General features: G+C 63.8%; 99 protein-coding genes (2 of these 99 only partly in view). 47 read left to right on the forward strand and 52 right to left on the reverse strand.

Annotated elements, in window-relative coordinates; genetic code table 11:
* Window positions 1–407, forward strand: partial view of a magnesium transporter gene (gene mgtE, locus J5J06_12010; protein ID MCO6437806.1) — the 3' end only. 958 nt of this gene lie to the left of the window's left edge; the window shows 407 of its 1,365 coding nt (coding positions 959–1,365); the start codon falls outside the window, past its left edge; its stop codon occupies window positions 405–407.
* A gap of 294 nt (window positions 408–701) precedes the next feature.
* Window positions 702–1,805, forward strand: coding sequence for a DUF2029 domain-containing protein (locus J5J06_12015; protein MCO6437807.1), 1,104 nt, complete (start codon window positions 702–704; stop codon window positions 1,803–1,805).
* A 35-nt stretch (window positions 1,806–1,840) separates the two neighbouring features.
* Here the strand turns inward: J5J06_12015 and J5J06_12020 are convergent, their stop codons facing one another.
* The 9 genes from J5J06_12020 to nusA all read right to left on the reverse strand — a co-directional run bounded on the left by J5J06_12020 (window position 1,841) and on the right by nusA (window position 13,727).
* Window positions 1,841–2,194 (reverse strand): hypothetical protein, encoded by a 354-nt coding sequence (locus tag J5J06_12020; GenBank protein ID MCO6437808.1) that lies wholly within the window; start codon window positions 2,192–2,194, stop codon window positions 1,841–1,843.
* A 9-nt stretch (window positions 2,195–2,203) separates the two neighbouring features.
* Window positions 2,204–2,956 carry a YebC/PmpR family DNA-binding transcriptional regulator gene (locus tag J5J06_12025; protein ID MCO6437809.1) on the reverse strand — a complete coding sequence of 251 codons (753 nt, stop codon included), beginning with the start codon at window positions 2,954–2,956 and terminating at the stop codon, window positions 2,204–2,206.
* Window positions 2,957–3,040: 84 nt separating this feature from the next.
* A complete protein-coding gene (locus J5J06_12030) occupies window positions 3,041–6,577 on the reverse strand; it encodes a tetratricopeptide repeat protein (protein ID MCO6437810.1) in 3,537 nt (1,178 codons plus the stop codon).
* Window positions 6,578–6,691: 114 nt separating this feature from the next.
* Window positions 6,692–7,399 carry a hypothetical protein gene (locus J5J06_12035; GenBank protein ID MCO6437811.1) on the reverse strand — a complete coding sequence of 236 codons (708 nt, stop codon included), beginning with the start codon at window positions 7,397–7,399 and terminating at the stop codon, window positions 6,692–6,694.
* A complete protein-coding gene (gene rbfA / locus J5J06_12040) occupies window positions 7,396–7,866 on the reverse strand; it encodes a 30S ribosome-binding factor RbfA (GenBank protein ID MCO6437812.1) in 471 nt (156 codons plus the stop codon). Before rbfA ends, J5J06_12035 begins: the two co-directional genes overlap by 4 nt.
* 57 nt (window positions 7,867–7,923) lie before the next feature.
* On the reverse strand, window positions 7,924–8,205 hold the full coding sequence (locus tag J5J06_12045) for a DUF503 domain-containing protein (GenBank protein MCO6437813.1): 282 nt from the start codon (window positions 8,203–8,205) through the stop codon (window positions 7,924–7,926).
* Window positions 8,205–9,365, reverse strand: a complete 1,161-nt coding sequence (locus J5J06_12050) for a hypothetical protein (protein MCO6437814.1) — start codon at window positions 9,363–9,365, stop codon at window positions 8,205–8,207. The genes J5J06_12045 and J5J06_12050 overlap by 1 nt, the downstream gene beginning before the upstream one ends.
* A 34-nt stretch (window positions 9,366–9,399) precedes the next feature.
* Window positions 9,400–12,144, reverse strand: coding sequence for a translation initiation factor IF-2 (gene infB / locus J5J06_12055; GenBank protein ID MCO6437815.1), 2,745 nt, complete (start codon window positions 12,142–12,144; stop codon window positions 9,400–9,402).
* A gap of 104 nt (window positions 12,145–12,248) precedes the next feature.
* Window positions 12,249–13,727 (reverse strand): transcription termination factor NusA, encoded by a 1,479-nt coding sequence (gene nusA, locus J5J06_12060; GenBank protein MCO6437816.1) that lies wholly within the window; start codon window positions 13,725–13,727, stop codon window positions 12,249–12,251.
* A gap of 588 nt (window positions 13,728–14,315) precedes the next feature.
* Here nusA and J5J06_12065 point away from each other — a divergent pair.
* Window positions 14,316–15,521, forward strand: a complete 1,206-nt coding sequence (locus J5J06_12065) for a hypothetical protein (protein MCO6437817.1) — start codon at window positions 14,316–14,318, stop codon at window positions 15,519–15,521.
* A gap of 47 nt (window positions 15,522–15,568) precedes the next feature.
* Here the strand turns inward: J5J06_12065 and J5J06_12070 are convergent, their stop codons facing one another.
* Entirely contained in the window at window positions 15,569–17,320 is a 1,752-nt protein-coding gene (locus J5J06_12070) for a glycosyltransferase family 39 protein (protein MCO6437818.1), read from the reverse strand.
* A 278-nt stretch (window positions 17,321–17,598) separates the two neighbouring features.
* Here J5J06_12070 and J5J06_12075 point away from each other — a divergent pair, with 278 nt between their 5' ends.
* Entirely contained in the window at window positions 17,599–20,112 is a 2,514-nt protein-coding gene (locus J5J06_12075; GenBank protein MCO6437819.1) for a protein kinase, read from the forward strand.
* Here J5J06_12075 and J5J06_12080 read toward each other — a convergent pair.
* Complete coding sequence (locus tag J5J06_12080; protein MCO6437820.1) at window positions 20,072–20,425, reverse strand: hypothetical protein; 354 nt, start codon at window positions 20,423–20,425, stop codon at window positions 20,072–20,074. The genes J5J06_12075 and J5J06_12080 overlap by 41 nt on opposite strands.
* A gap of 268 nt (window positions 20,426–20,693) precedes the next feature.
* On the opposite strand from J5J06_12080, the gene J5J06_12085 reads away from it, so the two are divergent.
* Window positions 20,694–24,035: a hypothetical protein gene (locus tag J5J06_12085; protein MCO6437821.1), complete on the forward strand. Its 3,342-nt coding sequence runs from the start codon at window positions 20,694–20,696 to the stop codon at window positions 24,033–24,035.
* Between the two features lie 126 nt (window positions 24,036–24,161).
* On the opposite strand, the gene J5J06_12090 is transcribed toward J5J06_12085, so the two are convergent.
* From J5J06_12090 to J5J06_12110, 5 genes are all read right to left on the reverse strand, one after another.
* Window positions 24,162–24,725, reverse strand: coding sequence for a hypothetical protein (locus J5J06_12090; GenBank protein ID MCO6437822.1), 564 nt, complete (start codon window positions 24,723–24,725; stop codon window positions 24,162–24,164).
* Window positions 24,722–25,147, reverse strand: a complete 426-nt coding sequence (locus tag J5J06_12095) for a DUF4430 domain-containing protein (GenBank protein ID MCO6437823.1) — start codon at window positions 25,145–25,147, stop codon at window positions 24,722–24,724. Before J5J06_12095 ends, J5J06_12090 begins: the two co-directional genes overlap by 4 nt.
* A gap of 90 nt (window positions 25,148–25,237) precedes the next feature.
* On the reverse strand, window positions 25,238–26,356 hold the full coding sequence (ribD, locus tag J5J06_12100) for a bifunctional diaminohydroxyphosphoribosylaminopyrimidine deaminase/5-amino-6-(5-phosphoribosylamino)uracil reductase RibD (protein ID MCO6437824.1): 1,119 nt from the start codon (window positions 26,354–26,356) through the stop codon (window positions 25,238–25,240).
* Window positions 26,357–26,460: 104 nt separating this feature from the next.
* Window positions 26,461–27,201 carry a signal peptidase II gene (locus J5J06_12105; protein MCO6437825.1) on the reverse strand — a complete coding sequence of 247 codons (741 nt, stop codon included), beginning with the start codon at window positions 27,199–27,201 and terminating at the stop codon, window positions 26,461–26,463.
* A 14-nt stretch (window positions 27,202–27,215) separates the two neighbouring features.
* Entirely contained in the window at window positions 27,216–28,049 is an 834-nt protein-coding gene (locus J5J06_12110) for a TraR/DksA family transcriptional regulator (GenBank protein MCO6437826.1), read from the reverse strand.
* A gap of 403 nt (window positions 28,050–28,452) precedes the next feature.
* Between J5J06_12110 and J5J06_12115 the strand changes: the two genes are divergently transcribed.
* Window positions 28,453–29,421 carry a tetratricopeptide repeat protein gene (locus J5J06_12115; GenBank protein ID MCO6437827.1) on the forward strand — a complete coding sequence of 323 codons (969 nt, stop codon included), beginning with the start codon at window positions 28,453–28,455 and terminating at the stop codon, window positions 29,419–29,421.
* Between the two features lie 122 nt (window positions 29,422–29,543).
* Window positions 29,544–30,800: a SpoIID/LytB domain-containing protein gene (locus tag J5J06_12120; GenBank protein MCO6437828.1), complete on the forward strand. Its 1,257-nt coding sequence runs from the start codon at window positions 29,544–29,546 to the stop codon at window positions 30,798–30,800.
* 79 nt (window positions 30,801–30,879) lie between these two features.
* Here the strand turns inward: J5J06_12120 and J5J06_12125 are convergent, their stop codons facing one another.
* The 4 genes from J5J06_12125 to J5J06_12140 form a co-directional block, all read right to left on the reverse strand.
* Window positions 30,880–33,378, reverse strand: a complete 2,499-nt coding sequence (locus tag J5J06_12125; GenBank protein ID MCO6437829.1) for a plasma-membrane proton-efflux P-type ATPase — start codon at window positions 33,376–33,378, stop codon at window positions 30,880–30,882.
* 234 nt (window positions 33,379–33,612) lie between these two features.
* On the reverse strand, window positions 33,613–35,466 hold the full coding sequence (locus J5J06_12130; GenBank protein ID MCO6437830.1) for a hypothetical protein: 1,854 nt from the start codon (window positions 35,464–35,466) through the stop codon (window positions 33,613–33,615).
* A gap of 196 nt (window positions 35,467–35,662) precedes the next feature.
* Complete coding sequence (locus J5J06_12135) at window positions 35,663–36,850, reverse strand: hypothetical protein (protein ID MCO6437831.1); 1,188 nt, start codon at window positions 36,848–36,850, stop codon at window positions 35,663–35,665.
* A gap of 56 nt (window positions 36,851–36,906) precedes the next feature.
* Window positions 36,907–37,998, reverse strand: a complete 1,092-nt coding sequence (locus J5J06_12140; protein MCO6437832.1) for a class I mannose-6-phosphate isomerase — start codon at window positions 37,996–37,998, stop codon at window positions 36,907–36,909.
* Between the two features lie 178 nt (window positions 37,999–38,176).
* Between J5J06_12140 and metG the strand changes: the two genes are divergently transcribed.
* Together metG and J5J06_12150 are read left to right on the forward strand one after the other, a co-directional pair.
* Window positions 38,177–38,530: a methionine--tRNA ligase subunit beta gene (metG, locus tag J5J06_12145; GenBank protein ID MCO6437833.1), complete on the forward strand. Its 354-nt coding sequence runs from the start codon at window positions 38,177–38,179 to the stop codon at window positions 38,528–38,530.
* 114 nt (window positions 38,531–38,644) lie between these two features.
* The gene (locus tag J5J06_12150; protein ID MCO6437834.1) at window positions 38,645–39,034 is read left to right on the forward strand and encodes a hypothetical protein; all 390 of its coding nucleotides are present in this window, start codon (window positions 38,645–38,647) and stop codon (window positions 39,032–39,034) included.
* 7 nt (window positions 39,035–39,041) lie between these two features.
* Here J5J06_12150 and J5J06_12155 read toward each other — a convergent pair whose 3' ends face one another.
* From J5J06_12155 to J5J06_12165, 3 genes are all read right to left on the reverse strand, one after another.
* Window positions 39,042–39,524, reverse strand: a complete 483-nt coding sequence (locus tag J5J06_12155) for a hypothetical protein (GenBank protein ID MCO6437835.1) — start codon at window positions 39,522–39,524, stop codon at window positions 39,042–39,044.
* Window positions 39,521–41,410 carry a HEAT repeat domain-containing protein gene (locus J5J06_12160; protein MCO6437836.1) on the reverse strand — a complete coding sequence of 630 codons (1,890 nt, stop codon included), beginning with the start codon at window positions 41,408–41,410 and terminating at the stop codon, window positions 39,521–39,523. Before J5J06_12160 ends, J5J06_12155 begins: the two co-directional genes overlap by 4 nt.
* A gap of 117 nt (window positions 41,411–41,527) precedes the next feature.
* Window positions 41,528–41,974 (reverse strand): GNAT family N-acetyltransferase, encoded by a 447-nt coding sequence (locus J5J06_12165; GenBank protein MCO6437837.1) that lies wholly within the window; start codon window positions 41,972–41,974, stop codon window positions 41,528–41,530.
* A 129-nt stretch (window positions 41,975–42,103) separates the two neighbouring features.
* On the opposite strand from J5J06_12165, the gene J5J06_12170 reads away from it, so the two are divergent.
* Window positions 42,104–43,897 (forward strand): hypothetical protein, encoded by a 1,794-nt coding sequence (locus tag J5J06_12170; GenBank protein ID MCO6437838.1) that lies wholly within the window; start codon window positions 42,104–42,106, stop codon window positions 43,895–43,897.
* 6 nt (window positions 43,898–43,903) lie between these two features.
* Here J5J06_12170 and J5J06_12175 read toward each other — a convergent pair whose 3' ends face one another.
* Window positions 43,904–44,272 carry a DUF971 domain-containing protein gene (locus J5J06_12175; protein MCO6437839.1) on the reverse strand — a complete coding sequence of 123 codons (369 nt, stop codon included), beginning with the start codon at window positions 44,270–44,272 and terminating at the stop codon, window positions 43,904–43,906.
* A 7-nt stretch (window positions 44,273–44,279) separates the two neighbouring features.
* Complete coding sequence (locus J5J06_12180) at window positions 44,280–45,269, reverse strand: hypothetical protein (protein ID MCO6437840.1); 990 nt, start codon at window positions 45,267–45,269, stop codon at window positions 44,280–44,282.
* Window positions 45,270–45,335: 66 nt separating this feature from the next.
* On the opposite strand from J5J06_12180, the gene J5J06_12185 reads away from it, so the two are divergent.
* Window positions 45,336–46,157 (forward strand): inositol monophosphatase, encoded by an 822-nt coding sequence (locus tag J5J06_12185; protein ID MCO6437841.1) that lies wholly within the window; start codon window positions 45,336–45,338, stop codon window positions 46,155–46,157.
* A gap of 80 nt (window positions 46,158–46,237) precedes the next feature.
* Here the strand turns inward: J5J06_12185 and J5J06_12190 are convergent, their stop codons facing one another.
* The 4 genes from J5J06_12190 to J5J06_12205 all read right to left on the reverse strand — a co-directional run bounded on the left by J5J06_12190 (window position 46,238) and on the right by J5J06_12205 (window position 50,386).
* Window positions 46,238–47,713, reverse strand: a complete 1,476-nt coding sequence (locus J5J06_12190) for an NAD(P)(+) transhydrogenase (Re/Si-specific) subunit beta (GenBank protein ID MCO6437842.1) — start codon at window positions 47,711–47,713, stop codon at window positions 46,238–46,240.
* Window positions 47,714–47,716: 3 nt separating this feature from the next.
* Window positions 47,717–47,995 (reverse strand): NAD(P) transhydrogenase subunit alpha, encoded by a 279-nt coding sequence (locus J5J06_12195; GenBank protein ID MCO6437843.1) that lies wholly within the window; start codon window positions 47,993–47,995, stop codon window positions 47,717–47,719.
* 86 nt (window positions 47,996–48,081) lie between these two features.
* Complete coding sequence (locus J5J06_12200) at window positions 48,082–49,260, reverse strand: Re/Si-specific NAD(P)(+) transhydrogenase subunit alpha (protein MCO6437844.1); 1,179 nt, start codon at window positions 49,258–49,260, stop codon at window positions 48,082–48,084.
* A gap of 484 nt (window positions 49,261–49,744) precedes the next feature.
* Window positions 49,745–50,386: a hypothetical protein gene (locus J5J06_12205; GenBank protein MCO6437845.1), complete on the reverse strand. Its 642-nt coding sequence runs from the start codon at window positions 50,384–50,386 to the stop codon at window positions 49,745–49,747.
* A 555-nt stretch (window positions 50,387–50,941) separates the two neighbouring features.
* Between J5J06_12205 and J5J06_12210 the strand changes: the two genes are divergently transcribed.
* From J5J06_12210 to J5J06_12265, 12 genes are all read left to right on the forward strand, one after another.
* Window positions 50,942–52,306: a terminase family protein gene (locus J5J06_12210; protein MCO6437846.1), complete on the forward strand. Its 1,365-nt coding sequence runs from the start codon at window positions 50,942–50,944 to the stop codon at window positions 52,304–52,306.
* An 88-nt stretch (window positions 52,307–52,394) separates the two neighbouring features.
* A complete protein-coding gene (locus tag J5J06_12215; GenBank protein ID MCO6437847.1) occupies window positions 52,395–53,714 on the forward strand; it encodes a DUF935 family protein in 1,320 nt (439 codons plus the stop codon).
* A gap of 65 nt (window positions 53,715–53,779) precedes the next feature.
* Entirely contained in the window at window positions 53,780–54,925 is a 1,146-nt protein-coding gene (locus J5J06_12220) for a hypothetical protein (GenBank protein MCO6437848.1), read from the forward strand.
* Window positions 54,926–55,184: 259 nt separating this feature from the next.
* On the forward strand, window positions 55,185–55,949 hold the full coding sequence (locus J5J06_12225) for a hypothetical protein (GenBank protein ID MCO6437849.1): 765 nt from the start codon (window positions 55,185–55,187) through the stop codon (window positions 55,947–55,949).
* A 63-nt stretch (window positions 55,950–56,012) separates the two neighbouring features.
* Window positions 56,013–56,936: a Mu-like prophage major head subunit gpT family protein gene (locus tag J5J06_12230; protein MCO6437850.1), complete on the forward strand. Its 924-nt coding sequence runs from the start codon at window positions 56,013–56,015 to the stop codon at window positions 56,934–56,936.
* A gap of 205 nt (window positions 56,937–57,141) precedes the next feature.
* Window positions 57,142–57,582 carry a DUF1320 family protein gene (locus J5J06_12235; protein ID MCO6437851.1) on the forward strand — a complete coding sequence of 147 codons (441 nt, stop codon included), beginning with the start codon at window positions 57,142–57,144 and terminating at the stop codon, window positions 57,580–57,582.
* Window positions 57,583–57,685: 103 nt separating this feature from the next.
* Entirely contained in the window at window positions 57,686–58,168 is a 483-nt protein-coding gene (locus tag J5J06_12240) for a hypothetical protein (GenBank protein MCO6437852.1), read from the forward strand.
* A 19-nt stretch (window positions 58,169–58,187) separates the two neighbouring features.
* The gene (locus tag J5J06_12245) at window positions 58,188–58,634 is read left to right on the forward strand and encodes a hypothetical protein (GenBank protein MCO6437853.1); all 447 of its coding nucleotides are present in this window, start codon (window positions 58,188–58,190) and stop codon (window positions 58,632–58,634) included.
* A gap of 2 nt (window positions 58,635–58,636) precedes the next feature.
* Complete coding sequence (locus J5J06_12250; GenBank protein MCO6437854.1) at window positions 58,637–59,083, forward strand: hypothetical protein; 447 nt, start codon at window positions 58,637–58,639, stop codon at window positions 59,081–59,083.
* A gap of 326 nt (window positions 59,084–59,409) precedes the next feature.
* The gene (locus J5J06_12255) at window positions 59,410–60,003 is read left to right on the forward strand and encodes a hypothetical protein (GenBank protein MCO6437855.1); all 594 of its coding nucleotides are present in this window, start codon (window positions 59,410–59,412) and stop codon (window positions 60,001–60,003) included.
* Between the two features lie 38 nt (window positions 60,004–60,041).
* On the forward strand, window positions 60,042–60,524 hold the full coding sequence (locus tag J5J06_12260; GenBank protein MCO6437856.1) for a hypothetical protein: 483 nt from the start codon (window positions 60,042–60,044) through the stop codon (window positions 60,522–60,524).
* A 58-nt stretch (window positions 60,525–60,582) separates the two neighbouring features.
* Window positions 60,583–61,362 carry a hypothetical protein gene (locus J5J06_12265; protein MCO6437857.1) on the forward strand — a complete coding sequence of 260 codons (780 nt, stop codon included), beginning with the start codon at window positions 60,583–60,585 and terminating at the stop codon, window positions 61,360–61,362.
* Window positions 61,363–61,399: 37 nt separating this feature from the next.
* Here the strand turns inward: J5J06_12265 and J5J06_12270 are convergent, their stop codons facing one another.
* From J5J06_12270 to J5J06_12285, 4 genes are all read right to left on the reverse strand, one after another.
* Window positions 61,400–62,401, reverse strand: a complete 1,002-nt coding sequence (locus J5J06_12270) for a ParB/RepB/Spo0J family partition protein (protein ID MCO6437858.1) — start codon at window positions 62,399–62,401, stop codon at window positions 61,400–61,402.
* 797 nt (window positions 62,402–63,198) lie between these two features.
* Window positions 63,199–64,323 (reverse strand): bifunctional 2-methylcitrate synthase/citrate synthase, encoded by a 1,125-nt coding sequence (locus tag J5J06_12275; protein MCO6437859.1) that lies wholly within the window; start codon window positions 64,321–64,323, stop codon window positions 63,199–63,201.
* A gap of 45 nt (window positions 64,324–64,368) precedes the next feature.
* Entirely contained in the window at window positions 64,369–65,223 is an 855-nt protein-coding gene (gene prpB / locus J5J06_12280) for a methylisocitrate lyase (GenBank protein ID MCO6437860.1), read from the reverse strand.
* Between the two features lie 133 nt (window positions 65,224–65,356).
* Entirely contained in the window at window positions 65,357–66,049 is a 693-nt protein-coding gene (locus J5J06_12285; protein MCO6437861.1) for a sugar transferase, read from the reverse strand.
* Window positions 66,050–66,405: 356 nt separating this feature from the next.
* Here J5J06_12285 and J5J06_12290 point away from each other — a divergent pair, with 356 nt between their 5' ends.
* The 5 genes from J5J06_12290 to J5J06_12310 all read left to right on the forward strand — a co-directional run bounded on the left by J5J06_12290 (window position 66,406) and on the right by J5J06_12310 (window position 72,287).
* Window positions 66,406–67,407 (forward strand): class I SAM-dependent methyltransferase, encoded by a 1,002-nt coding sequence (locus tag J5J06_12290; GenBank protein ID MCO6437862.1) that lies wholly within the window; start codon window positions 66,406–66,408, stop codon window positions 67,405–67,407.
* 109 nt (window positions 67,408–67,516) lie between these two features.
* Window positions 67,517–67,678 (forward strand): hypothetical protein, encoded by a 162-nt coding sequence (locus J5J06_12295; GenBank protein MCO6437863.1) that lies wholly within the window; start codon window positions 67,517–67,519, stop codon window positions 67,676–67,678.
* A gap of 411 nt (window positions 67,679–68,089) precedes the next feature.
* Complete coding sequence (locus tag J5J06_12300) at window positions 68,090–70,387, forward strand: HEAT repeat domain-containing protein (GenBank protein ID MCO6437864.1); 2,298 nt, start codon at window positions 68,090–68,092, stop codon at window positions 70,385–70,387.
* A gap of 17 nt (window positions 70,388–70,404) precedes the next feature.
* Entirely contained in the window at window positions 70,405–71,169 is a 765-nt protein-coding gene (locus tag J5J06_12305; GenBank protein MCO6437865.1) for a TIGR04255 family protein, read from the forward strand.
* 968 nt (window positions 71,170–72,137) lie between these two features.
* On the forward strand, window positions 72,138–72,287 hold the full coding sequence (locus tag J5J06_12310; protein MCO6437866.1) for a hypothetical protein: 150 nt from the start codon (window positions 72,138–72,140) through the stop codon (window positions 72,285–72,287).
* A 344-nt stretch (window positions 72,288–72,631) separates the two neighbouring features.
* Here J5J06_12310 and J5J06_12315 read toward each other — a convergent pair whose 3' ends face one another.
* The 10 genes from J5J06_12315 to aroA all read right to left on the reverse strand — a co-directional run bounded on the left by J5J06_12315 (window position 72,632) and on the right by aroA (window position 83,442).
* Window positions 72,632–73,648, reverse strand: a complete 1,017-nt coding sequence (locus J5J06_12315; GenBank protein MCO6437867.1) for a zinc-dependent alcohol dehydrogenase family protein — start codon at window positions 73,646–73,648, stop codon at window positions 72,632–72,634.
* Between the two features lie 16 nt (window positions 73,649–73,664).
* On the reverse strand, window positions 73,665–73,892 hold the full coding sequence (locus tag J5J06_12320) for a tautomerase family protein (protein MCO6437868.1): 228 nt from the start codon (window positions 73,890–73,892) through the stop codon (window positions 73,665–73,667).
* 42 nt (window positions 73,893–73,934) lie between these two features.
* Entirely contained in the window at window positions 73,935–74,330 is a 396-nt protein-coding gene (locus J5J06_12325) for a cupin domain-containing protein (protein ID MCO6437869.1), read from the reverse strand.
* A 268-nt stretch (window positions 74,331–74,598) separates the two neighbouring features.
* Window positions 74,599–75,090: a hypothetical protein gene (locus tag J5J06_12330; GenBank protein MCO6437870.1), complete on the reverse strand. Its 492-nt coding sequence runs from the start codon at window positions 75,088–75,090 to the stop codon at window positions 74,599–74,601.
* 248 nt (window positions 75,091–75,338) lie between these two features.
* Window positions 75,339–76,316, reverse strand: coding sequence for a hypothetical protein (locus tag J5J06_12335; GenBank protein MCO6437871.1), 978 nt, complete (start codon window positions 76,314–76,316; stop codon window positions 75,339–75,341).
* A gap of 60 nt (window positions 76,317–76,376) precedes the next feature.
* Window positions 76,377–79,943 (reverse strand): methionine synthase, encoded by a 3,567-nt coding sequence (metH, locus tag J5J06_12340; protein MCO6437872.1) that lies wholly within the window; start codon window positions 79,941–79,943, stop codon window positions 76,377–76,379.
* A 193-nt stretch (window positions 79,944–80,136) separates the two neighbouring features.
* Window positions 80,137–80,337, reverse strand: a complete 201-nt coding sequence (locus tag J5J06_12345) for a hypothetical protein (protein ID MCO6437873.1) — start codon at window positions 80,335–80,337, stop codon at window positions 80,137–80,139.
* On the reverse strand, window positions 80,334–80,846 hold the full coding sequence (locus J5J06_12350) for a nucleotidyl transferase AbiEii/AbiGii toxin family protein (protein ID MCO6437874.1): 513 nt from the start codon (window positions 80,844–80,846) through the stop codon (window positions 80,334–80,336). The genes J5J06_12345 and J5J06_12350 overlap by 4 nt, the downstream gene beginning before the upstream one ends.
* 175 nt (window positions 80,847–81,021) lie before the next feature.
* Complete coding sequence (gene fliM, locus J5J06_12355; GenBank protein ID MCO6437875.1) at window positions 81,022–82,023, reverse strand: flagellar motor switch protein FliM; 1,002 nt, start codon at window positions 82,021–82,023, stop codon at window positions 81,022–81,024.
* Between the two features lie 99 nt (window positions 82,024–82,122).
* On the reverse strand, window positions 82,123–83,442 hold the full coding sequence (gene aroA, locus J5J06_12360) for a 3-phosphoshikimate 1-carboxyvinyltransferase (GenBank protein MCO6437876.1): 1,320 nt from the start codon (window positions 83,440–83,442) through the stop codon (window positions 82,123–82,125).
* 86 nt (window positions 83,443–83,528) lie between these two features.
* Between aroA and aroF the strand changes: the two genes are divergently transcribed.
* Both aroF and J5J06_12370 read left to right on the forward strand, forming a co-directional pair.
* A complete protein-coding gene (aroF, locus tag J5J06_12365; GenBank protein MCO6437877.1) occupies window positions 83,529–84,545 on the forward strand; it encodes a 3-deoxy-7-phosphoheptulonate synthase in 1,017 nt (338 codons plus the stop codon).
* A 114-nt stretch (window positions 84,546–84,659) separates the two neighbouring features.
* Window positions 84,660–86,411, forward strand: coding sequence for a restriction endonuclease (locus tag J5J06_12370; GenBank protein ID MCO6437878.1), 1,752 nt, complete (start codon window positions 84,660–84,662; stop codon window positions 86,409–86,411).
* Here the strand turns inward: J5J06_12370 and J5J06_12375 are convergent.
* The 4 genes from J5J06_12375 to J5J06_12390 form a co-directional block, all read right to left on the reverse strand.
* Complete coding sequence (locus J5J06_12375; protein ID MCO6437879.1) at window positions 86,394–87,065, reverse strand: hypothetical protein; 672 nt, start codon at window positions 87,063–87,065, stop codon at window positions 86,394–86,396. The genes J5J06_12370 and J5J06_12375 overlap by 18 nt on opposite strands.
* A 93-nt stretch (window positions 87,066–87,158) precedes the next feature.
* A complete protein-coding gene (locus tag J5J06_12380) occupies window positions 87,159–87,818 on the reverse strand; it encodes a hypothetical protein (GenBank protein MCO6437880.1) in 660 nt (219 codons plus the stop codon).
* Window positions 87,802–89,376 carry a DUF1566 domain-containing protein gene (locus J5J06_12385; protein MCO6437881.1) on the reverse strand — a complete coding sequence of 525 codons (1,575 nt, stop codon included), beginning with the start codon at window positions 89,374–89,376 and terminating at the stop codon, window positions 87,802–87,804. The genes J5J06_12380 and J5J06_12385 overlap by 17 nt, the downstream gene beginning before the upstream one ends.
* Window positions 89,377–90,032: 656 nt before the next feature.
* The gene (locus tag J5J06_12390; GenBank protein ID MCO6437882.1) at window positions 90,033–91,652 is read right to left on the reverse strand and encodes a hypothetical protein; all 1,620 of its coding nucleotides are present in this window, start codon (window positions 91,650–91,652) and stop codon (window positions 90,033–90,035) included.
* Window positions 91,653–91,892: 240 nt separating this feature from the next.
* On the opposite strand from J5J06_12390, the gene J5J06_12395 reads away from it, so the two are divergent.
* From J5J06_12395 to J5J06_12475, 17 genes are all read left to right on the forward strand, one after another.
* Window positions 91,893–92,627: a hypothetical protein gene (locus J5J06_12395; protein MCO6437883.1), complete on the forward strand. Its 735-nt coding sequence runs from the start codon at window positions 91,893–91,895 to the stop codon at window positions 92,625–92,627.
* Between the two features lie 199 nt (window positions 92,628–92,826).
* Entirely contained in the window at window positions 92,827–94,053 is a 1,227-nt protein-coding gene (locus tag J5J06_12400; GenBank protein MCO6437884.1) for a sodium:proton antiporter, read from the forward strand.
* A 1,630-nt stretch (window positions 94,054–95,683) separates the two neighbouring features.
* Entirely contained in the window at window positions 95,684–96,586 is a 903-nt protein-coding gene (locus J5J06_12405; protein MCO6437885.1) for a thrombospondin type 3 repeat-containing protein, read from the forward strand.
* A gap of 132 nt (window positions 96,587–96,718) precedes the next feature.
* A complete protein-coding gene (locus J5J06_12410) occupies window positions 96,719–97,471 on the forward strand; it encodes a triose-phosphate isomerase (protein ID MCO6437886.1) in 753 nt (250 codons plus the stop codon).
* Window positions 97,472–97,520: 49 nt separating this feature from the next.
* Window positions 97,521–98,066 (forward strand): preprotein translocase subunit SecG, encoded by a 546-nt coding sequence (gene secG, locus J5J06_12415; GenBank protein MCO6437887.1) that lies wholly within the window; start codon window positions 97,521–97,523, stop codon window positions 98,064–98,066.
* Entirely contained in the window at window positions 98,063–98,947 is an 885-nt protein-coding gene (locus tag J5J06_12420) for a YicC family protein (GenBank protein MCO6437888.1), read from the forward strand. Before secG ends, J5J06_12420 begins: the two co-directional genes overlap by 4 nt.
* Window positions 98,937–99,539 (forward strand): guanylate kinase, encoded by a 603-nt coding sequence (gene gmk, locus J5J06_12425; GenBank protein ID MCO6437889.1) that lies wholly within the window; start codon window positions 98,937–98,939, stop codon window positions 99,537–99,539. Before J5J06_12420 ends, gmk begins: the two co-directional genes overlap by 11 nt.
* Window positions 99,536–99,763 carry a DNA-directed RNA polymerase subunit omega gene (locus J5J06_12430; GenBank protein ID MCO6437890.1) on the forward strand — a complete coding sequence of 76 codons (228 nt, stop codon included), beginning with the start codon at window positions 99,536–99,538 and terminating at the stop codon, window positions 99,761–99,763. The genes gmk and J5J06_12430 overlap by 4 nt, the downstream gene beginning before the upstream one ends.
* A 19-nt stretch (window positions 99,764–99,782) precedes the next feature.
* Window positions 99,783–100,352 (forward strand): phosphopantothenoylcysteine decarboxylase, encoded by a 570-nt coding sequence (locus J5J06_12435; protein MCO6437891.1) that lies wholly within the window; start codon window positions 99,783–99,785, stop codon window positions 100,350–100,352.
* 74 nt (window positions 100,353–100,426) lie between these two features.
* Entirely contained in the window at window positions 100,427–101,056 is a 630-nt protein-coding gene (locus tag J5J06_12440; protein MCO6437892.1) for a phosphopantothenoylcysteine decarboxylase, read from the forward strand.
* An 814-nt stretch (window positions 101,057–101,870) separates the two neighbouring features.
* Window positions 101,871–104,795, forward strand: a complete 2,925-nt coding sequence (locus J5J06_12445) for a hypothetical protein (GenBank protein ID MCO6437893.1) — start codon at window positions 101,871–101,873, stop codon at window positions 104,793–104,795.
* A gap of 198 nt (window positions 104,796–104,993) precedes the next feature.
* On the forward strand, window positions 104,994–105,401 hold the full coding sequence (locus J5J06_12450; protein MCO6437894.1) for a hypothetical protein: 408 nt from the start codon (window positions 104,994–104,996) through the stop codon (window positions 105,399–105,401).
* 4 nt (window positions 105,402–105,405) lie between these two features.
* Window positions 105,406–105,615, forward strand: coding sequence for a DUF4926 domain-containing protein (locus tag J5J06_12455; protein ID MCO6437895.1), 210 nt, complete (start codon window positions 105,406–105,408; stop codon window positions 105,613–105,615).
* Window positions 105,616–105,654: 39 nt separating this feature from the next.
* Entirely contained in the window at window positions 105,655–106,005 is a 351-nt protein-coding gene (locus J5J06_12460) for a nucleotidyltransferase domain-containing protein (protein ID MCO6437896.1), read from the forward strand.
* Window positions 106,006–106,013: 8 nt separating this feature from the next.
* Window positions 106,014–106,745 carry a queuosine precursor transporter gene (locus J5J06_12465; protein MCO6437897.1) on the forward strand — a complete coding sequence of 244 codons (732 nt, stop codon included), beginning with the start codon at window positions 106,014–106,016 and terminating at the stop codon, window positions 106,743–106,745.
* The gene (locus J5J06_12470; protein ID MCO6437898.1) at window positions 106,745–107,416 is read left to right on the forward strand and encodes an ABC transporter ATP-binding protein; all 672 of its coding nucleotides are present in this window, start codon (window positions 106,745–106,747) and stop codon (window positions 107,414–107,416) included. Before J5J06_12465 ends, J5J06_12470 begins: the two co-directional genes overlap by 1 nt.
* A 17-nt stretch (window positions 107,417–107,433) precedes the next feature.
* Window positions 107,434–111,009 carry an FtsX-like permease family protein gene (locus tag J5J06_12475; protein MCO6437899.1) on the forward strand — a complete coding sequence of 1,192 codons (3,576 nt, stop codon included), beginning with the start codon at window positions 107,434–107,436 and terminating at the stop codon, window positions 111,007–111,009.
* A gap of 24 nt (window positions 111,010–111,033) precedes the next feature.
* On the opposite strand, the gene J5J06_12480 is transcribed toward J5J06_12475, so the two are convergent.
* From J5J06_12480 to J5J06_12500, 5 genes are all read right to left on the reverse strand, one after another.
* A complete protein-coding gene (locus tag J5J06_12480; protein MCO6437900.1) occupies window positions 111,034–111,600 on the reverse strand; it encodes a periplasmic heavy metal sensor in 567 nt (188 codons plus the stop codon).
* Entirely contained in the window at window positions 111,597–112,070 is a 474-nt protein-coding gene (locus J5J06_12485; GenBank protein ID MCO6437901.1) for a hypothetical protein, read from the reverse strand. The genes J5J06_12480 and J5J06_12485 overlap by 4 nt, the downstream gene beginning before the upstream one ends.
* Before the next feature lie 55 nt (window positions 112,071–112,125).
* Window positions 112,126–112,695: a sigma-70 family RNA polymerase sigma factor gene (locus tag J5J06_12490; protein ID MCO6437902.1), complete on the reverse strand. Its 570-nt coding sequence runs from the start codon at window positions 112,693–112,695 to the stop codon at window positions 112,126–112,128.
* Window positions 112,696–112,768: 73 nt separating this feature from the next.
* Window positions 112,769–114,265, reverse strand: coding sequence for a trehalose-6-phosphate synthase (locus J5J06_12495; protein MCO6437903.1), 1,497 nt, complete (start codon window positions 114,263–114,265; stop codon window positions 112,769–112,771).
* A 52-nt stretch (window positions 114,266–114,317) separates the two neighbouring features.
* Window positions 114,318–115,343 carry the 3' portion of a mechanosensitive ion channel gene (locus J5J06_12500; GenBank protein MCO6437904.1) on the reverse strand. The gene runs 1,278 nt beyond the window's last position, so the window shows 1,026 of its 2,304 coding nt (coding positions 1,279–2,304); its start codon lies beyond the right edge, outside the window — the gene reads right to left on this strand; its stop codon occupies window positions 114,318–114,320.

Consider the following 115,343-nt stretch of genomic DNA (forward strand, 5'->3'; position numbering starts at 1 on the left):
TCTTCCTGCCCATCATCTCCGACATGAGCGGGTGCTCGGGCAATCAGGCGGTCGGTGTCACCATGCGCGAACTTGCCCTCGGTGTTGTCAGGCCTACGGAATTCCTGCGCGTCCTCTTCAAGGAGATGCTCGTCGGGCTGCTCAACGGCTCGATTCTGGGACTGCTGATCGCCGCGGTGGCCTGGATCTGGAAGGGCAACCCCATGCTGGGGCTGGTGGTCGGCGCCGCCTTGGCGATTAACACCGTCGTGGCCGTCTCCATCGGAGGAACGGTGCCGCTGGTACTCAAGCGGTTCGGTCAGGACCCCGCTCTAGCCTCGGGTCCCATCCTGACCACCATCACCGACATGTGCGGCTTCTTTCTGGCCCTCTCCTTTGCCGCAGCCACTATGCCGTGGCTGGTGTGACGTGGTTATTGAGAGAATAGAGCCCTTCTGTAGCGGCTCTTCCGAAACGCACCGAGCTCGGCGTTCAGGGGTTGGCGCGCCCTGCCCGAGGGCTAAACTCCGGATTCTCACTCGTGGAATCGTGCTTGCACACGATCTACATCGAGGGGGATCTGTGCCGTGTCATTGAGCGCTGACCAGTTTCGTGTCTTCGCATTGCTCACGCTTATATCTGCGGCCGCGGTTATCTTCCCGGCATGGCGCGGGTTGCGCGCGGACGTACCCCAAAGGCATTTCGACGCGAGATGGCTATACGTGGCAGGCAAGTGTTGGTTGGCCGGGGATTCCCCGTACCAACGTGAGGTGTTCTTTGACCGATGGGAGAACCTGACCGGCACGCCGCGACGGGCCCAGTTTGCCTATCCACCGAGCACGGTCGTTATTGCCGTCCCGCTGGCCCTCTTGGATTGGTCAGTCGCCCGATTCACCCTCGACTTTGGAAACGTATTTTCCTTGTTTCTGATCCTGTTCCTGTTAAGCCGATCCGCCATCGATTGCGGCGTATCGACTCGGAGGATCGCGATCGCCTGCATCATCGCTGGGTCAACGGCCTCCAACGCCATGGTCCTGACCCTTGGCCAACTCACGCTCATCGCCGTTGGCGGATTAACGCTCGCGGATTTCTGTATCAGAAGAAATCATCACATACTTGCGGGCGTTGGCATCGCGCTCGCAGCCTTCAAACTTCACGTCACGGGAATCTGCCTGCTGTACCTTGCCGTGCGGCGCGGCTGGAAAGCCCCCGTCATCGGAGCTGGACTCGTAATCGTAGCAGCCCTCGTGGGGATCGGAGGAAACATCACGGAGTTCATGAGCCGTTACTCGTCCTGCCTCGCGGAATATCGAGTCGCTTCTGCAAATCAACCTCAAGCGCTCGTGGGCCTGCCTCGTCTATTGCAGGCCCTGGGAATTCAGAGGCCGACATTGATCGGAGCACTTCTCGGCCTATTGATGGCTTCTCTCTGTCTCTACTTGCGCCTTCGCGATCCGGTGTTCCCCGAGAGCCCAACCGCCGCAAAGGCAGGAAACACCAGGTCGTGCACGGATTCCCTCGGCCCGCCGGCCGCTATTACCGCGGCTTTCGTGCCCCTGCATATCTATGATCTGGTCTTGCTCGTTCCCATGGTGTTTGCGACGATCTCGTCTCCACTGCGCAGATTGCTTGTATTTCTGCCGGGACTAATCTGTGTACTGCGGCCCACGAATGTAGCGCGAATCCTCACCCAAGTTCACAATATGCACCCGCAGGAAGCCGCGGGCTGGGTAGCAACCGCAGGGAGCTTGTATCTCCTCGTCGTAGTGTTAATCAGCGCTCGCAGGGACACCGGAGCTCAAACCCCCGGAGATGCACTCTTGTAGGATTGTCCTTAAGTCGGGAGGCTGGCGACGCTGACTCAGAAATACCCGGCCTTGCAAACCGCCAGCGCAACTTCGCCGCCTTCGGAGAGCTTGAGGGCACCCCCGTAGATCTTCGCATGTTCCCTGCCCAGCGACGCACACGCGGCCGTGATGCATCTGCGCCAGCCTTCGATGTCCCCGCGATAAGAAACTCCGTGGAATTGACGCCCGTCGGGGAGATGAATGGCCGCAGGCTCTTCGATGGCGCCTTCCGAGGTTGACGTCGCCGCGCCGTCAACGCCGCATGTAATCTCGCAGAATAACTTGTTGTAGGTCGCCCGGCCGGCGCCTTCGGTGTCCAGGTGCACACGCCCATCGAACGGGCCTGAACCGGCAAGCGTGGGCGCCAAGGCGACGCCCTATTCCTTTGCCAATTCCGCCACCACGTCGTCGGAAATGTCCGTGTTGGAATAGACCGCGTCCACGTCGTCGTGCTCATCCAGGGCGTCGATCAGCCGCATCACTTTGCGGGCCGAGTCCAGATCAAGCGAAATGAGGTTGTCCGCCACCTGGGACAGGTCGGCCGACTGAATCTCGATCCCCGCCGCTTCAATCGCCTCGCGCACCGCTTCGAAGTTCTCGGGGCTGGTCATCACCTCGTGAATGTCCGCCGACGAAGTGACGTCGTCGGCGCCGGCCTCCAAAGCGAGCTCCATCATCTTGTCTTCCGACGCCTTGCTCGCCTCGACCACAATCACGCCGCGATTACGGAATTGGAACGCCACGCAGTTCGTCGAGCCCAGGTTGCCCCCGGCCCGCTCGAAGATCTTGCGGATCTCCCCCGCAGTGCGGTTGCGGTTGTCGGTCATCACCTTGCACATCACCGCCACGCCGCCGGGACCGTAACCCTCGTAGACGATCTCTTCGTACGATTCCCCTTCAAGCTCGCCCGTGCCTTTCTTGATGGCTTTCTCGATGGTGTCCTTGGGCATGTTGGCCGCCTTGGCCTTGTCCACCGCCAGGCGCAGACGCGGATTGTCTTCGATGCTGCCCCCGCCCATCTTCGCGGCCATGGTCACGGCGCGGGCGAACTTGCTCCACGCCTTTCCCCGCTTGGCATCGAGCGCGGCCTTCTTGTGCTTGATCGTCGACCATTTTGAGTGACCGGACACGTGTTCAACTCCAGGACAATGCAAGAACTGTCATACGACGGACCAACCCGTTAAACCACGCGACATTCAAGGATGCTGCCGCCCTCAGGAGCCTTCCGTGCCATCCGCCTCATTCTCTTGCGGCTTGCCCAACGGGGCGACTTCCGGCGCCCCACCGCTTCGTGCCGCCTCGAGCTTCTGCGGAACCTGCTGCTTGACCCGCTTCAAGTCGGCCGAGATGAGCTCCTCTTCACCCATCTTTTCCGCCGCCGCCTGCGCCGCCGACCAATACTTGATCGCCTCCTCTTTCAGCCCCAGCCGCCAGCTCGCGTCTCCCAGGTGATCGTTCACGACCGGATCATCCTCGGTTCGCGCCTTGGCCGCCCGCTCCAGCCATTTCTTCGCATCGGCGAACGCACCTTTCTTGTACAGCAGCCACCCAAAGGTGTCGAGGTAGGCCCCCTGCCGCGGGGCACGCGAAAGGGCGAAGCGGATCATTTTCTCGGCTTCGTCCAGATGAACCCCGTGGTCAATCCAGCCGTAGGCCACGTCATTATTCAGCCCCACGTCGCCCGGGTTGATTACCAAGGCCTGAGCCAATTGCTCCGTCGCCTGCTCATCCTCCCCCTGCATCTGGTACGACATGGCCAGTGCCCGCAGAAGCTCGAAACGCACGCCGGGGTCAGACGGCTCCTTCAGCCATTGCTCCTCGACCAGGGACTGCACGCGGCGATGCTCCCCGGCGCGGGCCAGAATGCCCGCCAGCAGAAACCGCAGCTCCGCCAGACGCTGTTGCAGCGACCGGGCCGAGACCGGATCATTGGGTTGGACCAGTCTCTCGCGGTCCGTCATGTTTGGGTCGGGCGGCTCGATCCGGCCCAGTCGCACCCGCTCCATTTGTGAAAGAACCTCATCCAAGAGCGACTCCCCCCACCGCGCCGCCTCGTCGTATCGCTTTGCCTGCTGGAGCACCCCCGCCAGGAGCCACTGAAACGCCTCGCGATACCGCGTCCGCAGGATGGTGTTTCGCACCAGTTCGGAGGCTTCGTCATATCGCTCGGCTGACGCCAGCACCAGCACCAGCCGCTGCACCGCGTTGTCGTTTTCGGGGTCGTTCAGCAGCGGATCCATCGCCAACTGCACGGCGCGATCGTACTGCTTCGCGGAAACAAGCGCGTCCACAAACGCATTGGTCACATCGCCGTCGAGCTTCTTGTCCGCCATGAGGGCTTCATAAATGGGAATCGCTCGTGCCGCATCGCCGCTCAACTCATACAGCCGTGCGAGGCGCCGCCGCCAGGTGCGGCCGTCGCCTTCATGGCTCCAATCTTCCATCAGGCGAGCCGCCTCGTCCGCCTTACCAGCGAATCGAAGCGTGTCCACGAGCCGAAGCCGATAGCCCTCGCGCTGTTCGACCGATAGTCCTTCGCGTTCAAGCATCGACCGGGCCAGTTCCGCGGCCTTGTCATAGTCTTGCACGATCCAGTACAGCTCGATCAGCTCTCTCACCCACGCATCGCGGGCAGGCCGGCGCGGAAGCAGATGCGCCAGCTGCTCGATGGCCTCCTCGTATTCGAGGTTTTCCTTCAGGGATGTGACCAGCCCGAGGATCGCCGCTTCCGATTGCGGATCGGTTTCCACCGCCTTGCGATAGGCCTCGAGCCGTCGCGCGGCATCCGTCAAAGCGTTGAACGACTCCGCCATGGCCAGCCGCGTCGTTACATCCGGTGGCGCATCACCCAGCGCCTCCTGAAGCGCCTTGCGATAGCTCTCTCCGTCAAAGGTGGGATACTGGGAAAGAAAGGCCGTCGCCCGTGCCCGAATGTTCACCGACTTCGCTTGGTCCTTGAGAATCCGGAACTCCTTGACGGCTTGCTCCGTTTGGTTGTCATCAAGGTACAACAGCGCCAGGCGCTCGCGGGCACGGTCGTTTTCCGGAGAGCGCTCCAGCAGGGCGCGAAGCTCTCGCTGGGCGTTCAAAGGCCGATCGGAGTCGATGTACAGCTCCGCCAGGGCGAGCATCGCATCCGCGTTCTCGGGATCGCGTTGCAGTGCATTCCGGTAGTGCGTTTCTGCTTCGGGCGTATTTCCCAGTCGTTCCAGAATCTGGCCGATCACGAATTCCAGCCGGGGATCAGCGGCCGCGCCGTCCTCGCCTGTTCCGCCGCGAGCGACCCGCAAGGCATCGTCATAGCGAAGTGCGTCCAGGTAACGCCGGGCCAGTGCGACACGCGGCCCGATGAGTTTGGCGTCTTGCGACAGGCTCGCTTCGAAGAGCTCTGCGGCCCGCGTCTGGCGCCCCGCCGCCTCCGCCACCACGCCGCGTAGATACAGAGTCATGGGATCGGCATTCTGCGTGGCCGTGTCGCCAAGGATTATTCCGACCGCATCGGGATCCCCGGCCAAGGCCGCAATCCGCGCCTCGACGCCCGCCGCCTCTTCCGGTGCCGCGACGATCAGCTCTCCCGCCTGGGACAAGGCCTCCGCGAATCTGCGGCCCTCCAACAGGACGTCGACGAGCGCTTCCCGAACCGTGACCGCTCCGGCATCATGCTTCAACTGATCGCGAAGCAGAGACTCCGCCTCCTCGATTCGTCCTGTCTCGCGCAGCAGGCCGGCCGCGCGCAGCACGAATCCGGGATCGGCCTCGCCGCCCGCGCGAATGCGCCGGATATCCTCGACGATCCTTTCGGGATGTCCGGTCGTCCGATGGATTTCCTCCAGCAGTTCGAGCACGCCGGGCGTCTTCGCGGGAAGATTGCGGGCGACCGCCAGCGCGGCCTCCGTTTGACCCGCTTCGAGCAGGGCGCGAGCCTGGCGCATCTGCATCTTGCCCGCGCCGCCGGGGCGCTGCTGTGCAACCTGCCCGAACAAGGCCGCCGCATCCGCAAAGCGCCCCAGCTTCTCCAGCAGTTCCGCACGCTGCAGACCGGCGGATTCACCCGCCTCGCGAAGCTGCCGGGCAAGCTGGGGCGCCCCATTCGGCGAGGTCTTTGCTTCTTCTTCGAACGCCTCGTATTCCTCCAGCGCCGCCGTCCAATACCCTTCCGTGGCGAGCGCTTCCGCAAGCTGGTAATGGAGCAGCGTCCGCAGGCCCGGAAGCTCCCCGACATTGCCGCATTTGAGCGCCGTACGAAACGCCGCGATCGCTCCGGATCGATCACCGTCACGCGCCAGAACGCGCCCGCGGACATAATGAGCGAGCGCTTCGTCCGCCCGGGCGGCAATCGCCAGCTCCGCATGCTTGCGGGCGCGCTCGATGTTGCCCGCCTCCCAGTGGAGAAGGGCCAGCGTCCTCTGGATCACCGGGTGATCCGGCTGATAGCGCAGTCCGCGCTCCAGCTCCAGCGCCGCCTCCGTGAAACGCTGTTCGGCGATGAGTTCCGTCGCCCGGTCCACACGCCGCGCCGCCCGTTCCGACAGCTCCTCGACTTCGCCATGCGCCGGCGCCGGAAGATCGGGCTCGATCTCCTTCAGGCGAAGTCGCGACCGCTCGCTTGCCGCCGAAGCTTGTCCGGCGGGTTCCGCAGCCCGGGCCGCGGCGGGAGCCTCTCGGCCGGCTGCTGCGCAACCCGAACCAGCCACCAATACCACCGCAAGCGGCGCCATCCAACGCACGGCCAGCCTTCTTTGCGTATTCACGATTCTCTCTCGAAGTTGCCCGAAGAATTCCGGGGCGGCCGGAGACATGGATCCCCGTCCGCATCACTCACTCTTGCCCGACTTCAACGTCGTCGTACCCCGAAATGAGCTCAACTATTTGCGCGCCGCCCGCGTGCGCCGAACAGCCCGCTTCTTGGTGGAACGGCCGGCGCGCTTGGATGCCTTTGTCGTCGTACGCGGCGCCTCGGACTTCTTGCGACCCGCGGCGTATTTGCGCATCACCAGGCTGAATTCCTGCGCCTGCGCTGCCGGGATGTTCCTTTCCAGGAAAGCCTGCACTTCCGCCCGGTCCGCCGTCGGGTGGACGAGTTCCTCGCTGCGCAGCACGTCGAGAATCCCGTCGTCCACGGGAATGCCGTGTCCGCCCAGACTCCACAGCGTCACCGAGGCCGCTGCATAAGGTCCGACGCCGTCCAGGGCCTCCAGATATTGCCTGGCTTCGCGACGTCCGATCGACTTGAGTCGATCCAGCGAAACGTTGTGCTCTTTGTCGTACACCGCTTGGAGCGCCCGAACCAGCCTTTCAAAGTATGGGACTGGCGTTGCCGAACCGGACTCCCCCGCCGCCCGCAGAAGTTCCTCCACCGTCGACACGCGGACTTCGTTCCATCCCACCAGGTTGCTCGTCAGGCGCTCGACGATCGCCTCCGCGGTATCGCTTCCGTCACTCTCGCTGAGAATTGCAATCGCCAGACGCCGGAGGGGGTCATCCGGCTCGGTCGGTACATCCACTTTGTTCGAGCTCCGTACGCTCTCGAACAGCTTCTTGATGCGCTTGGCGTAGAGCGTACCCTGCTTCATGTCGTCCGATCCTCGTCCGTCTCGTCGTCTGCGTCCTCTCCCACTTCCGCCCCGGCTTCGTCAAATTCCGCGTCGTCGGGCTCAGCCGGATCACCCGTGGATTCCCCGGCCAGCGACGGATTCTCCTGGCGATTCTGCTCCAGCAACGCCAGCGTCTCGCGGACTTTCTTGATGCGCTCGTCGATTTCAAAGCGCACGTCCGGTGACTGCCGGATGTTGAGCTCGCGGGCGACCAGGCGTTGAAGAAACCCCCCCGCGTGCTGGACGGCACTCAGCGTGCGGCGCTCGGCCGGTTCCCCGCCCATCACGCTCAGGAAGACCCGCGCGATGAGAAGATCGCCCGTGACTTCGACCCGCGTGACGCTGGTCATCGGCTCGATGCGCGGATCCTGAAGCTCGAAAGCGATGGCCTCGCTGACGATCTGCTGAATCCGGCTGGCGATTCTCTCACGGCGATAGGGTTTCATCGCGAATTCCGCCTGCGCCGCTCGCGGCTGTGTTGCGGCGGCAGGCTCCGTTCCCTCTTAAAGAACCTCACTCTCATAATCCACCAGCGTCACGCCCCGAACCCGACGCACCAGGTCCACGACCTGATCCAGTTGCGACTGCGCCGCGCGCGACTCGTTCGAGACCACCGCCACACCGAGCCGTGCCCGCTTGGGTAGATCATTGTGGCCCACCTCTGCGACGGACACATTGAACGTCTGGCGAATCCGCTCCTTGGTCCCTTTCAGTACGCGGCGCTTATCCTTTAGTGATTGAGCCTCCAGGATTGCCAGCTCAATTGTGAGCAGACCAACCCTCATTACTTCGGTTCCGTGAGGACCGGCGACCGTAACGATCCGTCTTCCAGCCCGATCTTGAACAGACGCACCAGTCCATCCGGCCTGCGGTAGGGTATGACCCCGATCCGCTTCAGCGCCGCGACCACGAAGGGTTGATCCGCATCGGATACGCCGTAGTAGCGCAACTCTCCCTCCACCCAGTTCTCGTCAAAAGCGTAATTCGTCGCCGCGGGCAGATACCGTGAAACCAGCTCTTCGATCGCAAACCGTTCTCCGTCCGGCTGCATGAGCCGGGGTAGAAACAGCGCCCGCACGCCCGACGCGGACCGGCGGTTGCGCACCTCGATGTCGCGATACTGCCGCACGATGAAGATCTGCTCATCCGTCTCGTCGATGAATACGTCGTCGGCGTCGTCCGGCAGAAAATACTCGCGGACGGCGCGCTTGCGCTCCTCAAAGGTGGCCCGTTCGATCGACCGGCGAAACTGCTCGTACCCGCGATACCCGGAGAACTCCCGCGCATTCCATGGAAATACGACTTCGACGACGTACAGCCCGTCGCTCAACCGGATCGCGCTTTCCCCCGCGCGGAAGCGCTGCACATCATTGACCTTGTTGATGCGCCGCTCCCCTGCCGGCAAACGGTCCGCCTTCAGGCAGTAGACCATTGCGTTGCTCGGCGTGGAATCGACCAGCAGGCCCTCCAGGCGGTCGCGGGCGATCAACCCGTATTGCACTGGCCGCTCGGGCCTGATGGGCGTCGGCCGGTCAGGACGCGGCGCAGGTGCTTCCGCCCCGCCGATCGCCGACTGTCCCGTCACCGCCCGCTGCCACCCGCCCTCGCGGAACAATGGCAGGATGAATGTCTTCCCGACCACGAACACGATGATGAAGAGCAGCGCGACATAGCAGAGCTTGAGTACGACAGTGAAGGGGTTGAACTGCCCCGGCGGACGACGCTTGCGCTTGGGAAACAGCCGCGAAGGACGCGGCGGCTTGCCCCGGGCAACGCCCTCGCCCTTCTCATCACGCTGGAGGTCGGTCAGAAGGAAGTCCAGATCCCGGGAGCGGTTGTCCGGCACCTCGGCCGCGCGTCCACAGTACGAACACCGCACGGTACCACCTGCGTCTTCGTCCTTCGCCCGTACCGTGTGCCCGCAATCCGCTTTGAACTCGATCATGGTCGATCCGCCGGCGCCCGACCCTTTCTGCGCCCTACAGCGTACGCGCGGTCTTCACGATTTCGTACGTCTCGATCACGTCGCCCACGTGAACATCGTCAAATCCGTCGATCTTGATGCCGCACTCCATGCCCGCACGCACTTCGCGAACGTCGTCCTTGAACCGACGCAGGGACCCCATCTGCGCGCCTTCGCGCACGATCACCCCGTCGCGAATGATCTTGGCCAGGTGCCGCCGCTCGATCACCCCGTCCGTCACGAAGCAGCCCGCGACCACGCCCGTCCGCTTGCTCAACTTGAACAGGTCGCGCACCTCCGCCCGACCGCGCGATTCCACGCTCTCGTCCGGAGCCAGCAGACCTTCCAGCGCCTTCTTGATGTCGTCGTGCACATCGTAGATGACGCGGTATGAGCGCACGTCCACGCCGTGCAGCTCCGCCAGCCGCTTCGCGCCCGTCGTGGCCTCCACTCGGAACGCCACCACGATTCCACCCGTCGTCGCCGCCAGCAGCACGTCGCTGTCGTTGACGGCTCCTACGCCGACATGCTGAAAGGTCAATTTCACCTCATCGCTGGGCAGGTTCCCCAAGACCTGCTTCAGCGCCGCCAGGCTCCCGTCCACGTCCGCCTTGATGATCAAGGGCAGTTCCGGGATGTCCTCGGCGCTGCGCCGTTGCAGAAGGTCGGCCAGCGAACGCCCCTTGGACATCCCCTGGCGCGCATCGATCTGCTGACGCTGCTTGGTCTCTGTCGCCACATCCTTGGCTTGCTGAAGACTGTCGAGCTGGAACAACGCGTCCCCGGCCGAGGGTACGTCGTCCAGACCCCACACCTCTACCGGAATGGACGGACCTGCGGCGTCGATCCGCTGGCCACGATCGTCCAGCATCGCCCGAATCTTCCCGAACGCGCCGCCGCAAACCACTACATCGCCAACGCGCAGCGTGCCCTCGGTCACGAGCACCCGGGCCACCGCGCCGACACCCAGCTTCGTTTCTGCTTCCAGCACGGTCCCCGTTGCCGGAACCGTCGGATCGCCCTTGAGATCCAGAATTCCCGTCAGCGCCCCCAGGTGCTCGACCAGTTCGGTGATGCCCTGCCCCGTCGTGGCCGACGTTTGAATCACGTCCACTTCGCCGCCCCAGTCGCCCGACGGTGTCAGCCCGTGCTCTGTGAGCTGTCCGTAAATCTTCAAGACGTTCTGTTCGCCCAGATCGATCTTGTTGAGCGCCACCACGATGGGTACTTCCGCCGCTTTGGCGTGATTGATCGCTTCAATCGTCTGTGGCATCAGCCCGTCGTCGGCCGCAACCACCAGCACGACCACGTCCGTTACCTGTGCTCCCCGGGCCCGCATTTCCGTAAAGGCCTCGTGCCCCGGTGTGTCCAGAAACGTAACCGCGATATGGCCGGCCTGGATGTGATACGCGCCAAGGTGCTGCGTAATGCCGCCGTCCTCGGACGCCACCACATGCGCCTTCCGGATCCGGTCCAGAAGGCTCGTCTTGCCGTGGTCGACGTGGCCGAGAATCGTCACCACGGGAGGACGCGGTTGGTTGTTATCGCGAGGCCGGTTGGCAAACTCCTCGCGAACGCCGTCCAGCAGCGTCTTGGCCGGCACCACCTCCAGTTCGATGCCGAAATGCAATGCCAGAAGCTGCGCGGTGTCATTGGGTAGGACCATGTTGATATTCGGCATGAGCTGGAACTCGTCCTTCATCACCCTGACAAGCTGCATGAAGCTCAGTCCCGTCGCCGAACAGAACTCCTTGAGACGGACGGGCTCGTTGACCGTCGCCCTGGTAATCGGACCGCTCGATGTCGGCTTCGACCCCCGGCCCGGCTGAGTCGTCCGACGACGGACAATGCGCCGACCGGTGGCGGTTTCCAGTCGCTCCTGACGCTCCGCCAGGTCCTGATCACGCCACTCGGCAAGCCGCTCACCGGCCTCCGCCATGCGCCCCGCCGCACGCCGCGGGTTGAGTCGCGCCCGCCTCCGCTGCGCCTTTTCGTCCTTGTTCGCCTCCCCTTCGCCAACCCGCAGCGGTGCACGGGGGCCGGGCGCCTCCGGCTCACCCGCCGCGGGCCGCGGTCGCGGGCCGCGGCGCAGCGTCAACGCATCCCGATCGGGCGCTTCGTAGCGGACCACGCGGGGTCCCTGCAGCTTCGCGGGCGTCGGCACGTGTTGTGGGCCGGCGGGCTTAAACGGCTCGCGGGGCTTGGCCGCCTCTTCGGGCGCTTCCGTTTCAACCGGCCCGGCCTCGGCATCCTGGGGTGCTTCCGCAGCAACCCTCGGGAACTCCGGCGCTTCCGCCGGTTCCCCCTCGACGGCAGGCTCCTCCGTCACGGCCGGTTCGGGCTCTTCAACCACCGGCGGTTCTGGGGGCGCCGGCGGCGTGGCTTCCTCCACAACTTCGCTCGCCGGCTCGGCTTCGACCGGCATTTCGGCAACGACCGTCGCGGGTGCTTCGAATTCTCCTTCGACTTCGTCCGAAACCGCAACGGCTTCGGCAGGAGCCTCCTCCTTTTCCTTCTCTTTCGCGGCGGGCTTGCGCCTGATGCGAACCTTGTCCAGATCGACCGGCTCCGCCGTCTCCAGCGCCGCACCAGATGACTCCGTGCTGAACCACTCCATGATCGTCGCGGTCAGTCCCGCGCTCAGGGTGGACATGTGGTTCTTGACCGTGTCGATACCCTCGGCGCGGCATTTGTCGATGATGGTCTTGCTGGGAACGTTGAGTTCCTTGGCGAGAATATGAACACGCATCTTATCGGCCAATTCGAATCTCCGTGCGGCCGGCGATCCCCGTTCGACGCATCACCTTTGCGAAAACCACCGATTCCTGCTCAGACCGCCGGGTCTCATTCCCGGTGATCATCGAATTACTTTTCCTTTTCCTCTCCCGCGGGCGACACTTCCGCCGTCGCTCCCTGCTCCACGGCGAGATCGCTTTCCGTATTCGTGGAAGCCACAGCCTCCGCTTCGGCCCCCTGCCGCTCTATCTCCGCGGTCGATTCTTCCGCGATGTGCCCCGGATCCAGAACAGCATCCGGCTCCGTGGGAATCGCTCCTTCGTTCGACGCCTGCGATTCGGCGGACTCCGCCGGTGCTTCCACGGCTTGCGCGCCTTCGGCCGGCAGAGCAACGCCCGCCGCCTCCTGCGCTGCCTTTTCAGCCGCGGCCAGCTTCGCCGCCGCCTTGGCAGCCTCCGCCTCCTCCGCCAACCGCTTGGCTTCAACCGTCGCATGCGCGACAACGCGCTCGGCCAGCTCCGGCTCCATGCCCAGATCATCTACCAGGGGCTGCGCGCCAACTTCCGCCAGATCGGCCAGCGAGATAAGGCCAACCGCCAGCATTTTGTCCAGAAGCACATCCTCAAATCCCTCCAGACTCTTGAGCGCCTGCTCCATCTCGTCCAGGGACTTGTTGTGCTCAGCGGGGGTGAGGATGTCGATATCCCAGCCGGTAAGCTGGGCTGCCAAGCGCACGTTCTGCCCACGCTTTCCAATTGCAAGCGATAGTTGATCTTCTTCGACAATCACCGCGGCCCGGCCCAGTTCAAAGCAAAGGAACACTTCCTTCACTTCCGCTGGTTTGAGCGAATTGGTAATGAGAACCTGCGACGATTCGTTCCAGCGCACGATGTCAATCTTCTCGCCGCCGAGCTCGTCCACAATGTTCTTGATCCGGCTGCCGCGTACCCCCACGCAGGCACCTACCGCATCCACCTTCGAATCGATCGACGACACAGCGACCTTGGTACGATAGCCTGCCTCGCGAGCGAGCGCCCTGATCTCGATGATCCGCTCTCCGACTTCCGGAACCTCCATCTCGAACAGCTTGCGGATGTAATCCGGGTGGGTCTGCGTGAGCACGATGCGGACTTGGCTCTGCTCCTCGCGGACGTTGAGCACCATGGCCCGAATGCGCTCGCCGGGATGATGCTGATCCCCCGGAATCTGCTCGCTTCGGGGAAGAATGCCCTCCGTGCGCCCAATATTGACGATCAGCGCCCCACCTTCGTAACGGACCACGGTGCCCGTCAGAATCTGGCCGACCTTCTGTGAAAACTCTTCGAAAATCGCCCCGCGCTCGTCCTCCCGGATTCTCTGAATCATCACCTGTTTGGCAGTCTGGGCGGCTATTCGCCCCAGGGTCTTCAGGTCGATGGCCTGTCCATCCACCGAGGCGCTGATCTGCCCGCTGCCGCGCTCGATGGTAACCGCAACGTCCTCGGCCATGGCGAAGGCCTTCCGCGCCGCGGAAGCCATGGCCGCCTCCAGGTCCGCAAACACCGCTTCCTTCTCGATGTTCTTGTCCCGGGCAATGGAGTCCACGAGTCGCAACAGGTCCGTATTCATCGTCGTTCTCTGTTCTCCACCGGACGGCAGCGCTTCGCTCGCCGTCCCCGGCCACTTGTCAGCGACGAAATCGCCCGGTGGCGGGCGAAAAAAAAGCGTGGGCGCCCAAGCGGTCCCACGCGGAGTTCGAACGCCGATAGGTGGCGAGGCTCACGACATCGCGCAACCCCGCTTCCTTCGACCGCCGGTCGTCGCCATAGCGGCGCAAGCTGACCCTGTCCGGTCAGCTTGCACGACCGACCACTCCACGCGTTAGGGCTGAATGGCTCATCGCCATCACGTTCCCGATCGATCCGGCCATCGATTTCACAATTCCCGTATATCGACGGAAATGCCGCCCGGACAATTGTTTAGCGCGCATTTCCATCGACACTTGGCAACGTCAATCCAGGCGATTATAGGTCGCTGATTGGGCCTGTCAACGCTGTAGCAGGCCCCCAGGGGAAGGGTGACGGGGGCGATTTTGCGGCGCCTATTCGTTCCGGCACTCTGGCAGAAGACGCGAAATCCGTTTTCGCGCCGCCGGTCGCCATCGCGCCCCTCTATGATGTAACAGCCGTCCAGTTCACGCCGCCCCGGAGGCCCGACGTGCCCATTCCCCGAAGGCGCTTCCTGGCTTTCGCCCTCTTATTGATCGCACTCATTTCGGCGATCGTCGCCAGCAAGCTTGCCTGGGTTTCCTGGGAGTTCCATCCCGCCCAGGGCCGGTGGGTTCAGGTCGTCGTGCGCGACGCCCGCGTCCGACTGCTCACGGTCTCGGTTCCGGTCGCGGAGAACACAAACTGGAAAGAATCCCTCGACTACCACATTCTCGGCTACCAGCGCGGGCCCGTGGCCGGTCGCTGGCGCCTGGAGTCGCGTACCTTCTCCAGCCCAGGGTTGCTTCCGGCGCACGTGCTCCTGTTCGATTTCACGCTTTACGTCGCGATCGCGGCGCTGTTCCTTCTCGGCCCGGGCGTGTGGATCGTATGGCGGAACCGCCGGCACTTCATCCCCCTGGCGCGAGAGACGATCCGCCCGTCCGACAAGGCCCGATACCGCCGGTCCTTCCGGCGATTTGCCCTTCGAGTCGTGGTCATTCTCGTTGCGACCATCGTGCTCGCGATCGGTTGGTGCTACGCAGTCCCCTGCAAAGAGTCACGCCTTGTGCCATGGACAGCGACGGGCGCGGAGGTCAGTGGCCTTGCGGGAGCGAATGAGAAGAACTTCGACTGCGTCTGGGTCGGCAACCGTTACTTGAATTGCATTGTGTCCGTCACGCCTGGTCTTCAGTTGAGCTTCGAGTCACGTGCGACGTCTTTGGGCGGCGTATGGGGCGTGGAGAAGAAACGCGGGCTGGCGATTGCCCTGGGGTATCAGCAGATCGTTACCCCGGCCACGGTGCCTGCCGGCGGTTTGCCCGCCCCCGCCCGGCAACAAGTGAATCTCGCCGGAATCCGACTGCTGGAAATGACCCATGACCCGATGTCCGGCGACCCACTGGCGTATTCCATGGATCCCTATTGGGCTCCAAGGGAAGTGCTGTGGCGTCAGAGATTCTCTCCGGCCGCCATCGTGCGATACCGACAGGTCTCGATTCCGGGTTCGTACATCGCCACTCTGCTCATAATCATCCTGCTCATCATCTTCATGCGCGGCCCGCTCCGCCGCTACCGGTGCATTATCGGCAACTGCTGCCTGTATTGCGGCTATTCGTTGACCGGGCTTATCGAGCCGCGCTGCCCGGAATGTGGCGAGCGATTTCCTGGCACCGTTTCCAGCCAAGGAGCTGTTTCACCCGTAGCGATCGAATGAACGCAAGAACCGCCGTCGGAATCGAGCTTTCCGCGGCGCACAGCGGATCACTTGACGACGCTCGGATCGAAATGCCGCGCCAGCTCCACGTGCCGCTCGGCCTCGTCCGCGCGACCCTTCGAAGCCAACGCCTTCGCCAGGTAGTAGTGTGCCTCGGCCACCATCCGCGCCGTCTCGGAGCTCAGCGTTGGTTTGCAGTTCAGCGCCGTACGATACTCCGCGATGGCCTCGTCGAGCTTGCCCTGACGATGCAGCACGGTTGCAAGCTGAAAATGGGCCATCAGCATCGTCGGCGCCTCGGCGATCGCACTTTGGTAGCTCTCGACCGCGCGGTCGAGATCGCCCTGCCGGGCGTAAATGCCTCCCAGCCGGACATACGAGAACGCGTCGTTGCGGAACTTCTCGCGGCCCTGCGGCCAGGTGTTGACCAGCAGTGCCGACAAGACCAGCACCATCGCACCGGCCAGCGGCAATTCCCATTTCCGCGCCTTGAGGTACCGGGCTACTTCGACCACGAAGTACGATGCCAGCAGGATCAGCGGTGGCAGCACGGGAACGCGGTACCGCGCCGTGCAGAAAAACAAGATTACGCTGATCGAATATACAATGACGAATCCCCAGAGCGGAAACGCCGAGGATCCGCGACGCAGGCACAACACCAGACCCGCCAGCCCCAAGGGAGCAACGACCGGGAATCCCAGCGGAAGCCAAAGCAGCACCCGCCCGAAGCGCTCCGTCCAGAAGTAGATTCCCTTGTTGTTGGAGATCTCCCACGAGGAGAAGAACAGCCGCGTCTTGAGCCACGTATGGGCAACGAAATCTCCGGGGTTAGAGAAGATCCACGACAGCGCCTCGCGAAAATAATAGCGCGAGACGTCCGACGGCCGGACTGATTTCCCGGCCGCCTCCTCCGCCAGCGCGATGGAGGCACGGTATCCTTCCCACCAGCCGCCGGGTGTTCCTGGAACGATGGCCGTTCGCCCGTCCGAGCGCGGGTTGTTGCCGATGTAGAAGTTCACGCCGCCTTGCGAGGAAATCAGTACGAGGTCGCCGCCCACGGCGTAGTTCCGAACGGTCACCGGTGCAATCGGCAGCAGGCAGCCGGCGACAAGACACAGTGATCGGACAATGGCACTTCGCCAGTCGCTCCGATGCTGCCAGATCAACCACGTTACAATCGCAGGGACGAACAACAGAATGTTCGGCCGAGCCAACGCGGACAACCCGACGACCGCGCCCGCCAGTGCGAACCGCCACCATCGCGGCTTCTCGCCGGCCTCCAACAGCATCCACATCAGCAGCAGATCAAGGAATACGATCAGCAGCGGTATGAGCAACTCGCCGTCGAAGTAGATGAGTATCCAATAGCTCGCGGCGGTGAAGCCCGCGATGGCACCGACTGTCCGGCCGAAGATTCGCCGCCCGATCAGGAATAGCAATCCGCAACTGAGCGAACCCAGCAAGGCCTGGACTACGCGCGCCGCGAACAGGTCGTGCCCGAAGAGCCAGTAGATGGTTCCAAGGAACCACGGATAAAGCGGCGCGCGAAAGTAGGGTCCCTCGATATAGGTTTGTCCCTCGGCGAAGGCCTGGGCCCATTCGTCGTGATACTGCTCGTCCATGACGGGATGGTCGAACAGCGGGCTGGCCCGCATCTGCTGGACGTAGAACAACCTCAGCCCAAGAGCGACCAGGAAGATTCCGGTCAGCAGCAGGACATCGATTCGCCGAAATGTCGCCCGCGGAGGCGCAAGAAATGCAGCGCCGCCGCCGGGCCTGGCTCGACGCGACGCAGACATGTTCCGATCCGAAAGGGCCCGGCAGTCGATCGGTTCGGAGACAGGATACCATGATGAACCTCGTCGGGGGAAGTAAAATCATCGTGTATTCAACAGGATTGTCAGTGGGATTTGTAACGCCCGGTCTTTGACAGCGGCATCCGATGATCCCTCAAACCGGGCTCAGCGCATCTCCCGCGCTGCGCCGATATCGCTGACGGACCCTTGGTGCCGACATACACTTTCTCAAAGCGGCAGCACAAGACTCCGCTTTCCACGTCCCGTGCCGGAGTATCGCCGTGACGGCGAGTCCGACTACCACCACGCCCTGTCCCGATCCGGACCTCATCGTCCGGCTGAGCGGGAACGATCTTGCCCCTGATCGAGCCGCGGCCGTGGAGGAGCACTTGGTCGTCTGTCGGGCTTGCATGCAGCGGCTCATCGCCGCCGGTCAGCGGCCTTCATTCCCCAAGATCGAGCCCTATCACATTGTCGCGGAACTCGGGCGCGGACGTTTCGGCGTGGTCTACAAAGCCTGGAGGCTAAATGAACGGCCGCACCTCGTCGCGCTCAAAATCCTGACGGGCGTCGGAGAAGCCGAGCAACGCCGCTTCGAACGCGAAGCCGCCGTTCTCGCAAGGCTCGACGCCCCGGGTATCATCAAGTGCCTGGACCATGGCATGCTCGACGGGCGCCCGTACTACGTCATGGACTTCGTCGACGGCGAGCACCTGGATGAGCATCTCGTCTATCAGGCCCGAACGATCGATGAGCGCCTGGCCGTGTTCGCCCGCGTATGCCGAGTTGTCGCCGCCGCTCATGCCGCGGGTGTCGTTCACCGCGATCTCAAGCCGCGCAATATTCTGATCGATGCTGCGGGACAGGCCCACGTCCTCGATTTCGGCATCTGCGCACTCGGGCCCGCGGAATGGAGCAGTTCGCTCCGTCAGACGATCACGCAGGTGGGCGACCTGATCGGCACGCTCAAGTACATGTCGCCCGAGCAGGCCTGGGGCGGCGCCAGCGGGCCCGTCGATCACCGCAGCGACATTTGGGCCTTGGGTGTCATGCTCTACGAACTGGTCACCGACGGGCAGTACCCCTATGAACTCGGCGGGACGCCGGAGAAATCGGGCCACGAGGCGCTGCTCGAGCGCATCCGCCACGAAATGCCCCGTCGCGTCCGACTTCGACACCTTCCGCGCGGGCGCGACCTCGAGATCCTTCTGGAGCGCACCCTCGCCTGGGATCCGCGTTATCGACTTGATTCCGCACTCACCCTGGCCGAGGACATCGACCGCTACTTGCAGGGCGAGCGCATTCGCACGCGTGCGCCCTCGCCCGCTTCGCGCGTCCAGCGCCTCGCTGTGGGCGCGGCCGTTCGGGCCCGATGGGCGGTGCTCGCGGCGACCGTCACGGTTGCGGTTGCCTTCGTATTTTTCTCCGCCCGGCTTCTGGACATCCGCTGGAAGGAACCGGCGATTGCCAATGATACGGGGGCGTCGGCCGCGGCACCCATGACCGATCCGCGCGAGCGTATCGCCCTGGTCGGCGTGTTCGACGAGAGCATACCGGCGGTACTGAGCTACGCCGAGCGGGAGCAGATTCCCGGCGTCACGCAGGACGTGCGTACGTGGCGGGCGGTCCACGGGAAGCTGATGCAACGCCTCTCGCAAGCCCAGCCGCTCGCGCTCTTGTGGGACTACTACTTCGCCACGCCGCGCGAGGGTGATGATGAGGTGCTCGCTGCGGGTGCCAATGCCCTGACCCGCGCCGGCGTTCCCGTAATTTTCGCCGCGGCGCAATACGACGGTGCGGGTCGACCGGTGCTGAGCCCGATCCTGCTGGCGCATCTCGAACAGCCACCCCGCAACGGGAGCATCGTCGCTCGCGACATGAAGGAGCGACAGTCTCAGTTCGTGCTGGCTTCGCGCCGCGCGGATGGAAGGGTCATCCCCCATGTCGCTCTGACCGCATACGCCGCGGTTCGCGAGCCGGCGTGTCGCCTGGAGATTGAGTGGTCGGAGGAACGTTCCCGGCAGTTGGAACTGCTCTACCGCGCCGAACCCAACCTCTACCTTCGCGAGCGGGACATTCTCGAGGCGGAGATTCCCGTCCAGACCTTCAAGGGCAAGCAGGCGGTTCAAGCGGGCGACATAATCGCCTACGCGTCATTTCCGCTGAGCCCGCCCCGATACTGGCAGGATCGCGTCATTCCCTATGAAATGCTGCTCGGCGTGGAAAGTGACGCGCTTGCGGCACTGGTCAATAATCGTGCCGTGCTGATCGCCGACTTTCGTGCGTCCAGGCCGGGTTTTCCTGCCGATCGGCACACGGTCTACGATGAAGGGGAATGGAAGGCCGAAGTGCCGGGCGGCACGCTCCTGGCCGACTTCCTGGCCGGACTGCTCGGCCGGCCGGCGCTTCGCACGGCATTTCCGCTGCCGTGGATGTCGCTGGCGCTGGTGATCCTTGCTGCTCTCGCGGGCTGCTTCTGTGCCGTAACGGTGGCACGGTCAACTCGTGGATCACGCATCGCCTTTCGGCGACTGACCGTCTCCGCCGCTCTCGTGGGCGCGGTGGCAGGACTACTGCTCGCCGGCGCTTCGCAAAGCAGCTTTACCGTCCAGCTCGCACTGGCGACGGCGTCACTCAGCCTGGCCATGCTGTTGGCGATGGGCGTCGAGTTCGCCCGCAACCGGCACCGGCTTCCCGTCGCGCCCGCCCTCGCGGACGGACACATGCTTGGCACGGCCGCGGATACGCTCTCGCTCAACCGGCCGCGAGCGACAGCCCCGCCATCAGGCCCATGACCACCGCCGCCACGACGGGCGCGAGCCGTCGCACCCACACGACGAACAGCGCTTCCACCGCATTGAGGGGATACTCGTACACGACGTTCCCCTTCAACCTTCCATGCCGATGGAGATCAGCGGCACGAATCCTTCCAGCAGGTCGAGGATCCAATAGAACATTGCCATGATCGCACTCCCCAGGAAAAATGCCCGACCGACCCGATATGTGACAGGCGTGCAAGCAGGCACCGGCCGAGGTGGCGAATGACGTGATCGGCCGGTAATGCACACCGCCGAAAACCCAGGGAAGACCAATATCGCCTATCGACATCTCTCGGACCTGCGAGAAGTAATTTTCCAGATTCCTCAGATATCCCAGTCAACGTCCGCCAACACCCGTCCGAGACGGATCCGTGACAACCGTCGGCCGCTTTCCGGGACGGCGATGACCGATGCGGATATCCACCAATGGGGTCTCGATTCAGGACAAGGGACCGGACGCCGATAGTTCCGACGACAGCGGTCGGCCCCGCGGACACATTCATTTCCAGGTGCGGGTCGGTCTGGCGAATTCCAATAGACCTTTTGGAGAATCGATTGTGCAAACGCGACAGACCAGGCAGAGATGCTATCGATTTGTGCTGGCCTTGCTGATCCCGGTGACTGTGTCGCTTTACGCCGGGTGCAACTCCGCTCCGCCCGTCGGGGGCAACAGCAGTCCCGCCGATGACAGCAACACCCTGATCAACGACCCGCTGGGCAACGACGGGGCTATTTCCGGCAAGCTGTTCGACAGCCAGAGTACCCGCGGCGCGGATACGTCCTCCGCCCAGACCATTCCACCCGAATTCGACACCACCGACACGATGGTCTCCTTCAAGGACCTCGAGGGGAACGATCTTCTCGACGAGAACGGCAACCCGATTCCTCCGGTTCCGCTCGGTCCCGACGGCTCCTTTGAAGCCCAAGGACTGCCCGTCGGAACCGACTTCACCGTCTGCGGCGACATCGGCGGCGACGGATCCTGCGACATCGAGAGCTGTGTCCAGATTCCCGACGACGGCACCAACGGCGCCGGCCAACTCGGCGACGTCCGCGCCGATCCGCTGACTACCATTGTTCTCGCCAAACTCCGTGAGATCCTCGCCGAACTCGGCATTGATCCGCAGGATCTTCCGGTCAGCCCGGCCGTGGTCGTAACCCGTGTTGTCAACGCCTACACCAACCTCTTTGACGAGGCCGGCATCGACGACGCCCTGCTGCTCCAGGAAATCGAGGGACTTGATGCCCAGGCCCTCGCCGACATCTTTGATGGCGACCTTCCCGCCCTCGCCCAGCAAGGCGTGGAAATCGTCGAAGGCAACATCAACGTCACCCGAGCACGAGACGCCGAATCGCTCGCCGCGGCCGTGGCCGAGGTGTTTCTCCGCGCCGGCTTCCCCGTGGCCGACATGCCCGGTGGCGCCGACCTCTCCGCACTCGCCAATCTCGACAACGTGGAAACGACCACGCCCTCGGAGCTGTACGGCGACAACAAGCCGTTCGACGACCTCGCCGAGCTTCCCGACAATCTGCCCCCAGACATCCTTGATCAACTTCCGCCGGAGTTTCTTGACCAGATCGGCGAGGGCTTCCCAGACGGCCTTCCGCCGGAACTGCTCGACCAACTCCCGCCCGAATTCCTCGAGCTCTACCCCGACGGCGTTCCCGACGACCTCTTCGTTGCCCAGGTCAACGAAATCCGCGACGGGGACTTCGCCGAACCCACGATCTACATCAGCACCGTCGTCGAGCCGAATCGCAATTTCGTCTTCATCGATGGTGAAGGCGAGGAAGGCGGTGTCCCTCCGCTGCCGGTCATCAGCGACCACATCCTCGTGCGCATGGCGGGATTGCACCTGGAAGGACGCCGCATCTCCATCGCCGACCTGTACGATCTGCTCACCAGCATCGAGGACGGACTGGGCGCGAGGCTCGTGTTCCACGCCGACGACCCCAACTTCTTCGGTCCGCCGCTGACCATCTTTCAGACGGCCGACGGAAAGGGTCGGGCCATCAACATCAATCAGGTCATGCGCCGCATCTTCGAGAGCGGTCTGAGTGATGTAGGCGCTGATGATTTCGATGCCCGTGAATCGCAACTCAGAAATCTGATCCGTGAATTCCTCGGCGATACCCTTGCCCCGGAGTTCGATCGCCTCTTCGATGCCATCGTGACCGACAGGCTCATGGCCGCCGAGGAACTCGCCCGACGCATTCGTGAAGCCCGCGCCCACCTGCCCTTCAATCCGACGGGTCCGAGCGCATTTTTCGTCGTGGCCGACGGCGACGCCTTTCGCTCGGACATGCCCGTCTCGCCCGTTACGGTTGACGCCGACATCGACCCCAACGGCATCGTGACATCGGTCCGGCACAACGCCTCGGGTGACGGAATGTTTTACCTCGGTTTCGGCCCGCGAACTGACGAGACTGGTCTAATTGAACTCATCCGTCGCGACAGCGGGCACCGCATTCAGGGCGCCCGCGGTCCCGTCCGCTTGAGCATCTACGACAACAGTCTCTTTCAGGCGATCAACGGCGCACCCTTCGCCGACTTCGTCTCCGAGTCCGGAAGCTTCTACCCCGGCGTGAACATCACGGTGTTCCGTGATGAATTCGTGCCCGAACCCGCGCCGATCGGACCGGCCCCGGCATCGGTCGAGGGGCCGAATCAGCAGATCTTCGTCCTTGCCACGGGCATCGGCGAGCGCGGCGAACCCGTCCGCGTCGACTACGACCGCACCACGGGCCTAGCCACCTATAACCCCGGCGGACGCTACGTCCTCCAGTTCCTGCCGGACTCCGAAGCCACCGGCGCGTTCGGATTGTTCAACGAACAGACCGGACGACCCGCCGCTGTCGAGGATCCCGATAACTTCTTCCAGGCGCGGCCGGAACGCCCCGAGGGATTCGAGGACTTCTTCAACGAAGTGGACGACTTCAACGACTACGGAAACTTCGAAGACCCCAACGACTTCATCAACGACGTCTTCGATCCGTTCCTGGGCGACGGCCAGCTTCCCCCTCCTCCTCCGGATGGAGACGCGCCCCCGCCGCCGGACGGAAATGTCCCCCCGCCCCCGGACGGTAACGTACCACCACCGCCAGATGGCGAGGTCCCTCCGCCGGACGGCGGCAATGAACCTGTCCCGCCCGCCCAGGTTGAGGAAGTTCCCGGCGACGGCAGTGTTCCGAATGATGGCGCCGAACCGCCGATGGATGGCGGCGTCCCGATCGACCCCGGCATGATCCTCGTCCAAGCCGATCAGGTCGTCGGGCTGACCATCCAGCCGATGGTCTTCACCCACGTCTTCGGAACCGACGCGCCCAATGCGCGATACAATCCCGAAGCCGACCCCTACTACGACGACATCAATGGCAACGACGCCCAGGACGAAGGTGAACCCACCGTCGCCCATCGCCCCACGCTCTTTAATCCCGGCGATTGGCGCTCCACGGACATTCGCCTCTACTACCGCCGGGCGGACAACAATCTCGGTGTCGTCTTCGACAACATCGATTCTGAATCGCAAACCCCGGCCACACGCGACGGCGTGGCGCTCGTCCCGCGTAACTTCAAACCGCGGCGCAACGCTTTCCGCTTCGGCCGACCCAACACGGCCATCAACCTCCTCACCGCCTTCGTGCCGCCCGATTTCTTCGACGGCACCCACGACCTCACCCGCGAGACGCGCGTGGACATCTTCACCGCCATCGCCATGGTGAACTTCGTGATGGATCAGGTGTTCAATATTGAGGCCGAGATTGATCCCGATGGCCTGGGTCCGCTCGAGCGGCGCCGCGCCCTGGTCAACGCGGATATTTTTATCGTGCCCATCGGCGATCCGTTTGTGATGCTCGCCCGCGGGTTCCATGATCGGTCGGTGCCCGCCGGGGAGTAATCGCGCCGGTGCCACTGCTCTTGAGCAGTGCTCATCGACATAACTGAAAACAACGGGCGGTGGCCGGTTATTCTCCGACCACCGCCCGTCCTATTTCTAGGGGCGAGATACGCCCGACCCGCCGCACTACGCCAGCGTCGCTCGCGCCGCTGCTGCTCGGTTCACGGCACCAAGAGCCCGTCTGACCAAGGCATAGGTCCCGAACAGGCCGGCCGTCCAGACAAGATCACCCAGAACGGTATACCGGAAGAACGGCAGAGCTGCCGAGTAGCATTGCATCAGGCCGGCAATGGACTTCTCGTAAATCCCCGAGAACTGCCACACGGCGAGGTTCGTCATCACGAAGAACAAGCCGGACATCGTCAGCGACGCAGCGCCGATCCGGATCCACGTCCATCGTGACCCGAGCAACCACCGGAACGCTACCGGCATCGCCAGGGCCGCATAGACCACGACCATGATGCGGGCATCGTAAAAGCCGGAATGCAGCAGATCCGTCACGAACAGGCTGCACAGGGGGACCAGCAGGGCCACGCGAAAGTCGCGCAGGAAGAAACCGGCGAACAAGGCCGTCGCCGCGATCGGGGCGAAATTCGGCGCGTGCGGAATCAATCGGCCAATAATCCCGACCAGGATCAATACCAGCGCCCCGCCCAGGACGATCGGAAAGCTCTGTCCGCTCTGTCTCATTTCGCGTCCTCTCCCTTGCCTTTCCAGACATCGAACCGCCACGTAGCCACGTCTGATGGATTCAGCGTAAACTTGCCGCAGCTTTGGTCACCGAACTGATCGTTCACCCAGTAGAGCCAGTTCTTTCCCGTTGTACCGGTACCTTCGTTCCGGAAGCCGTCAATCTCCTCCACGAACGCCGTGCCTCCGCTGCCCTTGTACTTCAGCACGATTCCCGGCTTGCTCAACTCCGCCGCTTTAAGCGCGTCCAGCACCGTCATGCCCGATGCCCACGGCAATTCATAGTGCTTCGACACGCCGTTGTTGTAATCAATGATCAGGCGGACCTTCTTCTCCTGATCAATGGCGGCCGGCGAGGCGCCCGTCGAGCAGAGCATGAATCCCGCCACTGCAAGAAGTCCAAAGAACGTACGTCTGGTCACAAGTACTCTCCTTGCCGGCGAGTTGCGCGGGAACCTCGGGTCACGGCGACTATATGCGCCCCGCGCCGCGTCGGCAAGCGTTCCGAGCCGTCACCGGCGCTGCGGCGAAGCGCTTCGCCGCGGCCCGGATTCGTGCGTCACCCGCAGCCGATGAAAGACATCGTCCCCCACCCGGCGGACTTCAATCACGCGCGGCACGATCGCCCCGTCCACCCGCACCGCACCACCGCCCAGAATCGCACTCGGCGCGTTCTCGCCGCCAATCAGCCGCGGCGCCGTGAACACCCACGCCTCGTCCACGCATCGCGCCGCGAAGAACGCCGTCAATATCGTCGGTCCGCCCTCCACAAGCACGTTCGTCGCCTTCCGGGCGTACAGCGCCTTGAGAAACCCGCGTATGAACGTGCCGGCCGCAGCCCCATCCAGCCCGACCACCTCAACACCGTGCCCTCGCAGGCGATCGGCCTTGGCCGATTGCGCCAGGCTTTTCGACGTGAACACCGACGTCGGTGCAATCGATGCAGTGTCAACGATCTGGCACTTTTCCTTGATTCGCAGCCGTCGATCGAGGACCGCCCGAAGTGCCTTGCGCCGCACCGGGACGTCGCGGGCCGTCAGGAGCGGATCGTCGCGCAACACCGTTCCCGAGCCCACCACCACGGCATCCACGCGGGCGCGCAGTTTGTGCACCATTCTCCGCGACGCTTCGCTCGAGATCCATTTGGAATCTCCCCGCGACGTAGCCAGCTTCCCGTCCAGGCTCTGCGCCCACTTGGCGATCACGTAAGGACGCCGCGACCTCATTCGCGTCGCGAATGGAGCGATCAGCTCTGCCGCTTCGTCGCCCAGAACGCCCTCGGTTACCTCGATCCCCGCTTCGCGAAGCCTTGCTACGCCCCGCCCGTCGACCGCCGGATTGGGATCCCGGGCGCCCACGACCACGCGCGACACGCCCGAGGCGATGACCGCATCCACGCAGGGCGGCGTTTTTCCGAAAACCGTGCACGGCTCCAGCGTGACAACGATCGTCGCCCCGCGCGAACTCCCCTCGCAGCGTCGAAAAGCCTCCACCTCCGCGTGCGGACCACCGAATCGCCGATGGTACCCCTCGCCCACGATCCGCTCGCGGCGCGCAATCACGCAACCGACCATGGGGTTGGGTTCCACCCGGCCCTGCCCGCGCCGGGCCAGTGCAAGGGCCCGCCGCATCAGGATTTCATCTTCAAGCCGTCCGGAAGGATAGGAAGATGCTCGTAACGTGATCGCGGTTCCGTTTCACAAGAAGAAGAGTCAGGCAAAGCCCCGGTGGGAGATCACCCGGCCTGGTGCCCGCGCCGATCAAAAAGCGACGTGCCCACCAGCAGAATCACTCCGCAAACCAGCGCCGCGTCGGCCACGTTGAACACCCACGGCCAGACCTCGCGCCCACCGACCCGCGGGACCCACTGCGGAAACGACGGAACGAATTTCAGAAAATCCCGCACCACACCCTGGCGCGACAACACGACATCCTCTCGATCGAACGTCCGCGGGGGGAGCCGATCGCCCTCCGGCCAGTGACCCACCTGGACCCGCTCCGCGCCGGGCTCGCTCAGAACTTGGCCGATCATGACCGTCCGCAACTGGCCGCCCCGATTGACCCGAACGACGTCGGCCTGGACCGCCAGGCGATCGTAGAGATTCCCGCAGGCCCCGGCGAGGATCATTCCCAGGCAGATCTGCAACAACCGCTGGTTTCGCGCCGACGCCAGGAACAGGTAGACCACGAACGCCAGCGCGAAAATTGACGCCACCACGAACACGCCCGTGTAACCGCTGAACGATCCGAAAACGGCCCCGTCGTTCAGCGATCGGCGCAGCTCCAGCGTCCCCGGTATCAGCGTTCGCACCTCGTCCGGCTTGAGCGTGCTGAATACCCACCATTTGGAAAAGAGATCGAGCGCGAGAAGACTTACCGCTGCGATCCAGAAACGCAGGTGTGCTCCGACGTCCGACCAGGCCGGCCGGACCTCAGCATTCCGTGTGGTTGCCTTCGATTGGGGTGATTCGGCCATGGTCCGGGCCAGGGTTAGCGCATTCGCCCCTCTTCACGGGCGCGCGCATACTCTATGCAGTACTTCGCCCACGGCTTGGCTTGAAGTCGGGCCAGACCGATCGGCTTGTGTGTCGCCAGACAAATGCCAAAAGTCTTCTGGTCGATTCGTCGCAATGCCTCGTCAATTTCCCGAAGTCGCTCCTGCTCGTTGGCCAGCAGTCCCAGGTTGAATTCGTGCTCCCAGTTGTCGCTGCCCAGATCGGCCATGTGGACCGGCATGGAGGACTGCTCGCCGGAGCCGTTCTCCCCCCGGCGCTCGAACTGCGCATTGACGTCCCCGACGATCTGGGTGCGAAGGTCGAGCAACTGCAGACGGAAATCGCGCAGCTGCTTGGCCGAAAGCGGCGATTTGGGCATCGGCTTGCGCTCTTCCGGAAACTGCACCGGATCAACCGCCGTGGCTGGCGGAAGATCGGACTTCTTGCGCGCTTCAGATTGGCGCGCTCCGGCCGATCCGCTTTTTTTCCGCTTCTTCTTCGACCCATCCGCTTCGGGTTGGGTGATCTCCCGGAGCTTCGAATCCGCCTCGTTTGCCGGGCCGCCTTTCGCGACCGACCGCTTGCCGCTCGCCTTTCGCTCGGGCGGCTTGGACGGCGACCGGCCCACGGTTCGAGCCACGGCTTTCTTCTTCACCGCTTTCTTTCCGGTGGTCTTGGCCGTCTTGCCGCTCGCCTTTTTTGAAGCCGAAGCCGTCGCCGGCTTGGCCACTTTCTTGCTGCTCTTCCCGGAGGATCGGGGCGTCTTCCCGGAATCCTTGGCGGTCGTCCCGCGGCCTTTTGAAGTGTTCTTTCGCTTCGCTTTTGCCACGCCAGGGATCCGTCAGGCCGAGGGCAGAATCAGTGTAACCTACTGAAATACAGGGAGAAACGAAAAATCAAATCGTGCGAGTATAGGTTCGAGAAACGGGGCTGTCAAGGGATGTGAAACCTCCGGCGAGCCCCCAGTGTCGGCTGGTGCGTGCCCCCTGACGCATGGCGGCTCCGCGGCTATGAAGCCGGAACAGGCGCCGACTGGGGCGTCGGACCGGGCATGCCGACCTCGTGTCCCATTACATGCCCCTTGCGTATGCCCGCGAACCGGCTACAATCCAAGATTCGCCATTGCACACACGGAGCTTCGAGGGGCCAATCGCTCAGGCGCGGAGCGCCGGACCCCCAGAGTACATACGCTGCGTTCAACCTCGGCGCGGCGGAGACGGAACAGCAAAACAATGACGGGAACGCTTGCGGCGATCGACCAGACAATTGACGCGGGACAACTCGACGAGGCGCGGAAGGCACTGAAGGGCGTGCCGGAAGACGAGGCCAACCGGGCCGACGTCCTTTTTCTCAAAGGGCGGCTACTCGAGGCCGACCACAACCGGGAAAGCGCCTGGCAGCAGTATCAGTTGGTGCTGGATCTGGATCCCGGCCACGTACCGGCCTGCTTTCGCGCTGGGCTTCTGGCGGACCAGGCCGGCGACGACGATACCGCCCTCGACCTCTTCGAGCGGTGCCTCGAAGAACAGCCCGCCCATGTCAACGCGCTGTTGAATCTCGCCATCATTTATGAGGAGCGTGGACAGCTTCGCAATGCGGAGTCCTGCCTGCGCCGCGTGCTCGCCGAGTACCCCGAACACCATCGCGCCCGCCAGTTCCTCAAGTCGGTCGAGAGTTCGTACACCATGGTGTACGACGAGCAGCGCCGTCGGGATTCCGAACAGCGCCATGCCATTCTCGACCAGCCCATCAGCGATTTCGAGCTCAGCGTCCGCAGCCGCAACTGCCTGCGGCAAATGAACATCCGCACACTGGGGGACTTGCTCAAGGTCAGCGAGTCGGAGCTGCTTTCCTACAAGAACTTCGGCGAAACCTCTCTCACCGAAATCAAGAGCCTCCTTACCCAGAAGGGCTTGTCCCTGGGGCAGACGCTCACCACCGTGCCCGCCAAGCCCGCCGTGCGCGCCACGGCACCCTTTACCGGCGACAACGCCGTCGTGCTCAACAAGCCCGTCACCGACCTGGAACTTTCCGTCCGTTCGCGAAAGTGTCTCCAGTGGCTCGGCGTCAATACCTTGGGCGAACTCGTCACCCACAGCGAGGCCGAGCTCATGGCCATCAAGAACTTCGGGCAAACCTCGCTGAACGAAATCAGGAACCAGCTCGCCCAGCACGGGCTGAGCTTCAGACCGTCGCGATGAGGTTGCCGTCCTCGAGGTCGCCGGCGCCTCGAACCGACCGTGGGCGAAGATTCCCTCTCGCCGGACTGATTCAGCACCGGGCGCTCGGGCCAGCCCGCACCCTCCTCGGCATCGTGATCTTGATGCTGGCCGTGGCCCTGACGGCTTCACCACTGCTTTGCGCTCGCGAGATCATCGACGCCGACCTGGAGGGCGCGACGGCCCTGGGACTCGTCCCCATCCGTCCCGTCCGCGTTCAACTCGCCCGGGATATTCAGGCCGTCCGCCTCGCCTGCAACACGCCTTGCGAAATCCGCTTCGACGGCGCGAAACTCGCTTCGCCGGAGTCCCTGCCCGACGGCCCCGTTGTCCTGCAAGTCGGCCAGCCCGGCTCGATTCGGATTAAAGCAGACAACCCGCTATGCGACGGGCTGACCGCTTTCGAAACGACGTTCCAATCCCCTCCCGGCGGAAAGCTCCGCGTTGAGACGAGCGCCGACGGGATGGAGTGGTCTCCGCCCGCCTATTACGCCGGCTTGCTCCGCGTATCCGCTCAACAGGACCCGGCGGGACTTTCCGTCGTCAACGAGGTCGATGTCGAGCGTTATGTCGCCTCGGTGGTGGCCCACGAAGTCTGGCCGACTTTTCACGAACAGGCCCTGCAAGCCCAGGCCGTCATCGCCCGCAGCTTCGTTATCGATCAGATGCTCCGCCGCCGCGACGAGCCGTGGGATCTCGTCGCTTCGCAACAGGCACAGGTCTACGGCGGGTTACGCTCCGACCCCTTGGGCCGGCGAGCCCTCCGCGCCGCCCTTTCCACGCGCGGACTCGTGTGCACGTGGAACGACGGCCGGCGGGAACGTATCTTCCCCACGTACTACTCCTCGGCCTGCGGCGGACGAACCCAGTCGGCCGCCATCTTCGGACCCGAAAGTGACATTCCCCCCCTCGCGGGCGGGATTCCCTGTGACTACTGCCGCATCGCCCCGGAAGGCGTCTACCGCTGGGGACCCGTTCACATACCCCGTGACGAAGCCTATCGACGCCTCGCCGCCCGCCACCCCGAGCTCGCCTCCCTCGGCGGCATCGAGGGACTCGAAGTTGTTGAACGCGAACCCGGCGGTCGCCCCACGCGCATCGCCATCACCGGCCCGTCCGGCGAAACGCGCGAGCTCTCCGCCGAGAACTTCCGCCTTGCCGTGGGCTCGCGCGCCATGCCCAGCACGGCTTGTGACATCACGATGACACCAAAGGAAATCGTACTCGAGAACGGCAAGGGTACCGGCCACGGGCTCGGTCTGTGCCAATGGGGCATGGAAGGCCAGGCTCGCCTCGGACGCGCCGCCGCCGACATCCTCCGCTACTATTACCCCGGCGTGCACCTGACGCGCGTTTATTGAATGGAGCGCGTGCAGGCCGTTGTCGAGACCACCACGTCGCCGGCCCGTGTGCGGCTGTTCCATTCGCTCCCTGGCAGAATCAAGCCTGGTCAACGCCTGCATGAAGCGGTTGGCGCGTCCGGTCCAGAAACCGCCGATGTCGCTTGCCCGTCAGACCCAGGTGCCGGTACACGTGCAGCTTCACCCAGTCGTTGATGAACACCCACAACAGGCAATACACCACGACGCCGCCGATGTATATCCAGGGCAGGCGCGCCATGATCAGGCCGAACCCCGCAATCAGGATGGCGACGATTTTCGTGCCAAGAATCGCCAGCCAGAGCAGTGGCGCGGGGCGCGGCCGCGTGTAGAACGGACGCTCCGTACGTACGACGAAGAGCGTCAGATGTCCTGCAATGGCCAGCTTGAGAAACACCAGCGATTGCAGCTGCGGCACATCGAGCTCCAGCCAAAGCTGGCCGAGCAGCACCAGCAGGAAACTCTGTATCACGCCGACCAGTCCGAGCACCGTCGAAAGTGTCAGCACCCGCCGCATGTTCCAGCGCACCGGACGGGGGTCGAGGCGCGTATTGTCGTACGCGATTGTCAGGATCGGCACGTCGTTGAGCAGCGCCAGGAGGATGATCATGACGGTCGTGATCGGATAGACGTTGAAGACCAGCATCGCGACCACGACGAAGAACATGATCCGAATCGTCTCGGTGATGCGGTAAATGGCGTAGCTGTTCATCCGCTCGAATATGCGGCGAGCTTCCTCCACAGCCTGGATAATTACCGAAAGGCCCGGGGCGGTTAGAACCAGCGACGAAGCGGCTTGAGCCGCATTGGTGGCGCCGGAAACCGCTATTCCCACTTCGGCCTGCTTGAGTGCCGGCGCGTCATTGACGCCGTCGCCGGTCATGGCCACCAGGTGACCGCGCTGTTGGAGCGCCTTCACGATGTAGAATTTGTGCTCGGGATAAACCTGGGCGAAGCCTTCGGCCTGCTCGATCTTCTCGGCCAGCTCCGGACTGATCTGCTCGGCTTGGCCCCCGTCGGAGAACGCCTCATCCGCCCGCACGATCCTGGCTTTCATGCCCAGCGATCCGGCGATCTCCCGGGCGATAGCCAGGTTATCGCCGGTGACCATCTTCACGTCGATCCCGTGTTCGCCCGCGCGTTTGATCATGTCGGCGGAGTCTTCGCGCGGCGGGTCGAAGAGGGGAAGAAGTCCCAGGAAGTGCCAGGGTCCATCGCCATCGGCGCGGGCGACGCCCAGCGTACGGTGCCCCTTGGCGGCGAACTCATCGACACGCTTCTCCGCATCGGACAATTCCGGCTCGCCAAGCCGGCAGAGTTGGAAGATCACCTGCGGTGCCCCCTTGCTCGCCCGGATGGTCTTTCCCGCCGGGTCTTGCACGGTGGCCTCCGTGCGTTTGGATTTCGGATCGAATGGGGTGAAATTTACGGGCTGAAACCCCCGCAGCGATTCCGGGTTCTCGAGACCGCCGAGAACCGCTTCGTCGATGGCGTCGCGGTTCTCTTCCTTGGAAGCGAGCGCCGCCGCCAGAATGAGGTCCTGCTTACCGGCGCCGGCGAACACCGCCGGCTCGCCCAGCGTGAGCTTGTTCTGCGTTAGCGTGCCGGTCTTGTCGGAGCAAAGTACATCGATTCCGGCAATTTCCTCAATTGACTGAAGCCGTGTGACGATCGCCTTCATGCGCGAAAGCGCCACCGCTCCCAGCGCCATGGTCACCGATAACACCGCAGGCATGGCAACCGGAATCGCCGCCACGACCAGGATCAACACGAACTGAAATACGGAAAGGAACGAATCTCCTCGCAGGAGTTGCGCGAAGACGAGCACCGCTGCCAGCCCCAGGCTGATGTAGATGAGGTAGTCGCCGATGGTCAGCACGGCCTTCTGAAAGTGCGAGACCGCTCCTGCCTGCTCGACAAGCTTCGCCGCTCGGGCGAACTTCGTGTTCGCCCCGGTTCCGGTCACCACGGCAACCACTTCGCCCTGCTTGGCGATCGAGCCGGAGTACGCCGCGTCACCGACCTGCTTGTCGACCGGGAGCGACTCACCCGTGAGCGCGGACTGATCGACACTCAGGTAATCGCCTTCGACAAGTCTGACGTCGGCGGGAATGATGTCACCGGCCCGCACACGCACGACATCCCCGGGTACCAGGTCACGCGCCGGACATTGCTGCCAGCGACCATCCCGCAATACGCGGGCCACCAGCGCCAACCCGGCCTTGAGCGCCTCCAGTGCGTTGGCCGCCTGGTATTCCTGCCAGAAACCGACCACGGCGTTGAACACCAGCATGGTCAGGATAATGATCAGATCCACCCAGTGCTGTACGATGCCCGAGAGCACCGCCGCCGCCTCGATCATCCACGGGATCGGTCCCCAGAAGTAGCCCAGGAATTTCAAGAGCAGACTCTGCCGTTCCTCCTCGATGGCGTTGGGCCCGTACTGGGCGAGCCGTGCTGCGGCCTCCTCTCCGCTCAGGCCGCCACGATCGAATTGCTCCGGAGATTCACCCGACAACGGCGGTGGGCTCGATCCTGAATCCGTGTGTGCCGCAGGCATTTGCATATCTCCACGAGACATCGTTTGCGCGCCGGTTTCCGAGGGCGTCGTTCCGACGATCGACCAGGGCCGATGCGGGTGCACACACGGCCGATCAATTCACGGCGGCCGGCGCAGCGCATGAAAACACGGCAGAGCGGCATGGACGCCGGCCTCCGTGCGAACGCGCGATGCCGAGTGCGCTCCGCCACCCGGCCGCCCTCACGCCCCGTTTTGCTGTAACTCGGTTATTCTTCAGCGCTTGCCGGTATCCTGCAACTCCGGATGATTAAGCAGTTGCGGCGCGGAGAGGTGATAGCACGCCCCCGCGATGCAGCGATCCAGCGTGTCGTCCCGGCCGTCGTCGGCACAAGGCGTGCCGTTTTCGACGACCTGCTCCACGCATTCGCACGTGTGCCCGTCCACCTTGGACCGCACCGTCTCCCTGCACTCCTCGCGCGAGGGCGTGCAGATCGTATCCAGGCAGGGATCGAAGATTTCGATGATGGCGGGAGAGAGTGTTATGGGCAATGGCACTGTATGCTCGTTTGCCAAGTATGTGCTTAATTCGTCCGAACCAAGCTCAATCGTGTATGTACCATGTGCGTAAGGCGGGACGTACACCAACAGAGTGGCGAAGTACTCATTCTCTCCATGAAAAGCGATCCCCCCGCCGGCCGAGCCGTTTACGGCGAAGGCTTCACAGATACCCAGGATCGGCGAAAAGTAGACGCCGAATACAGGGGAACGGGGATCGGCCGTGAATAGAAATCGCGGATTCTCAACACAAGGACCGTCGCCAGGGTTGGCCGCTTCACAAGGCGCTTGCCCGCTGGCTGGCTGACCCGAAGCCGGGCAACCAGGGCGCTGCGAATAAAGGCACACATCCGTTGCGAGATACAGGCTGGGCGGCAACCCGCCCGCAATATTGAATAGTGAAAGGGCCCCACCGGCCCCGTTCCCGCAGTTCCCGGGGCACTCGACATGTAGTTGCGCCAAACCCAGCAGTCCGGTCCACTGCGCTCGAACCTCGAGTTCAACCACGACGTCCGTTTCATACAGAACCAGTCGATCTCCATTGACGTCGAAGTCTCCCCCTCCAAGGACACCCACCGGAAATAGTCCCATGCGCCCTTCGCCAAGCGGGCCGTGGCAGAGCCCGGTCAGTGCATCGCACACCCTGCCTTCTCCACACTCCACGTCCGGATGCTCGCAAACGCCCGCGAGGCAAACGTCCTGTGTGCAAGGATCCATATCCGCCGGGCACGGCGCGTGGTCAGCCACCGGCGCGACAACGCAGGCGCAGCTTCCGTCGGCAAGGATCGTCGGCCGATTGGCCAGGCAAGGTTCTGTTGTCAGCGCACACTGGACGCCCGCGCATGGGTTGCTCAAAATCGAAATCTCCGCCGGTGTTACAGTAACGTCCAAGTATGACACACCGTTCCGTATCGCCGTCTCGCGGCTTGAGTTGAGCACGAACCCCACTTCGTAGTCGCCAAAGGCGCTCGCCGGGATGTTGAGCAAAACGGTTCCGGCGTAGTCTCCGAGCTGAGGAACGGGAGCACCTGCGACATTCTGGAGGACAAGATCCGTGGAACCCAAGCGATATTGAATATAGAAGTTCTGATAGCTGCCTGAATTGGAAAAAACGTAGTCTGTGTTAACGACGCAGGGCCCCTCCGTGCTGAGATCGCATGCCGGTTGTCCGTTCTTCTCGTCGCAACCCGCCCGGCCGTTGTTCAAGCACACGTTAACAGACACATAAGCGCCCTCATAGGCGCCGCTAATTGGCCTGGCCTCGTAGTGATAGATGGACAGCGGCGCTCCCACGCCGTTGCGGCAGCCGGCCGTACAGTCAACTCGCGCTGACTGGATATCGGCCAGCCCCGTCCACGTCGCCCGCACCTCGAACTCCACCACCGTCCCGCCGTGTTCCAGCGTGATCGACGACCCGTCGATTACCGTCCCCGGCGGATTGCCGCCGACGACCCCCACCGGAACCAGGCTGATCGTCCCGCTCTGCTGCCCCAGGCAGGGACTGATGCACCAAAACGCACCCCATACCCCGGCCAACCCCACGACCCAAAAGTTCTGCGCTCTCTTGAACATGGCACCCGCTCCCGGCTGGAAAGATGGACGAACCCCGCGCCGATTCTCGCAGCAAGGCGCGTACCGCCACCGGGCGGCACGCAACCCACTTCTGTCTAGTCGCCGCCGGCATCCGTTTTCTTACGAGCGTCTTGATTTTCTTTTATTAAGATTGTGTAGCAGTGGGAAGTGCAGCCCAACCCGGTTCCCGGTGGTCTCAATTGGCTTGCCCAGCCACGGCCGCAACCCCCTGGGCGGCCCCATTTACCCTGCTTTCCAGCGCCGGCCGAAGCCGCTCAAACTCCTCCCGCACCGGACGGTCCGGCAGAAGTTCCACGAATTGCTGTCCAAGAACCAGCGCCCTGGAGAAATCCCGCCGCCGAATGCAATCCGCAAACGTCCGCCGCAAACGCGTCTCTGTCTGGTCGGCCAGCCGCTCCAGCATTTCCCGCAATGGCTCGGCCGCGCCCGGCTCGCTCAGGTCGACAATCGCCGAATAGACCCGCCGGCACGTCGCTAGATCACCTTCACGAATCGCGTGTTTCCACTCACCCAGCAGATTCCGCGTCGTCATTCGGGCATCGTCTTCGAAGTCATCCGAAGATTCCGGCCCCCATTGATCGGACGCGTCGCCCTTATCTTCCGAATTCCGCGAACCGGATGCCGGCGCCGTGGATCCGCCCGCCAGCGGCATAGGGGATTCGTCCACCGTCGCCGTCCCTGCCGGCCGCACATGCTCACCGCCCACGGTGCCGCCTTCCGCCAGACGAAGTTGCGCGACCGCCGTCTCCGCGGCCGACCGCGCCGGTGGTTCCTCTTCCAGCAATCGCACAAGCCGCGGGAAACGATCCCGGTTCAGCACCGCCGCCGCGAGCCCTGCCGGATCTCCGGAACCGATCTCCGCCAGGTTCAATAGCGCCGCCACTTCCGCGAGAGACGCCTCATGCGCTTCGTCTTCTCCATCCTCGGATTCGACGTTCAACTCCGGCTCGGCGATCGCTTCCGGAGATTCGGCTCCCTCTTCTCCAGACCCGACTTCCTCGCCGGCAGCAAGCGCCGGCTGCCCTGTGCCCTCTGCGGGCACCGCCGGTACAATCTCCGCGGCTTTCGTGCGGCGCTCTTCCTCCCGCGCCAGCTCCAGCGCCCGCAGCCGGCGCTGAACATCGTCAATCCCCGCCGAGATGGCCTTCGCCCGCACGCCGAGCCGCAACAACTGATTGAACACACCCAGTGCCGTAATCGCTCCGGTGATGATCAGAAACCCCAGGAATGTGCTCAGCCGATCCCCCGCCACGGCCGCGCTGAGCGACAGCAGCAGACCAATGCTGATGTATGTCGCCGCGACTACATACAGGGCCTTGCGACTGCGACGACTTCCATCCCCTAGATCATGAAACTCGAACATTTATGGTTTCCCAGTCCAACTCACCCAATTCGAGCTGAGCCGGACGCTGATCGTATTCACTGCTTCTTGGGCATTCGAAGTGGCACGAATGGGCCACCCTTGTTCGACGCGAGTTCCGCCGGATCAAGCCGATCGAGGCCCGCCAGCGTACTCGCCAGCGGTACGGAAACCTCCAGCCACATCGAAGGCGCCAGCGTCTCCACCCGGGCTTCCTTCAGGCCGGCCGGCAGCAGGACCGTATCGCCGACGTTGAACTCCACCGCACTGGATCCGCCGCCATATCGAACTCGACATCGACCCTCCAGGATCATCCACACGACGAAACTGCGATCCAGCGGTACCGGTTGGTCCGCCCCCTCCACCATCCGTACCCGGTCCACGCTGAACCACGGCGAACGTACCAGCGTCGTGACCGTCGTCCAGACGCTTGCGACGTGTTGCTGCCGTTCCTCCGGGTACGGTCCCGCGTCGAAGCGCGCGCAGCCCAGCCCCTGCTCCACGTGCAGTTCCCGCGGGCCGCCCACGCTCGGATCGATTCGATCCCAGTCGAACAGTCGATACGTCACGTCCGACGGGGTCTGTACTTCTGCGACCACCACGCCGCCGCCAAGTGCATGGATCACCCCCGAAGGCAGATAGTAGCAATGGCCCGCGCGCACGGGGATCCGGCACAGCAGATCTCCCACGCCTCGAGATTCCAGTGCGGCGCGGAACGCTTCCGCCGTCGTCCCATCCCGAGCGCCACGGAAAATGCAGGCGTCGTCGTTGGCGTGGACCACGTACCACGCTTCATTCTTCGGTCGAACCGCCCCGCCCAGGCGCTGCGCAGTCTCCTCGTCAGGATGCACCTGCACGCTCAGCGTTTCCCGGGCGTCGAGAAACTTCAGCAGCAGCGGGAATCGACCGTCGATCAGCTCAACATCACCCATCAGGGCCGGACCCCACTCCCTGACCAGATCGGGCAGCGCCGTCCCGCGCAGCGGCCCGTTGGCCACGACCGATACCTCCCCTTCCAGGTCGACGAGCTCCCAGGATTCTCCAATGGGCGCATCAGGAGGCAGCGTCTTTCCGAGCAGTCGCTCGAGATGGCGTCCTCCCCACACCTTGGACTTCAAGAGCGGTTCAAAGACGACGGGATAAACGTCCATGTCGCAGTACTTCCAGGGACGGGCGATTGTAGAGCCGAAGACCTCCCTGACAAGCCGCGACTGAAGTACGCCTGAATCAGGCCTTTGCGTTGCCGCGATCCTCGCCCGTTTGTACACTCCAAGCCGGCTTGTTCGATCGCAGGCGCCACGAGACGCCGACTACCGGAGACTGCTCATCATGACCGATTCTGCGGCACCCCAGGGAACGATTACCTTCGACGACTTCGTCAAGGTTCAGCTTCGCGTGGGCAAAGTCATTGAAGCCAAGGCCCACCCCAACGCCGACAAACTACTTATCCTGCGTGTCGATCTGGGAACGGAACAACGCCAGATCTGCGCGGGCCTGCGGGCCTACTACGCGCCCGAACAGCTCATGGGCAAGAACCTGATCATCGTGACCAATCTTGCCCCGCGCATGATGCGCGGCGAGGAAAGCAACGGCATGCTGCTGGCCGCCTCCAGCCCCGATAAATCGCGCGTGATCGTCCTGACCACGGACGAACCCATCGAGCCCGGCAGCACGATCAGTTAGCCCCATTGGGCCGCACCGCGCCCGAGGCGCTCAGGATCCGGCGGAATGCAACCGCCTGCGGTGGCGGACGTATCAGGAATAGCGAGCCTGTTTCCTTTGCGGCAGTCGTGCATAATGAAAAGGGCCATCCATCCCAACGCAGTCATGGGCCTTACCGGATCACTGCTCTGCGCGGGTGCGCTGCTCGCAACCGGCTGCGCCGACCCCCACTATCGAGTCGCCCGCGAGCGCCGCGACGCTAGCATTCAGTTCGTCTTGGACTCTTCCGCAAGGGTCGAGGGCGACTTCGGCGAGAATCTGGCGGAAATCCAGAGGGTGGACCGGCGCCTGACCGCCAATCGCAAAATCCTCGCCGAAGACATGGCGACGACGATCCGACACCTCGAAAACGACCGCGCCCGGCGCTGGCAGGAGGGCGAACTCGTCCCGCCGAACTTCAGCAATCGCCTCTTCTCTCGAGAGATAACCCAACGGGCCGAGGACTTCGCCCGCCTGGTCTATTGACTTGGGTTCATATCCGCGAACCGAAGGAATGCGGTGTCCGGCGGAAGAGCACCTCGCGCAACTGCGTTCCGAGCAGCAGCGTCGAGCGCCTCAGCTCCTCGTCGAACTCCTTTTTCCCTTTCTTTTCGGGAAGCTGCTGGGCGAATTCCTGCACCCGCCGCTCGAAAACCGATTGCGACAGCAGCAGAACATTGGGATTGTCCATCCGCGGATGCTCCGCCAGTTCCCGCAGGAACCGGCGCTGACCGGCCGACAACTTCAGATTCTCCAACGCCTCCCCAAAAACCTGCCACGCCTTCCCCTCTTTGCGCTGCCGGGCGCGACGAGCCATCAGTACGCCGGCGATCATGGTGAACGCCACGAATGCCGCGATGGTCAGCAGCACCAACAGGGCTTCCCGCAGCGAGCCTCCCCGCTCGAAACGCTCATGGGCTCCGCGAACCAGCGGCGGAAGGCCTCCTACGAACCTTGCAAGAGCCCAGGTGCTCATGATCGCGCCTTCTCCATCGTCACCATCGACGCGCTCGCCGCTTCCCCGCTCTTTGAAAATTCGCCCTGCGATGTCCCCATCGCCTGCCACCGCTCCAGAATGTCGCCCGCCGACCGGCGTACCGCCGGATCCTCGTCCGACTGCGCAAGTTGCCCCAATCGGCCCCGCTGCGACTGCAGGCCCAGGCGACCCACGACCCACAACCCGCTTCGCCGCCAGCCCGGCGACGGGTGCAAGAGCATGTCGATCAGTTCCGCGGCCGCGCGCGCCGACGCTCCCGGCAAGAGCGCCTTGATGGCATTGGCTCGCACGCGCCGGCTCTCGTCCCCCAGACGATCCGCAACCAGCCCCCGTGCCTCGCTGCGATCGGATCGCTCCGCTGCCTCGACCGCTGCCGCCCGAACCCGTGCGTCGGGATCGGTCAGCGCCGAACGCACGATCCGAGTCGCTGTCGGATCGGAAAGGTCCGCGAGCATTCCCACGGCGGCCGCGCGGACCGCGGTGTCACCGTCGTGGCACATCCGGTATACGACATCCCGCAGCGCCTCGGCCGCGCCCATCTCGCGGGCCACGATCAGCGCTCGCCGGCGCACCTCCGGGTCGAGCCCGGCCAGCCTCGCCCGCAGCAGGCGGAGAGAATCCGACCAGCGCACGCGGAGCACGTCCCGCTCTTCCCGGGTGGGATTCGGCGATGCGCCCACGTCGTGAATCAGCCGCCTGATCGCCGCGCCCAGCGGATCACTTCCGTCCGGCGACGGACTCTCCGTCGCATGCGTACCCACCGTCCGTCGCCGCCATTCCCGAATCGCCTCCGCGCCGACCGCGCCGCGATCACGCAGCGAAATGCGCCGCAGCAGCGCCTCCGCTTCCGGTCCGCGCTCGCACCGCAACGCGTTCAGCAACGAATCACGCAGCGCGGGATCGCCCTCGTCGAGAACCGTCGAGTAGATCGTCAACCGTTCGGACTGCGACAGGCCCATCAGCCGCGCCAGCGTCAGACCGGCCGCCACCTCGTCCTCCGCCCATCGCGCCCAACGTTCGACGCGCTGCGTCAGAAACGGTAGGCGCCGGAGCCGGCGCACCCCCTTGCGCACCGCCTCATCGCCGAGCACGTCGATCTCCCCCAGCAAACCGCGAAATGATACCTCATCGTCGATACGCGAAAGCCCGCGAATGGCGTGGCTCGACAGCGTATCGATGCCTACGGCCGACAACCGGAAGCGAATGAATCGCCCGTCGTCGCTTCTTTCCAGATACTTCTGGAGCACAATGGTTATGGGAGCCCGGCGACGATGGACGAGGTCGCGGATGGTGTCCATCGTTTCGACGGGGATGCCGAGTGCCATGAATATGACACCGCTCTGTCGATGAATCGACCAGCGCCGCAGAGCCAGCCGAAGGGCGTCCAGCACCGCGCAGCGACGTGCCGAAACCCGCTCGGTCGAATGGTCGTGCCCGCGAGCCGTCGAGGTGTCGTCCAGCAGCCTGCCGAGTGTCTGAATCGCTTCCCCCCGGGTCTTCGGGCAGGAATGCTCCAGCGCTCGTACCGCCAACTCGGCGAGATCCGCGGCCCGTGCTTCGGCGATCAGCTTCAGCGCCGTCACCCGTGCTTCACTCTCCCCCGATGCCAGCCGCGCCGCCAGCTCGGACCGCCAGGCCGACAGCTCCCGAAGAACCGCCTCCCGACCATCCCGCGACAACCGCGGCAAGGCTTCAAACGCCCTGGAAAGAGCCTCACGGTTCCCCCGTCGGACCAGCGCTTCAATCGCCGCCGCTTGCTCCATGCCCTCCAGTGTGGGCAGAACCTCTGCAATGGCCGCGTCGACGGCCTTGCTTGGCTGGGCAAGAAGTACCCCCCAGGTGTCCGGAAGAGCGGATAGGCTCATCAAGGAGATATCGGCCTGACGCGACGGCCGACTTTGCGGCAATCGTGGCCCAGACTGCTGAAAAGGGCAATTACCCCTCGGAAGCGGCGCCCACTCCCGTGCCAATCCGGATTCAGGTTAACGAAGGTCTTTCTCGAAGATGACCACGTTGTTGCCCGTGGCCGTGTCCCAGCGGATTCCGATAATGTCGAACCCCTCGGAGATCGCTAGGTGCAGCATGGGTCGATGCTGGTTCAGACACTCAAACCGCAGAATGCCGTACTGGTGTTCGCGGGCCCAGGCTGACTGCGCCTGGCTGAGCTGCGTCCCGATTCCCGCCCGGCGGAAATCCGGCAACACGCCCACCAGCCAGGTGAAATAGGTCGAGGGCATGAGCTCGAATCCGACAATGAAGCCAGCATGACGTTTTTCAACCATCGCCACCATCAGGTTGACGTTGTACCGCCCCTGGAACCGTCGCTTGAAGAATGATTCATCTCGCGCTGGACTCATCACCTGATTGTAAAGATCGGCAATCAGGGTCAGCTCACCCATTCCCACAGGCACGATGGTCGCGTCCGCCATGTTCTTCGAACTCCTGCCAGACCCCCGCAACTTCTCTATCGTACCGCGCGGACTGGCGCTGCAATAGCCTCGCTGACCCCGGATCACCGGCGTTGCCAATCCGCGTCGCTGGCGCTACGGTGACGCGCCATGAGAACCGACCCATCCGCTCGTCGCTACCTGGAGACCGGTTGCCTCGCCGCCGCCGCGGCGCTGTGCGCCATCGTCCTCGGATGCCAGACCGGTGACACCGGGAACGCGGCGTCGACCCCGGCCTTGACCCTGACCGATCGCCTGGTCCGCACCTACCCGGAACTCGAGAGTGGCCGCTTCGCTGTTATCGCCGATTTCGAGGATCCCGTGCACATGGAATTGGTTCAGGTCGTCAGTGTCTCCCCATCAGGACGATGCACGCTCGACCCCAACGGCGGGCGACCCCAAACCGGCGGCAGCGCTCTGGCCTTCACTTCCGGCTCGCCCAACGACGTCATGGTTCTGAGCAACGCCCACGCCGATCGCTGGTACCTCAAGCGCGACTGGCGCGCCTACGACCTTCTTCTCATGAGCATTCAAGCGCCACGACCGGGACTGACCGCCGATCTGGCGATCGGCACCGGCGCGAGTCTCAACCGGCGGTACAGCGAGACGGCCGTGCCCCTCGACGCCGGCTGGAACGTTCTCCGCCTTGACCTCGCCGAACTCGGCGAAAATCTCCCCCTCGATGATATTCAGGAAATCCGGCTCTCCCTTCGCGACTCCGGGCCATCCCCCGTGGTGCTGCACATCGATGACATTCTGCTGGTCAGCAGCCGCGAGACTCTCTGGGGTGATCCCGACGGTCCGGAAGATCAACTGTACGCCCAGCGCGTCGGACGTCGCTTCCGCATCGGCGCCAACGGCCGATTCGACCTCGGATTCTCCGGGGGACTCATCGTCGAAGCCTACAACCTCGCCTCCGACCCGTCCCGACTTCTGAATCTCGTTCGTCGAGGATCGCTTTCCCCCGTGCCGATCCGTCTCAACGCCTCCGGCCTTCCTGTGCCTGGATCAAACGCCCGCGACCGCGCCTTCGTCGAGGCGACACAGCGCATCGTGGAAGCCAACCGTTTGCGCATCGTCGTGGACAGCGAGTGGCGAATCCCGGCGCCGGGAGATTCCAGTGCCCTCCCTGCTCGCTGGCGAACCGTGATCTACCGCTCCGGCCGCGTCTTCGTGACCACGGAACTCTCTCCCCAGGCAACAGGCCGCGCGGGACTCATCTGGACACTGGCGGAATCCGCCGCCGCCCGGACCCGACTTTCAACGTCATCGCCCTCCGCCGGCGAGGCGCTTCCGCTGCTCGCCCTGATGAACGGCGACGCAACCTCAGCCGGGCTGCTCCGCGTCTACAACCCCGGCGATATCCGCCTGATCGAGCAGCGCGACCCTCTGGAAAAAACAGTTTCGATTCTCGCACTGCCCGAGCCCGGCGAGTCGCGCCCCACGCCGCGGGTCTGGTACACCTTGTGGTCGGCACCGGGTGCGCCGCCTCTCGATTGGACCGACGCACGCGACCAGGCGCGCTCGTTCCAGAATCCGCCCAAGCCCGTACTCCAGGCCGGTGCCTGGGCGCCTTCGCAGCCGCGCGACGAATCCGTCGCGGGCGCCTCCGACGCCGGATTCAATCGCATCATGGGCCAGTACGAAGTAACTCCCATGGCCGGAACCGCCCGTTTTCTCCTCAAGAGCGGGGATCGTCCGCTGCCCAACCCCGTCTTCGCGATTCCGCTACAACCACAGCAGCGCGTCTGGGTCTATGTCGATTACCTCATTCACCAGCCGGTCGAACGCGGCGACGGCTACGCCCTCTTCGAGGTCGAAACCAAACCGCAAAGCGACACGCTTGTCGAAGTGCTAACCGACGACGGCCGGACCTCCGGCAACGGCAATCCGGCGCGCAATTGACTTGTTCTATTCTAGCGACCGCAAGTAGCGGAAATCGAAAATCCCCGTGTCGTGCCCGTCGGACCATTCAAACTGAATGGCGTATTGCCCCACGAGCTTCGCATTGACCACGCGCACGTCGGTCGGATCGGATCGCAGCACCTTGAGCGGATTGTCATCCCGCTGTTCGCGCTCCGTCCGGCACGTCGCACACGGGCAGTTCTTCCGCAACACGGCAAGATCGAATCGGCTGGTCGTGCCATCCTTCCACTGCACGAGTAGTTCCTGCTCGCGCAGGCGCAGCTTGAGATCCGCGGGCGAAACGGACGCGTCATGCGGACCCCGTCCTTCACCACGCGGCGAATCGGAGGATGATTTCGTTTCGTCGCCCGCCATCGGCAATCTATCCTTCCTGCGCCGCGTGCCTTGGCGTCTCGCCACGCAGCACGCGGATCACGTCATCCACAACGTCGTTCATGCGCACCTGGCTCGATCGCGTCTGCGCCCCGGCATGAGGGGTCAGCACCGTTCGCGGCGCCGACAGCAGTGGATGCTCCTCCGGCAGCGGCTCCGGATCGACGACGTCCAGCCCCGCGCCGCCCAACAATCCCCCATGCAGACGCTCCGCCAACGCCATCGAGTCCACCAGAAGACCGCGCGCCGTGTTGATCAGCAGCCCCTCCGGACGGAACCGCTCCAGCGCGGCCGCGCCGATCATCCCCCGCGTCTGTTCCGTCAGCGGTACGTGCAGCGATACCACGGCCGCCCCTGCATAGAGCTCTTCCTTGGACAACGCCTGCGCCGGAAACTCCAGCGCCCCCACATCGACAATATCGTTGTACAGAATCGCCATGCCGAAACCAAGATGCGCCCGTCGCGCCACCGCCCGCCCGATCCGCCCCATTCCCACGATGCCCAGCGATAGCTCGGATAATTCGCGCCCCAACGGCAAGGATCGCCCGTCGGAGAATCGTCCCGCGCGGACCAGCCGATCCACCTCGGGAATCCTCCGCACCAGGCTGAGTATCAGCCCCATCGTCAGATCGGCCACCGCATCCGTTGACGCGGCCGGCGTGTACACCACCGCAATCCCGCGCCGACGTGCCGCGGTCAGATCGATGTTGTCCAGTCCCACACCCCCGCGCCCGACCACCTTCAACTTTGGCGCCGCCGCGATCAAGTCCTCCGTTACGCGCGTGTACGTTCGCACAAGAAGCGCATCCGCCTCCGCGACCCTTGCGCTCAGTTCACTCGGATCGGGACGATTGAGCTCCACAACCTCGCCCACGGCGCGCAGCCGGTTCACCGCGGCGGGATCGTAACGCTCGGCAACGACGATTCGTACAGAGGAGCTCACGCCCTCGATGTTCGCGCCGCCGCCCCCACCCGTCAACGCAACGCCATCCTCCTCCGCGCGCCTTCTTTGCCTCGCCCACCACAAAGGCCTATCATCGCACCGATGTCACAGCCCCCCATCGCCACCATGCTGGACCTAGCCTGCGAGCTCGCCGTCGGCGCCGGCAAAACCATCCGCAAGCACGTCGGACAGCGCCCCAGCCACTACAAGGCCGACAAGAGCGTCGTCACCGAAACCGACCACCTCGTGCAGGAACAACTCGTCCGCGCCATCCACGAAATGTTCCCCGAGCACGCCGTGCTCGGCGAGGAAAACCTGCCCGGCGGTGTTCGCGGCCCCTCCCCCTCCGACGCCCGCTTCTGCTGGGTGCTCGACCCCATCGACGGAACGCGCAACTTCGTGACCGGCTTCCCCTGCTACGGAACCTGCATCGCCGTGCTCGACCGCGCCGAACCCATTATCGGTGTCGTTGCCGAGCACGCCCTCGGCGACCTCTACCGCGCCACGCGCGGCGGCGGTGCCTGGTGCAACGACCGCCCCATGCAGGTCCGCGCACCCCATCCCGGCGAGGACATGCTCGTGGGCACCCCGTCCACCAAGGAGCCCCTCACGCTCCAGGTCCTCGACGTATGGTTGAAAACAAAAGGGATCGTATTCCGCAACACCGGATCGACGGCCGCTCACCTGGCGCTCGTCGCCCGGGGCTCCATGGCCGCTGCGTTCTCAAAGCGATGCAAGATCTGGGATATCGCGGCCGGGATGCTTCTGGTGACTGAAGCCGGGGGCGTCGTCACGAGTGCCTTCGGCGAGCCCCTGCTCCCCTTCAACCTTGCCGCCGATCACCCCCGAAATGACATTCCCTTCCTTTGCGGCGAGCCGGCGATCCACGCCCACCTGCTCCCCACCATCCCCCGCCCGACGTAGGATCCGCCGCGCGAACCACTTCCGCTGTGCCACTGCGCTTGGGCAGTGCAGCACAGCGTGAAACGCCCCTGGGTTTCGTCCTACGCGTTTTCCTTCAGGGCGCTGATGATCTCCATGAACGCTTTCTTGCCGTCGTTGAAGAACATCGACGTGTTGGGATTGGCAAACAGCGGGTTGGGAATACCCGCGAACCCCGGCGACAGCGACCGCTTGATGACGATGACCGACCGGCACTTGTCGATGTCGATGATGGGCATGCCCGCGATCGGCGAGTTCGGGTCCGTCCGCGCCACCGGATTCACCACGTCGTTCGCCCCCACCACGATGCCCACGTCCACCGTCTCCAGCGTGGGGTTGATCGCATCCATCTCCAGGAGCTTCTCGTACGGCACATCGGCCTCGGCCAGCAACACGTTCATGTGGCCCGGCATGCGCCCCGCCACGGGATGAATCGCGTATTCCACCGTCGTCCCGCGCGACTCCAGCAGGTTCGCGAAGTCCCGCACCGCGTGCTGCGCCTGCGACACCGCCAGACCATACCCCGGCACGATGACCACCCGCTGGGCCCCGTCCAGCATCATGGCGATCTCGTCCGCGCTCACCGACTTGATCTTGCCCGCGTAAACATCGTCCGCGCTCGGCGCACCGGCCTGCGGACCCATCGTCGCGAACATGACGTTCGCCAGCGAACGGTTCATCGCCTTGCACATGATCGCCGTCAGGATCAGACCCGAAGCGCCCACCAGCGATCCGGCGATGATCAGCACGTTGTTGTTGATGACGAATCCCGTCGCCGCCGCCGCCAGACCCGAGTACGAGTTGAGCAGCGCGATCACCACGGGCATGTCCGCCCCGCCGATTGGAATCGTGATCAGCACGCCCAGCACGGCCGCCACGATCACCAGCAGCACGTACCAGACCATCGTCCCCGGATTCCCGACCACCGCCACGCACAACGCCAGGCATGCCAGGAACACGAGCGCGTTGATCCCGTTACGCCCCGGCAGCAGGATCGAATTGCTCAGCCAGTACTTCTTCCCGCCGATGGTGATGTGCAGTTCCTGCAGCTTCCCCGCGGCAACGAAACTGCCAAACAGCGTAACCGATCCGATGAGCCCCGATAGCGCCGTGGCGATCAGGAATTGCAGCGAACTGGCGTGGCTTCCCTCGGCGACGTGTGCCGCGGCCTCTCCCGTCGCCGGCGCACTTCGCGCAATGACCATCGCCAGCTCCGCTCCCGCCACCAGGAACGAAGCGCCGCCGCCGAAGCCGTTCAGTACGCCCACCATCTGCGGCATGCCCGTCATGGGCACCGTTACCGCCAGGAACACGCCGAACCCCGAGCCCACCACCAGCCCCGCCAGCACCCATCCCCATGAGAGAATGTGCTCGCCGACGAGCGTGGCGAGGATAGCCAGCAGCATGCCGATCGATCCCAGCATGTTGCCGCGCACGGCCTTGCGCGGATGCGAAAGCCCCTTCAGGCCGAAAATGAACAGCGCCGAAGCAACCAGGTACGTAAGATTCTGAAGAATCTTCAGAGTCGATGGATCCACGGCTTAGCCTTTCCTGCGGAACATCATAAGCATGCGGTGCGACACCAGAAAACCGCCCACGACGTTGGTCATGGCCAGAACGATGGCAACAAAACCGATCAGCTTCACCCAGAAGCCTTCGCCCGTCCCGGCCGCCACCAGCGCTCCCACCACCGTAATTCCCGATATGGCATTCGATCCTGACATCAGCGGCGTGTGCAACGTCGGCGGAACCTTGGTGATAATCTCGAACCCGAGAAACACCGCAAGCACGAACACGGTCAGAAGCAGCATGAAGTCCACGGCAATGTCCTCTCCACTACGCGCGGCCCGCTCCGCGCGGATTCAGTTATTCGTGTTGGGCATGCGGTTCGCACGCCTTCACCATCTCAGCCCCCTGCCGCCGGGCTCGCCGGCATGCCCAGCAATTCCCGTATACGCGGATGCACGACCTCTCCATCCCGCGTCAGCATCGTCTCCTTGTGAACCTCGTTCTCCATGTTGAGCACCAGCGCACCTTCCTTGTTGGTGAGCTCCTTGCAGAACGTCACCAGGTTGCGGGCGAACATCTGGCTCGCATGGAATGGAATCGTGCTCGAGAGGTTCGACGGACCGAAGATCGTCACGCCGTTCACCTCCACCCGCTCATCGAGCTTGGTCAACTCGCAGTTGCCCCCGCGCTCCGCCGCCAGATCGACGATCACCGATCCGGACTGCATGCCCTTGACCATGTCGGCCGTGACAATCACCGGAGACTTCTTCCCCGGGATCGCCGCCGTCGTAATCACGACGTGGCTCTCGCCCACCACGCGCGACAGCAGCTCCCGCTGTTTCCGCAGGAACTCCTCGCCCATGTCCTTGGCGTACCCGCCCTTGTCCTCCGCCCCGCCCGTCTCCAGCGGGAGCTCCACGAACTTCGCCCCCAGGCTCTCGATCTGCTCCTTCACCGCCGGACGAACGTCGTAGGCATGGACCACCGCGCCCAGGCGCCGCGCCGTCGAAATCGCCTGCAGGCCCGCCACGCCCGCACCGACAATCAGCACCTTCGCCGGCGTGATCGTCCCCGCCGCGGTCATGAACATCGGGAACATCCGCGGAGCGTTGTCCGCCGCCATCAGCACGGCCTTGTACCCCGCGATCGTCGCCATCGACGACAACACGTCCATGCTCTGCGCCCGCGTGATGCGCGGCATCAGCTCCAGCGAGAAGGCCATCACCTTGCGCTCGGCAAGCTCCTTCACCTTCTGCGGCTCGCCCAGCGGGTCGAACATCGCCGCGACGAGCTGACCGGCCTTCATCAGGTCCAGATCCGCCCGACCCTGCTCGATGTTCGAGCCGTAGCCGCGCACCTGCAGAATCATGTCCGCTTGGGCAAAGACCTCGCCGCGGCCGGAGAGAACCTTGGCGCCCTTGTCGCTGTACGCGGTGTCGGCGTACCCCGCCGACACCCCCGCTCCGGACTCGATCAACACCTCGTGCTTGGCCTTGCCCAGCATCCCCACGGCATCGGGCGTCAGCGCCACCCGCCGCTCGCCGGGAAAAGACTCCTTCACCACACCAATCTTCATGGTCACCGTTCCCGATTGATTTTCCCGGCCGGCGTCGATGGACCGCCCCGGTTTCAACGTCCCGTGCCGCCGGACAGGCGACCGCGCTCGCACCGCCTACGGGCGAGAACAGCATGCACGCGCCGTTCCATTCCCACCCGGGAATGCCGTCAGCCGCTCAGATTTGATCGATTTCGGGCGCCCGTGCCCGCTTTCTCTCTGACCGCGCACTGCCGGTACTCTATCAGGATCGCCATCGAGGTCCACGAAACGGCTCGACAGCGCGGCCGGGACGCAAAAAACGAAAGAACCCGTGGGCCGAAGCCCGCGGGTTCTTCCGCTGGGGGGGAGGTAAGGTTCGTTGTCGTCGCCTCGCGGACGCGTCGGAGCGTATCGTCGCTTCTCAGCCCGATGGTTCCGCCCGCAGAGGCTCCGTTAGTCTTCTACACTTCTTCTACTCTTTAGACGCCAAACAAGGTCAAGTGTATCGCGCATTTACAGATTTTTACTCCGTAAGCGCCTCGACCCGTATCGAACCATTGTGCGTTCGCAGCAGCAGCATGCCCTCGCCGTCGCCAAACTGCCCCTGCACGCGACTCTCTCGAGCCTCCAGCTTCGAAAGCGGTACGCCCACTGTGACACCGCCGTTATCCGTCGACGCCGACAGCCGGAACGTCCGCTCCAGAGCGGTCTCGACCCGCACTCGTCCGTTGTGCGAGACCACTTTGCCGTCAACCGGACCCGCGCCGGTCAGCTCCACGCCCACGCGCCCGTTATGCGTCTCCAGGTCAACGTCCCGTGCCGAAGTCCGGACTTCCACGGAGCCGTTGTGCGTCCGGGCTGAAACCCGCCCGCCACCATGGTCCGCAATCGCGACGCCTCCATTGTGCGTCAAGACAGCCACGTCCCCTCCAACGCCACGCAACAACACGGACCCATTATGCGTTTCGCCCTTGAACGGCAGCTCGGGAGGCATCTCAACTTCATAATCGACCCGGGCGTGTCGGTACGAATTCCGCATATCCCGCCACCGCCAGGCCACCCGAACAACGCCCTCCGCCGTCCGTTTGCTGACGATCTCCATCGCCGCCAGATTCGACTCGGCCTCCTCCTGGGACGCGCCGCCCGCGCGTCTGTTAACGCGCACCCTCAACATTGGCTCACTATCGGCCAATGCATCCGCATGAATCGAGCCATTATGCGTTTGTACGTCGACGCCCGAAACCCCCTCCCTGGGAAACGTCAGCACTTCACTTCCCTCGGCCCATACCCGGGGGCTCGCACCGTGCCTGCCGGGAAAAACAATACATCCCGTCGCTGGCAAGAGAAGTGCCAACATCATGACATTAGTCGTTAATTTCCTCAACATTCGGGGTTCTCCCTCAGAAAGACGCTCGCCCTTGCCACCGCCTCCACCTTCTCCAATACCAATCCAATCCTGGACAATCGCTTCATATCGCCGTTAGCCAAATTCCCCAAAGCTCCATCCAGTAGCCTTTTTCCCATGATCTGCGCGAAAACAGGGAGGATTTTTCCCCAAAAATCGGGGGCGCTCACTTTGCGCGCACATTCGACTGAGCGCCCATGCGCGTTATTACCTATGACAGGACCCACCGGCCGGGGACGAGTGGAACGCCCCAGACCATCGGCCGGTGCCCGCGACCGACGCGCCCGGTCGCCCACCACTACCCCTCGTGTGCCGATGGCTCATCCCACACCACCTCCCGAACCCGCTCGTCCCCGGCCTATCATTCCTCTCCTGGACTACCAGCGCGCCGACATCGAATCCCATGCCCGCTTCCGCTGGAACTGCTGGGCGCGCCAGACTGGCAAAAGTTTTACCAAATCCCTGCGACGCATCTTGCGCGGACTGACGCGCCGCCGGAATCAGATCTTCCTCTCCGCCGGTGAGCGCCAGAGCCGCGAACTCATGCTCAAAGCCCGACAACACTGCCAGGCGCTCAAAATCGTCGCTGACTTCCACGACCGCGCCTGGTTCCGCGATCTGCGGATCCGGCAGATGGAAATCACGCTTCCCGGTGGCGTACGCGTCATCGGCCTGCCCGCCAACCCCCACACCGCCCGCGGCTACACCGGCGACGTCCTCCTCGACGAGTTCGCCATGCACGCCCACGATCGCGAAATCTGGGCCTCCATCTTCCCCTCGCTCCTCCGCGGCGGCGGCGAACTGGACATCGCCTCCACGCCCAAGGGGCGCGGCAATCTCTTCTACCGCCTCCGCGAGAATCCCCGCTTCTCCACCAGCACCGTCACCCTCCCGCAGGCCGTCGCCGCCGGACTCGACGCCGATCCCGAACAGATGCGCCAGGCCATGGACGACGACCTTCTCTTCCGCCAGGAGTTCCTCTGCGAATTCGTTGACGAAGCCACGGCCTTCCTCACCTACGACCAGATCGCCGCCTGTGTCGACGACCATCTCTCGCTCGCCGATTCCCCTTCCTCGCTATTCGACGATCCCCGCGAACTATTCGTCGGCGTGGACGTCGGCCGCAAGCGCGACCTGACCGTTCTGTGGGTCCTGGCCCGATCACCGCAGCCACGAATCGCACGGAGCGAAAGCGACCTCCACGATACGCTCGCCACCGTCGCCCTCTTTGAACTTTCTGCCGCACCCTTCCGCGCCCAGTCGGCCTTGCTCTCCGAAATTCTCTCCATCCGTCGCGTGCGCCGCTGCGCCATCGACGCCGGCGGACTGGGCATGCAGCTCGCCGAAGACGCCGCCGATCGCTTCGGCCGCCACCGCGTGGAAACCGTAACGTTCACTCCCGGATTGAAGTCGCAGATCGCCGCCGGACTGCGCATCGCCGTGGAAAACGCCCGCATCCGCATTCCCGCCGACGAACGCATCCGCAATGACTGGCACTCCGTCGAGCGGACCGTTACCGCCGGCGGGCACTTTCGACTCGACGCCAAACGAAGCGAAGGAAGTCACGCCGACCGCTTCTGGGCGGCCGCGTTGGCCGTCCACGCCGCGGCACTCTCCACCGGACCCCCGGAAGGCGCCGTCAGCGCCACAACCCCCTTCGCCCGCGATGGAGCATGGTGATCTGTAGGGTGCGTCCCCTGACGCACCTCTTCTTCGACGTTGGCCAATGCAACCGACAACCGGCAAAGCAAATCCTCGGAGACCATCCATGTCCGTCACATCCTGGTTGATGCGTGCAATGAAGAGCCTCACCGCTCCACGACCCAAATCCGGCCGGCTCCTCCTCCCCCGTCCCGAGGACGCACAGCGCGATTACATCTCCGCCGGACTGACCCCCGCGCGACTCCTGGCCGTCCTCGCCGAGGCCGACGACGGCTCCCTCGCCGGTCCCATGCAGCTCTTCGAGGAAATGGAGGAAAAAGACGCCCACCTCTACTGCGTGGCCAACACGCGGCGTCTGGCGCTGACGGGACTCGAATGGCGCGTGGTCAGCGCCGCCGAGTTCGACGACTCCGTCGATCGCGCCGCGGCCGACGAAGCCGCCGATTACTGTCGCTCCGTTCTCCGCGCCGTCGACGCGTTCGACGAGATCCTCCAGCACCTTTCCCTGGCCATGGGACGCAACCTCGCCGTCGCCGAGATCATCTGGGACACCGCCGGCGGCGAATTCCGCCCCGTGGATTTCGTCCCCGTCGACTTCACCCGCCTCGCCTTCGACCACCTCAATCGCCTTCGCATCCTCACCGAAGACGAACCGCGCGACGGCATCGAACCGCCGCCGCTCAAGTTCATCGTCCACAGCCCCCACTGCGTCTGCGGACACCCCCAGCGCGGCGGACTGCTCCGCGTCACGGCCATGCTCTACCTCGCCAAGAACCTGGCACTGAAGGACTGGCTCACCTTCGCCGAGCTCTTCGGCATGCCCGTGCGCATCGCCCGCTACGACCCCGGCACCACCGCCGAGGAGAAACGCGACTTGCTCAACATGCTCGAATCGCTGGGCAGCGCGGCCGCGGGCATCTTCAGCCGCGCCGTCGAACTCCAGTTCGTCGAGACCGCTCGCGGCAGCGCCGGCGCCCCCTACCAGCGCCTCATCGAGTTCATCAACCGCGAAATGAGCAAGGCCTGGCTGGGCCAGACGCTCACCACGGACATCTCCGGCCAAAGCGGCTCGATCGCCGCCAGCCAGGTTCACGACGACGTGCGCCGCGATCTGCTCTTTGACGACATCCGCCGCGAGGGCCGCACCATCCGCCGCGACATCCTCCGCCCCATGACGCTCTTCCGCTTCGGACCCGACGCCCCCGTCCCCCACTTCCGCCGCCGCACGCGCACCGTCGGCAGCGCCGCCGAACTCGTGCAGATTCTCGACACGGCCGTCAACCGCCTGGGTGTCCGCGTCCCCGAGGACTGGGCCCAGGACGTCCTCGGTCTGCCCCTCACAAGTGACAAGAACATGGCACTTCGCGGTGCCGGAGCCCCGAAAACCGCGATGACCGCCCCGCAAACCGCGTCCGCGACCTCATGATCGCGCCGAAGCACCCGTCCGAGCGCGCGCCCTGGCGCGTTCTTACTTGTGGAGGAACCAAGCCGATGACCCCGACGCCAACAAACTCCTGGACCAACCTGACGGAGTCTCTACCGATGACCCAGTCCGCCTGCCTCTGCGATGCAACGCTCCTTCGCGGCGTGATGCGCTCCGCCGACATCGGCGGCGACACGCTTCCCCGCCGCGTCCTGCTCGCCCCCTGGGGCGAAGTCGAAAGCACCAACGGCAACTTCCTCGTCGACGACCAGGCGGCCGACCTCACCGTGACCGCCTTCCGCGATCACGGCACCGACCTGCCCATCGACTACGAGCACCAGACGCTCGGCGGCGCGTACGCCTCGCCCTCCGGACAGGCCCCGGCCGCGGGCTGGATCAAGAACCTCGATGCTGAACCCGCGCTGGGCATCTTCGCCGAGATCGAATGGACCGAGGCCGCCCGGCGCCTCATCGCCGACCGCCAGTACCGTTACCTCTCGCCCGTGGCCATCATCCGCCGCGCGGATCGACGCCTCGTCGCCCTGCACTCCGCGGCGCTCACCAACAAGCCGGCCATCATCGGCATGCAGCCCATCGTCAACCGGGATGGCGACGCCGGAAACAGTGACAACGCATTGGCACAAGTCTGCGCCATGGAGGAGCCCCCCGGCAGGATCATTCCGCGCGATGACGCGCTCGACCCCGATCGCACGGAAACACCCGACGACGAAGAGACTGATACCAACAGCCCCGACGAACTCGACGGCGATGAATCCGGCACCGACTCTCGGACATCATTCGCCCGTCTTTGCGCCATGCTCCAACTGCCCGAGTCCACGCCCGCCCATGACGTGCTCGCTGCGGCCGGCCGGCGACTGGCCTTCCTCGACGAGCGCACCCGCCGCGAGCACGTCCGCCGCCGCGTCGGTGAGGCCATCTGCGCCGGAAAGCTGGTCGAAGCCCAGCGCGCCTGGGCGGAGGCACTGGTCGCCAAGGAAGAGGGACTCTTCGACGAGTGGCTGCGTACCGCCCCGGTCGTCGTTGTGCCGGGACGAATTCGGCCCCCGGCCAACGAGGACGCGCACACATCGCGCCGCCATGCCGTCGCCCGACGGGCAACCTCGGAGTTTCGCGCCTGCCCGGCGCTCGCCCGGATCACCTGCGAGGAAGCCTTCGTCGCCGACGCCCTGCGCGAAACCCTGCCGTCTCGTTAGTGGTCGGGTGGCATGGCCAAGCGCGTCCGGCGAAGCCGGACGTAGCGCCGCCATGCCCTTGCGAGAACACCATGCCGAGCGATGAATGACATTGGCGGAAACAGGAGTTGGTTGGTGATCCAATATCTTTTTGAGCATGGTCGTTCAACGGGCGTTTCGCATGGCGGCGCCCGCCAGCGGCGGGCTTGGCCATGCCACCCGGTCGGACTCCGCTCGTTCAAGACTTTGACAATCCAGTTCTATTCGAGGTGACACGAAAATGGCACTCACTGCAAACCGCAACGTCGATCATTACGTGGATCAGGAACTCCGCACGCTGGCCCTGGCCGACAACGTCTACGTGTTCCGCGGCGCCCTGCTGGGACTCTCGCCGACCGGATACGCCCGCCCGCTCGTCGCCGGCGACCGCTTCGTCGGCCTGGCCTACGAGGAAACGGACAACATCGGCGGCGCCGCCGGAGACCTCTCCGTCCGCGTGTACACCAGGGGTGATTTCGAACTGCCGCTCCCCGGCGCGACCTTCCCCGACATCGGCCGGCCCGTCTTCGCCTCCGCCGACGACACACTCACCTTCGCCGCTGCGGGCAACTCCTGCGTCGGCATCGTCCAGGACGTGCTCGACGCCGGAGAGATCATCCTCCGCCTCGACACCACCCAGCGGCCGGTCAAGACGATCACCTACGAGGTGGCCGATCTCTCCGCCGGACAGGACGTCGCCGCCCGGGCCATCCACAGCTTCGGCGTCGAAGGCTGGATCGTCGCGGCACGAGTCGTGAACGAGTCCACCGCGGCCGCGGGCATCGACGCTTCGAATACGTGTGTCGTGCAGCTCGCCACCGGCGCCGGCGTCGTGGCCACCAAGACTTTTGACAACACGACGCCCTTCCCCGCCGCGAACGCGTCCACGTCAATGGGAACCATCAGCAACGCCCACGCCCCGGCCGGCACCGTGCTGACCCTCGCCGTGACCAACGGCTCGACCGCCAACCCCGGCCCCTTCCACGTCTGCGTCGATTACGTTTGACCGCGTCTATTCGCGTTCTTCCTATTGCCTATTGCCTGTTGCCTTTCTTCAAGGAGCCTCATCGTGGCCATTATCAATACCGGACTGCTCACCAAGGGCCTGCGCAGCGAGTTCTTCAACCGCTTCGAGGCCGCAAAGACGTACTACCAGGATCTGAGCACGCGCATCCAGTCGAACAGCGATCAGGAGACTTATCGCTGGCTGGGATCCGTGCCGCGCATGCGCGAGTGGGGAACCGGCCGCGTCGCCCGCGGCATCGGCACCGAGTCCTACTCCGTGGAGAACCTCAAGTACGAAGCCACGCTGGAGGTCGACCGTGATGAAATCTCCGACGACAAGACCGGCCAGATCCGCATCCGCGTCGGCGAGCTCGCCGCCCGCGCCGCGACGCACAAGGACTATCTGCTCGCCCAATTGCTCGTGAGCGGCCACGCCTCCGGTTTCCACGGCTACGACGGCGTGCCCTTCTTCGGCACCACCCACGTTTCGGGAGCATCGGGCGCACAGTCGAACCTGATCGGCGCCGACGCGGTGGAGCCGGACAACGTCACCCCGGCCGAGTTCAAGCTGGCGATAAAGAGCGCCATCGGCGCCATGCTCGGCTTCAAAGACGACCAGGGCGACCCCATGTCCATCTCGGCCACGGGCCTGGTCTGCGTCGTGCCGCCGCTGTTGCACATGACCGCCCTCGAAGCGGTCAGCGCCACGATCCTCAATAACACGTCCAACGTGCTCGAGGGCATCGCCCGAGTTGTTCCCTGCGCCTGGCTGACCGACGTGACCGAGTGGTACCTGCTGAAGACCGACGGCGTGGTCCGCCCCTTCATTTTCCAGGACCGCGAGCCCGTCGAATTCACCGCCCTTACCGAGAGCAGCGACGAGGGCTTCCGCCGCGAGAAATTCCTCTACGGCGTCCGCGCCCGATACCGCATGGCCTACGGCTACTGGCAGTTCGCCGTGCGCGTGAAATTCAGCACGCCAACGTAGGGAAATTGCGGAATGCGGAACTGAGAGTTGGGAATGCGGAAAGTGGCCTCCGAATCTATGCCGGAACGTTGGTTGATCCGCGAGTCACAAACGCATTTCACGAGGAATCGCTCTCATCTTCCTGCTCAACATTCTTAATTCCGCATTCTGGGCAAACCACTCTCGTTGCGTTGTTGCAGACCGACCCCCTGAAGGATGTTCCACCATGTCTTACATCACCAACGCCATGATCGAGCAGCGCCTGGGTCACGCAGCCTATGTGCAGCTCGGCGACGACGACGGCGACGGCGTCGCCGATACGCCCGTGGTCGACGAGGTCCGCCTGGCGGCCGAGGGCGAGGTCAACAGCCGACTCGCCCTCCGCTACGCGGTGCCCATCGACACGACGGGGCGGCCGGAGCTCGCCGGGCTCCTCGCCTCCATCACCCTGGACATTGCGGAATACCGCCTGCGGGTCCGCCGCCCGCCGGTGCCCGAAGCCGCGGAACGCCTCTATGCCCAAGCCGTCGCCTGGCTGACGGACGTCGCGAAGGGAGCCTTCAGCCTTCCCGTCGGCGGACTTCCCGGCCCGAACGCCACAGGTGACATCTCCGCGTCACTCGGTGAGGAGCGCATCTTCACCCGCGAGGAGCTGGACGGTTTCTGACGTGAACCTGCCGTTCGTGGAGTTCCTTTCGACGTTCGCTCTTTCTTGGGATTTGTGATTTCACTATCGCCTGTTGCCCGTTGCCTATTGCCTTCTTCCAACCATGTCCACACCCGACCGAACCACGATCAAAGCCGCCGTCGATGCCCTGGCGGCCGGACTGCGCAGCGGACTCATCGCCGATCCCCCCACCGCGGCCAAGCCCTTCCGCCGCGTGGAGGTCGGCCTGTCCGGCGTGCAGGAGTATCCCCGCCCGTTTCTGACGCTCACGCTCACCCGCGTTCGACCCATCGGCTCGGTCGACGGCGACCGGCTCATGCGCGTCTCGCTGAGCCTCCGTGTGGTCAGTGACGTCAACAACGGCGGCGTGCACGACGCCCTGCTCGATCGCATCGCCGCCGTGGATGACCATCTCGATGGCCTGGTGCAAGCGGGCTTGATCGAAGGCGCGGACGGACTCGACGACCGCGAGTGGCAACTGGACTACCCCAAGACGACGGCCGCGGCACGCGTCGCGTCGGCCACGTCGACGATGTCCTTCGTCGTCCGCGTCGAACGGTTCTTCAATCGCGCGGGCGCTTCGTGAACGAAGAGGAAATCGACCCATGATCTGGATACTCGCCACGCGCGGAGCATCGACCAGGCTGCGGCAGTCGCCGTTCGCGGAGACGGCGATCGCCGGCGTGCAGGGCGTGGTCTACCGGCCGGGCATCGCGCCGGTGGTCAACTCCGGCGAGGACGGATCCGCCGGACCGGCCGGAACGTTTGTTCGCGGCGTGCATCGCATTTCCGGCGTACTGTTCTCCTACGACGGAAACGTCGCGGAAACACTCTTCGCCATCACGGAGCCGATCGATCTCATCGTCCGCTACACGGCCAGCGGTGAGTCGCGCAAACGCGTGCTCAAGGACGTGCTGTTCATCGGTGACGCCGTGGTAACCGTTCCGCCGCTCAACCGCGGCGAGGCCGAGCTTATCGGCGTCCCTTTCCGCGTGCAGATTCCCGACACGGAAACACTCGCTCAACACGTGGAAGATCTTCCGGAGAGTTGATCGTGCCGATTGATTCCAACACGCTCATCGCGGCCGCAGCCAGCGCCTTCGCTCAGCAGAGCGCCGACCTGCTCGCCCAGCAGGCCCGTCAGCCGATGATCGTCTACGTCCGCCGGGCGACGGGAAGCGGCGACATCGACCACACGTTCGCACTCGATCGGCCGTTCCGGTTGGTGTTCATTCGGTGCCACTTTGTTGGCACGACACAGCGGGCGGCCATGACCATCGAACTGGATGCACAGGCCGGCGCGGCCTACGACGCCGAGCTTTACGTGATTCGAACCGCCGGCCCGGGACGGGACGTGTACCTTCGCGTGACGGCGGACGAGGCGGCCGAGCCGTCGCCGTGGACGTTTCAGACCGGTGACGCCCTGCGCCTGCGCTGGACCAATCCCGACCCCGGCTCCATTACCTGGGGCGTGGAGGTAGGCATGGCGCTGACGGGATAAGCAGCTCAAAGGCGTCACGGAAACGCACGACCGTGAATGACAAGAATGCGGAATGTTGAATGGTGAATGCGGAATGAAGACAAGAAAGCCAGACCCTGGGGGTGGCCCACGGCTTCAGCCGTGGGGAAGCGATCATGTCCTCGCGGCGTCGGACGCCGTGCGCTATCGCGCCCCCACCCCTGAAGGGGTGGGCCACCCGGCACATGTTGAGTGAGGGGCTTCGCTATTCGTGCTCCGCCACTCCGAATTCCGCATTCTGCATTCACCATTCAACATTCTTGCTTGACTGAGACCCAGCGAAATCATCTGACTCCGGATGCCCTGCTATGCCCCTGACCGATCACAGTGACAGCATCGTGACACGCAATCTCCTCGTCGAGGATCTGCTGACGCTGGGCGACAACACGCCCCTGCACGTGCCGGAGCTATCGGCCGCCGCCCCCACGCCCCCCGCCGGTACGGTCGCGGTCTATGCCAAATCCGACGGACATCTTTACGCCCGGGATGATTCCGGCACGGAGCGGGATCTTTCGGGCGCCGTTCCCTCGGCCTTGCGCACCGTGGGCAAGATGCTTTACATCGAATGGCCCGCCACCGGCGACGCTTTTCCGCTCGCGTTTCTGCCCGCGGACGTGACCTTCGTGCGCGTTCGCGGCGTGACCGATACGGGCACGGTGGACTTTCAGATCGAGCGTCGGGCGACGAACACGCCGGGTTCGGGCGGGACGAACGTGTTGTCTTCTGCGTTGCAGGCCACGTCGGCCGGGGCGTCCACGACGTCCTTCGCCGACGGCGGAGCGGTCGCCGCGGGACAGTGGCTTTACTTCGTGGCTTCGGCGACGAGCGGTTCACCGACCAGGCTCTGGGTTGCCCTGGAGTACACGGTCGACGAGGCCCAGGACATCCTTTCTCGTTCTTGATTCATCCATGTCCATCGATCGAATCTTGGGAGTTGAACATGCCTGGCGGACCGTTGTTTCCTTCGAGTGCCGTGCCCGACACATCGGGCGAAGTCTTTCCGGTGGTTCACGCCGCGGGCGGCGGCTATCGCGAGGGTCTGGGCGTCATCGGCGGTCCCACGGCCGACCGAATCTGGCACCTGGAATTCGACCTGCCGCCGGCACTTCCATCCGGCGTTTGCCGGCTCGTACTTGTGGTCGTGGCCGATGCCGCATCGGGCGCGGCCAAGGTTAATCCCAAGTGGACGGCGATCGATCCCTCCGCGGGTGACAACGCCTTCACGGCATCGCGCCTGCCCGAGGGCACGACCACGCTCACCTGGTCCGCGGGCCACGAAAACGACGACAAGCTCGCATCAGTCGTGCTTGATGCCACGAGCTTGACACCCGGCGGAACGGTGGTGATGGACCTAGTCTTCGAAGCGTCCGGCTGGACGCTGGCCGTCGAATCCACCTGGAAAGCATATCTGATCTGGTCGTAGCCGGGCGAAGCCGCAGCACGTGCCGCTCGCTCTCCATTCGCGCTGCCGGGAGGCCCCCATGTCCCTGCTCTTCGATCACGACGCGGAGCACGTCTCCATTAATCATGCGTCGCTCGATCGGCTCGACGCCCTGACCCTCATGCTCTGGTACCGGGTCGACAGCGTCGCCGCGTCCGCGAGCTACGCCGCACTATCCAAGCTGCTTTCGCCCGGAACCGATCAGCTCTATCTCACTCGGCCGATCTACTTCCCCTACCCTGACGACTGGGTGTTCTATCACCGCCGGACGGTGACCAGTACGTTTGTGCGAACGAGCGGAAACCTCGTGCAGGCGGGGCGCTGGGAGTGGCTCTGCGTGCTCGACTCGGACGGCGAGGAGCCGGAGATGCTGCACGCGACACTCACCACGCCGCCGGTCGAGCCCCCCTACCTGGCGCGCACGACCGGCGTCGGCGCGGTACCGGATGATTCCGGACAACCGATGCACATTGGACGATTGGCGAGCCTGGGTTCGCAGTCGTTCATGGGACGGATCGGGTTTCTCGCGATCTACAACCGGCGAATGGGCCTGTCGGAGGCGAAGGCACACTGGCGCCGCCCGAGACCCGCTGCCGGATGTGTACACTTCTGCCACGCCGGGTTGCACGGACTGAGTTGGGTCGACCTCTGCGGAGCGGGAAGCCACGGCACGCCGGCCGGTGGGCCGACGCTCGCGCCACGCGTTCCCCTGGCGATGCCGTTGATGCGGCCCGCGTGGACCGTGCCGTCGACGACGTCCCGCCGCGTGACGCTCGGAGGATTGGCCACCGCGTCGCCACGGGTCGTGCTCGTGGATTAGTTAAGAGGACGTACTTTGTACCGTTCGCGGCCGAACCCTACGACCGGTCGAGGTCGATCCCGAGGCGCTCGGCGATGCGGTCGAAATCATCCAGGCTGAAGTAGTCGATGACGATCCGGCCGGTCCCCTTCCGCTTTCCCTCCTGGATACGCACCTTCGTGCGAAGCGACTGTTCGAATTGGCGTTCGAGTTCTTCGACATGGCGGGAGCGGAATCGTGGCTGCGCGGCCGGTTGCGTCGTACCGGGTTCGGGACGGGCGCGCTCGCGGCGGACGATTTCCTCCAAGGCGCGGACGGAGAGTTCGTTGGCGACGGTCGCCTTGGCCAATTCGAGCCGGCGGGCATCCTCGGGGATGCCGAGCAGACACCGGGCATGGCCCATGGAGATGGCGCCGCGGGCAACGAGCTGCTGCAAGTCTGGCGATAAATCCAGTATTCTCAGATAGTTAGAAACAGTCGAGCGATCTTCGCCCAGGCGGGCGGCCACGTCATCGGGGCGCAGTCCGAAGCGGTCGCAGTACTCGCGGTAGGCGCGGGCGCGGTCGATGGGGTTGAGATCTTCGCGCTGGATGTTTTCAACAAGCGCTAGTTCGAGCATTTCCTGGTCGGTGGCGTTGCGGATGAGGACGGGAATTTCGGCCAGGCCGGCCTGGCGGGCGGCGGCGAAGCGGCGCTCGCCGGCGATGATCTGGTAGCGTTCGCCGGACTTGCGGACGGTGACGGGCTGAAGGATGCCGCTTTTTCTTATCGAATCAGCCAAAGATGTTATGTCAGAAGCAGCGACGTTCGTCCGTGGTTGGAACGGATTCGGTGAGATGAGCGTAGCGGGCAACATGGCGACGGAAGATGAGGCCGCAGATCCCTGGCTGGCCGGGATCGGCCTTGGGCTTTCACTGCCCTTGGCCGGCGTTGCGTCCACCGGCGGAGGCGGCGCTGGGTTGGGGACTATGGCTTCGCGCTGCCCGGGGCTTTCGAGGGTCGTTGAGGAGCCAACCAGGGAGCTGAGCCCCCTGCCGAGCCTTCTTCCTGTTTTGGACATGGATCGCCTCCGTGCATGGTTGGATGGACGGTTTACCTGCTGTCGGCGACTTATACGGGCGAAATCCGCGATCTGCAACCCGGAGAGGATTCCTGTTTCACGTGGAACGAGACGCGCAGGAGACCAATCGGTGGGCACTCCCGAGCAGGAATCAGTCGGGGCGGCCCGTCGCGTTTCAAGTGAAACAGGGCTGCAGGAGGATCGAGGCTCTGGCGTAATTGGAGAGGGCCGGGAATCATGGACCGTCTTGTTCCACGTGAAACAGCGAATATTGGGTGTGCGGAGGGTTGGAGCAGGGCCGTCCCACGGTGAGCGAGGTTCGCGACACAATCGAATCAGGGCGGGAGGCGAGAGCGATCCGGAGCAGCATGCCGGGCACGACCAACTTCGCCCGATTTGCCGTGAAGCAGCTTGCGTTGGGTTCGGGTATCCGGCGCAGCGTGACAATCTCTCTGTTGTGGATACTGTTCGCCGGCAGGGACGGTAGGCGGAACGTGAGACTTGGTCTGCGAGCGAAATTCCGGGACGCTTTGCCGACGTCAAACCGCTGATAAGATAATACGATTTGTTGTTATGGACATACCGGTAGGGCGGAGGGTTCTGGATTCCGGCCTGCGCGGAATGACCGCATTCCTCGGTTCGCCCGAAGCTGCGACGGTTCTCGAATTCCTGCGGCGCGGTCCGAGGTTTCGGGGAGGCCTCGACGCTTGCAGGTCCGCGCGAGGCGAAGCTCGCGGCTCGCTGCGAACGAAACAGGGCGGCCAGTAGTAAAGGAATTTAACTGTCTGCCGCGCGGGTTACTTGCGCCGTTCGATCGGCGTCACCTTGCGCAGTGCTGGGCCCACATAGGCGCTGAGTGGACGATAGATGCGGTTGTTGGATCGCTGCTCGATATAGTGCGCGCACCAGCCGGTCACACGGCTGCACACGAACAGGGGGGTGTAAAGATCGAGCGGCAGATCCAGCAAATAGTAAGTGAGTCCACAGGGATAATCGACGTTGGGGTAGATGGGTTTCTCTTTGTTGACAATGGGGTTCTTGATGGCGTCGTAGATGGCGACAAGTTCCATGCGGCCTTTCTGTTCGGCCAATTTGCGCATTTCGCGTTCGAGGATGTGTGCTCTGTGGTCGCCGTTCTTGTAGACGCGGTGGCCGAAGCCCATGACCTTTTCTTTGCGGGCGAGGGCGTCATTCACCCAGGCGGAGGCCTCTTCCGCGGATTTGAAGCGGGAGAGGAGTTCCATCGCGGCCTCGTTGGCGCCGCCGTGCAGCGGACCCTTCAGGGCGCCGATGGCGCCGACGATCGCGGAGATCATATCGGAGGTGGTCGAGCCGATGACGCGGGCGGTGAACGTGCTGGCGTTGAATTCGTGCTCGGCGTAGAGGGTGAGCGTCAGATCGAGAATCTCGGAGGATGTCTTGTCGGGATCCCGGCCGTGGCACATGTAGAGAATCTGTTCGGCGTGGTTGAGTCCCGGCTTGGGAGCGACGGGCTCCTTGCCATTGAGCAGACGGAAGCGGGCGGCGAGCACGTCGGACGATGCGGCGATGAGCCAGATGGCCTGCTCGCGCCAGGCATCGAGATCGTTGCCGCGGACGGGGCAGAAGTGGCCTGCATAGGAGACGCCGGTGCGGAGGACGTCCATCATGGGGACGTCGCGCGGTATGCCGCGGAGGGCTTCGATCACGGGCTTGGGCAGACCGTGGTATTCGGCGAGCCGTTTCCTGTATGACTCAAGCTGTTGGGTAGTCGGAAGCTCTCCATACAACAAGAGGTACGCGACTTCACCGAATACCACATTCTCGGCAAGGTCGGCAATGGCATATCCCCGATAGAGAAGCTGGCCCTGGTCTACACATCCAATGGCGGTGTCGCCGGCGATGCAGCCTTCCAGGCCGGGATTGGCTCGCATGGTCGTCATGGTGAGATTCTCCAAACTTCGGGGCGGCGACCGGCCGCCATGTCCTTACTTGGGGGCTTTCATCTGGTATTCGATCAGGTCGTAGAGGTCCTGGCGCGTTTGCATGCGGTCGACCAGTGATTTCTGGGTCCGCTCTTTCTTGATCGTCTGGAGCGCCTCCTGTGCGGCTTTCGTGGCGATCCGCTGGAGCGTGACCGGGAAGATCACGATTTTGTAGCCCAAGTCGGCGAATTCGTCGACGGTGAGGTAGGGGGTCCGGCCGAACTCGGTCATGTTGGCCAGCAGAATCGTGGGCACATCCTTGGCGAAGCGTTCAAACTCCTCCGTATTGGTCAAGGCCTCGGGGAAGATGCCGTCGGCGCCGGCGTCGAGGTAGAGGCGGGCGCGCTTGACGGCTTCATCATATCCGGTGACGCCGCGGGCATCGGTGCGGGCGATGATGAGGAAGTCCTTCGAGGTTCGGGCCTTGGAGGCGGCGGCGATTTTCTCGCACATTTCCTCGACGGGGACGAGTTTCTTGCCCTCGAGGTGGCCGCAGCGTTTGGGGAACTCCTGGTCCTCGAGGTGGATGCCGCTGATGCCGACGGCTTCGAGGGTTCGAACGGTTCGGGCGGCGTTGTCGGAGCCGCCGTAGCCGGTGTCGGCGTCCATGATGATGGGGATGGTGGTCGAACGGGCGATGTGGTGGGCGTGATCGCGGGCTTCGGTCAGGGTCATCAGGCCGATGTCGGGCACGCCGCCGACGGAGTTGGCCAGGACGGCGCCGGAGAGATACATGGCATCGAAGCCCTCGCGCTCGATGAGGCGGGCGCTGAGAGCGTTGAAGGCTCCGGGCATCGCGACCGTGCCCTGGGCAAGTAGGTCTCTGAGTTTCTTGGATCGGGCCGCGGATGAGGTCATGGGGTTCGGTTCCTCCGGCGTTTTTCGAGACGCGCCATTGTGCATACGCGTGAAAGCGGGGCAAGTGAGACGTTTCGGTCGGCGTTTGCGGAAGGGTCAGTCCGGCCACGAATGACGGTGAAGTCACCCGGGATCAGCCCTCAGGACGGGAGACGTCGAAGTCGGGCGGTGGGGTGACATCGTGGGAATAGGGGGAGGAGAGGAACGGACGGGCGGTGCGGGATTCGCCGAGAAGGATCACGAGCACACTGCGACCGATGACGGTTAAGTCAAGCCATAGGCGGCACTTACGGACGTAGGCGATGTCGTAGAGGATGCGCTCGTCCCAGGAATGGGCGGCGCTGCTGTTGACCTGGGCGAGGCCGGTGACACCGGGACGGACGAGGAGGCGCTGGCGGCGGAAGTCGTCGTAGGCCTCGACCTGGTCGGGGAGTGTGGGGCGGGGGCCGACAAGGGACATATCGCCTTTGATCACGTTGAAGAGCTGGGGGAGCTCGTCAATCTTCGAGCGGCGGAGGAACCGGCCGAGGGGTGTGATTTCGGGGTGGTGGAGAGGGACGAGCTCCTTGGGGTCGGGTTTGCGATCGCCGCGCATGGTGCGGAATTTGATGACCTTGAAGGGGCGGGCGTCTTTGCCGCCGCGCGTTTGGGTAAAGAACACAGGGCCATGGCTGGTGGTTTTGATAAGAATGGCGGTCAGGATAAGGATAGGGGAGATGATGAGGATCGCCAGGGTTGCCACGAGCATATCGGCTGGGCGCTTGAAGCAACGAAGCCAGATCGAGCGCGAGGCGTGCACCGGGAGCGATGGGGGGTTGTCGGCCATTACCATTCATCATACCCATCGGCGGGGAGGGGGAAGAGGCTGGAATCGACGAAGCCACGGAGCCGCGAAAGTGAGGAAGTTACGTCGCGCAGGCTGAAGCCACGCGGCTCAGAAGAGATGAGGGTCGCCGTGGACTTCATCGGCGGGCTGGTGCAACTGGACGTGGAGCAGGAGGGGGGCGGGGGACGATGATAATCTTCATCATCGGGTCGGAGCCGGATGGTTGATCCAGACGCGGCCACGGTCGCCATGGCAAGGAAGGCGGGTAGAGCATGGATGCTGTTGCCGGAACAGTTTTATCACCTGCGCGGAGCGCGGGGGCGGAGGCGATTGCGTGTCCGCTGAAGGACGTCGCGGTGTCACTCGTAGGACAGGGCGGGGCATGGTTCTCGATTGAGAAGCAGGATGAGGCGGTGGTGGTCCGGCCTCGGGCGCCGTTGTCCCGTCGCTGCACCATTCGCGTGGCGGCGCTGTTCGAGCACGAAGGGGATGCGAAAGGCACAGCTAGAGAGCAGTGGCACACGGGCGGCGCGGGGCATTGCAGCGTATCGACGGTGATGGGGCGGGTGGCGTTCGCGCGGGGTGCACATGAGCCGCAGGTGTATCGCCCGTACACGCTCGATCCGCGGCGGAAGCTGCGCGAGCTCTATTTCCCGGTGGAGGCGATGCCGGACGATGAGTGGCAGGCGTCGATTCCGCGGTGGCAGAATTACCAGGCGGTGGCGAAGCGGTTGCTGATACAGGCGGGGATTCAGTGGAGGGGTCTGGATCGGCAGGAGCTGGAAGAACTGACGCTGCACGTGCCTTACCCGGAGCCGGTGGAAGGGTGTGTGCTGCATGCGCTGACGCAGTGGTCGGCGGAGGCGGGGGAGTGCGTCGTTGAAATCGGCTCGTTTCACGGGCGGTCGCTGACGATGCTGGCGATGGCGCTGCGGGGGTTGGAGAGCGAGTCCCCGCTGATCAGCGTCGATCCGCACATGGAGCATCCGTGGAACCGGGATCACGTACGGTTATCGATGCGGCAATTGGGGGAAGAGAACCGGCTGGTGCAGTTCGTGTGCGGGGCGGATCAGGCGGCGAGGCTGTTGCGGCCGGGGACGGCGTCGATGGTTTTCATCGACGGGGACCATGCCTATGAGCAGGTGCTTGCGGATTACGAGAACTACCGGGAGCTGGTCGCACCGGGCGGGGTAATGGCGTTTCATGATTTCGATTTCAGCGACCACAACGGGTTGCCGGCGTTGCATCCCGGGGTGCGACGGACGATCGAGGGCCATGTCATGCGGGACGGGTCGTTCCGTCCGCTGCTGCTGGCGCACACGCTGTTTGCGTTCGTGAAGCAGGGGTGTAGGGTTTGACTTTGACGGACCTGTGGGCGCGGTTAGACTTCGGGGCTTTGAATCGGTTCCCGGCGGCGGCGCGGCGGCGGTCCGAGGCGCGGCCCAGGTTTGTAGGGAGTGGCGGTCGATGTGGACGAAACGAATCTGGCAGGCGTCGCGTTTTCTGGCCTGCGGCGTGATTCTGCTGCAAGCGGGCGGTTGTGACGTGGCGGGCTTTTTGAACTTCACGCAGACGGTGTTCCTGGGAATTACCGCGGCCGGGGCGATCGCCATCATTCAGAACATCTAGGAGCGGAAGCTCGTCCACCCGCTGACCGAGAGGGCCGATCGAAGGCTCGCCGCGGGGTTGGAATCGAGTTCCGCGCGACCCCTGCCTCCGCGTGGCCGCGCGGTCTGAAGCCCGCGTCTCGCAGACAGGCACCGCTCGAGAGCAGTGGCACACCCGTGATGGCACACCAGCCGGAACGGCGAGGCCGGTCGGGGTCAACCTGAAGCCGCGGAGGCCCGCCCGGCATTCCGGATCGAGGGGTAATCGACCACTTCAAGCTGTCGGCTCCATGGGGCGGCGTTGACGCTCTGCGGGGCGCACCTATACTGGCCGGACCATCGGCGGGCGTGGACGCTGTCTGCCCTGCCGGAACCAGCGAGATGGGTGCGCAACCACCTGCCTGCGAAGTATCCACCAGCGGGAGACATTCCAATGCGGAAGGCGCGTTTGATGGAGTGCGGGAATCGGCGTTGTCTTTTCGGGGCGCGTCGGGCGGCCTTGCTCCAGGCTGTGATATTGGGCTTGTTGCTCGCGCCAGCGGCGACATGGGGTCAGGCTCCGGCGGGCGGGGCATCCCAGACCGGGGCGGACATTCCCGCGGACGCGTCGGCCGAGTCGCTGTTCACCGACTTCCTGCACTATGCGCGCATGGGGCGTTTTCAACTCGCGGAGGCGTACGCGGATGCGCTGCTCCAACGGCCGGACATTGACCCGCTGGCGGTGCATGCGGCGGCACAAAAGGACAAGCGCAGTCTGGACACGCTGATGATCCTGATCCGCAACTCGTCGCTGGGTCCGCAGGCGGAGAAGGTGCTGGACCTGATCAACAAAGGCGAGGAACTGAAGCGGAAGGACCCGGAGCAGATCCGGGCGAACATCGAGCGGCTGGCGGGCAACCCGCAGCAGGAATACTTCGCGATCGAGAAGCTGGCGGCGTCGGGGGAGTACGCGATTCCGGCGATGGTGCAGGCATTGCTCGATCCGCAGAAGCAATACCTCCGTGCCCGGCTGGTCAATGCGCTGGGGCTAATGGAACGACCGGCCGTGCGTCCGCTGGTTCAGGCACTCGACGTGGATGACGACGACGTCCGCCTGCACATCATCCAGGCACTGGGGAAGATCGGTTATCCGCAGGCGGCACCCTATTTGAGCAAACTGATTGATAGTGACACGGCGCCGGCACAGACCAAGGAGGCGGCGCGGGCGGCGCTTGAGAACATCGTGGCCAAGTCCGGGCGGCCGATCTCGGGCTCGGCGGCGGAGCAGTTCTTCAATCTCGGCGAGCGCTATTACTACGAGGACGACGCGGTTCGCGCGGACGGGCGCCTGCCGACGGCCAACGTATGGTACTGGAACGACGCGGAGCAGTTGCTGAAGGCGATCGAGGTACCGGAGCCGATCTTCGGATCGGTGATGGCCATGCGCACGAGCGAGGAAGCGTTGCTGCTTCAGAACGATCATGCGCCGTCGCTGGCGTTGTGGCTGGCGTCGGACATTCGCCGCGAGCACCGGCTGGGTCTGGACGTGGAGAGCGGCGATCCGGCGGAGCAGCCCGATGCGGTCGATGCGACCCGTCCGGACGATTTTCCGCGGGCGCTGTACTTCACGCAGGCGGCGGGTCCGCGCTACGCGCACATGGTGCTGGATCGCGCGGTCCATGACGGTGACTCGGCAGTGGCACTCGGTGCGATTCGGGCGCTGCGCATCACGGCGGGGGAGAGTTCGCTGATCGGCACGGAGGACTACAAGCAGCCGCTGGTGCAGGCGCTGCGGTTTCCCGACCTGCTGGTCCGCGTGCGGGCGGCGCTGGCGCTGGGCGGGGCCTTGCCCAAATCGCCGTTTGCGGACGCGCAGCATGTCATTCCGCTGTTGAGCACGGCGGTGACGCTCACGGGGGCGGAGCATATTGTCGTGGTCGACGGGGACCAGGCCGAGCGCAACCGAGTCATGGGTATCTTCCGCACGGGCGATCGCGAGGTGATCGGCGAGGCCAGCTTCTACACGGCGATGGACCGGGCAAGAGAGTCCTTCCCGGCGATCTCGGCCGTGGTCGTCGGCACGGACATCACCGAGCCTGATCCGGCGTCGGCGCTGGCCCAGCTTCGCGGCGAGTTTCTCTATGCGAAGACGCCGGTGGTGATCCTGGCCGAGCCCGAAGGGATGCTGATGGCGGAAGATCTGGCGGCGTCGGATGCATATGCGACGGCGGTGCCGGCGGCAGCGGACGACGCGGCAATTCTGGCGGCGCTGGATCGAGCGCGGGAGAAGGCGGGTCTTGCGGCGGTGGATCATGACTTGGCCATGTCGTTGGCACTCGAGTCGGTGGGGGTGCTGCGGAACATCGCCTTGGATGGACGGACGGTGTATGACGTGGGGGCGGCGCAGGGTTCGCTGATCGCGGCGCTGGCGTCGGAGAACGAGATGCTGCGGGTTCGCGCGGCCGAGGTGCTGGCGCTGCTGGGCAGCGCGGCGGCGCAGCAGGCGATTGCCGACGTGGCGCTGGACGACGGCCAGACGAGTGCGCTGCGGATCGCGGCGTTCGGATCGCTGGCGGAGTCGGCGAAGCGGTTCGGCAATATGCTGGCAGAGGCGCAGGTGCAGCAACTGGTGGACATTGCGAAGGATGAGCCGGACCTGACGATGCGTACGGCGGCAAGCGAGGCGCTGGGGGCGGTGAACCTGGCGACGAACGAAGCGAGCGCAATCGTGCGGGGGTATTATCGGGGTTAATCAAACTCGTAGCGCGGATGCCTAACAAGAAGGGCAGCAACGTGCAAGCAAGGCGACGCTATCCAAACGCCCCGATCACGGAAGCGATTATCGACATTCGCGTTGAATTGCCCCCCGGGACCGACGTCAAGGCTCTTGAGCAAGTCCAAGAAGGGCTCGAAACCTCCTACCCGACAAAGGTGAATCGCCACATCGCGTCAATTCAAGGCCAAATTGGGGGAATTTCGGCCGCTGCAACCGCGAGTTCGGCGCACATCGGGTATTTGTACACAAGCACAGACGAAAAGCGCGTATTTCAAGCACGGCTTGATGGGTTCACAATGAGTCGTTTGGCCCCGTACGATCGATGGGAGCCATTTCGAAATGAGGCCCGTCGGTTATGGGATAGGTATCGTTCGATTCTCAAGGTTCGGCGTGTCTTGAGGTTGGCGGTCCGCTATGTCAATCGGATTGACATCCCGTTACCAATCGACGACCTAAAATCTTACTTGCGGACGGCGCCAGAGGTATCGTCCGACTTGCCGCAGAATTTGGCTGGATACTTTATGCAGCTACGAATCCCGCTCAGTGATATTCATTCCACGTTGGTGGTCAATCAAGCTGTTGTTGACTCTGCGAAGCCGGAGTCGGTCTCCATCATTCTGGACAACGATCTTTACCGAACGGACGAAGTGCCCTCGACCGAGGAAGACATGTGGGATTTTTTTGAGGTGCTTCGCGTCCGAAAGAACGCGGTTTTTGAAGCGTGCATCACGGATTCATCAAGGGAGTTGTTTCGATAATGCCCGGACTTGCCGATCGTCCGAAGAGCGTGTCAATTTCACCCTCGTGGTTCTTAGCGCCAGCTATGTATTGGCCTCAAAGCGAGGCTGGGCAGCAGCTCGGGCGCGCATCCGAACTGGCTTTCACTCATTGGATGGAGCGAGCCCAGGCGATCATGGAACTGGATCAGGCCGAAACTGCGCCTGCCATGATACCGCGCCCGGTACGCAATTATAGTGTCAAGACGCGATATGTCTTCGCAGGCCGCGGTCGCCCGCAAAGCCGTAATTGGGATGAATCGTGATCCGCAAGTCGGTCGAGCCGTGGTGGGAACAGATGGTAGGCGAGTCGCTCGCTCAAGGCGACTTCCTTCCGTCATGCTTGATTCCATCGTTTGCGCCGGATTTTGGGACCGGCGCCGCAACGCACGACGTTCCGGTTAGAGAATACGACTGTATTGTCGTAACGCAAAGCTGCGACCTTGAAAACGAGAGGGCGGAACTCGCTGCCCTGTGCCCGATTTTCTCGATAATTGAATACGCAGAATTCAATGCACCATTCCAGAAAAAGGGCGCTTGGGAAGAAGTCCGAAAGGGCCGGCGAGAGGGACTGCACCTGCTCGCCTCCTGGGATGACCCAGCGGATAATCAGCGTTGTGTCGTAGTTGACTTTCGTGAGATCTATAGCCTACCAATAGGGTATCTCCGAAGCCACGCAACGAACATGGGACCGAGGTGGCGATTAAGGCCTCCCTACCTCGAACACTTCTCGCAATCTTTCGCAAGATTCTTCATGCGCGTCGGGCTGCCGTCGAGTATTCCGTCGTTTCGATAGAGACGCGCCTGGTGAGGCTCCAACGCGATCTTCGCTGCCAATGTGGTGCCCACGAGGAAACTGGACATAAGAATGACTGGCCAACCAGTGGAACTCAAAAATCCGATACAACGACGGGCGGAGCCTTGGCGATCGGCGGGGCGGGCTTGATGACGTGCCTCGCGCCAAGGCAAAGGAGGCCGAGGGCGATGCCGACGCCGATTCCAACAACCGGGCCGAAGAGGAGGAACATGAGGGGCGCGGGCAGGCCCCGGGTTCCGGATTGTTCGATCGAACGCACACCTCGGGGTTGTGGCGAGCGTAGCTGGAAAACAGGGTGAATTGAACCAGGCCGTTGAGGATTCCCCAGGCCAATCCCACGCAAAGGCCGTGGAGGAAGTAGCGCGAGCCGGCCGTGCGGGCGATGACCAGCGTGGCGAAGACGGCGAGAACGATCCAGAGGAAGGGTTCGATGCCGCGGGTGTGTCCGCGTGAGGACAGCAGGCCCATGACCAGGCCGGGGACGGAGAGGATGGCGATGAGGGGCCAGTTCATGGACGTTCAACCAGGGGTTGTGTCGGTGTCCGAACGGTTGCCGGGAGCATGGTATTCTGGATTCGAGTTTGCTCCACCTGTCTGATCGCCGAATGAAATGCGGAATCGCCGTAATCAGGGCCGCAGCAGCGTCTTGATGGCGCGGCGTTCGTCCATGGCGCGGTAGCCTTCCGCCACCTTTTCGAGGGGCAGCGTCAGGTCGAAGATCTTGCCGGGGTTGATCGTTCCATTGAGCACGAGGTCGATCAGCTTGGGCAGGTAGCGACGTACAGGGGCCGGGCCGCCGTGAAGGTGAACGTGCGTGTAGAACAATTCCTCGCCTTTGAGTTCTACGCCGTGCGGCATGCCGACGAATGACGTGTAGCCGCCCCTGCGCGTGGAGTTGATCGCCTGCATCATGGACTGCTGCGTGCCGACGCATTCAAGCACCGAGTCCGCGCCGATGCCCTTGGTCATGTCCATGATGCGTTTCACGCCCTCGTCGCCGCGTTCGGTCACGATGTCGGTGGCGCCGAACTCGCGAGCGAGCTTCTGACGGTTTTCGTGGCCGCTCATGGCGATGATCCGCTCGGCGCCCATTTGTCTGGCTGACAGCACGCCGCACAGGCCGACGGCGCCGTCGCCCACGACGACCACGGTCGATCCCGGTTTCACGTTTGCGGCGTCTGCGGCGAACCAACCCGTTCCCAGCACGTCCGAGGTTGCGAGCAGGCTCGGCACAAGGTCGTCGGACGGAACACCTGGCGTCGGCACGAGCGTGCCATCCGCCAGGGGGACGCGGAGGATAGGGGCCTGGGCGCGTGAGATAAACTCGCGATGCATGCAGGAAGACTGGTAGCCATACTGGCAATTGGGGCAGGTATTGTCTGACGTTGCGAACGACCCAATGACGAACTGGCCGGGTCTTGCGGACTTGACCTCGCGGCCGACCTCCTCGACGACGCCGCAATACTCATGACCCATGGGTGTGGGCTCATTGACCGGCTTAATGCCGCGATAGGGCCACAAGTCCGATCCGCAGACGCATGTTGCTGCAATTCGAATCACGGCGTCCGTCGGCCGTTCGATCGTCGGCGTTTCGCGTTCCTCGAAGCGCACGTCGCGAGGTCCGTACAGGACTGTGCTTCGCATGGTTGGTCTCCATTCCTTACATGGTGTATCCGGGCTTCTTGTACAGCTTGTCGGGCTGATTAACGATGTCCGGTTCGTAGACGTTTTTCTTCCAGTCGTCGTCGCTGATTTCCTCAAAGGCCACCGAAACCGATTTCTCACCGCAGGTCAGAACGTCCATGACGTCGCGGGTAATGCGCTGGGCGAGTTCCGATTTCTGCTGCGGCGAATTTCCGGGCCAGAGCTTGACGATGATATGGGGCACGCTTTGCTCCTGAACTTGTGGAAGGAATTCGAAGGGTTCTTGTCACCGGCGGTATTGCTCGTCCGTCACTTTTTCCATCCATTCCACGGCCTTGCCGTCGAGCTTCTCCTGGATGGCGATGTGGGTCATCGCGGTTTGGGGCGTGGCGCCGTGCCAGTGCTTCTCGCGGGGCGGAAACCAGACGATGTCGCCGGGCCGGACTTCCTCGACGGGACCGCCGTCGCGCTGCACCCAGCCGAAGCCGGAGGTGATGAGCAGGGTTTGGCCCAGCGGGTGCGTGTGCCAGGCGGTTCGGGCGCCCGGTTCGAAAGTGACGCTGGCCCCGCTGACCCTGGCCGGCTCGGCGCGGTCGAAGAGGGGATCGAGTCGGACCGTGCCCGTGAACCAGTCCTCCGGTCCTTTCGCTGATGCCTGCGAGCCCACACGCTTGATTTCCATTTCGAACCTCCTCAAACCCGGATTGTATTCGGGTCCGGACAGATCGTTCAAGAACATGGCGTTCGTGCGTCAACGTCACCGGAAGGTCGGCGCACGTTGCATCAAGCGGCTGTGTGTCCTGCCATATTCTTACTATCCTGCAAGGTGTGTGGAACTCGACAGTATTGGCCGGGCGATGTGTGTCCGGTGCCCGATTGTTGGGAAGGGCGTGAAGGGATGACCACATTGACAGGTGACCGCTTCGAACCCGCCGACTTGATGTGGTGATTCATCCCGGCAGGTCGGCGCGGCGGTCGAGGGCGTCGGCGACGAGTTCGTTGAGGGTGTAATGGGTGCCGCATTCGGGGCAGCGGGCTTCGTGCAGGCCGGTGAGATCGTAGCCGCAGTTGAGACAGGGGAGTTTCCCGAGCGTAACGGATCGCAGTCGGGAGTGACGCTCTTCGGGAGTTTCACACCAGGTCAGGCCGGTGCCCATAAGCCAGGCGGCGAGCAGGGTCAGGCCGCCGATGACGACGCCGTCGTCAATGCCTCCATATCTCCATCGCAGGTGGCTGATCACGGCTACGAGCGTCCCGAGTGTTGCACCGGCGAAGATGGACAACAACAGAATCAGCAATGTGCGCGAGATACGCCGACGGCTCCAGATGATGTGCCGTGCCCAGATTCGAATCCAGCCGAGAATGATCACTGGTGCACAGACGGCAATTCCCAAGACGATAGCCCATTCGATCTGTACGTCGTGCAGTATCCGGGCGACCATGAACGTGACACAGAAAAGGACCGGCAGGGCGACGAGCAATCCGAGTGACGTAATTAACGCGGAGACAATGGCGGGGATGGGGGAGCACTCCTATCGCGCGGATGGAGCCGCGACGCAGAAAGAGGCCGGCCGCATGAAGAAGTGTATTCCCGCCGGAGATGCAGATTCCAGCGCCCTTTTCACATATTGTGAGATGGCGGTTCATGCCTGCGCCGACAAGTTGGGCTGCGCCGGCGCGAATGGGAGAGTCAGGGTTTTTCCGCGTCTTCCTTCTTTTTCTTCCCGGGGAGGAGGCCGCCGAGGCCTTTCTCGAGCTTCTTGCCGGCGTCGTTCAGCCCTTCGCCGACCTTGTCACCGATCTGCTTGGAGCCTTCGCCGAGTTGCCCGCCGCTCTTGCCGAGTTCCTCCACCAGGCCGGCGCCGACCTCGGTGATGTTGCGAACCGTGCCATCGACCATGGTGGTCACGTCGCCGACGACCTTGACCGTGGCATCGCCCAGGCCGCCCAATCCCTGAAGGCCCTTACCCAATTCGTTGACGATGTCCGCGGGCAGGAGGTTTCCGCCTTTGTCGACGACGGACGTGAGAATGGCGCGCATGAGGATGCCGGTAAGCTGGGCGAGCTCCACGCCATTGGCCGAATCGGAGCCGATGTCGGTCAGCTCGATCCGATCGATGTGGAGGGGGACGCGCGTCAGGCTCCCACCGAGGGGCAGCAGGTCCACCTGAACGTCCACGTTGTTGATGGCCGCGCGGCGGACGATGAACTTCTTGCCCTCCTTGGTCTCAGCCGGCTGCTTGGGCTTGGTCTCGCCGCCGCTGAGCTGGGCGAGATGATCGAGGATCACCTGGTAGTTGGACTTTCCGCCCTTGCGCTCGAGGTTCATGCTCAGGTCGGAGAGGATGAGTTCGGGCACGACGACGGTGTCTTCCATCAGCGAGCCGAGTGAAACGGCCACGTTGCCTTCGCCGAGCTTGACGAAGTGGGGGGCGTCGAAGCCTTCGGGGTTGGCGACGTCGAGTCCGGACATCCCGGCCTGGCCGGAGAGGATGCCGAGGTTCATGCTCTGGAGCGTGGTGTTGACGCCGAGGGCGTAGGTCGCTCCTTTCTCCACGCCGATGCGGGCGATGCTGTCGATCCAGAATACCACGCCGACGAGCAGGAGGATGAAGGCCAGCACGGCCGCGCCGACGATCTTGAGTGCGAGATGTTTGGTTTTGGGCATGGAGACAAATCCTCGATAAATTCTTCGGTTTCAAGAGTCGACGAACAAGCCGCTAGCATTCTACCGCACATTGAAGTATTTCGCCTGCCGGTGGTGGACGATGAGGGCCGTGGTGGTCTGCTCGGGTTCGAGCTGGAACTCCTCGCTGAGGGTGACGTCGATGCGCTGGGGCTCGAGGAGCGGCCAGAGCTTGACCTGGTCCTCGAGGCGGGGGCAGGCGGGGTAGCCGAAGCTGTATCGCGAGCCCTGGTAGCGCTGTTTGAAGAGTTCCTGCTTGTCTCGGGCGTCGCCGGCGGCGATTCCCCACTCCATGCGGATCTGCTTGTGGATGTATTCGGCGAGGGCCTCGGCCAGTTCCACGCCCAGGCCGTGGAGGTGGAGGTAGTCCTGGTAGCGGTCGGCGGCGAACCACTGACGGGCTACCTCGCTGACCTTGCGGCCGACGGTGACGACCATAAAGGCGGCGACGTCCATTTCGTCGCTGGAAACGGGTTTGAAGAAGTCGCTCAGGCACCAGTAGGGGGGTTTGCCCATGCGCGGGAAGTCGAAGGTGGCGAGTTTGCGCGACGGGTCGCCGGGGTCGTAGACGAAGAGGAGATCGCCGTCGGACTGGGCGGGCCAGAAGCCGTACGCGGCGCGGGGGTGGAGGATGTCCTCCTGCTCGCAGACGTCGAGGAGGTCGCGGAGCTTGGGGCGGACTTCGCTCTGGAGATAACGGTCCCAGTCGCCCGGTGAGCGGCGGTTCTTGCGATAGCCCCACTGCACCTGGAAGAGCATGTTCTCGTTGAGGTAGGGGACGACGGCGCGAGGTTCGACGCGCTCGATGATGCGCCGGCCCCAGAAGGGGGCGGACGGTACGGACTCGTCGCGGGAGATGTCGGAGACGGGGGGGATGTAGCCGTGGCGCTGGGACGCTTCCTCGTGAAGGAGGGCGTCGGCACGAGTCGGCGGTAGCGGCTCCGTCGGAGCGTTGGCGCGGGCTGAAGTCGGCGAGGCGGAAGAGGCACTGCCCGAGAGCAGGGGCACACCGGCCGAGGCCGTGCCCTGCGGTTCGGAAGTCCTGGCCTCCGCACGCGCTGAGGCTCGCGGTTCAACGGACTTGCCGGTAACGATTTCGTCCATGAGGCGCAGGCCGGCGAAGGCATCCTTGGCGTAGAAGACCGACCCTCGGTATTCCGGGCGGAGATCCTCTTCGACGTACTTGCGGGTGAGTGCCGCGCCGCCGAGGACGACGGGGGCGTCGATGCCGCGCTCGTTCAGGACCTGAAGATTCTCGCGCATGATCACGGTGGATTTGACGAGCAGCCCGGACATGCCGATGGCGTCGGCGTTGTTTTTCTCGTAGGCGTCGATGATGGCGCTGATGGGCTGCTTGATGCCCAGGTTGTACACGGTGTAGCCGTTGTTCGTGAGAATGATGTCCACGAGGTTCTTGCCGATGTCGTGGACATCGCCGCGGACGGTGGCGAGGACCATCGAGCCCTTGCCGCCGCCTTCGATCTTGTCCATGTGGGGCTCGAGGAAGCGCACGGCTGCTTTCATGGTCTCGGCCGACTGGAGCACGAAGGGAAGTTGCATCTGCCCGGCGCCAAAGAGGTCGCCGACGGTCTTCATGCCGTCGAGGAGCAGGTCGTTGATAATGTCCAGGGGGCGGTACTTGAGCATGGCCTCGTCGAGGTCGGCTTCGAGGTCGGTTCGATCGCCGTTGATGATGCGGAACTTGAGGCGCTCTTCGATGGACTTGGGCTGCTTCGATTCTTTGGCTTCGTCCGCGGTGACGTTCTCGAAGGCCTGGAGGAGGGCGGTGAGCGGATCGTAGCCTTCGCGGCGGCGATCGAAGACGAGATCTTCGGCGATATGGCGGTGGGCGTCATCGATCTTGTACAGCGGAAGAATGCCGTTCACGTGGACGATGGCGGCGTCGAGACCGGCATCGCGGCAGAGGTGCAGGAAAACGCTGTTGAGCACGCGGCGGGCGGGCGGCTTGATGCCGAAGCTGACGTTGCTGACGCCCAGCAGGGTGTGGACTTCGGGGAGTTCCGTCTTGATGCGGCGGAGGGCTTCAATGGTCTCGACGGCGAGCTTGCGGTCATCCTCATTGCCGGTGCAGACGGTGAAGGTGAGGGGATCGAAGATGAGATCGGAGGGGCGGATGCCGTGGCGGTTCACGACGATATCGTGGATACGCCTGGCGACCTCGATCTTGCGGTCGGCGGTTTTGGCCATGCCCTGCTCGTCGATGGTCAGGGCGATGAGTGCGGCGCCGTGCCGGCGGGCGAGCGTGCAGATGACGTCGGCTTTTTCCTCGCCGTCTTCCAGATTGATGGAGTTGATGACGCACTTACCACCGCAGAGCTTGAGTGCCGCCTCGATGACATTGACCTCCGTGCTGTCGATCACCAGCGGCGCGGTGACGTCGGTGGCAAAGCGCTTGAGAACGGACGAGGCGTCGGCGACTTCATCGCGGCCGACGTACGCGACGCAGACGTCGAGCAGGTGGCTGCCGTGGCGGACCTGCTCGCGGGCCATCTGCACCATGCCGTCGACGTCGCTCTCGGCGAGCAGCTCGCGGAACTTTTTGGAGCCGTTGGCGTTGGTCCGCTCGCCGACGGCGAGGAAGGCGTTTTCCTGGCGGAGGGTCACGGCCTGGTAGACGCTGCTGACGGAGGGTTCGAGGTGCGGGGTGCGTTTGCGGGGGACGCGCCCCTCCAGGGCATCGACCACGGCGGCGAGATGCTCCGGCGTGGTTCCGCAGCAGCCGCCGACGATGTTGACGCCGTCGACTTCGACGAATTCGAGGAGCCAGCGGGCGAGTTCATCGGGGGTGAGGGCGTAGTGCGGTTTGCCGCCCACGAGCTGGGGTAGTCCGGCATTGGGCTGAACGATGAGCAGGCGGTCGCTGGCGGAGCTGAGGTAGCGGACGTGCTCGCTCATTTCCTGCGGGCCGGTGGCGCAGTTGAGGCCGAAGGCGGTCACTTCGGGATAGGCGTCGATGGCGGTGAGCGCCGCGGCGATCTCCGTGCCGACGAGCATGGCTCCGGTGGTCTCGATGGTCACGGTGCAGAAGATGGGGACGCGCCGGCCTTTTTCCTTCATCGCATCGATGGCGGCGACGATGGCGGCCTTGGCCTGGAGGATGTCCTGGCAGGTCTCGATGAGGATGGCGTCGGCGCCGCCGTCGAGCAGGCCACGGTGCTGCTCGGTGTAGCTGTCGACGAGCGCGTCCCAGGTCGTCTGCAGCAGCGAGGGCAGTCGGGTTCCGGGTCCGGCGGACGCGACGACGAAGCGAGGTCGATTTGGGCGGGTGAATTCATCGCAGGCGCCGCGAGCGATCTCGGCGGCGCGGCGGTTGACCTCGTAGGTCTTGTCGGCGATGCCGAACTCGCCCAAGACGTGCTTGCTCGCGCCGAAGGTGTTGGTCATCACCGCATCGCATCCGACGGCGAGGAACGAGCGGTGGATCTCGCGGAGGACATCGGGACGGGTGAGCGTGATGATATCCGTGCAGTTCTCGTGGCCGTCGTAGTCGGCAAGCTTGAGGTCGTGACGGTGGACGGTGGTGCCCATCGCTCCGTCGAGGACGAGGACGCGCTGTTGAGCGAGACGAATAATCGGGGCATCGGTCATGGGTTCAATCCAATGGCAGTATCGACATTCTGCGGATCGACACGCAGGGCGTTGGGTTACGGCTTCATCTCATATCGCGGGGCTGCCCGCAAGGGGCCGCGCGGCGAGGCACTTCCGGAAGGTATGGTCAGTCGGCAATACGGGCAACGTTGAAAGCTTCAAGACCGCGCGGATGCGGTATTTATCGGCGGAACTACGTTCGTTTCGACCAGTCGTCGGGGTCATAGACGCCGCGTTCGGGCAGATACTCACGAAAGAACAAGTAGGTCTCGACGAGCCATTTGAAACGCTCTTCGGGCGTAAGATTCGCGAAGGCGAAGAGATTCGCCAAGGCGGCGTCTTCGTAGCCGTCCACGGCGTCGGTAAGGCGGAGGGTCTCGCCGGGGTCGTTCATGGATTCCTGTTCGATCGCTGCGTTCGAATGGCCCGTAAGCGCTGCACGTCGGACTGATCCTGCTGCCTTCCGGTCGCCTCCTTCATGGCGATCAAATCGTCGAGACCGCACACGAGGACGTCGAGCCCGGCCATGCTGCGAGACTCGGCAGAGGCAAGCAGCCGATCAAACGACATCGGCGGATCGGCGAATAGATCGACGGCGAAGCCGGGATGGTCCGGGTGATGGAATGATAAGACCCGCAGTCCCTTGGTATTGACCCACTGGTTGCGAATGCCGGCGATGGCAAAGTCGCATGGATCGACCGGCAGTCGAGAAACGAATCCCGCGGCAAGCAACGCTTCAACGACTTTACGCGCTTCCGATTCCGCGAGATCGATGACGAGGTCGATGTCGGCCGTCAGCCGATTCAGCCCGTGGAGCATCGCCGCAACGCCGCCGACGATCAGGAACCGCGCCCCGGCATCGTGGAGGACTGTAAGCGTCAGCGTGTAAGGATCTCGGTGCATGAGAACGTCACCGCGCGAAGCAAGGACCGCAGGTCATCGCCAGTGTCAGCGAATTATAGAACCGTCGCCAAAATGTGGGAAATCGCCTTATTCGGGTTCGCTGTTTCCGATTGCATTTCTGCGTACGGTTTGCGTTCATGCCGCGGGCTGAGCGGGGCCCTGCTTCGACGAGCCGTTACAGCGGCTCTTCCACTTCCGCGCGGCGGTTGATCTTGACGGCGAGGTTTTCTTTGTGCCGCCCGAGCCGGCCGGCGAACTTGTTCCTCGATTCCACCTGGAGAATGATCTCGCTTTCGTGGGGCTTGCCGGTCTGGATGAGGTCGCCGGGGGCGAGGCTGAGAAGCTCGTTCACGGTGATGGTGGTCTCGGCGAGGTACGCTTCGACATCGACGTAGGTGGCGCCCAGTGCGCGGGCGATTTCCTCGGAGCGATCGGTGGCGGTGGAGCGGCGCTGGTAGGCAAGCCAGCCCTGGGTCACGAGCTTGTCCACGACGGGTTCGATGACGTTGAAGGGAATGCAGAGGCTCATGGTGCCGGCGCGTCCTCCCATTTTGATCTCGAATCCGATGACCACGACGATCTCGTTGGGGGCGACGATCTGCACGAGGTGGGGATTGCTCTCGAACTCGGCGACCTTGAACTCGACTTCGACGAGGTCGGTCCAGGCTTCGTTGAGGGTGGTGAGCGCACGCGTCGTGAGGCGGTTGACGAGGCGCTGCTCGATCATGGTCAGCGGGCGCTGGGGAATGAAGAGTTCGGAGTTGGTCCCCCCCATGAGTCGGTCGAGGATGGGGTAGATGATCAGGGGACTGATCTCCAGGCAGACCTGGCCTTCGAGCGGCTCGACGGAAAGCAGGTTGAAATTCGTGGGGTTGGGCAGGGAGTAGATGAACTCGCTGTAGGTGAGCTGCTCGGTGGTGGCGACGCGCACTTCGACGATGGTGCGCAGGAAGCCGGAGAGTGACGCACCGAAGTTACGGGCGAAGGTGTCGTGAATGCCCTCGAGTGCCCGCATCTGCTCCTTGCTGACGCGCTCGGGACGCTTGAAGTCGTACGGGTGCAATTCCTTGTTGACCCGCTTCTCGCGTCCGGGTTCGCGGCGCGACGTGCCCACGCTACCGGTTTCGACGGCAGCCAGCAGGGCATCCACTTCGCTTTGATCAAGAACGTCAGCCACGGTAACGGCTCCTTATCTGTCGCGGCGCGCACCGCCTCCGCTGGAACTATCGGTGGAGCGGGAGCTTTTTCTTGAACCGGGGCCGCGTGACGCGATGACCTATGGGCGCCCCGTTTCGGTCGCAACCTGCAGACGCAGGAAGAAATCGGGAAATGTCTTTTCGCAGCACTGCGGATCGCGGATGACGAGTCCGGGAACGCGTAGCCCGGCGAGGGCGAAGCTCATGGCCATGCGATGATCGTTGTAGGTATCGATTTCGACGGGGTGAAGTTGCTCGGAAGGGTGGATGGTCAATTCGTCGGCGCTTTCCTCGACCCGGGCGCCGAGCCTGGTCAACTCGCGGGTCATGGCCGCGATGCGGTCGGTTTCCTTGACGCGAAGGTTGGCGATGTTGCGGATGCGCGTCGGGCCTTCGGCAAAAAGCGCGATGACCGCCAGCGTCTGCGCGGTATCGGGCATGCCGCCGAGGTCGACATCGATGCCGCGAAGGGGCGACTGATCTGAAGGGCCATTGACGGTGAGACGATTGGCGCCGCGCTCGACGGCGCAGCCCATGGCTGTCAGAACGTCCACAAAGCGAACATCGCCCTGGAGGCTGTGGTCACCGAGGCCTTCCACCGTGACCCGTCCCCCGCATACGGCCGCGGCGGCGAGGAAGTACATGGCGTTGGTCGCGTCCGGTTCGATGGCAAGGTTCGTCGCGCGGTAACGCTGCGGCGCCTCGACAACGAATCGGCTGCTTCGGTGTGCCGAATCCGCGCGATCCGCCAGCACGACCACTCCGAACTGGTCCATGAGTCGTATGGTCATGTCCACGAAGGGGCGGCTGGGAAGATCGCTGGTCACTTCGATGAACAGGTCACGTCCGGCGTAGGGCGCGGCCATCAGGATTGCGCTGACCATCTGGCTGGATTCGGGCGCATCGAAGGCGACGTGTCCGCCGCGCAGGCCCTGGGCGTGCAGGCGAAGGGGCGGGAAGCCCTCGCTCTCAAGATACTCAACGCCGCAGCCCAGTGTTTGCAGCGCGGAACCCAGCGCGCCGATGGGGCGCTGGCGCATGCGTGGCACGCCGTCGAGGGTGAAATGTCCGTAGCCCGCGGCGCAGAGTGCGGCGAGGAAGCGTATGGTTGTGCCGCTATTGCCGCAGAAGAGTTCGGCTTCGCTCTCGGGGAGTTGCCCGCCGCAGCCGGTGATCTCGGCGCAGAGGGACGACTTGTCAACGGTGGCCGCGATTCCCAGGGCGCGGAGCGCGTCGAGCATGATCCGCGTGTCTTCGGCCAGGAGGATGTTGTCGAGCACGCTGACGCCGTCGGCCAGGGCGGCAAGGACGAGGGCGCGGTTGGTCAGGCTCTTGGAGCCGGGCACACGGACGACGGCATCGAGCGGGCCGGACACGTTCTTACAGCGGTAAGCGTCCACGAACGGAGTGTAGGGCGGGTCGCGGCGGGGAGGAAGTCGCGACGCTTCCCGATCCTCCGCGGCGGCCGTACCATTTCGGCATGGACCTGATCGTCGTCATGCGTTCCACGGCCAGCGAGGAGGAAGTCTCCCGCGTGGTCGCCCGGGTGGAGGAGCTGGGCATGGTGGCCCACCGCTCGCGGGCGTCGTACCGCACCATCGTCGGGGCCATCGGGCCGAAGTCGCCGCAGACGCAGGACCAGCTCCAGCAGCTCCCCGGCGTGGACGAGGTCATGGCCATCACCCAGCCGTACAAGTTGGCCTCGCGCGAGTTCCACGAAGCGGACACGCTGTTCGACGTGGGCGGGGTTCGCATCGGCGGGTCGTACGTCAACATTATCGCCGGGCCGTGTGCCATCGAGAGCCGCGAAGTTCTCTTCTCCGTCGGGCGGGCGGTCCGCGACGCGGGGGCGACCATCCTGCGCGGGGGGGCGTTTAAGCCACGATCATCCCCGTATTCGTTCAGCGGACTGGGGCGCGAAGGGCTGCAACTGCTCCAGGAAGCAGGTCGTGAACTGGGCATGCCCACGATCACCGAGGTCATGGACCCGCGCGACGTGGACGTGGTTTGCCAGTATGCCGACATCCTCCAGATCGGCGCTCGCAACATGCAGAACTACAACCTGCTGCTGGAGGTGGGGCGGACGGACAAGCCCGTGCTCATCAAGCGCGGTTTCGCCGCGTCCATCGGCGAGCTGCTCATGTCGGCCGAGTACGTGCTCAGCGAGGGCAACCACCGCGTGATGCTCTGCGAACGGGGCATCCGCACCTTCGCCGAGGAGACGCGTTTCACGCTGGACGTGTCGGCCGTGCCCGTCATTCAGGAGCGGTGCCACCTTCCCGTCTTCGTCGATCCCTCCCACGCCGCGGGCAAGCGCGACCTTGTGCCGGCTTTGGCTCTGGCGGGCATAGCCGCGGGCGCGGCCGGGGCGATTGTGGAAGTACACAGTTGCCCGGATCGAGCCCTGTGCGACGGCCCGCAGGCGGTCTTGCCGGGGAATTTCGTCAAGCTGATGAACCAGATACGGGAGGTTGCGAAGGTGGTGGGGAAGATAAGCGCGTAGGGCGGATCGGGCGGCGCTATGTAGCACAATTCTGTCACGGCGGGCTGCGCCAGTTAAGTTGGTCAAAGTCGAGTCCACGGCGGGTGTAACCAGCACTACTCAAAGGAATCGGGGATGGGCGAAATAGGCGACGTGACCTGCTGGCACACCGCGAGAGGGCTGGCGAGGTATTCGGTGCTCGTGACCCACGCTGGGCTTCATAAGTTTCAGGAAATCAAAAGCGATGACCGCTATGTGTTGCTACAGAAGGCTCACGCCAAGTTGGCTCAATGGGATGAAATGTGGGAGCGTCAGCAGGAGGCGGCAGATCGGGAGACGGAGAGGCGAAATCAGGCGGCCGAGATTGAGGCGAAGATCGCCTACGCCACGGATCACACCAAGCAAATTCAGCTAGAACACAATCGTCTCGAGACCCTGCTCCTGCACACGCTTAGCGTGAACGACTGCATTGACTGGAACTCGCTTAAGAGCGCCGGTGACTATCCTCACCCCAAGCCGCAACGGCCCGTTCTTCCTCCGATACCCATCAAACCAGTATTTCCGCCGCAGCCACGGTCCACCGATCCGGCCTACATCCCCCCCCTTGGGCTGTTGGACAGACTTTTTGCATCCAGACGAAAGACGAAGATTGATGCTCAAGCGAAGCGGTTTGCCAGTGATTGCGAGGCGTGGAAAGCCAGAAAAGCAGAAGCAACTGAACTCTATAATACCCAAGTGCGCGACTATAACGCCACACTGCTGCGACTCCAGGAGAAGTTCACGAATGATACGAGTGCTTGGGAAAGCGCGAGAGAGGTCTTTCTTCAAGAGCAACTCAAATCCAACGCGGCTATCGATAGTAAGAAGGCGTTGTACGAAAGCGGCGCTCCCGAGGCCATTATCGACTATTGCGAGTTGGTCTTAGCTCGATCGGAGTACCCGGACTATTTTCCTCAAACCTATGAGCTTGAATATCGCCCAGAGAGCACATTGCTAGTCGTAAACTACCAGTTGCCAGCCCCCCGGGACATCCCAACACTCAAAGAAATAAGTTACGTGCGCTCACGTGATGAGTACTCCGAGAAACACGTTTCCGAGGCACAACGTAACGCCCTTTATGATAGTGTCTTGTATCAGGTCGCCATCCGGACGATTCACGAGTTGTTTGAGGCGGATCAGGTCAACGCATTCGAGTCCATTGTTTTCAACGGGATTGTTCAGTCGACCGATTCGGCCACGGGGCATGAGACAACGAACTGTATACTTTCGGTGCAAGCCGACAAGAGTGAATTCATGGAAATGGACTTGAGCCGAGTGGACCCGAAGGCGTGCTTTCGAAGGCTCAAGGGCGTGGGCAGTTCCAAACTCCATAGTATTACGGCCGTCGCACCACTTGTCACGATGGAAAAGGAGGACCGCAGGTTTGTGGAAGCGTTCGATGTGGCCCATGCGCTAGATAACAGCACGAATCTCGCGGCTATGGATTGGGAAGAATTCGAGCATCTTATACGCCAGTTATTTGAGAGTCACTTTGCGGCCGGAGGCGGAGAGGTCAGAGTTACTCGCGCGAGCAGAGACGGCGGCGTGGATGCGGTTGTGTTTGATCCCGATCCGATCCGTGGGGGAAAAATCGTCATACAAGCCAAGCGATACACTGTTACAGTGGGAGTTGATGCAGTGCGCGACTTGTATGGCACGGTGATAAACGAGGGGGCAAACAAGGGCATTCTTGTCACGACATCCCACTACGGACCCGATGCGTATGGATTCGCGAAGGGTAAGCCGATTACGCTCCTTGACGGCGGCAACCTCCTGCACTTGCTTCAGTCGCACGGATACAAGGCAAAGATCGACATTAAGGAGGCGCGATCACAAATGGCAGGGTGATCGCAAGTCCGGCTCGTCACTGGAGACGGCGGCTTGTGTCGGGCTGTTGAGAACCCGCGTTCCGCACTCCGGACAAATGCCGGAGACGTTCCCGCGAAGGTCGTAACCGCAATTCAGGCAATACCCCAAGCTGCGGCGTTGCTCGATCTCGTTTTCCATCCAGACGGCCCGAGCGTAGCGCTTAAACAAGCCGGCCGCGGTCATCGTCAACCAGGACAGCACAACGAGCGGCGGGAGTGAGAGAATCAACGGAAAGCGATGCAGGCTGATTTCGTGGAAGTACCAATATCCGAAATCGCCGTGCGGGCGACCCCTGTAGAAGTAGCGCCTCCAGTACGCACCTTTCTCTCGTGGAAGTCGATGGTACCACTTCCAAGTCTGCCACGACGGGGTGTCGCTTAGCCGGGTCGGCGCCCTGCCGATACCGAGGTACGCGTGATATTGGACGTAAATCAATCCCCGATACATGGAAATGGCGTACTCGCCGGACTGCCCCAGAGGCTTCCACCAACGTGAGAACGTCAGCGCGGGCGTCGGGATGAAACTGATGGCGTGGAGAAGCACGACCAGGGCGAGCCCAGGCGCGATTCGGATGAGCCAAACGCGGCGGTGTGTTCCCTTCTTCGCCAATGGTGTCGTTGCTGCATTGAACACGGTTGCCAGTTACCCCGAAATATCAAGCGATGATTGTCGATGGAAGTGTGAGTCTGCACAAGTAGCGCAGAGCGGGTAGTGCCCGGCGAACAACTAGCGATGCTGCCGGATCGCGCTACGGACGACGAACCACGTCATGGCGCAGATGCCAATCCAAATGGCGTTGACATGCACAGGGGCAGCAAGTGAAGGACGGGTTGCGAGCTGCCACGGTTGAACGTCGAGTACGTTCAAGTTCCTTTCGCAGTTGTCACGCGATTGCGGACAGGCCGACGCGCATGCAATGAACTGCTCCAGTTGCTGGATCGCCTGCTCGGTCCAGTTTTCGGACGGAGTTATTTCTTTCCTGTTGAACAGGGCCTCAACGGCCTCGGAAATCTCGGGTTGTTGTGACGATGGCCCCGGCGGTGAGGGGGGCGGTTGGAGGCTCAGTGCAGATGACTTCGATAATTGAGTTGTGAGGGAGAGTCCATTGATGGAGAGCAACAGCGAGCAACTGACGCCGTTGCTATCGTCACAGCAGTCGCGGACGTCAACCAAGACCCTATGCCCCCCATCGAAGCCTTTGACCTTCAGCACATAAGCATTCGGTATTGTGATCCACCGTGAAGGTGTGTGATACCAGATGGCCAAAAGGACCAGACCGGCCGCGCAAATAGGGACCACGAGGATGTTGACGAGGGTTCTCAAGGTTAGCCCCATCTGAAGTAGACGACCGACCGGATTCGGCAGGTCTTCAGTCGCCAGCCCCACCCAACGCCTCCCGGCCGAAGCGCATGAAGACCATCGTTCCGCCGAGGAGCACCATCATAAGCATTGAGATCAGGCCGCACTGGGACGCCGCCGGCACGGACGGGGCGATGCAGGTGTCGCTATCCTCATCGCAGGTCTGGCCGGGGCAGGGATCGCCGGAGCCCGTGCACGAACCGCTCAGGCAGACGTCGGTCAGCGTACAGAAGAGGCCATCGTCGCAGGGACCGGTGTTGTCAGCATGCTGGCACGTGCCGTCCAGGCAGGTGTCATCCGTACAGACGTTCTCGTCGTCGCAGTCGCCGTCGCCGAAGCACTCGGAAAGGACGGTGTCGCGCACGGCGCGGACATAGTTGAAGATGCGGATCGCGTCGCCTTGCGGCCCGTGGCCGAAGGGATAGTCGGCCGGGTCGCCGTCCTTGAAATCACTGCGCTGGCAGCCGGCGCCGTGCACGTCCTGCCATTGCCCGTCGAGATAGCCCAGCCCGCGTCCGAAGGCAACGTAGGCGCCCGACTCACCGCCGCCCATCCAGTTGGCGTGCGTGGTGTTGGCCCAGTAGTAGGGCCAGTCGGCCTGGCCTTCCTCGTTGACAATGGGCGTGGCGTCGAAGATTGGATCGATGGCGGCCGAGGAGGTCGTGTCGGGCGAGCGGGTGTAGTCGAGGATGCCCTGTAGCTCCTTCACGCTGGGCAGGCGCCAGTCGGTGTAGCCGGCGAAATTGAGGTTCTCCGCATAGCCCAGCGCGGCCTGCCAGTTGTATCCCACGCCGCTGTCGCCCTGCGTCCACATCAGGCCGGTCGATCGGTCGGTGACCGTGCCGTTGCCGTTGTCGACGAAGTTGTTCGTGCCGTAGGTCGATGGTCCGCGCACGCACATGACCAGGAAGGTCTTGTCGGTTCCGGCGATCACGAGCCCGTAGCCCTTGATGCGCCCGTCGGCGAAGTTCACGCCGAAGAGGAGTTCGTCGTCGACCGTCGAGACGTAGAGCGTGCTGGAGGCATATTGCGAGTCGATGATGCGCTCGCCCGCGGCCGTGTCGCCGTAGGCGAAGTCGAAGTAGTTCGTGTCGATGAAGGGGACGATGTTCGGGCAGGTGGCGAAATCGTCGCACCCGCTGGGATCGACGCCGCGGAAGTCGATGAGCGAGTAGAGCTCCTTGATCGTGGGCAGCCGCCAGTCGTCGAATCCACCGAAGGACACGGCATTGAGCGTGGCGGGATAAGCCTGAGCCTGCGTCCAGGTGAGCTTGTCGGAGGCGTCGATGTCGTTGTCGCCGTCGGTGTCCGGGCTGCGCTGCCAGGTCAGGCCGGTGATGTTATCGAGCACGGTCAGGCCGTCGCCGCTGAGCGTGAATGACGGGGCGTTGCCGGCGTACTGCGCATCTTGTCCGTGAAACGCCGCGCCTGGGTTGGGGCAGGCGATCACAGACGTGTTGTTGTAGCACGTGGTCTGGCCGGTATCGACGATGGGATAGATGTCGTAAGGCAACTGCGTGACGGTAAGCGTAGCCGTGTTGGACGTGGCCGAGCCGAAGTCGTTGGTCACGACGCATCCATACATGCCGGCGTCAGCCAGGGCCACGGGGTTGATCACGTAGTCACTCGCGGTGGCGCCCGAGATGTCCGTGCCGTTCTTCTGCCACTGGTAATCAAGCGGCTCGGTTCCCGATGCCACGACGCTGAATGATGCGAAGCCGTCCGGCGCTACGGTGAGGGATTGCGGATGCTGGATGATGCTGGGCGGAATGTCGGAGACCGCCGTGACGGTGAATCCGCCGACGAGAGAGAATACGAGCGAACCGTTGGGCGTGGTGAAGGAGACGGCGGCGTCTTTGGATCCCGCCGGCTCGCCTGGGGGGATACTGAACACGGCCGTGACGACGTATTGACTGTCGTGGGTTACGGAGGTTCCGCCAAGGCTGCCAATGGTCACACTGTCGGGCAGGACGCCGGCCGGTGGTGCCGGTGGCGCGTCGGTATCCAGGTTGAACGTCACGACGAGATTGGTCGTACCCTGCCCTGCGGAGTTCGGACTGACGGACGTGATTTCGTTGGTCGTCTGTGCGAATGTCGCCGTGTTCGCCAGACACAGAACCACAAGCGCAAGGCTGCGCCCCGCGATGATGGAGTTTCTCATGCCTCTTCCCCCTGCTTGAAGGGCCAATTCTCCGGCAAGTCCATTATGCGAGAACCGCGATGTCGATTCAATCGTGAAATCTAGTCGAGCTCGCAGGTCTCGCCTTCGCGCACGACGCATCCGCGCCAGGCTTCGAAGCAGTTCGTCGTGTTGCCCGTGCTGCTGATAACCTCGCCGATCATGTGCGTGTTGTTCTCGTCCACGGAGGCGCGGAAGAAGCCGGGGTCGCGATCGGCCTCGAATTGGCCGCCATCGAGCGTCCACGTGCCGCGTTCGCCCGCAACGCCGATGCCGTACTCACCGCTCGCGTAGAGGATGAGGCTGTCCCATCCCTTGCTCTCGCGCGTCGTGCAATCCTGATAGTTGAAGTCCCAGTCTCCGGCCATGGGGGCACTGGGGAAGACGGAAACGGTTACCGGATCGGACAGCACGGAGACCGAGGAGTTGCTCTCGAAGACCTCGCACTCGAAGGTGTACTCGCCGATACCGGGGAGCAGCCGCGTGATCTCCACCATCTGCTCGCCCTGAACCTGTGCAGCGGGCAGCATCTTCGCGGGAACGCGCTGTCGCGGGCCGACGGCGCGAATCTGAAACACCAGGCTCGGCGTATCGACATCGACTGCTTTGCAGGTCAGCACCACGCCGCCTACGCCCTGTCCGCGCTGGGTGAAGCAGTCGGGGCATGTGTCGGGCACGGCCGTGAACTCGGTGATCCGCGGCGGCTGATTCTCCGGCGGATTGCTGTTGTCGTTGGTGTTGTCATTGGAATTGTCATTTGCATTGTCGTTGGTGTTCGAATTGTCCGGCTCTTCCGTCATGCAGCGGAAGCGCTCGCACCAGCCTTCGTCGCATTCGAAGTCATTGACGCATTCATGCTGACAGGCAGCGTCGCGTTCGAATAGCTCCAGCCCCAATCCCTCGCCACCGGCGATCATGAGCGTGCTGAGGCGCAGCGCCGCAATTTGCGCAGACTCACATCGCCGCCGCTGCGATGAAGAACTGGGCCATTTGTCGCAATCGGCTGAATAGACACTGACGCCGAGGAATAACCAGGCATTCATTGTCGCGGCGAGTTCCTGGGCTTCCGTGCTGGCGGTCATGCAGGCATACAACGGGTGCTGCACGACGTATTCATCGGTCCGCCGCGTCTCCGGCACGCCGAGGTCCTTCATCGCCCCCTGCGTGAATTTGCGAATCCAGAAATCCACGGAGCCGCTCATTCGCTGGGCGCGGAGCATGGATTTGGCATTGGAGAGATCTGCAAGCGCCGCGTCCAGATCGATGTCGTCCAGGGAGATGTCCACTCCGGAGGCGAATTCGACTCCACCCAGGGTGGCGACGAAGTTGATTGTGTCGTCGGCATTGTAGCTGAACGTAACGACGAGGGTGTCCTTGGTGACGGTCGCAGGCCGGCCTTGCTCGTCGAACGCAACGACGATGTGCTCGTCCGAGTTGATGTCCCATTCCGTGAATGTGGCCGTGGTCCCGTCGTCGGTGCCCTTGAGCGTCATGGTCGCGTCGCCGCCGACCTCGTCGACGACCAGCAGGGCCGAGCCGTCGGTCGGAAAGGTGAGTTCGCCTTCGGGCGCGCCCTGGTCATCCGGGTCGCCGTCGGTCGACGGCGTGGTCGAGCACGCCGCCCAGAGCGCCACCGCGACAGCCAGCCCCGCGGAACCGTATCGCTTTATCGTGTTTCGCATGGTCTCCCTCGATTTCTTGCCCCAAGGTCCTCACGGCAGAAGCTTCGCCCACTTCTGAATGTCCTATCGTCAGGCGCGCGGTGCGGCATCAAGGATATCCGTTAAGACGTCTAACCCAATCGACTTGCGGAAGGGGCTCGGCTTGACAACCATCGCCCAGGGGCGGAATCTGCCGCCCGAGCACACGGGGCGGGGCGAAGGTCCGCGCCGCGCCGGTTTCCGTTGGAGGTTGTGCAGATCATGAAGCGATCCCCGGCAGGCATCACTCTGATGGCAATCGCAGCGATGGGAGCCGGTTGCACACATTCCGGGCAGCGGACAACCAGCGGAGCGTACTCCGCGGCTGAAAGCCGGCCGGGGTCATCGGCGGCGATGCAATGGAGCTTCGACGATCTCGCGCCGGGCAAGCTTCCCCCGCACTGGGTCGTGGCCGAGACGCGTCCGACGCGCGACCTGGCCCGGTGGGAGGTCGCGGTCGATCCGGCCGCGGCGTCGGGTAAGCAGGTCCTGTCTCTTCTGGAAACGAACAGCGAGAGTCCGACATTCAATCTGGCGATCGCCAACGATACGTCCTTTAAGAACCTCGAGCTCTCCGTAAAGGTCAAGGCGGTCAGGGGAGAGATTGACCAGGGCGGCGGCCCCATCTGGCGATGCAAGGACGCCAACAATTACTACATCGCCCGCATCAACCCGTTGGAAAACAACTACCGCGTCTACAAGGTGGTCGGCGGGCAGCGGAAGGAGCTCGGGTCGGTCAACACGATGCTCGAGGCGGGACGATGGTACACGCTCGGCGTGACCATGCGCGGCAGCCGAATCGAGTGCACGCTGGACGGCAAGCGCCGGCTGATCGCGGACGACCGTGCCTTGCCGGATGCGGGACGAATCGGTCTGTGGACCAAGGCCGACGCGGCCACCTCGTTCGACGACTTACACGTTCGTGCCTTTGACCAAGTTGCCTCAGCGCCGCACTAGGGCTTCCGCGGACAGATTTCCGGACAGACGCCGAAATGTGTTGCCGCCCGGCGAAGTCATCCATACTATCCCCCGCCCACGGCGAAACGGTCACGCCGGGGCTTCCCTGCATCGAATGGATTGACCGAGGCGCTCATCGCCCGCGACGACAGGGCCGCCGCCCTCGCCGGCCGGGCGATGTCCACCCTCAAAGCGTTCCATGAAAAAAGTCCTTGTTTTCTCGATTCTTCTGGTTCTCGGCCTGGCGGGATCGCAGTTGCTTCCCTCGCTGGTTGGCGACGCCTACAAACCTCTCCAGGATGCCATCCGATTCCTGACGATGGTCGGGCTGTCATTCATCATGATTCACGTCGGGTACGAGTTCGAGATCGACAAGTCCCGACTGCGCCAATACGGGTGGGATTACGTCGTCGCGGCGACGGCGGCGGCGTTTCCGTGGGTCTTCTGCTGCCTTTACTTCATCTTCGTCATGCTGCCGAGCGAGATCTGGTCCTCCTGGCCCATCTGGAAGGAATCGCTGCTGGCGTCGCGGTTTGCGGCACCGACCTCGGCCGGCGTGCTCTTCAGCATGCTGGCGGCCGCCGGACTCAGCGCCACCTGGGTGTTTCGCAAGGCGCGGATACTGGCCATCTTCGACGACCTGGACACCGTTCTGCTGATGATTCCGCTGAAGATGGCTATGGTCGGTCCGCGCTGGCAGCTTGGCGTGATCATCCTGATCATGGGCGTGCTGCTCTGGATCGGATTCCGCTGGCTCCACCGGGTTCGCATGCCCGTCTCCTGGCCCTGGGTGCTGGGGTATTCGGCGGCAATCGCCGGTGCTTCGGAGATCATCTATCGCTTCAGCAAATTCTTCGACGATACGGTGCCCATCCACATCGAGGTATTGCTGCCCGCCTTCGTGTTGGGCTGCATCATGGCTCATCCCAAGGGGCAGGATCCGCACGCCGATGACAGCCGCGAGGGCCACCAGGAAGGTCCTGAATCACCCGAGGAGCAGAAGGTCTCGACCATCATCTCCGCGGTGTTCATGGTTCTGGTGGGGCTTTCCATGCCGCTGTTCCTGGGCAGCGCGTCCTCGGAGGCGAAGGCCTCCGTCTCGGCCAGTGCCCTCACAACAGCCACGCCGGCGATGAGCGCCGCGCAAATCGCCCTGCACGTGCTGCTCATCACCGTGATTGCCAACCTGGGGAAGATGTTCTGTGTTCTGTGCTACCGGCGCGAGGCGTCGCTTCGGGAGCGCCTGGCGGTCGCCATCGGCATGTGGCCTCGCGGCGAGGTCGGTGCCGGAGTCCTCGTCCTGTCCCTTTCCTACGGCATCGGCGGTCCCGTTGTGGTCGTCGCCATGCTGTCACTGGCGGTGAATCTGCTCCTGACCGGCGTGTTTATCTGGTTTATCAAGAAGCTCCTTCGCACGGCGGCTTGAGCGATGCAGACCCGTTCGTGGAGTGGTTTCGCCTGCGGAAACAGATTATCGGCCTTTCGCGACGGTGGTTCGGCTACGGCCCCAGAGCGACTGCCCGAAAGGGTGGTTGGTATCGGTCGTATTCTCCGCTAGAATCGGGGCCTGTCGGGCCGGGAGCTGTCTAAACCAACCCGTCTGATTCTTCACGGAAACGCGGAAAGCGTTCGCCTCGTTGACATTCTGCGCACGGCCTGCTTGCCTGTCGGCGACGGCCGGTCGCCGACCATTGGGAGAGAACATCGTGAGAAGCCACCCCACACACCTGTACGCTCCGACCATTCTGTCGGCGGCGATCGTCGTAACGCTCGCCGGCGCAGCGTTCGCCCAAGAGTGCCAAAACCAGCTCGAGATCGACGTCTGCAAGGCCGGTTGCACGGCAACGGGCGCCGTTTGCGGCGGACTCTGCGACTTTGCCGGCGGAACGTGCTGGCTGGGATGCCAGGCGGCTTTCGGCACGTGCGATCTGGGCTGCGATGCGTGCAATGCCGGTTGCGACGTGTGCTGCTTCCTGGGCACGTGCAATTGCAGCGATTGCCGCGCGGACTGCAACGCCTGTCAGCGGTCCTGTGACAATGCTCGCGATGACTGCGAAAACGGCTGCATGCTCGATTGCAGCGGTTGCATGCTAAACTGCGAGCGGGACTGTCAGAGCATCTGCCGCCCCTACCGGAAAATCGGCGAGGGCTGCGACCCCATCTTCAATCGCTGCGAAGACGGATTGACCTGCTGGCCGTTCATTTTCCAGTGCTTCCCCGCAGAAAATGATAACCTCTATTCGGATGAAGACTGCCTCAAGTTATACAGCAAGGACCTTCACGAAACGGCAATGAACCTGGGAAATGCCCAGTCGTATGGAACGAGTGGCGCCGCGGCCGTGGGGCTCGGTGAAACGCTGGAAACGGGAACCGTCTACGGTCCGTACGGGGACTACGGGTGCTACTACACGACGTGCCTGGGCGGGGCGACAAACGTTACCGTCAGTCTCGCCGCATGCTCGGGCCTCTATCTCTCCTATGACGATTTCAAGGGCGAGTCCATTGCGTTTGTCGAAGGAGTCGGCGAGATCGTCGGGTTCGCGACGGCCCAAGTCATCAATCCGAGCGGGGATCTCATCGGTACATTCGATTGCGTGTCGATCGAGGCGAGCATCTTGCCGATCGACGCCGGCGTCTACGACTGCACGACCATTGTAAACACCGTGGGATATCGCGAGCCGGGCACCGACGTTCTCGTTCCCGTAACCAACAACCCGCCGCAGGCCCTGTGTCGGGATCGGGTGGTTTGCGCCAGTCCCGTGACCTGCGTCGCGAGTCCCAGCATCGACCACGGCACGGTCGATCCCGATGGCGATACGGTCATGATCGTGCAGGATCCCCCCGGTCCGTACGGCATCGGCGAGCGCCTCGTGACGCTGGTGGCCACGGACCCCGATCTGGCGTCGGACACGTGCACGGGGACGGTGACCGTCGAAGACTGTGATCCGCCCTTCATTACCTGCCCGGATGACATCACCGTGGACTGCGAAAGCGATTCCCAGGCGGTGGTCGATCCCGGCTCGCCGGAGGTTGCTGACTGTTCTGAATTTACAGTCATGTCGCCTCAGAAGCGGAGCTTCCCCGCCGGTACGACCGAAGTCGTTCACACCGCGAAGGACATCTTCGGCAACAAGAGCTTCTGCCGCCAGAAGATCACCGTGGAACTGCCTGATTCTGACGGCGACCGAATCCCCGACTGTAATGATCTTTGTCCGACGGTTACTGCCTTGTCTCCTACGGGGTGTCCCGGCATCTGCCTGGATCCGGAGGCCGACGGTGTGTGTTCCGCGACGGACAATTGCCCTCGGGTCTTCAATCCCGAGCAGCTTGATGCCGACGGCGACGGCTTCGGCGATGCGTGCGACGAATGTCCCGATGATGCGGGAAAAAACCTCCCCGGGATTTGCGGGTGCGGCGTGGCCGATACCGACACCGACGGCGACGGCATCGCAAACTGCACCGATCAGTGTCCGGGTACGGCCGCTGGCGTCCTCGTCGATGCCGCCGGCTGTCCGGTCGAACCTGAGCCGCCTCAGCCCCTTCCCGACGCCGACGGCGACGGCGTGAGTGACGACGCGGACGCCTGTCCCGATACGCCGGCCGGTGAAGCGGTGGACGAAGTCGGCTGTCCGCTCGAACCGGAGCCGCCGCAGGTGCTTGACGCCGACGGCGACGGTGTGTCCGACGAGATGGACGACTGCCCGGACACCCCCGCCAATACCGCCGTTGACGAAGTCGGGTGCCCGCTTCCCGCGGATTCCGACGGGGACGGTGTCGCCGACGCCGAGGATGCCTGTCCGGATACGCCGGCGGGAACGAGCGTGAACGCCGCGGGCTGCCCGCAGGGCATTGGACGGCTGCCCTTCCCCTTCATGTGCGGGAGCATGGGCATGATCGGATGGGCGTTCCTGGGGCTGGGGCTGACGACGCTGGCCCTGGCGCGACGAAGACCGATCTGACAGGCTGGTCCTTTCGAATCAGACGGATTCCTCCGCGTTCGCGCGATTGCCGCGCGCCGAACAAACGGGTAGCTTGCGACGGCTGTGGCAGGCCTGCGCCCGTTCGGTGCTGCGTTTTCCGGAGGAATCTCCATGCGAACTCCGCTTATTGCCGGCAACTGGAAGATGCACAAGACGCTCCGCGAAGCGCAGGAGCTTTCCGGAGCGATCCGGGAGGGGCTGCAAGATGTTCGCGGCGTGGACGTGCTTCTCTGTCCGCCGTTTCCGTATCTCTTGCCGGTGGGCGAGGCGGTTTCGGGATCGCCCATTCTTCTCGGTGCCCAGAACGTTCATGAGGAGCCGCAGGGGGCGTTCACGGGTGAAGTTTCTGTTTCCATGCTCGTGGACGCAGGGTGCAAGTACGTGATTATCGGACACAGCGAGCGCCGGCATGTCTTCGGTGAAAGCGGACATCGCCTGGCCAAAAAGGTCCGGGCGGCCGTAAGTGGTGGACTGAACGTCATTTACTGCGTCGGCGAGACGCTGGAGGAGCGCGAGGCGGAGCAGACCAACGGCGTGATCCACCGCCAGTTGGAAGAGGTTGTTGCCAAGGACGTGCCGATCGAGCGGCTCACCATTGCCTACGAGCCGGTCTGGGCCATCGGAACAGGCAAAAACGCCACGCCGTCCCAGGCCCAGGACGTTCACGCGTTTATCCGCCCGCATCTGGCGGGGGTTTACGGGGCGGCTGGAGCGGATAAAATTCGCATCCTTTACGGCGGAAGTGTTAAACCAGGGAATGCTGCGGATCTCCTTTCGCAGCCGGACATTGACGGGGCGCTGGTTGGGGGCGCCTGTCTGGTAGCCGCCGACTTTCTCGCTATCATATCCGCAGCGCGGCCGTGATGCGCGCCGGACCCGCCATCTGGCGGGTATTTCACAACGAGGACGAGGCATGTTGATTCTTGCGGAAATGACGTGGACACAGTGGTTTCTGGCCGGGTTGATCATCACCTCCTGCGTGTTGCTGATGGTCGTCATCCTGCTTCAGAAGGGACGTGGCGAGGGTCTGGCCGGGGCGCTCGGCGGTGGAGGCGGCGGAGCGTTCGGCTCCAAGACAGGCGACATGTTCACCTGGGTGACGGTCGTGCTGGCCTCGATCGTCCTGCTGCTTTCGGTGGTGTCGAACTTCGCGTTTGATCCGACCCGAGGGCGCGAGGCCGCCGCGACAGCGCCCGCTCCGGAGCAACCGGCACAATCGCCAACGCCGGCGCCGATGACCGTTCCGATTACGGTCAATGAGAACGGCAACATTGAGATGCCGCCGGGCATGGAAGGCGTGCTGAACGTAACCACCGATGCGGGCAAGGCCCCGCCTGCTGAGCAGAAGACCCCGGCCGCTTCGGGGTCGGCGCCGGCAGAGGAGACGCCCAAGGACAGCGCCGGCACACCCGCGCCGCAGGAAGAGCCCAAGAAGCCGGAGGGCGGCACCGCTCCATGATTCTGTCGATGACGGGATACGGATCGGCCTCGTGTGTGGCGGACGGCGTCAGCTACCTGGTCGAAGTCCGAAGCGTCAATCACCGTTATCTCAAGCTCAATATCCGGCTGCCGGACGCATGGCAGTTCGTCGAGGCCGCGGTCGATCGCGTGCTTCGCCGTCGGTTGAGTCGCGGTAGTGTTTCCTGCACGCTGCGAATTCGATCCGAAGGGATCGGGGGCATGCCGCCGCTGAATCTGGACGTCGCCCAGAACTACGCGGACGCGCTTTCAAGCATTCGCCTGCCTTACGGAATTCAAGCGACGATCGACTTGAGCGCACTGGCCGGTCTTCCGGGGGTCAGCGAGACGTCCGAGATCGACGACGAGACCCGGCAGGAGCAGCAGCGCCGCGTTGAGCAACTGACCGACGAGGCCTGCGACTCGCTGATGGCCATGCGCCGCGATGAAGGGGCCGTGCTCCGGTCGGCGCTGGTCGATTTCTGCGACCGCCTTCGTGAGCACCTGGCGTTCATCCAGGAAAGGGCTCCCAAGGTGGTGGTCGAATACAAGGATCGGCTGCAAAGCCGCGTTGCCACGCTCATGGCCGCCGGTGGGTTCGAATTGCAGCAGGATGCGCTGGCCCGCGAGATCGCCATCTACGCGGAACGATGCGACATCAGCGAGGAGATCACCCGATTCGTGTCGCACCTGGGCCAATTCGGCGAGCTTTGTGATCGCCCGGAGCCGGTGGGGCGGACGCTGGATTTTCTGGCGCAGGAGCTTCTGCGTGAGGCCAATACGATCGCATCGAAAAGTGCCGACGCGGAGATCGCCTGGGCCGTGGTGGAAATGAAGGGACTGATCGACCGCCTGAAGGAGCAGGTTCAGAATGTCGAGTGACACAGGCTCGTCACGAGGAAACGAGCGCGGCCGGCTGGTGGTGATCAGCGGTCCGTCGGGAACGGGTAAATCCTCGATATGCGACGCGTTGCTGGAGCGCCTTCCCAACGCAGTGTGGAGCGTGTCCGTCACGACGCGCCGCCCACGTCCGGGCGACGTGGACGGGAAGACGTATCGTTTCGTGGACGCCGCGGAGTTCGACCGCCGCGCCGAGCGGGGCGAGTTTCTGGAATGGGCGGAATACTGCGGGCAGCGCTACGGCACGCCGCGCCGCGCGGTCGAGGAGGCCGTCGCTTCCGGCAACATCATCGTGCTGGAAATCGACGTGCAGGGCGGCATCCAGGTGGCCCGGGCGATGCCCGAGTCGATCCGCATCTTCATCCTGCCGCCCGATCCGGCGACGCTGCGGGCGCGACTGGAAGGGCGGCGGACCGAAGGGGCCGAGGAGTTGCAGCGTCGACTGGAGAAGGCCGACGGGGAAATCGCCGTGGCGCGGGACAGCGGGTGCTATCCCCATTTCGTGGTGAATGACGACCTGGAGGAGAGCATCGGGCGCGTCCTCCAGATCATCCGGGAGAACCAAGCGATATGATCGAGGCACTGCGACACGAGGAGTTGGTGAACAAGGTGGGCGGGCACTTCAAGCTGACGGTGCTGATCCAGCGGCGCTGGCTTCAGCTCATCCAGGGCGCGCGTCCCATGGTGGACGATCGCGGCCTCACCCCCATGGAGGTGGTTGTCAAGGAGATCCTCGAGGACAAAATCTGCCTGGAGGAAGTCGAAGCCGAAGACCTGGAAGCGGCGGCCAATGAGTGACATGAACGTGTCACCTGATCTGGCGGACCGCGAGGTCGTCGTCGGCGTTTCCGGCGGGATCGCCGCGTACAAGACGGCCGAGGTCGTATCACGCCTCGTGCAGCGCGGCGCCGGGGTGACCGTGGCCATGACGGCCGCGGCGCGCGAATTCGTCGGTCCGGTCACGTTTCAGGCGCTTTCCGGGCGACGCGTGCTCACCTCGATGTGGACGCCGGAGGATCCTTCCGACGTGCAGCATATCCGCCGCACGGACGAAGCGGGCCTTGTCCTGCTGGCCCCCGCCACGGCCAACCTGATCGGCAAGATTGCCGCCGGGATCGCCGATGACATCGTTACGACACTCGTGGTCTCGGCCGCATCACCCGTGCTCATCGCCCCGGCCATGAACGCTCGCATGTGGGGTAACGTCGTCGTCCAGCGAAACGTACACACGTTGAAGGAACTGGGTTTTCATTTTGTCGGTCCGGGTGAGGGTTGGCTGGCCTGCCGCACCGTGGGCGCGGGGCGCATGGCCGAACCCGCGGAAATCCTCGAAGCAGCGGTTGCGCTGCTGAAGTCCGCGCCGCCGCGTCCGAATCAGAAGGGCTGATAGGCCGCGCGGCGTAGCCGCCCGCCGGTCCGCGTAAGCTTTCCATCACGTACGCCATGCCTGCGGATCTTACATTGCTTCGCTTGCTGATCACCGCCGGTCCGACGCGCGAGCATATCGATCCCGTACGGTTCCTTTCCAACGCCTCCACGGGACGAATGGGTGTGGCCATCGCCACGGCCGCGGCCGCGCGGGGACACGACGTGCATCTCGTCGTCGGCCCCGTCGACATCCCGGTTCCCGAGGGTGTTCACGTTCATCGCGTGATCAGCGCGGTCGACATGCTCGAAGCTTGCCTGCAACTTTTCCCGGAGTGCCACGCCGCTGTTATGACTGCCGCCGTGTGCGACTACCGCCCCGCGAAGCGCGAGACGCGCAAGCTGCCCAAGCACGAACGAGGCCTGACCCTCGCCCTGGAGCCCACGCCGGATATCTGTGCCCGTCTCGGGGCGGTCAAGGAGCACCGCGTGGTTGTGGGGTTCGCGCTGGAGGATCACGACCACCGGGCCCACGCCGAGGAGAAACTGCGCCGCAAGAACTGCGACGCGATCGTGCTCAACACGCCGGAGAACATTGCCGCAGACCAGGGCCGGGTCGAGGTCCTCCGTGCCCAGGGCGGATGGTCGCTCCCGCTGGAAGGATCGAAGGGCATGATTGCCGAGTCGCTCGTGAGCCTTCTCGAAGACCTGGTCAGTACCCGGTGAGCCGGGCACGCGCAGCCGGACAGCGCATCGGGGCCGGGTTCTCAACCGTCGCGCGGCCGGTAAGGAGGGCTGCCTTGGAGATGTCATTGCAGGGTAACTGCGCGACGGAGGGGGCTCGCCGAGTCGGCAGGAAATGCCCGGGCGCCGCGATTGCCGATCGTGAGTATCTAATCTATTGTAAAACAATTGATTGTGAACAGCCTGGCGTTCCTCGGACAGAGTGCGAGGTGCCCTACGCCTTCGTAATGGGCTTTCAGAGCGAGTGTAAGCTCTTCACGTTACCCCTATTATCGTTCAAGGATTTTGAGCCCCCTATCCGATGAGCATGGGGCCGTTCCGTTGCGACTTGGCGCGCGGAGTATACACCGGGATAGGTGTGTGATCGCATGGGAGGTGCGACGGGCCTGCGGGTGTGGATTGTGGGATTGGTTATTGACTTGCCAGTTCCGCACTCTACAATTCGCCCGCTGTAGGCTTGCAGAACGTGCAACCGCGTGCTTCATGCGCAGGCGGGGGCAGCAACGTTTACGGGAGGCTTGCGGGTCGGCGTTGGCGCGTTGCCGCTCGCTCAAGTCCCCCAACTCAAGGACGTTGGCGGATTCACGAGATCAGGACGGTATACGGAACCGCTATTGTTCGGTGGTACGGACACCATTGATTCGCGGCAAACGGAACGTAACCGCCTCCGATCGAGCTGCTGGAGAGGGCAGGTCGAACGGTGGGGTTGCGCCCACAATATTCGTTTGATGTGGGACACAGGAAAGAGCGTGTGCGAAACCGCACGCCACAGTCTTCTCAAAACTGGAGGATCGACATGTTGTATTCGAGGAAGTTGAGCGACACTTGGCTTCGCACGGGTGTGCGGGGCGTGTCCCTGTTCGGCACGCTCTTCTGTGCGGTGGCCCTGGTGGTGCTGGCCACCGGCTGCCCGGTTCCGACGCCGACGACGTGCACGGAAGACGCCGACTGCGACGACGGTACTTTCTGCAATGGCGCGGAAACCTGCGTGGCCGGGGTTTGCACGCCTGGCGAGTCGCCCTGTGCTGAGGGTGAGACCTGCAACGAGACGGACGATCGCTGCGATGTTTGCGACGCGGACGCCGACTGCGACGACGGCGACCTCTGCACCGATGACGCTTGCACCGCCGGGCAGTGCGTGAACACCGCCGTTGACTGCGGTGACCAGGTCTGCAACCCGGACGATGGAACGTGCGTTGACTGCCTCGACGACACGGACTGCGACGACGGCCTGTTCTGCAACGGCGAAGAGACCTGCGGCGCGGACAACACCTGCGCGGCGGGAACGGACCCGTGCATGGCCGACGAAGTCTGCCTCGAGGCGACGGATGAGTGCGTGGCGGTGGAGTGCGACGTGGACGCCGACTGCGATGACGGCGACCTGTGCACGGATGACACCTGCGTCGACCAGCTTTGCGTGAATACGGCAGCCGACTGCGACGACGGCGTGGCTTGCACGGATGATTCCTGCGATCCCGACACGGGCGAGTGCCTGAACGTGGACAACTGCGATGCAGGTCAGGCCTGCAACGAGACCACGGGCCTCTGCGAAGATGCCGCCTGCGAGACCGACGCGGATTGCGACGACGGCCTGTTCTGCAACGGTGCCGAGACCTGCGTCGACATGGTCTGCACCGATGGCACCAGCCCGTGCAATGAGGGCGAGACCTGCGACGAGGACACCGACACCTGCACGCCGATTCCGGGTGAGACGCTGGACCTGACGCTGGGTCAGGACACGCTGACCGGAACGGCCGACGCGGACATGTTCAGCGCCCCGCTGCTGTTCAACGCCCCCACGGGAACGAGCCTCCCGTCGCTCCAGACCGGTGATAATCTGAACGGTGGCACAGGCTCCGATACGTTGACGGCCACGTTCAACTTCACGGCCGGCACGACCGTTTCGCCGACGATTGCCGCGATCGAGACGTTCGGGATCACGGACCTGGGTACCGCGGCGACCACGATTGCGGGCGGTGGCATCACGGGTCTGACGGATGTGAACCTGTCCAACAGCATCAATACCAACGCCTTCGTGTTCACGAACCTGGCCAACGTGGTGAACCTGGGCCTGGCCAATCAGGCTGTCGGTGCGTCGCTGTCGTTCGTGACGGCCGCGACGAGCGGTACGGCCGATGCCATGTCGCTGACGCTCAACGGTCTCACCGCGGGCGTGGTGACGATTACCAGCGCCACGACCAACGGCATCGAGACGTTGAACATCGTTTCCAACGGCACGTCGAACACGCTGACCACGCTGACCCAGACGACGGGTACGACGCTGGCCACGGTGAATTGCTCCGGTGCCGGTAACCTGACAGTGACCAACGCCCTGCCGAACACGGTGACGACGCTGGATTGCTCGATGGCTACGGGCAACACGAACCTCACCAACCAGACGGCGGGCAACGTGACCTACACCGGCGGTACCGGTGACGATACGTTCACGTACACGGGAACCTACGCCACGACGGATACGTTCAACGGTGGCGACGGTACGGACACGTTCGGTCTGGCCAGCGCTTCGCTGGCGGTTTCGTCGAACCAGACGAACGTGACGAACTTCGAGGCCCTGACGAGCACGGATGCGGTGGCGGCCAGCTTCACGGCCTCGCGTTGGGGTTCGATCGCCACGATCAACCTGCCGTCCGGCTTCGGCGGTGACTTCACCATCACTGTTCCGACGGGCACGACGATCAACTACGGCTCGACGGCGGACAGCGCCAACAACGCCGACGCCACGTACAGCATCAGCGGTTCGGGGACGACGGACGCATTGACCATCAATCTCAACGATCACGACACGCAGGGTACTGGCGCCATCGTCGCCAGCGGTGTGGAGACGTTGACGATCAACTCGAACCTGAACAGCAACGGCGCTGCGGCCGACGGCGGTGTGAACACGCTCTCCGGCGTGGTGACCATGTCGCCGACGTTCGGCAACGGCACGTTGAATATCGCGGGTGCCGAGGCGCTCACCATCAGTGGCGTGATTACGGCGGGCACGATCAACGCCAGCACGGCCACGGATGACTTCACCATGAGCGGCACGCCTGCGGTTTCCGGTGTCAACATCACCGGCGGTAGCGGCAACGATACGCTGCTCGGCTCGACCGGTGCGGACAGCATCACCGGCGGTGCGGGCAACGACGTCCTCAACGGCCAGGCGGGCAATGACCTGCTCACCGGTGGGGCCGGCAATGACACGTTCCGCTTCGACAACAGCGTCGCGGCCGGCGCCAACCCGGACATCGTCACGGATTGGACGGACGGCAGCGATCTGGTCGGTATCTCCGAAGGTGACACGTTCACCGCGGGTGGTGCGACGGGTCTTGCCCAGGCTGGTGGTGCGGCGGGCTCGCTCGCTGCGACGGCTGCGGGCTCGGTCGTGGTGACCAGCATCGGCCAGAGCGGTGCGACGGCCGTGGGTACGACGCAGTTCATCAAGCTGACGGCTGCGGTGGCCAACGCCGGTACGGACCAGACGACGTTCGACGCCGCCATCGGCTCGGCGACGGTGACGGGTCTGACGGCCGCGACCTCGATGGTCGGGTCGTACTACGACACAACCAACAGCCAGTGCGTGATCTTCGAAGTCCTTTCGACGGCGACGACGAACACGGTGGTCGAGGCGGCCGACGTGATTCGTATTCTCGCCAAGATCAGCATGTCGCAGACGGACTACGGCAACTTCACGACGAACGACATCGTGATTTACTAAGCGATGTGACGGCTCGGCCGTTCTCCGAGCTCGAGTGAAGCTGATTGACTCAATGTGCCCGGCGGGTTGGGACCTCCCAGCCCGCCGGGTGCTTTTTTCGGGACCAACAGGAAGGGGTGGCGGTGGTCGGCGGAAAAAGCGTTGGGCAGCGGGGCGGAACTCCATTACAATCCGGAACGATGGCAAACCGATCACCCGATGAGCCTGAACCGGAATTCCGCTTCGGCGGTGGATTGGTTCGTGTCGGAATCGGGCACCTTGGAGTGCGCCTGGATGATGTTGCCAAACGGTGAGAGGGCAGTCATCCCGGAGTCGAAGCTCCGCGACTATGTCCTGAGCGCTTCGCATCCTGTTGGACGGCACCACGCGGAGCGCTTTCGGCGGCTGCTGGGAATCGGACCCGACGACTGGCGCTCGTTGCAGAGTTTCCTACAACGCGCCGCGACTGAGGAGCAGGTGGAGAAGGTAGATCGCGCGCCGTATGGTATGAAGTATGTCATGCGACTTGAGCGCGACTCGGCTGTCGGCAAAGTGACTGTGATTGCCGTCTGGATCGTTGACGCAGGGGAGGACGTTCCCCGTCTCGTTACGTGTTATCCGGAGTAGGCTCATGCTGGCAGAGAACGACGTAGTCACTGTTGTCGAGGACGACCCTCAACAAGGCGTGGACCGCGGTGATGTAGGGGCAGTTGTTCATTGCTATCCACGGAAGGACGCCTACGAGGTGGAAATCCTGGATGAAGCTGGACGAAGCCGGGGCACGAAGATGCTCCTCGGGAAACAGCTACTCAAGCTCAACCTGCGTTCACTCGTTGCTTGAGACGACTTCGGTCGTCAATTGGTCATGCCGATCAGATCGTTGAATTCTTCCGTGTTCAAATGGCCGGGGCGTGAGGAAGTGCTCGCAGCCGCCCGCCTCTGGGCGGCGGAAGTCGCTCGAACCGACCCGGGCCTGACGCGAATTTTCTGTGTCGGTTCCTATGCACGCGGCGATTGGGGCGTGGGCAGCGACCTCGACGTAATCGTCGTGACTGAGACGGCCGAAGGGATGTCGCTCGTGGATCGGCGGCGGCGTTACGAGGCGGTGGATATGCCGGTTCCCGTGGACATCTGGGTCTGCACGCCGGTGGAATGGGCGGCGATGGGTGAGGACCGCCCGATGCTTCGCGACCGATTGGACACGGAAGCCCTGGATCTCCTGCCCACCTGACCCCCGCCATGCCCCGCAACCGACGAGACCTGGTCTTCTTCGTCCTCGGCGGGTTCTTCATCACCAACGCGATTCTCGCGGAGTTGACCGGCGGGAAGCTCTTCGCCGTTCCGGGGATCCCGGGCGTGCCGTGGCTGCCGGCCGAGCTGATGCTCTCCATCGGTGTCATCCCCTGGCCCGTGGTCTTCATCTCGACCGATCTGGTTAACGAATACTTCGGACAGGCGGGCGTTCGACGGCTCACCTTCCTGGCCGTGGGGATGATTTCCTACGCGTTCGCGATGCTCTATGTCGAGATGCAGGTGCCGGCGGCGAGCATTTCTCCGGTCAGCGACGAGGCCTTTCGCTCCGTCTTCGGACAGTCGATGTGGATCATCGTCGGCTCACTGGTGGCATTCCTGGTCAGCCAGCTCGTGGACGTGCTGGTTTTCGTTGCGGTCAAGGCGCGAACGGGGCATCGTCTGCTTTGGCTGCGGGCCACGGGGAGCACGGCCGTGAGCCAGCTTGTAGATACGTTCGTGGTCGGGTACATCGGTTTCGTGGTGCCGGCGAAGCTCACCATGACGCAGTTTCTTCCGCTGGCGGCCGGGAACTACATCTTCAAGCTCGCGGTGGCCGTGCTGATCACACCAATCATCTACGTGGGTCACGGGATCATCGACCGCTACCTGGCGAAGGATTTCGACGCCACCGCGGTGCCGCAGACCCACTGGACCGATCCTCCGGAGGGACCTGCCTGATGAACAGCCTGAAGGTCGAGGCGCTGCGGAAGTCCTTCCCGACCCGATCGGGAGAGCTGGAGATCCTTCGTGACATCTCGCTGACACTCGAGGCCGGCGACGCGGTTTCGATCATGGGTCCGTCGGGATCGGGCAAGAGCACGTTGCTCAACATCCTGGGAACACTCGAGCCGCCCACCTCCGGCAGCGTGACCATCGCCGGCGAGAATCCCTTCGCCCTGGGGGAGTCCGCATTGGCCCGCTTTCGCAATCGCCGCGTGGGGTTTGTTTTTCAGGAGCACCATCTCCTGCCGCAGTGCTCGGCACTGGAAAACGTGCTGCTGCCCACGCTGGCGGACACGGGGGGATCGGACCGGCTCGATCGCGCGAAGATGCTGCTCGATCGCGTGGGGCTTTCGGCACGTCTGGATCATCGACCGGCCGAGTTGTCCGGCGGGGAGCGGCAGCGCGTGGCCATCGCCCGGGCGCTGATCAACGAGCCGGCGTTGGTCCTGGCGGACGAGCCGACGGGGAACCTGGATCGCACGTCGGCGGGCGGCGTTGCGGATCTGCTCGGAGAATTGCCCCGGCGCGACGGCGTGACGCTGATCGTGGTGACGCACAGCGCGGACCTGGCCGATCGGTTCGCACGCCGGCTCGAGCTGGATGACGGATCACTTACCGATCGCTGACGCTTCCTGGAGATTCCGTGGGCCGAACCGGCTTCATTCTCCGCAATTTGTCCTTCTTCCGGCGGTCGCATGCGGCGCTGCTGCTGGGCGTTGTCGTGGGCACGGCCACGCTGACCGGAGCGCTGCTGGTGGGCGACTCGGTGCGGGCGAGCCTGCGGGAGACCATGCTCGGGCGCCTGGGGCGCGTGGACCAAGCCATGGTGGCGCCGCGGTTCTTTCGGGAGGCCTTGGCGGAGAAGATCGCGGAATCGACTAAGGCGGGCGGCACCGAGCAGGATAGTGCGCACGAAGCAGAGAGCGAGCCCCTTTCATTGCGGTTCGTTCCCGCGATTCTTGCCCGAGGCGGCGTAACCCAGGCCGATACCCAAGCCCGCGTCGATCATGTCCAGGTTCTCGGCGTCGATTCGAGATTCTGGGGAAATGTGCCCGCAGTCGAGGGCGGCAGCAGTTTTCCTGCCGGCGACGCGTTCGCCGGGCGCATAGTCGCGCTGAATGAGCCGCTCGCCGAAGCGTTGGGAGCGGGTGTGGGTGACGATGTACTCGTGCGAATGGGCTCGGCCGACCCCGTTCCCACCGAGACATTGCTGGGTCGGCGGGATCAGCGATCCACGACCATTCGGCTTACGGTCAAGTCGATCCTTCCCGCAAGGGGTGTCGCTTCATTCGGGCTCGACGCCCGGCAGGTTGCGCCGCGCAACGCTTTCGTACCACTGGCGACACTGCAACGGGCGCTCGAACAGGAGGGGCGCGCCAACGCAATTCTCGTGACCGATGCCGTGCCGGGCGAGACAGGAGGTAGTGACGATACGTTGGCACTCCTTCAAAACGCCCTGCGTAGCGCGGCGACGCTCGATGACTTGGGCTTGACGCTGCGCCACGACGAAACGCGCGCATATTACTCTCTGGGGAGCGATGCGCTGCTCATCGATCCGGCGGTGGAGGAGGCCGCGATGCGTGCGGGCGCGGCGGCGGGTTTTCCGGCGGTGCCGGTCCTGACTTATCTGGCCAATGAGATTCGCCTCGCATCGAGGGAGGGAAACGCTGGCGCCGGAACCGAAACGAGTATTCCATACTCGACGATCACCGCTGTGGATCTGTCCGCCGCGATTCCGGGAGACCACGTCCGCCTCGCGAACGGCAGTTTGGCTCCACAGCTCGGCGAGGGGGACATCTTTCTGAACCAATGGGCGGCCGATGATCTCGGCGCCGAAGTGGGTGATCATGTCGTCGTAACGTACTACATTACCGATGCATTCGGCGCATTGCAGACGGAGTCGGCGAGGTTCATCCTGCAAGGCGTTCTTCCGATGAGCGATGCGATCGCCGACTCGGGCTGGACACCGGCCTATAAGGGCATCACCGACACCAACAGCCTGAGCGAGTGGAATGCCCCGTTTCCCATCGATCTGAGCAAAATCCGCCCCAAGGATGACGCCTATTGGGAGAAGTATCGGGCGGCGCCGAAGGCGTTCGTTTCGCTCGCGACGGGGCGGCGACTTTGGGCCCACGACGGCGAGCGTTTCGGAGCTTCGACATCCATTCGATTCACCGACACACGCGCCCAACAGGGAGGCATTGTGTCTGAAGCGCGCCTGGAAGAAGCCCTGCTTCGCGAGGTCGATCTGTCGGCGATGGGGCTGCGTTTCCTTCCTGTTCACGCCGACGCCCTCAAGGCCAGCCGGGGCAGCACGGACTTCGGCATGCTCTTTATCGGGTTCAGCTTTTTCCTGGTGGTCTCCGCGGCCATGCTCATGGCACTGCTGTTTCGTTTGGGCGTGGAGCGGCGGGCGGGGGAGATCGGACTGCTGCTGGCGGTGGGGTGCTCTCCGCGTGTCGTAGCCCGATTGCTGTTGGGCGAGGGCGCAAGCGTCGCGGTGATGGGTTCGGCGATGGGCGTCTGCGGGGCGGGGGCCTACGCCTGGGCGATGCTTTCAGGGCTCAATACATGGTGGTCGGCCGCGGTAGGGGGAACGTTCCTTCGGCTGCACATGCAACCCGGCACGCTGTTGATCGGCGGCGTAACCGGCGCGCTCGTGGCCGTTGCGGCGCTCGCCTGGTCGATTCGCGGGCTTACGCGACGATCTCCGAGGGCGCTTCTGGCGGGCAACGTGGAACCGACGGCTCCGCGTATACATGCCACAAGGGGAAAGCGCGACTCAACGCGCATGGAAGGCGGGCACGGGCACGATGCGCGCCGCTCGTCGATAGGATGGATTCGGGGGGCAGTCCTCGTTGCGGGGAGTGCCGCCGCTGTGGCACTGGCCGTGGCGCCGTTGTTTTCCACGGATTTTCCCGAGGCATTCGCGTTCTTTGGGAGCGGATCGGCCTTGCTGGCGGCGAGTCTGGCTGCGGTCGCCATCTGGCTGAATCGCCCCCCCGGCATCGTGCATCGTCCGGGACAGGCGGCGCTCTGGCGACTGGGTGCCCGCAACGCGCCGCGCCACCGGGGGCGGAGTCTACTCACCGCCGGACTCATCGCCACGGCCACGTTCCTGATCGCCGCGCTCCAGGCCTTTGAGATGCGTCCGCCGAGCGATCCGACGGACCGCCGATCGGGCACCGGCGGGTTCACGCTGGTGGCGGAGGCGGCCGTGCCGCTGCCGTTTTCACTGAGCACGTCGCAGGGACGCGAGTCATTGAATATCTCCGAAGAGACCTCGAATCTTCTGGCGGGAGCCGAGATCATTCCGCTTCGGCTTCGGCCCGGGGATGAATCGAGCTGCCTGAACCTCTACCAGCCGAAACGGCCGCGGATCGTCGGCGCGGGGGATGCGCTCATCAATCGCGGCGGATTCGCCTTCTCGTCCACGTTGGCAGAAACGCAGCAAGAACGGGCGAATCCGTGGCTTCTGCTCCGCCGGACATTTGAGGATGGTGCCATTCCCGCTATCGCCGACGAGGCGGCGGTGATGTGGCAATTACATTCGGGACTAGGCAAGGATCTCATCGTCACCGACGGGCGCGGGCAGCCGCGCCGTCTGCGTTTCGTCGCCCTCCTTACGCAGAGCGTGCTGCAAGACGAGATCGTCGTCTCGGACTCGGCATTCACGCAACTGTTTCCGAACATCACCGGCCACGGGTTCTTCCTGATCGATGTGCCACCGGATCGGTCCAGGGAAGTCTCGACGGCACTGGAGCGCGATCTTTCCGCGTATGCGTTTGACGCGACGGAAAGCAGCGATCGGCTGGCCCGTTATCTGGCGGTGCAGAACACGTATCTGGCGACGTTCCAGACGCTGGGCGGGCTGGGCCTGCTCTTGGGCTCCTGCGGGCTGGCCGTCGTGCTGCTGCGAAACGTCTGGGAGCGGCGGTCGGAACTGGCCCTGATGCGCGCTCTCGGTTTCTCGCGCGCGTCGCTCGGAATCATCGTGCTGGCGGAGAATGTTGCACTGGTGATTGCCGGCTTGGCGGCCGGCGTTGTCCCCGCCATGCTGGCCATCGCTCCGCACTTGGTCCGCCAGCCGGGCTCGATCAACTGGACGGCGCTGCTCGTGGCCGTGGGCGGCGTACTGATCGTGGGCATCGGCGCCGGGGCGCTGGCCCTTCGCCCGACGCTTCGTGCCCCGCTCCTGCGGGCGCTGCGCACGGAATAGCTCATGCGGGCATCGTCGTGCTAACTAGTTTCCGTCGTTCGGTCCACCGCGGCCGCGCCCCGGTCCACCACGTCCCCTCCCCCATCCGGGAGGCCCGCCGCCGTCCGGACCGCCGGGAGGCTCATCAAGCTCGCCACGCCCCCCACGATGTCGCCACGGCGCCCGCGGTCCTCTGCGAACCCCTTCTGCGCAAAGCGAGAGCAGCGCTCGCCTCTGCTTCGGGTCGAGCTCCTCGCGCAAAGCCAGGATGTGTTCGAAGACGCGGCGCTCGAGTTGATTGTGGGTGTCGATCACCCGATCGATCTGATCGCGCAGGGTCTGCTCCGGCGTGGACGGGTCCTCCAGGAGCCGGGCGAAGTCCTCCCGCGTGGCGTCCAGTTGATCCCGGAGTTTGCGGAGATCCGCCCCGAAGGAAGGATCACGGTCGTGCAGGGCGCGGGCGTCTTCCGGGCTCAGTCCGAGCGCTCTGGCGAGCGGATCGGGTGGCGGCGGAGGGGGGCCGGAGGCACGAAGCACGACGGTAGCCGCAAAACTGCCCGCGAACAGCACGGCCGACCAGAGGAGCAGACTCCGCGTCTTTGGGGCGATCATGATGCACCCTCCGCCTTTTCCTCGAGGTCATCGGCAACGGTAAGAGGAAGCCGCGTCGCGGCGTCCACGAGAAGGTCGTCGGCACCAAGCACCTCCAGCGGAGTCTCCGTCGACACTGACGCCGTCGAGGATGACTCCTGGCTCACTGGGATCAACCGCCCCGCGGCGATACCGAGGAGCGCTGCAAACGCCAGCGAGGCGGCCACGCGCAGAAGGCCGAATTGCCGGGAACCCGGCGTCGGGAATGGGACGGTCTGCTTCCGGTCGAGTCCGGTTTCGATGCGCTCCCACAGGTCGGGCGACTCGGCCGCGTCCAAATCTACCAATGTCTCCCAAAGCACCGATTGTGACTTCAGCAGCGCCGCGCATCTTGCGCAAGATCTCGCGTGCTCAGTGACCGCTTTCGCCCGGCGATCGTCCAGCTCGCCGGCGATCATCTGGATGAGTTCAATTTCGGACGGACAGGACATGACAACGGCCTCCGTACTTTGGAACGATCGACCCGCTCGTCGCCTGCGGGCCGGATCAGGTTTCCGCTTCGTCCGATAGTTCCTCCCGCAGGCGGGCGTAGGCCCGTACCAGCAGCGATTCGACCGACGATTTGCTCCAGCCCGTGGCGGACGACACGTCCCCCAGGCTCAGCCCCTCGAACCGATGAAGCACCAAAGCCACGCGCTGCCGCTCGGGAAGGCGGTCGACGGCGGCCCGGACGCGCTCCGCACGATGGGCGGCGCTCGCGCCGTCCGCCGGATCACCACCCTCTCCCTTTCGGTCGTCTACGGCGGGCAGCGAGCCGGGCCGGCGTTTCTTGAACGCGTCCAGGCAGAGATTGACCACAATGCGATAGAGCCAGGTGGAGAAGCGCGCCGTCGGCTGGTATCGGCCGGCCGATCGCCACACGCGCAGAAACGAATCCTGGACGATGTCCTCGGCCAGCGCCCGATCGCTCGTCGTGCGGAAGGCGAGTTCGAACACCCGGCGCTGATGGCGACGGACGATCTCGCCCAGCGCGGCGCGGTCGCTCCGGGCAACGCGCTCCATGAGTGCGGCATCGGGTGTGGGTGAGAGATTGTCGCACTCGTCGGTTCGGTTCATGGCCGCGCCTGCGCTGTACGGGACGCAGGCTACGGCGCGGGTGGGTCATCGGGCAAGTGGGCCGCTCACCCGGTCATGCGGAGAGCTTATCGAAGAAAGTCTCGGCCCAGCGGAAGACGTCATGGTCGCGTACTCCCTTTCGCAAGGAGCTCATGCGGCGGGCCTGTTCACCGTCGGACATGTGCAGGGCCTGTTCCATGGTGGCGATCAAGCCGTCGGTATCGTGGGGATTGACCAGCAGGGCCGACTGCATTTCGCTGGCCGCACCGGTGAACTCGCTGAGAACCAGCACGCCGGTGTCGTCGAGCCGCGAGGCGACGAACTCTTTGGCGACAAGGTTCATTCCGTCGCGGAGCGGTGTCACCACCATGACATCGGCGGCGCGGTACAGCGCCACGAGCTGATCCATGGGAAAGCTTCGGTGGAGGTAGTGGACCGGCATCATGCCGAGCTGTCCAAACTCGCCGTTGATCTCTCCGACCTGCCGCTCGATCTGGTTGCGCAAGTCGCGATATTCATCCACACGCTCGCGGCTGGGCACGGCCACCTGCACGAAGACGCACTCCTCCTGCTTGGCCCGTTCGCTGCGAAGCAACTCCTGGTATGCCTTGAGACGAATGTCGATTCCCTTGGTGTAGTCCATGCGATCCACGCCGAGGAGGATCTTTCGGCGGCCGCTGAGCCGGCGGCGGAATCCCGCGGCCGAGCGCTTCGTCTTGATCTCCGCGGCAATCTCCTCGAATCGGCCTACATCGATGGAAATGGGAAACGCCTGGGCGCGAACAGTCCGTCCCTCGTAGTTCATCGACTCCCCGCAGCCCGATGCGGTGGTGAAATGGCAGCAGCTTTCGACGAAGTTGACGGCGCCGTCATGCGTCTGAAAGCCGATCAGGTCGGCGCCGAGCAGCCCGTCGAGAATCTGCCGCCGCCACGGAATCTGCGAGAACAGTTCGCGCGGCGGGAAAGGAATGTGCAAGAAGAACCCGATGCGCAAATCGGGACGGAGCTCGCGGAGCATGGCCGGCACGAGCTGCAGGTGATAGTCGTGCACCCAAACGACGGCATTCTTGGCGGCCGTCTCCGCCGCCGCTTCGGCGAACCGGCGATTCACGTCCACATAGGGCCACCACCACCGTCGATGGTAGACGGGAGGACGGACCGCGTCGTGGTAGAGCGGCCAGAGGGTGCGGTTGGCGAAACCCTCGTAGAAGCTCTGCACCTCGTCGCGGGAAAGGGAGAGCGGTCGATTGCGAATGCCCTCGTGATGAAATGCCTTGGGGACGGAGCCGGTGAAACCGGGCCAGCCGACCCACGTACTTGGGCGGCTTTGCAGGATCGGCCGAAGCGCCGATACCAGTCCGCCCGGGCTCGTTTCCCATACCACAGGCGTTCGCTTGGCGCGGCGCACCGGAAGGCGATTGGCGACAATGACGATCTGGCCGGTTGATGTCTTGGACAGTGATGGTCCTCCATCCACAGCTTCGCCGGGAAACCGCGGCCCGCGTTCCTGAATCGGCTCCACGATATTTCTCGGTTCCTGCACGAGCGTCGTTTCCCTCGGCGACGGCATGACTCATTCCTCCTCTGTTTTCGGCCGGCGTCTCCATGACACCGGCGCCGCGTCACGGCGCCGGCACGCTCCACGGCTGCTCGGACCCGCGGTGGTGCTCGGCCGATCCGTTGGACTCCTCGTAGCGATGGTAGACGGTACGGTGCGGGAACGGAATCTCGATGCCCAGCTCGTCGAAGCGCATCTTGATTCGCCGCAGCATTTCGCGTTTCACCTTCCACTGCTGCAAGGGTCGGGTCTTGATGAAAAACTTGATGACCACCGCGGAATCGGCGAACGCGTTCACGCCGAGCATTTCCGGCGGCTCGAGTATTAGCAGCTTGAATTCCGGCTCCGCCCGCAGCTCGTTGGCAACCTGCACCAGCACACTCATCACCTGGTTGACGTCCTCCTTGTAGGCGACGCCGATGTCGAACAGCGCCCGCGACCATCCATGGGTCATGTTGCTGACGCGGGTGATTTCGCCGTTGGGGACGAAATGGACGATGCCCTCCAGGTCGCGGAGGATGGTGATCCGCAGGGTGATACGTTCGACCAGGCCGGCCGTGTCGCCGATCCTGATCACGTCGTTCACACCATACTGGTTCTCGAGCAGGATCATGAACCCACTGAAGTAATCGCGGACCAGATTCTGCGCGCCGAAGGCCACGGCAAGACCGACGACCGCCGCGCCTCCGAGAATGGGAGCCAGGTCAATGCCCGTTTCGCCGAGCAGCATAATGAACCCGCTGGCGACAATGACGACTGAGGCCGCGTTGCGAATGACCTGCACGAGCGTTCGCGCCCGGTTCTCCCGCTCGACCATGGACCCCCTGTCGCTACGGGCCGCGATGCGCTTGCTGACGCGCCGGTCGATCACACCGACCAGCCAGAGAAGCGCAACAACGCCGAGGATGATGGCCAGGACGCGCGGCCCGCGCGTCACCACCCAGGTCCGGAGGTTCTCGAGCGAGAATGGGTTCTCCAGCTCATCCTTCTTTTGCTGGGCTTGCTCCGCGGCCTTGCGCTCCTTCTCGGCGGTCTTCATTGCCGCGATGCGTTCGCTCTGGAGCTGGTCCAGCTCCGTCTGGCGCTTGTC

It is taken from the genome of Phycisphaerae bacterium (genome assembly GCA_024102815.1).
In the GTDB taxonomy this organism is placed as follows: domain Bacteria; phylum Planctomycetota; class Phycisphaerae; order UBA1845; family UBA1845; genus JAGFJJ01.

Coding starts and splice junctions, on each gene's coding strand:
- J5J06_12035 (MCO6437811.1), bottom strand. CDS start 7,399: ATGAAGCAGGGTACGCTCTACGCCAAGCGCATCAAGAAGCTGTTCGAG.
- rbfA (MCO6437812.1), bottom strand. CDS start 7,866: ATGAAACCCTATCGCCGTGAGAGAATCGCCAGCCGGATTCAGCAGATC.
- J5J06_12045 (MCO6437813.1), bottom strand. CDS start 8,205: ATGAGGGTTGGTCTGCTCACAATTGAGCTGGCAATCCTGGAGGCTCAA.
- J5J06_12050 (MCO6437814.1), bottom strand. CDS start 9,365: ATGATCGAGTTCAAAGCGGATTGCGGGCACACGGTACGGGCGAAGGAC.
- nusA (MCO6437816.1), bottom strand. CDS start 13,727: ATGAATACGGACCTGTTGCGACTCGTGGACTCCATTGCCCGGGACAAG.
- J5J06_12070 (MCO6437818.1), bottom strand. CDS start 17,320: ATGTCTGCGTCGCGTCGAGCCAGGCCCGGCGGCGGCGCTGCATTTCTT.
- J5J06_12080 (MCO6437820.1), bottom strand. CDS start 20,425: ATGTCGATAGGCGATATTGGTCTTCCCTGGGTTTTCGGCGGTGTGCAT.
- J5J06_12090 (MCO6437822.1), bottom strand. CDS start 24,725: ATGAGACAGAGCGGACAGAGCTTTCCGATCGTCCTGGGCGGGGCGCTG.
- ribD (MCO6437824.1), bottom strand. CDS start 26,356: ATGCGGCGGGCCCTTGCACTGGCCCGGCGCGGGCAGGGCCGGGTGGAA.
- J5J06_12105 (MCO6437825.1), bottom strand. CDS start 27,201: ATGGCCGAATCACCCCAATCGAAGGCAACCACACGGAATGCTGAGGTC.
- J5J06_12115 (MCO6437827.1), top strand. CDS start 28,453: ATGACGGGAACGCTTGCGGCGATCGACCAGACAATTGACGCGGGACAA.
- J5J06_12120 (MCO6437828.1), top strand. CDS start 29,544: ATGCTGGCCGTGGCCCTGACGGCTTCACCACTGCTTTGCGCTCGCGAG.
- J5J06_12125 (MCO6437829.1), bottom strand. CDS start 33,378: ATGCCTGCGGCACACACGGATTCAGGATCGAGCCCACCGCCGTTGTCG.
- J5J06_12130 (MCO6437830.1), bottom strand. CDS start 35,466: ATGTTCAAGAGAGCGCAGAACTTTTGGGTCGTGGGGTTGGCCGGGGTA.
- J5J06_12135 (MCO6437831.1), bottom strand. CDS start 36,850: ATGTTCGAGTTTCATGATCTAGGGGATGGAAGTCGTCGCAGTCGCAAG.
- J5J06_12140 (MCO6437832.1), bottom strand. CDS start 37,998: ATGGACGTTTATCCCGTCGTCTTTGAACCGCTCTTGAAGTCCAAGGTG.
- metG (MCO6437833.1), top strand. CDS start 38,177: ATGACCGATTCTGCGGCACCCCAGGGAACGATTACCTTCGACGACTTC.
- J5J06_12150 (MCO6437834.1), top strand. CDS start 38,645: ATGAAAAGGGCCATCCATCCCAACGCAGTCATGGGCCTTACCGGATCA.
- J5J06_12155 (MCO6437835.1), bottom strand. CDS start 39,524: ATGAGCACCTGGGCTCTTGCAAGGTTCGTAGGAGGCCTTCCGCCGCTG.
- J5J06_12160 (MCO6437836.1), bottom strand. CDS start 41,410: ATGAGCCTATCCGCTCTTCCGGACACCTGGGGGGTACTTCTTGCCCAG.
- J5J06_12165 (MCO6437837.1), bottom strand. CDS start 41,974: ATGGCGGACGCGACCATCGTGCCTGTGGGAATGGGTGAGCTGACCCTG.
- J5J06_12170 (MCO6437838.1), top strand. CDS start 42,104: ATGAGAACCGACCCATCCGCTCGTCGCTACCTGGAGACCGGTTGCCTC.
- J5J06_12175 (MCO6437839.1), bottom strand. CDS start 44,272: ATGGCGGGCGACGAAACGAAATCATCCTCCGATTCGCCGCGTGGTGAA.
- J5J06_12185 (MCO6437841.1), top strand. CDS start 45,336: ATGTCACAGCCCCCCATCGCCACCATGCTGGACCTAGCCTGCGAGCTC.
- J5J06_12200 (MCO6437844.1), bottom strand. CDS start 49,260: ATGAAGATTGGTGTGGTGAAGGAGTCTTTTCCCGGCGAGCGGCGGGTG.
- J5J06_12210 (MCO6437846.1), top strand. CDS start 50,942: ATGGCTCATCCCACACCACCTCCCGAACCCGCTCGTCCCCGGCCTATC.
- J5J06_12215 (MCO6437847.1), top strand. CDS start 52,395: ATGTCCGTCACATCCTGGTTGATGCGTGCAATGAAGAGCCTCACCGCT.
- J5J06_12220 (MCO6437848.1), top strand. CDS start 53,780: ATGACCCCGACGCCAACAAACTCCTGGACCAACCTGACGGAGTCTCTA.
- J5J06_12225 (MCO6437849.1), top strand. CDS start 55,185: ATGGCACTCACTGCAAACCGCAACGTCGATCATTACGTGGATCAGGAA.
- J5J06_12235 (MCO6437851.1), top strand. CDS start 57,142: ATGTCTTACATCACCAACGCCATGATCGAGCAGCGCCTGGGTCACGCA.
- J5J06_12240 (MCO6437852.1), top strand. CDS start 57,686: ATGTCCACACCCGACCGAACCACGATCAAAGCCGCCGTCGATGCCCTG.
- J5J06_12245 (MCO6437853.1), top strand. CDS start 58,188: ATGATCTGGATACTCGCCACGCGCGGAGCATCGACCAGGCTGCGGCAG.
- J5J06_12255 (MCO6437855.1), top strand. CDS start 59,410: ATGCCCCTGACCGATCACAGTGACAGCATCGTGACACGCAATCTCCTC.
- J5J06_12260 (MCO6437856.1), top strand. CDS start 60,042: ATGCCTGGCGGACCGTTGTTTCCTTCGAGTGCCGTGCCCGACACATCG.
- J5J06_12265 (MCO6437857.1), top strand. CDS start 60,583: ATGTCCCTGCTCTTCGATCACGACGCGGAGCACGTCTCCATTAATCAT.
- J5J06_12270 (MCO6437858.1), bottom strand. CDS start 62,401: ATGTCCAAAACAGGAAGAAGGCTCGGCAGGGGGCTCAGCTCCCTGGTT.
- J5J06_12275 (MCO6437859.1), bottom strand. CDS start 64,323: ATGACGACCATGCGAGCCAATCCCGGCCTGGAAGGCTGCATCGCCGGC.
- prpB (MCO6437860.1), bottom strand. CDS start 65,223: ATGACCTCATCCGCGGCCCGATCCAAGAAACTCAGAGACCTACTTGCC.
- J5J06_12285 (MCO6437861.1), bottom strand. CDS start 66,049: ATGGCCGACAACCCCCCATCGCTCCCGGTGCACGCCTCGCGCTCGATC.
- J5J06_12295 (MCO6437863.1), top strand. CDS start 67,517: ATGTGGACGAAACGAATCTGGCAGGCGTCGCGTTTTCTGGCCTGCGGC.
- J5J06_12300 (MCO6437864.1), top strand. CDS start 68,090: ATGCGGAAGGCGCGTTTGATGGAGTGCGGGAATCGGCGTTGTCTTTTC.
- J5J06_12305 (MCO6437865.1), top strand. CDS start 70,405: ATGCCTAACAAGAAGGGCAGCAACGTGCAAGCAAGGCGACGCTATCCA.
- J5J06_12315 (MCO6437867.1), bottom strand. CDS start 73,648: ATGCGAAGCACAGTCCTGTACGGACCTCGCGACGTGCGCTTCGAGGAA.
- J5J06_12325 (MCO6437869.1), bottom strand. CDS start 74,330: ATGGAAATCAAGCGTGTGGGCTCGCAGGCATCAGCGAAAGGACCGGAG.
- J5J06_12330 (MCO6437870.1), bottom strand. CDS start 75,090: ATGGTCGCCCGGATACTGCACGACGTACAGATCGAATGGGCTATCGTC.
- J5J06_12335 (MCO6437871.1), bottom strand. CDS start 76,316: ATGCCCAAAACCAAACATCTCGCACTCAAGATCGTCGGCGCGGCCGTG.
- metH (MCO6437872.1), bottom strand. CDS start 79,943: ATGACCGATGCCCCGATTATTCGTCTCGCTCAACAGCGCGTCCTCGTC.
- J5J06_12345 (MCO6437873.1), bottom strand. CDS start 80,337: ATGAACGACCCCGGCGAGACCCTCCGCCTTACCGACGCCGTGGACGGC.
- J5J06_12350 (MCO6437874.1), bottom strand. CDS start 80,846: ATGCACCGAGATCCTTACACGCTGACGCTTACAGTCCTCCACGATGCC.
- J5J06_12370 (MCO6437878.1), top strand. CDS start 84,660: ATGGGCGAAATAGGCGACGTGACCTGCTGGCACACCGCGAGAGGGCTG.
- J5J06_12385 (MCO6437881.1), bottom strand. CDS start 89,376: ATGTATGGATGCGTCGTGACCAACGACTTCGGCTCGGCCACGTCCAAC.
- J5J06_12390 (MCO6437882.1), bottom strand. CDS start 91,652: ATGCGAAACACGATAAAGCGATACGGTTCCGCGGGGCTGGCTGTCGCG.
- J5J06_12395 (MCO6437883.1), top strand. CDS start 91,893: ATGAAGCGATCCCCGGCAGGCATCACTCTGATGGCAATCGCAGCGATG.
- J5J06_12400 (MCO6437884.1), top strand. CDS start 92,827: ATGAAAAAAGTCCTTGTTTTCTCGATTCTTCTGGTTCTCGGCCTGGCG.
- J5J06_12405 (MCO6437885.1), top strand. CDS start 95,684: ATGTCGCCTCAGAAGCGGAGCTTCCCCGCCGGTACGACCGAAGTCGTT.
- J5J06_12410 (MCO6437886.1), top strand. CDS start 96,719: ATGCGAACTCCGCTTATTGCCGGCAACTGGAAGATGCACAAGACGCTC.
- secG (MCO6437887.1), top strand. CDS start 97,521: ATGTTGATTCTTGCGGAAATGACGTGGACACAGTGGTTTCTGGCCGGG.
- J5J06_12420 (MCO6437888.1), top strand. CDS start 98,063: ATGATTCTGTCGATGACGGGATACGGATCGGCCTCGTGTGTGGCGGAC.
- gmk (MCO6437889.1), top strand. CDS start 98,937: ATGTCGAGTGACACAGGCTCGTCACGAGGAAACGAGCGCGGCCGGCTG.
- J5J06_12430 (MCO6437890.1), top strand. CDS start 99,536: ATGATCGAGGCACTGCGACACGAGGAGTTGGTGAACAAGGTGGGCGGG.
- J5J06_12445 (MCO6437893.1), top strand. CDS start 101,871: ATGTTGTATTCGAGGAAGTTGAGCGACACTTGGCTTCGCACGGGTGTG.
- J5J06_12450 (MCO6437894.1), top strand. CDS start 104,994: ATGAGCCTGAACCGGAATTCCGCTTCGGCGGTGGATTGGTTCGTGTCG.
- J5J06_12455 (MCO6437895.1), top strand. CDS start 105,406: ATGCTGGCAGAGAACGACGTAGTCACTGTTGTCGAGGACGACCCTCAA.
- J5J06_12465 (MCO6437897.1), top strand. CDS start 106,014: ATGCCCCGCAACCGACGAGACCTGGTCTTCTTCGTCCTCGGCGGGTTC.
- J5J06_12470 (MCO6437898.1), top strand. CDS start 106,745: ATGAACAGCCTGAAGGTCGAGGCGCTGCGGAAGTCCTTCCCGACCCGA.
- J5J06_12480 (MCO6437900.1), bottom strand. CDS start 111,600: ATGATCGCCCCAAAGACGCGGAGTCTGCTCCTCTGGTCGGCCGTGCTG.
- J5J06_12485 (MCO6437901.1), bottom strand. CDS start 112,070: ATGTCCTGTCCGTCCGAAATTGAACTCATCCAGATGATCGCCGGCGAG.
- J5J06_12490 (MCO6437902.1), bottom strand. CDS start 112,695: ATGAACCGAACCGACGAGTGCGACAATCTCTCACCCACACCCGATGCC.
- J5J06_12495 (MCO6437903.1), bottom strand. CDS start 114,265: ATGCCGTCGCCGAGGGAAACGACGCTCGTGCAGGAACCGAGAAATATC.